Source organism: Variovorax guangxiensis (assembly GCF_003952165.1).
GTDB classification, from domain to species: domain Bacteria; phylum Pseudomonadota; class Gammaproteobacteria; order Burkholderiales; family Burkholderiaceae_C; genus Variovorax; species Variovorax guangxiensis.
Map to the genome: position 1 here is coordinate 280,967 of NZ_RXFT01000005.1, position 111,655 is coordinate 392,621.

Annotated in this window: 105 protein-coding genes (2 of these 105 cut by a window edge); 58 read left to right on the forward strand and 47 right to left on the reverse strand. The window is 68.5% G+C overall.

Going from position 1 to position 111,655, the window contains the following annotated elements; genetic code table 11:
• Both EJP67_RS14335 and EJP67_RS14340 read left to right on the forward strand, forming a co-directional pair.
• Positions 1 to 658: the 3' portion of an ABC-type transport auxiliary lipoprotein family protein gene (locus EJP67_RS14335; RefSeq protein ID WP_126022382.1), read on the forward strand. The gene continues 8 nt to the left of window position 1, outside the view; the window shows 658 of its 666 coding nt (coding positions 9-666); its start codon lies beyond the left edge, outside the window; its stop codon occupies positions 656 to 658.
• A gap of 37 nt (positions 659 to 695) precedes the next feature.
• On the forward strand, positions 696 to 917 hold the full coding sequence (locus EJP67_RS14340) for a hypothetical protein (protein WP_126022383.1): 222 nt from the start codon (positions 696 to 698) through the stop codon (positions 915 to 917).
• A gap of 6 nt (positions 918 to 923) precedes the next feature.
• Here EJP67_RS14340 and EJP67_RS14345 read toward each other — a convergent pair whose 3' ends face one another.
• Both EJP67_RS14345 and EJP67_RS14350 read right to left on the reverse strand, forming a co-directional pair.
• Positions 924 to 1,691: an SIR2 family NAD-dependent protein deacylase gene (locus EJP67_RS14345; RefSeq protein ID WP_126022384.1), complete on the reverse strand. Its 768-nt coding sequence runs from the start codon at positions 1,689 to 1,691 to the stop codon at positions 924 to 926.
• Positions 1,688 to 2,545, reverse strand: a complete 858-nt coding sequence (locus EJP67_RS14350; RefSeq protein ID WP_126022385.1) for an IclR family transcriptional regulator — start codon at positions 2,543 to 2,545, stop codon at positions 1,688 to 1,690. The genes EJP67_RS14345 and EJP67_RS14350 overlap by 4 nt, the downstream gene beginning before the upstream one ends.
• 146 nt (positions 2,546 to 2,691) lie before the next feature.
• Between EJP67_RS14350 and EJP67_RS14355 the strand changes: the two genes are divergently transcribed.
• From EJP67_RS14355 to fahA, 6 genes are all read left to right on the forward strand, one after another.
• The gene (locus tag EJP67_RS14355; RefSeq protein ID WP_126022386.1) at positions 2,692 to 3,651 is read left to right on the forward strand and encodes an MBL fold metallo-hydrolase; all 960 of its coding nucleotides are present in this window, start codon (positions 2,692 to 2,694) and stop codon (positions 3,649 to 3,651) included.
• A 143-nt stretch (positions 3,652 to 3,794) separates the two neighbouring features.
• A complete protein-coding gene (locus EJP67_RS14360) occupies positions 3,795 to 5,432 on the forward strand; it encodes an FAD-dependent oxidoreductase (protein WP_126022387.1) in 1,638 nt (545 codons plus the stop codon).
• Between the two features lie 12 nt (positions 5,433 to 5,444).
• On the forward strand, positions 5,445 to 5,642 hold the full coding sequence (locus tag EJP67_RS14365) for a DUF2783 domain-containing protein (RefSeq protein WP_126022388.1): 198 nt from the start codon (positions 5,445 to 5,447) through the stop codon (positions 5,640 to 5,642).
• A gap of 172 nt (positions 5,643 to 5,814) precedes the next feature.
• Positions 5,815 to 7,125, forward strand: coding sequence for a homogentisate 1,2-dioxygenase (hmgA, locus tag EJP67_RS14370; protein ID WP_126022389.1), 1,311 nt, complete (start codon positions 5,815 to 5,817; stop codon positions 7,123 to 7,125).
• Positions 7,122 to 8,096 carry a Bug family tripartite tricarboxylate transporter substrate binding protein gene (locus tag EJP67_RS14375; RefSeq protein ID WP_126022390.1) on the forward strand — a complete coding sequence of 325 codons (975 nt, stop codon included), beginning with the start codon at positions 7,122 to 7,124 and terminating at the stop codon, positions 8,094 to 8,096. Before hmgA ends, EJP67_RS14375 begins: the two co-directional genes overlap by 4 nt.
• Before the next feature lie 31 nt (positions 8,097 to 8,127).
• The gene (fahA, locus tag EJP67_RS14380; RefSeq protein ID WP_126022391.1) at positions 8,128 to 9,393 is read left to right on the forward strand and encodes a fumarylacetoacetase; all 1,266 of its coding nucleotides are present in this window, start codon (positions 8,128 to 8,130) and stop codon (positions 9,391 to 9,393) included.
• A 45-nt stretch (positions 9,394 to 9,438) separates the two neighbouring features.
• On the opposite strand, the gene mrdA is transcribed toward fahA, so the two are convergent.
• The 4 genes from mrdA to EJP67_RS14400 form a co-directional block, all read right to left on the reverse strand.
• Positions 9,439 to 11,409 (reverse strand): penicillin-binding protein 2, encoded by a 1,971-nt coding sequence (gene mrdA, locus EJP67_RS14385; RefSeq protein WP_126022392.1) that lies wholly within the window; start codon positions 11,407 to 11,409, stop codon positions 9,439 to 9,441.
• A 56-nt stretch (positions 11,410 to 11,465) separates the two neighbouring features.
• Positions 11,466 to 11,987: a rod shape-determining protein MreD gene (gene mreD, locus EJP67_RS14390; RefSeq protein WP_019655414.1), complete on the reverse strand. Its 522-nt coding sequence runs from the start codon at positions 11,985 to 11,987 to the stop codon at positions 11,466 to 11,468.
• Positions 11,984 to 12,943, reverse strand: a complete 960-nt coding sequence (gene mreC, locus EJP67_RS14395) for a rod shape-determining protein MreC (protein ID WP_126022393.1) — start codon at positions 12,941 to 12,943, stop codon at positions 11,984 to 11,986. Before mreC ends, mreD begins: the two co-directional genes overlap by 4 nt.
• 86 nt (positions 12,944 to 13,029) lie before the next feature.
• A complete protein-coding gene (locus EJP67_RS14400; RefSeq protein WP_007833435.1) occupies positions 13,030 to 14,073 on the reverse strand; it encodes a rod shape-determining protein in 1,044 nt (347 codons plus the stop codon).
• A gap of 215 nt (positions 14,074 to 14,288) precedes the next feature.
• Here EJP67_RS14400 and gatC point away from each other — a divergent pair, with 215 nt between their 5' ends.
• The 3 genes from gatC to gatB are packed head-to-tail and all read left to right on the forward strand — an operon-like array spanning position 14,289 to position 17,594.
• Positions 14,289 to 14,588, forward strand: coding sequence for an Asp-tRNA(Asn)/Glu-tRNA(Gln) amidotransferase subunit GatC (gatC, locus tag EJP67_RS14405; protein WP_126022394.1), 300 nt, complete (start codon positions 14,289 to 14,291; stop codon positions 14,586 to 14,588).
• Positions 14,588 to 16,102 carry an Asp-tRNA(Asn)/Glu-tRNA(Gln) amidotransferase subunit GatA gene (gene gatA / locus EJP67_RS14410; RefSeq protein ID WP_126022395.1) on the forward strand — a complete coding sequence of 505 codons (1,515 nt, stop codon included), beginning with the start codon at positions 14,588 to 14,590 and terminating at the stop codon, positions 16,100 to 16,102. The genes gatC and gatA overlap by 1 nt, the downstream gene beginning before the upstream one ends.
• A gap of 1 nt (position 16,103) precedes the next feature.
• Positions 16,104 to 17,594: an Asp-tRNA(Asn)/Glu-tRNA(Gln) amidotransferase subunit GatB gene (gene gatB, locus EJP67_RS14415; RefSeq protein WP_126022396.1), complete on the forward strand. Its 1,491-nt coding sequence runs from the start codon at positions 16,104 to 16,106 to the stop codon at positions 17,592 to 17,594.
• A gap of 100 nt (positions 17,595 to 17,694) precedes the next feature.
• On the opposite strand, the gene EJP67_RS14420 is transcribed toward gatB, so the two are convergent.
• Positions 17,695 to 18,324, reverse strand: a complete 630-nt coding sequence (locus tag EJP67_RS14420) for a DUF4124 domain-containing protein (protein WP_126022397.1) — start codon at positions 18,322 to 18,324, stop codon at positions 17,695 to 17,697.
• Positions 18,325 to 18,416: 92 nt separating this feature from the next.
• On the reverse strand, positions 18,417 to 19,106 hold the full coding sequence (pyrE, locus tag EJP67_RS14425) for an orotate phosphoribosyltransferase (RefSeq protein WP_126022398.1): 690 nt from the start codon (positions 19,104 to 19,106) through the stop codon (positions 18,417 to 18,419).
• Between the two features lie 12 nt (positions 19,107 to 19,118).
• Between pyrE and EJP67_RS14430 the strand changes: the two genes are divergently transcribed.
• Genes EJP67_RS14430 through EJP67_RS14445 form a run of 4 tightly spaced genes read left to right on the forward strand, consistent with a single transcriptional unit; the run spans position 19,119 to position 23,964 of the window.
• On the forward strand, positions 19,119 to 19,922 hold the full coding sequence (locus tag EJP67_RS14430; RefSeq protein ID WP_126022399.1) for an exodeoxyribonuclease III: 804 nt from the start codon (positions 19,119 to 19,121) through the stop codon (positions 19,920 to 19,922).
• Between the two features lie 17 nt (positions 19,923 to 19,939).
• Complete coding sequence (locus tag EJP67_RS14435; RefSeq protein ID WP_126022400.1) at positions 19,940 to 21,175, forward strand: hypothetical protein; 1,236 nt, start codon at positions 19,940 to 19,942, stop codon at positions 21,173 to 21,175.
• Entirely contained in the window at positions 21,169 to 21,945 is a 777-nt protein-coding gene (locus tag EJP67_RS14440) for a DUF1266 domain-containing protein (RefSeq protein WP_126022401.1), read from the forward strand. Before EJP67_RS14435 ends, EJP67_RS14440 begins: the two co-directional genes overlap by 7 nt.
• A gap of 39 nt (positions 21,946 to 21,984) precedes the next feature.
• The gene (locus tag EJP67_RS14445) at positions 21,985 to 23,964 is read left to right on the forward strand and encodes a DUF4034 domain-containing protein (protein WP_126022402.1); all 1,980 of its coding nucleotides are present in this window, start codon (positions 21,985 to 21,987) and stop codon (positions 23,962 to 23,964) included.
• A gap of 3 nt (positions 23,965 to 23,967) precedes the next feature.
• Here EJP67_RS14445 and EJP67_RS14450 read toward each other — a convergent pair whose 3' ends face one another.
• On the reverse strand, positions 23,968 to 24,861 hold the full coding sequence (locus EJP67_RS14450) for a LysR family transcriptional regulator (RefSeq protein ID WP_126022403.1): 894 nt from the start codon (positions 24,859 to 24,861) through the stop codon (positions 23,968 to 23,970).
• 104 nt (positions 24,862 to 24,965) lie between these two features.
• On the opposite strand from EJP67_RS14450, the gene EJP67_RS14455 reads away from it, so the two are divergent.
• Together EJP67_RS14455 and EJP67_RS14460 are read left to right on the forward strand one after the other, a co-directional pair.
• A complete protein-coding gene (locus EJP67_RS14455) occupies positions 24,966 to 26,204 on the forward strand; it encodes a flavin-dependent oxidoreductase (protein WP_126022404.1) in 1,239 nt (412 codons plus the stop codon).
• 42 nt (positions 26,205 to 26,246) lie between these two features.
• A complete protein-coding gene (locus EJP67_RS14460) occupies positions 26,247 to 27,215 on the forward strand; it encodes a Bug family tripartite tricarboxylate transporter substrate binding protein (RefSeq protein ID WP_126022405.1) in 969 nt (322 codons plus the stop codon).
• 45 nt (positions 27,216 to 27,260) lie between these two features.
• Here the strand turns inward: EJP67_RS14460 and EJP67_RS14465 are convergent, their stop codons facing one another.
• From EJP67_RS14465 to EJP67_RS14535, 15 genes are all read right to left on the reverse strand, one after another.
• Entirely contained in the window at positions 27,261 to 28,031 is a 771-nt protein-coding gene (locus EJP67_RS14465; protein ID WP_126022406.1) for a GntR family transcriptional regulator, read from the reverse strand.
• The gene (locus tag EJP67_RS14470) at positions 28,028 to 28,699 is read right to left on the reverse strand and encodes a cysteine hydrolase family protein (protein ID WP_126022407.1); all 672 of its coding nucleotides are present in this window, start codon (positions 28,697 to 28,699) and stop codon (positions 28,028 to 28,030) included. Before EJP67_RS14470 ends, EJP67_RS14465 begins: the two co-directional genes overlap by 4 nt.
• A gap of 36 nt (positions 28,700 to 28,735) precedes the next feature.
• Positions 28,736 to 30,331, reverse strand: coding sequence for an ABC transporter ATP-binding protein (locus EJP67_RS14475; protein ID WP_126022408.1), 1,596 nt, complete (start codon positions 30,329 to 30,331; stop codon positions 28,736 to 28,738).
• Between the two features lie 5 nt (positions 30,332 to 30,336).
• Positions 30,337 to 31,038 (reverse strand): biuret amidohydrolase, encoded by a 702-nt coding sequence (gene biuH, locus EJP67_RS14480; protein WP_126022409.1) that lies wholly within the window; start codon positions 31,036 to 31,038, stop codon positions 30,337 to 30,339.
• A 5-nt stretch (positions 31,039 to 31,043) separates the two neighbouring features.
• Complete coding sequence (locus EJP67_RS14485; RefSeq protein WP_126022410.1) at positions 31,044 to 31,967, reverse strand: ABC transporter permease; 924 nt, start codon at positions 31,965 to 31,967, stop codon at positions 31,044 to 31,046.
• A complete protein-coding gene (locus tag EJP67_RS14490) occupies positions 31,964 to 33,031 on the reverse strand; it encodes an ABC transporter permease (protein WP_420824269.1) in 1,068 nt (355 codons plus the stop codon). The genes EJP67_RS14485 and EJP67_RS14490 overlap by 4 nt, the downstream gene beginning before the upstream one ends.
• Positions 33,032 to 33,050: 19 nt before the next feature.
• Complete coding sequence (locus EJP67_RS14495) at positions 33,051 to 34,175, reverse strand: BMP family ABC transporter substrate-binding protein (RefSeq protein WP_126022411.1); 1,125 nt, start codon at positions 34,173 to 34,175, stop codon at positions 33,051 to 33,053.
• 61 nt (positions 34,176 to 34,236) lie between these two features.
• Positions 34,237 to 34,620 carry an oxalurate catabolism protein HpxZ gene (gene hpxZ / locus EJP67_RS14500; protein WP_126022412.1) on the reverse strand — a complete coding sequence of 128 codons (384 nt, stop codon included), beginning with the start codon at positions 34,618 to 34,620 and terminating at the stop codon, positions 34,237 to 34,239.
• Complete coding sequence (locus EJP67_RS14505; protein WP_126022413.1) at positions 34,617 to 36,092, reverse strand: AtzE family amidohydrolase; 1,476 nt, start codon at positions 36,090 to 36,092, stop codon at positions 34,617 to 34,619. The genes hpxZ and EJP67_RS14505 overlap by 4 nt, the downstream gene beginning before the upstream one ends.
• On the reverse strand, positions 36,089 to 36,295 hold the full coding sequence (locus EJP67_RS14510) for an AtzG-like protein (protein WP_126022414.1): 207 nt from the start codon (positions 36,293 to 36,295) through the stop codon (positions 36,089 to 36,091). The genes EJP67_RS14505 and EJP67_RS14510 overlap by 4 nt, the downstream gene beginning before the upstream one ends.
• A gap of 22 nt (positions 36,296 to 36,317) precedes the next feature.
• The gene (locus EJP67_RS14515) at positions 36,318 to 37,151 is read right to left on the reverse strand and encodes an ABC transporter ATP-binding protein (RefSeq protein WP_126022415.1); all 834 of its coding nucleotides are present in this window, start codon (positions 37,149 to 37,151) and stop codon (positions 36,318 to 36,320) included.
• Positions 37,148 to 37,975, reverse strand: a complete 828-nt coding sequence (locus EJP67_RS14520) for an ABC transporter permease (protein WP_126022416.1) — start codon at positions 37,973 to 37,975, stop codon at positions 37,148 to 37,150. The genes EJP67_RS14515 and EJP67_RS14520 overlap by 4 nt, the downstream gene beginning before the upstream one ends.
• A 5-nt stretch (positions 37,976 to 37,980) precedes the next feature.
• Positions 37,981 to 38,988 carry an ABC transporter substrate-binding protein gene (locus EJP67_RS14525; protein WP_126022417.1) on the reverse strand — a complete coding sequence of 336 codons (1,008 nt, stop codon included), beginning with the start codon at positions 38,986 to 38,988 and terminating at the stop codon, positions 37,981 to 37,983.
• 14 nt (positions 38,989 to 39,002) lie between these two features.
• Positions 39,003 to 40,733 (reverse strand): allophanate hydrolase, encoded by a 1,731-nt coding sequence (gene atzF / locus EJP67_RS14530; protein ID WP_126022418.1) that lies wholly within the window; start codon positions 40,731 to 40,733, stop codon positions 39,003 to 39,005.
• 259 nt (positions 40,734 to 40,992) lie between these two features.
• On the reverse strand, positions 40,993 to 41,856 hold the full coding sequence (locus EJP67_RS14535) for a M48 family metallopeptidase (RefSeq protein WP_126022419.1): 864 nt from the start codon (positions 41,854 to 41,856) through the stop codon (positions 40,993 to 40,995).
• A gap of 59 nt (positions 41,857 to 41,915) precedes the next feature.
• On the opposite strand from EJP67_RS14535, the gene EJP67_RS14540 reads away from it, so the two are divergent.
• From EJP67_RS14540 to EJP67_RS14570, 6 genes are all read left to right on the forward strand, one after another.
• A complete protein-coding gene (locus EJP67_RS14540; RefSeq protein WP_126022420.1) occupies positions 41,916 to 43,301 on the forward strand; it encodes an AmpG family muropeptide MFS transporter in 1,386 nt (461 codons plus the stop codon).
• Positions 43,302 to 43,463: 162 nt separating this feature from the next.
• Positions 43,464 to 44,666: a beta-ketoacyl-[acyl-carrier-protein] synthase family protein gene (locus tag EJP67_RS14545; protein ID WP_206169498.1), complete on the forward strand. Its 1,203-nt coding sequence runs from the start codon at positions 43,464 to 43,466 to the stop codon at positions 44,664 to 44,666.
• Positions 44,663 to 45,529, forward strand: a complete 867-nt coding sequence (locus EJP67_RS14550) for a beta-ketoacyl synthase chain length factor (protein ID WP_240650657.1) — start codon at positions 44,663 to 44,665, stop codon at positions 45,527 to 45,529. The genes EJP67_RS14545 and EJP67_RS14550 overlap by 4 nt, the downstream gene beginning before the upstream one ends.
• Positions 45,530 to 45,646: 117 nt before the next feature.
• Positions 45,647 to 46,369: a response regulator gene (locus EJP67_RS14560; protein ID WP_126022422.1), complete on the forward strand. Its 723-nt coding sequence runs from the start codon at positions 45,647 to 45,649 to the stop codon at positions 46,367 to 46,369.
• Between the two features lie 11 nt (positions 46,370 to 46,380).
• Entirely contained in the window at positions 46,381 to 47,580 is a 1,200-nt protein-coding gene (locus EJP67_RS14565) for an ATP-binding protein (RefSeq protein WP_126022423.1), read from the forward strand.
• 80 nt (positions 47,581 to 47,660) lie between these two features.
• Positions 47,661 to 48,932, forward strand: coding sequence for an O-antigen ligase family protein (locus EJP67_RS14570; protein WP_240650658.1), 1,272 nt, complete (start codon positions 47,661 to 47,663; stop codon positions 48,930 to 48,932).
• A gap of 41 nt (positions 48,933 to 48,973) precedes the next feature.
• On the opposite strand, the gene EJP67_RS14575 is transcribed toward EJP67_RS14570, so the two are convergent.
• Positions 48,974 to 49,183 carry a zinc-finger domain-containing protein gene (locus EJP67_RS14575; RefSeq protein ID WP_013538728.1) on the reverse strand — a complete coding sequence of 70 codons (210 nt, stop codon included), beginning with the start codon at positions 49,181 to 49,183 and terminating at the stop codon, positions 48,974 to 48,976.
• 29 nt (positions 49,184 to 49,212) lie between these two features.
• Positions 49,213 to 50,166, reverse strand: a complete 954-nt coding sequence (locus EJP67_RS14580; RefSeq protein ID WP_019658018.1) for a branched-chain amino acid transaminase — start codon at positions 50,164 to 50,166, stop codon at positions 49,213 to 49,215.
• A 134-nt stretch (positions 50,167 to 50,300) separates the two neighbouring features.
• Here EJP67_RS14580 and EJP67_RS14585 point away from each other — a divergent pair, with 134 nt between their 5' ends.
• On the forward strand, positions 50,301 to 51,290 hold the full coding sequence (locus EJP67_RS14585) for a recombination-associated protein RdgC (RefSeq protein ID WP_126022424.1): 990 nt from the start codon (positions 50,301 to 50,303) through the stop codon (positions 51,288 to 51,290).
• Between the two features lie 154 nt (positions 51,291 to 51,444).
• On the opposite strand, the gene EJP67_RS14590 is transcribed toward EJP67_RS14585, so the two are convergent.
• Both EJP67_RS14590 and EJP67_RS14595 read right to left on the reverse strand, forming a co-directional pair.
• A complete protein-coding gene (locus EJP67_RS14590; RefSeq protein ID WP_126022425.1) occupies positions 51,445 to 52,656 on the reverse strand; it encodes a M20 aminoacylase family protein in 1,212 nt (403 codons plus the stop codon).
• Positions 52,657 to 52,694: 38 nt separating this feature from the next.
• Entirely contained in the window at positions 52,695 to 54,014 is a 1,320-nt protein-coding gene (locus EJP67_RS14595; RefSeq protein WP_126022426.1) for an MFS transporter, read from the reverse strand.
• Positions 54,015 to 54,215: 201 nt separating this feature from the next.
• On the opposite strand from EJP67_RS14595, the gene EJP67_RS14600 reads away from it, so the two are divergent.
• Positions 54,216 to 55,160: a LysR family transcriptional regulator gene (locus EJP67_RS14600; protein ID WP_126022427.1), complete on the forward strand. Its 945-nt coding sequence runs from the start codon at positions 54,216 to 54,218 to the stop codon at positions 55,158 to 55,160.
• Here EJP67_RS14600 and EJP67_RS14605 read toward each other — a convergent pair.
• A complete protein-coding gene (locus EJP67_RS14605; RefSeq protein WP_126022428.1) occupies positions 55,157 to 55,591 on the reverse strand; it encodes a glycerate kinase in 435 nt (144 codons plus the stop codon). The two genes, EJP67_RS14600 and EJP67_RS14605, sit on opposite strands and share 4 nt — an antisense overlap.
• A 148-nt stretch (positions 55,592 to 55,739) precedes the next feature.
• Here EJP67_RS14605 and EJP67_RS14610 point away from each other — a divergent pair, with 148 nt between their 5' ends.
• Positions 55,740 to 56,195 carry a hypothetical protein gene (locus tag EJP67_RS14610; protein ID WP_126022429.1) on the forward strand — a complete coding sequence of 152 codons (456 nt, stop codon included), beginning with the start codon at positions 55,740 to 55,742 and terminating at the stop codon, positions 56,193 to 56,195.
• A 52-nt stretch (positions 56,196 to 56,247) separates the two neighbouring features.
• Here EJP67_RS14610 and radA read toward each other — a convergent pair whose 3' ends face one another.
• A complete protein-coding gene (gene radA, locus EJP67_RS14615; protein WP_126022430.1) occupies positions 56,248 to 57,639 on the reverse strand; it encodes a DNA repair protein RadA in 1,392 nt (463 codons plus the stop codon).
• A gap of 35 nt (positions 57,640 to 57,674) precedes the next feature.
• Positions 57,675 to 58,685, reverse strand: coding sequence for a Bug family tripartite tricarboxylate transporter substrate binding protein (locus EJP67_RS14620; protein WP_126022431.1), 1,011 nt, complete (start codon positions 58,683 to 58,685; stop codon positions 57,675 to 57,677).
• 105 nt (positions 58,686 to 58,790) lie between these two features.
• On the opposite strand from EJP67_RS14620, the gene EJP67_RS14625 reads away from it, so the two are divergent.
• The 28 genes from EJP67_RS14625 to EJP67_RS14760 all read left to right on the forward strand — a co-directional run bounded on the left by EJP67_RS14625 (position 58,791) and on the right by EJP67_RS14760 (position 86,367).
• Entirely contained in the window at positions 58,791 to 59,303 is a 513-nt protein-coding gene (locus EJP67_RS14625) for a MarR family winged helix-turn-helix transcriptional regulator (RefSeq protein WP_126022432.1), read from the forward strand.
• Between the two features lie 116 nt (positions 59,304 to 59,419).
• Positions 59,420 to 59,857, forward strand: a complete 438-nt coding sequence (gene hpaR / locus EJP67_RS14630; RefSeq protein ID WP_126022433.1) for a homoprotocatechuate degradation operon regulator HpaR — start codon at positions 59,420 to 59,422, stop codon at positions 59,855 to 59,857.
• Entirely contained in the window at positions 59,854 to 60,492 is a 639-nt protein-coding gene (locus EJP67_RS14635; RefSeq protein ID WP_126022434.1) for a fumarylacetoacetate hydrolase family protein, read from the forward strand. The genes hpaR and EJP67_RS14635 overlap by 4 nt, the downstream gene beginning before the upstream one ends.
• Positions 60,489 to 61,259 carry a fumarylacetoacetate hydrolase family protein gene (locus EJP67_RS14640; protein ID WP_126022435.1) on the forward strand — a complete coding sequence of 257 codons (771 nt, stop codon included), beginning with the start codon at positions 60,489 to 60,491 and terminating at the stop codon, positions 61,257 to 61,259. The genes EJP67_RS14635 and EJP67_RS14640 overlap by 4 nt, the downstream gene beginning before the upstream one ends.
• A gap of 69 nt (positions 61,260 to 61,328) precedes the next feature.
• Complete coding sequence (locus EJP67_RS14645) at positions 61,329 to 62,309, forward strand: Bug family tripartite tricarboxylate transporter substrate binding protein (protein ID WP_126022436.1); 981 nt, start codon at positions 61,329 to 61,331, stop codon at positions 62,307 to 62,309.
• A 30-nt stretch (positions 62,310 to 62,339) separates the two neighbouring features.
• Positions 62,340 to 63,806 (forward strand): 5-carboxymethyl-2-hydroxymuconate semialdehyde dehydrogenase, encoded by a 1,467-nt coding sequence (gene hpaE, locus EJP67_RS14650; RefSeq protein ID WP_126022437.1) that lies wholly within the window; start codon positions 62,340 to 62,342, stop codon positions 63,804 to 63,806.
• A 38-nt stretch (positions 63,807 to 63,844) separates the two neighbouring features.
• Complete coding sequence (locus EJP67_RS14655) at positions 63,845 to 64,813, forward strand: tripartite tricarboxylate transporter substrate binding protein (RefSeq protein ID WP_126022438.1); 969 nt, start codon at positions 63,845 to 63,847, stop codon at positions 64,811 to 64,813.
• A gap of 3 nt (positions 64,814 to 64,816) precedes the next feature.
• Positions 64,817 to 65,152 carry an aromatic ring-opening dioxygenase subunit LigA gene (locus EJP67_RS14660; protein WP_126022439.1) on the forward strand — a complete coding sequence of 112 codons (336 nt, stop codon included), beginning with the start codon at positions 64,817 to 64,819 and terminating at the stop codon, positions 65,150 to 65,152.
• On the forward strand, positions 65,149 to 65,976 hold the full coding sequence (locus EJP67_RS14665; protein WP_126022440.1) for a DODA-type extradiol aromatic ring-opening family dioxygenase: 828 nt from the start codon (positions 65,149 to 65,151) through the stop codon (positions 65,974 to 65,976). Before EJP67_RS14660 ends, EJP67_RS14665 begins: the two co-directional genes overlap by 4 nt.
• Positions 65,977 to 65,992: 16 nt before the next feature.
• Positions 65,993 to 66,400 carry a 5-carboxymethyl-2-hydroxymuconate Delta-isomerase gene (locus tag EJP67_RS14670; RefSeq protein WP_126022441.1) on the forward strand — a complete coding sequence of 136 codons (408 nt, stop codon included), beginning with the start codon at positions 65,993 to 65,995 and terminating at the stop codon, positions 66,398 to 66,400.
• A gap of 24 nt (positions 66,401 to 66,424) precedes the next feature.
• On the forward strand, positions 66,425 to 67,228 hold the full coding sequence (gene hpaH / locus EJP67_RS14675; RefSeq protein ID WP_126022442.1) for a 2-oxo-hept-4-ene-1,7-dioate hydratase: 804 nt from the start codon (positions 66,425 to 66,427) through the stop codon (positions 67,226 to 67,228).
• A 5-nt stretch (positions 67,229 to 67,233) separates the two neighbouring features.
• The gene (hpaI, locus tag EJP67_RS14680) at positions 67,234 to 68,055 is read left to right on the forward strand and encodes a 4-hydroxy-2-oxoheptanedioate aldolase (protein WP_126022443.1); all 822 of its coding nucleotides are present in this window, start codon (positions 67,234 to 67,236) and stop codon (positions 68,053 to 68,055) included.
• A gap of 25 nt (positions 68,056 to 68,080) precedes the next feature.
• Positions 68,081 to 68,551 carry a nuclear transport factor 2 family protein gene (locus tag EJP67_RS14685; protein WP_126022444.1) on the forward strand — a complete coding sequence of 157 codons (471 nt, stop codon included), beginning with the start codon at positions 68,081 to 68,083 and terminating at the stop codon, positions 68,549 to 68,551.
• A gap of 44 nt (positions 68,552 to 68,595) precedes the next feature.
• On the forward strand, positions 68,596 to 70,356 hold the full coding sequence (gene ilvD / locus EJP67_RS14690) for a dihydroxy-acid dehydratase (protein ID WP_126022445.1): 1,761 nt from the start codon (positions 68,596 to 68,598) through the stop codon (positions 70,354 to 70,356).
• A gap of 37 nt (positions 70,357 to 70,393) precedes the next feature.
• Entirely contained in the window at positions 70,394 to 71,389 is a 996-nt protein-coding gene (locus tag EJP67_RS14695) for a Bug family tripartite tricarboxylate transporter substrate binding protein (protein WP_126022446.1), read from the forward strand.
• A 141-nt stretch (positions 71,390 to 71,530) separates the two neighbouring features.
• A complete protein-coding gene (locus EJP67_RS14700; RefSeq protein ID WP_126022447.1) occupies positions 71,531 to 72,331 on the forward strand; it encodes a class II aldolase/adducin family protein in 801 nt (266 codons plus the stop codon).
• An 18-nt stretch (positions 72,332 to 72,349) separates the two neighbouring features.
• On the forward strand, positions 72,350 to 73,339 hold the full coding sequence (locus tag EJP67_RS14705) for a 2-dehydropantoate 2-reductase (protein WP_126022448.1): 990 nt from the start codon (positions 72,350 to 72,352) through the stop codon (positions 73,337 to 73,339).
• 206 nt (positions 73,340 to 73,545) lie between these two features.
• Positions 73,546 to 73,749, forward strand: coding sequence for a hypothetical protein (locus EJP67_RS14710; RefSeq protein WP_026346788.1), 204 nt, complete (start codon positions 73,546 to 73,548; stop codon positions 73,747 to 73,749).
• Between the two features lie 944 nt (positions 73,750 to 74,693).
• Complete coding sequence (locus EJP67_RS14715; protein WP_126022449.1) at positions 74,694 to 75,878, forward strand: polysaccharide biosynthesis/export family protein; 1,185 nt, start codon at positions 74,694 to 74,696, stop codon at positions 75,876 to 75,878.
• Positions 75,875 to 76,330, forward strand: a complete 456-nt coding sequence (locus tag EJP67_RS14720) for a low molecular weight protein-tyrosine-phosphatase (protein ID WP_126022450.1) — start codon at positions 75,875 to 75,877, stop codon at positions 76,328 to 76,330. Before EJP67_RS14715 ends, EJP67_RS14720 begins: the two co-directional genes overlap by 4 nt.
• Positions 76,327 to 78,588, forward strand: a complete 2,262-nt coding sequence (locus EJP67_RS14725; protein WP_126022451.1) for a polysaccharide biosynthesis tyrosine autokinase — start codon at positions 76,327 to 76,329, stop codon at positions 78,586 to 78,588. The genes EJP67_RS14720 and EJP67_RS14725 overlap by 4 nt, the downstream gene beginning before the upstream one ends.
• A 269-nt stretch (positions 78,589 to 78,857) precedes the next feature.
• Positions 78,858 to 79,637 (forward strand): sugar transferase, encoded by a 780-nt coding sequence (locus tag EJP67_RS14730; protein ID WP_276312254.1) that lies wholly within the window; start codon positions 78,858 to 78,860, stop codon positions 79,635 to 79,637.
• 131 nt (positions 79,638 to 79,768) lie between these two features.
• Positions 79,769 to 80,869 carry a hypothetical protein gene (locus EJP67_RS14735; protein ID WP_240650659.1) on the forward strand — a complete coding sequence of 367 codons (1,101 nt, stop codon included), beginning with the start codon at positions 79,769 to 79,771 and terminating at the stop codon, positions 80,867 to 80,869.
• Positions 80,866 to 82,014, forward strand: coding sequence for a polysaccharide pyruvyl transferase family protein (locus EJP67_RS14740; protein WP_126022452.1), 1,149 nt, complete (start codon positions 80,866 to 80,868; stop codon positions 82,012 to 82,014). Before EJP67_RS14735 ends, EJP67_RS14740 begins: the two co-directional genes overlap by 4 nt.
• Positions 82,015 to 82,036: 22 nt before the next feature.
• Complete coding sequence (locus EJP67_RS14745) at positions 82,037 to 83,122, forward strand: glycosyltransferase (protein WP_126022453.1); 1,086 nt, start codon at positions 82,037 to 82,039, stop codon at positions 83,120 to 83,122.
• The gene (locus EJP67_RS14750; protein ID WP_126022454.1) at positions 83,119 to 84,390 is read left to right on the forward strand and encodes a glycoside hydrolase 5 family protein; all 1,272 of its coding nucleotides are present in this window, start codon (positions 83,119 to 83,121) and stop codon (positions 84,388 to 84,390) included. The genes EJP67_RS14745 and EJP67_RS14750 overlap by 4 nt, the downstream gene beginning before the upstream one ends.
• A gap of 4 nt (positions 84,391 to 84,394) precedes the next feature.
• Positions 84,395 to 85,651, forward strand: a complete 1,257-nt coding sequence (locus EJP67_RS14755) for a lipopolysaccharide biosynthesis protein (protein ID WP_126022455.1) — start codon at positions 84,395 to 84,397, stop codon at positions 85,649 to 85,651.
• A 35-nt stretch (positions 85,652 to 85,686) separates the two neighbouring features.
• A complete protein-coding gene (locus EJP67_RS14760) occupies positions 85,687 to 86,367 on the forward strand; it encodes a phytanoyl-CoA dioxygenase family protein (protein ID WP_126022456.1) in 681 nt (226 codons plus the stop codon).
• A gap of 7 nt (positions 86,368 to 86,374) precedes the next feature.
• On the opposite strand, the gene EJP67_RS14765 is transcribed toward EJP67_RS14760, so the two are convergent.
• The 3 genes from EJP67_RS14765 to alr all read right to left on the reverse strand — a co-directional run bounded on the left by EJP67_RS14765 (position 86,375) and on the right by alr (position 89,364).
• Entirely contained in the window at positions 86,375 to 87,226 is an 852-nt protein-coding gene (locus tag EJP67_RS14765; protein WP_206169499.1) for a hypothetical protein, read from the reverse strand.
• A gap of 256 nt (positions 87,227 to 87,482) precedes the next feature.
• Entirely contained in the window at positions 87,483 to 88,247 is a 765-nt protein-coding gene (locus EJP67_RS14775; protein WP_126022457.1) for a hypothetical protein, read from the reverse strand.
• A 13-nt stretch (positions 88,248 to 88,260) separates the two neighbouring features.
• On the reverse strand, positions 88,261 to 89,364 hold the full coding sequence (alr, locus tag EJP67_RS14780) for an alanine racemase (protein WP_126022458.1): 1,104 nt from the start codon (positions 89,362 to 89,364) through the stop codon (positions 88,261 to 88,263).
• A 199-nt stretch (positions 89,365 to 89,563) separates the two neighbouring features.
• On the opposite strand from alr, the gene lplT reads away from it, so the two are divergent.
• The 3 genes from lplT to EJP67_RS14795 all read left to right on the forward strand — a co-directional run bounded on the left by lplT (position 89,564) and on the right by EJP67_RS14795 (position 92,376).
• Positions 89,564 to 90,868 carry a lysophospholipid transporter LplT gene (gene lplT, locus EJP67_RS14785; protein ID WP_126022459.1) on the forward strand — a complete coding sequence of 435 codons (1,305 nt, stop codon included), beginning with the start codon at positions 89,564 to 89,566 and terminating at the stop codon, positions 90,866 to 90,868.
• Between the two features lie 113 nt (positions 90,869 to 90,981).
• Positions 90,982 to 91,875 (forward strand): DMT family transporter, encoded by an 894-nt coding sequence (locus EJP67_RS14790; RefSeq protein ID WP_126022460.1) that lies wholly within the window; start codon positions 90,982 to 90,984, stop codon positions 91,873 to 91,875.
• Positions 91,876 to 91,887: 12 nt separating this feature from the next.
• Positions 91,888 to 92,376, forward strand: a complete 489-nt coding sequence (locus tag EJP67_RS14795; RefSeq protein WP_126022461.1) for a glutathione peroxidase — start codon at positions 91,888 to 91,890, stop codon at positions 92,374 to 92,376.
• Positions 92,377 to 92,398: 22 nt separating this feature from the next.
• Here the strand turns inward: EJP67_RS14795 and EJP67_RS14800 are convergent, their stop codons facing one another.
• The 9 genes from EJP67_RS14800 to EJP67_RS14840 form a co-directional block, all read right to left on the reverse strand.
• Positions 92,399 to 92,854, reverse strand: a complete 456-nt coding sequence (locus EJP67_RS14800; protein WP_126022462.1) for a carboxypeptidase-like regulatory domain-containing protein — start codon at positions 92,852 to 92,854, stop codon at positions 92,399 to 92,401.
• 101 nt (positions 92,855 to 92,955) lie between these two features.
• Positions 92,956 to 94,191 (reverse strand): glycolate oxidase subunit GlcF, encoded by a 1,236-nt coding sequence (glcF, locus tag EJP67_RS14805; protein ID WP_126022463.1) that lies wholly within the window; start codon positions 94,189 to 94,191, stop codon positions 92,956 to 92,958.
• 17 nt (positions 94,192 to 94,208) lie between these two features.
• Positions 94,209 to 95,321, reverse strand: a complete 1,113-nt coding sequence (glcE, locus tag EJP67_RS14810; RefSeq protein WP_206169504.1) for a glycolate oxidase subunit GlcE — start codon at positions 95,319 to 95,321, stop codon at positions 94,209 to 94,211.
• Between the two features lie 8 nt (positions 95,322 to 95,329).
• Positions 95,330 to 96,832: an FAD-linked oxidase C-terminal domain-containing protein gene (locus EJP67_RS14815; RefSeq protein WP_126022465.1), complete on the reverse strand. Its 1,503-nt coding sequence runs from the start codon at positions 96,830 to 96,832 to the stop codon at positions 95,330 to 95,332.
• Between the two features lie 126 nt (positions 96,833 to 96,958).
• Positions 96,959 to 97,843, reverse strand: coding sequence for a LysR substrate-binding domain-containing protein (locus EJP67_RS14820; RefSeq protein WP_126022466.1), 885 nt, complete (start codon positions 97,841 to 97,843; stop codon positions 96,959 to 96,961).
• Positions 97,844 to 97,871: 28 nt separating this feature from the next.
• On the reverse strand, positions 97,872 to 98,804 hold the full coding sequence (locus EJP67_RS14825; protein ID WP_126022467.1) for an SMP-30/gluconolactonase/LRE family protein: 933 nt from the start codon (positions 98,802 to 98,804) through the stop codon (positions 97,872 to 97,874).
• 190 nt (positions 98,805 to 98,994) lie between these two features.
• Positions 98,995 to 100,431, reverse strand: a complete 1,437-nt coding sequence (locus tag EJP67_RS14830; RefSeq protein WP_126022468.1) for an ammonium transporter — start codon at positions 100,429 to 100,431, stop codon at positions 98,995 to 98,997.
• Positions 100,432 to 100,460: 29 nt separating this feature from the next.
• Positions 100,461 to 100,799: a P-II family nitrogen regulator gene (glnK, locus tag EJP67_RS14835; protein ID WP_007833403.1), complete on the reverse strand. Its 339-nt coding sequence runs from the start codon at positions 100,797 to 100,799 to the stop codon at positions 100,461 to 100,463.
• A gap of 67 nt (positions 100,800 to 100,866) precedes the next feature.
• On the reverse strand, positions 100,867 to 101,745 hold the full coding sequence (locus EJP67_RS14840) for a TorF family putative porin (protein WP_126022469.1): 879 nt from the start codon (positions 101,743 to 101,745) through the stop codon (positions 100,867 to 100,869).
• Positions 101,746 to 101,959: 214 nt separating this feature from the next.
• On the opposite strand from EJP67_RS14840, the gene EJP67_RS14845 reads away from it, so the two are divergent.
• Complete coding sequence (locus EJP67_RS14845) at positions 101,960 to 103,504, forward strand: YifB family Mg chelatase-like AAA ATPase (RefSeq protein ID WP_126022470.1); 1,545 nt, start codon at positions 101,960 to 101,962, stop codon at positions 103,502 to 103,504.
• 88 nt (positions 103,505 to 103,592) lie between these two features.
• On the opposite strand, the gene EJP67_RS14850 is transcribed toward EJP67_RS14845, so the two are convergent.
• The 4 genes from EJP67_RS14850 to EJP67_RS14870 all read right to left on the reverse strand — a co-directional run.
• Positions 103,593 to 105,656: a serine/threonine protein kinase gene (locus tag EJP67_RS14850; protein WP_126022471.1), complete on the reverse strand. Its 2,064-nt coding sequence runs from the start codon at positions 105,654 to 105,656 to the stop codon at positions 103,593 to 103,595.
• A gap of 127 nt (positions 105,657 to 105,783) precedes the next feature.
• Positions 105,784 to 106,497, reverse strand: coding sequence for a type VI secretion system-associated protein TagF (gene tagF, locus EJP67_RS14855; RefSeq protein ID WP_126022472.1), 714 nt, complete (start codon positions 106,495 to 106,497; stop codon positions 105,784 to 105,786).
• Between the two features lie 130 nt (positions 106,498 to 106,627).
• The gene (tssM, locus tag EJP67_RS14865) at positions 106,628 to 110,290 is read right to left on the reverse strand and encodes a type VI secretion system membrane subunit TssM (protein WP_126022473.1); all 3,663 of its coding nucleotides are present in this window, start codon (positions 110,288 to 110,290) and stop codon (positions 106,628 to 106,630) included.
• On the reverse strand, positions 110,290 to 111,655 hold the 3' portion of the coding sequence (locus EJP67_RS14870; protein WP_126022474.1) for a DotU family type VI secretion system protein. 20 nt of this gene lie beyond the right edge of the window; only the last 1,366 of its 1,386 coding nucleotides appear in the window; the start codon falls outside the window, past its right edge; the stop codon is at positions 110,290 to 110,292. The genes tssM and EJP67_RS14870 overlap by 1 nt, the downstream gene beginning before the upstream one ends.

Genomic DNA, 111,655 nt, shown 5'->3' on the forward strand with positions numbered 1-111,655 from the left:
CATTCGCAAGACCCCCGCCGCCCTCGCGCTCGGCTGCGCCCTGCTGCTGGCCGCGGGCTGCGGCGCGCTGCCCGACAAGCCCGCGCGCGCCACGCTCTACGACTTCGGCCCCGGCCCGGCGATGCCGGCCCCGGCCGCCGCGCCGGCCAGCCTCCCGACGCTCTCGCTGGCCGAGTTCGAGAGCAACACCCGCCTCGAAGGCACGCAGATCCTCTACCGCCTGGGCTACGCCGACGCCAACGAGCTGCGGCCCTACGGCCAGTCGCGCTGGAGCCTGCCGCCCTCGCAGCTGCTGCGCCAGCGGCTGCGCGACACGCTCTCGGAGCGCCGCATGGTGCTCGGCCCCGAAGAGGCGGCCACCATCTCGCGCGGCCGTGGCGAGGCGCCGGACACGCTGCGCATCTCGCTGGACGAGTTCAGCCACTACTTCGAGTCGGCGAGCGCCAGCGTGGGCCTGGTGCGCCTGCGCGCCACGCTGGTCCGCACCTCGACCGGCGGCGACCGGGTGCTGGGCCAGCGCCTGTTCACCGTGCGCCGCCCCGCGCCCAGCGCGGATGCGCCCGGCGGCGTGAAGGCGCTGATCGCGGCCAGCGACGCGGCCGTGGCCGAGGTCGTGCAGTGGGTGGACCAGTTGCAGCAGCAACAGCCGCGGCAGTAATCTGCGGCACCACACGGAAAGGAAGGAGCCTCGCCTCATGAACGCAACACGCATCGTCGGCATCCTGCTGATCGTGGCCGGCATCGCCGTGCTGGCCATGGGCAGCTTCAGCTTCACCAAGGAAACCCACCAGGCCAAGCTGGGGCCGCTGGAGTTCTCGGTGAAGGAGAAGGAAACGGTCAACCTGCCGGTGTGGGCCGGCGTGGCGGTGATCGTGGTGGGCGGGGCGCTGGTGCTGCTGGGGGGCCGGAAGGGCTGAGCGCCCTCAGCTTCTGGAGCCCGGCACACCCGCCAGCAACTGCGGCAGCAGGTCTTCGGAAAGACCGCGCAGCACCACGGACGCCGCGTCGTCCAGGTGCGGCAGCGGCTCCAGGTTCAGCGTGATGAGCCGCGCGCCGTGCGCGAGGGCGGTCTGCGGCAGCTCGGCCGCCGGATAAACGATGGTGGTGCTGCCCACCACCATGAACAGGTCGCACTCCTGCGCCGCCACCTGCGCGTCGAGCAGCACGCCGGCATTCAGCATCTCGCCGAACATCACCACGTCGGGCCGCGCGTGCGAGCCGCAGCGCAGGCAGCGGTGGAAAGGCCAGGGACCGCTTCTGTTGCCGCAGCGGTCGCAGCGCCAGCGGCGCAGCGAGCCGTGCAGCTCCAGCACGTCCTGGCCGCCGGCCAGCGTGAGCAGGCCGTCGACGTTCTGCGTCACCAGCCGCGTGGCGGGGCGCAGCCGCTGCAGCAGCGCGAGCGCGGTGTGGCCCGGGTTGGGCTGGGCCGACTCGATCACCGACTGGCGCTGCCCCCAGAACTTCGTGAAGCCCGACGGGTCGCGCGCCAGGTCTTCGGCGTGGGAGAACTGCAGGGCGTTCTGGCTCTTCCAGAGGCCGTCGGCATCGCGGTAGGTGGGAATGCCGGAGGCGCGCGACAGGCCCGCGCCCGAGAAAACGACGATGCGGCGGGCGTTGGCCAGCAGTTCGGTGGCCGCGTGAACAGGGGAGGAAAAGGAAGAAGAAATATCCGGTGTGACTGGCGTCGTCATCTCTCTGTTCTGGGGGGAGCTGGCGCGGCGGCTGCGGCGCCCAGGCGCTGCGACACGGTATCGGCGCAGGCCTTGAGCGCACGGGAAATCTCGCCGTCCCACGCGGTGTCGAAGATGCCGGCCGGGCCGATGGCGGTGACGGCCAGCACGATAGCGCCGGTGTGATCGAAGACGGGCGCGGCCATGGCGCTGACGCCTTCGATGACCTCGCCGTCGGAGCGGCTGATGCCGTGCCCGCGCACCTCCTGCAGCTGGCGCTCGAAGTCGCCCCAGGAGGGCAGCGGCTGCACCGGCGGCATGCCGGCCGGGGGCGTGGGCTCGCCGCCCTTGCGCTGCTTCTGACGCTGGCGCTCTTCCTCGAGCATCCGGCGCACCACGCCCTCGTCGAGATAGGCCGCGAACACCCGCCCCGAGGCCGTGTTGGTGAGCGAGAACACCGTGCCGTGCCGCATGTTCACGTGCACCGGCGAGGGCGACTCGGCCGTGCGCACGATGGTCGCGCCGCGCGCGCCCCACACGGCCAGCGCCACGGTGTGGCCGATCTGCTGCGCGAGCTGGCCGATCAGCGGCGTGGCGATGTGCACCGGGTCGGCCTGCTGCAGGCTGATGAGGCCCAGTTGCAAGGCGAGCGGGCCGAGCAGATAGTGGCCGCTGGCGCGGTCCTGCTCGATGAGGCCCAGCCGCCCGAAGCTGACCATGTACGGGTGCGCCTTGGCCGCCGTCATGTCGGCCTCGCGCGCCAGGTCCTTCAGCGCCATGGGGCGGCCGTGATGCACCAGCGCGCGCAGCAGCTGGCCGCCGACTTCGATGCTCTGGATGCCGCGCTGGGCGCGGTCGCTGTCACTGGCTGCCATGGCCGGCCTCGCCTTCTGGTCGTTCGTTCATGAAGAAGGGATTAGACATTAACTGATCTGCGGCTTACACTGCGCCCATTCGTTAACTGCAAATTCGTTCGACTTAGACGAATTTCAAATTCCACCCCACCGACGGAGACACCCCGATGAGCCAAGCCAAGAAATTCGCCAGCCAGGCCGACATGGAAGAGAAGAAGGTCACCTTCAGCCAGATCTCGGAACATGCCTGGGCCTACACCGCCGAGGGCGATCCCAACACCGGCATCGTGATCGGCGACGACTGCGTGCTGGTGGCCGACACCCAGGCCACCCCCGCCATGGCGGCCGACGTGGTGCGCCGCATCCGCGAGGTGACCGACAAGCCCATCAAGTACGTGGTGCTCACCCACTACCACGCGGTGCGCGTGCTGGGCGCGGCCGGCTACGGGGCCGAGCACATTCTGGCCAGCCAGGACACGCGCGACCTGATCGTCGAGCGCGGCGAGCAGGACAAGGCCAGCGAGATCGGCCGCTTCCCGCGCCTGTTCCAGAACGTCGAGACCGTGCCGCCGGGCCTGACCTGGCCCACCATGACCTTCACCGGCAAGATGACCCTGTGGCTGGGCAAGCTCGAGGTGCAGCTGATCCAGCTCGGGCGCGGCCACACCAAGGGCGACACCGTCGTCTGGCTGCCGCAGGAGCGCACGCTGCTGTCGGGCGACCTGGTCGAGTTCGGCGCCACGCCGTACGCGGGCGACGCCTACTTCAAGGACTGGCCGCAGACGCTGGACAACATCGCCGCGCTCAAGCCCGTGGCGCTGGTGCCGGGCCGCGGCGCCGCGCTGACCACGCCGGCCGAAGTGACAGAGGGCCTGACGGGCACGCGCGACTTCATCTCCGACGTCTACGCCAGCGTGCAGGAAGGCGTGAAGGCCGGGCGCGACCTGAACGCGGTCTACAAGGAGACCTACGAAAAGCTCAAGCCCAAGTACAGCCAGTGGGTGATCTTCGACCACTGCATGCCCTTCGACGTGAGCCGCGCCTACGACGAGGCCTCGGGCCACGCCGACCCGCGCATCTGGACGGCCGAGCGCGACGTCGAGATGTGGAAGGCCCTCGAGGGCTGATTCCGCATTGCTCCCTCCCCCGCTGGGGGAGGGTTGGGGTGGGGGCAGGCAGAGCACCCGAAGTGAACGCCGTCGTGCCCCCATCCCGGCCTTCCCCCAGCGGGGGAAGGAGCAAGACAAGACCAAAGACACGGAGACAACACGTGATCGACTATCAGAGCCTGCGCTTCGACTACAAGCGCCACGCCGACCAGGACGCGGCGGCACCGGCGCGCCATCCCGTCGTGATCGTCGGCGCGGGCCCCGTGGGCCTCACGCTGGCCATCGACCTCGCGCTGCGGCAGGTGCCCGTGGTGCTGCTCGACAACGACAACACGCTCTCCAGCGGCTCGCGCGCGATCTGCTTCGCCAAGCGCACGCTGGAGGTGTTCGACCGCCTGGGCTGCGGCGACCGCATGGTCGACAAGGGCGTGTCGTGGAACGTGGGCAAGGTGTTCTTCCATGACGAGCAGGTCTACCGCTTCGACCTGCTGCCCGAGCCCGGCCACGAGCGCCCGGCCTTCATCAACCTGCAGCAGTACTACGTCGAGGGCTACCTCGTCGAGCGCGCGGCGGCGCTGCCGCTGGTCGACCTGCGCTGGAACAACAAGGTCACCGGCATCGAGCAAAGCGACGGCGGCGCGGTGCTGACGGTGGAAACGCCCGAGGGCAGCTACCGGCTGCAGGCCGACTACGTGGCCGCCTGCGACGGCTCGCGCTCCAGCACGCGCCAGATGCTCGGCCTGGAAGCCAAGGGCCGCGTGTTCCGCGACCGCTTCCTGATCGCCGACATCACGATGGACGCCGACCTGCCGACCGAGCGCCGCTTCTGGTTCGACCCCTCGTTCCACCCCGGCCAGAGCGTGCTGCTGCACAAGCAGGCCGACGGCATGTGGCGCGTGGACTTCCAGCTCGGCTGGGACGCCGACCCGGTGGAAGAGCGCAAGCCCGAGAACATCACGCCGCGCGTGCGCGCGCTGCTCGACAGCATCGGCTTCGAGGGCGTGCAGTTCCGCATCGGCTGGGCCAGCGTCTACACCTTCGCCTGCCAGCGCATGGAGCGCTTCCGCCACGGGCGCGTGCTGTTCGCGGGCGACTCGGCCCACGGCGTGTCGCCCTTCGGCGCGCGCGGCGCCAATTCGGGCGTGCAGGACGCCGACAACCTCGCCTGGAAGCTCGCCGCCGTGGTGCAGGGCAACGCGCCCGATGCGCTGCTCGACAGCTACGCCAGCGAGCGCGAGTACGCCGCCGACGAGAACATCCGCAATTCCACCCGCGCCACCGACTTCATCACGCCCAAGAGCGAGGTGAGCCGCCTCTTCCGCGACGCGGTGCTGGAGCTGACGAAGCGCCACGCCTTCGCGCGCACGCTGGTCAACAGCGGCCGGCTGTCGGTGCCTTCGGTGCTGCGCGATTCGCCGCTGAACACGCCCGACGCCGACGCCTTTACGGGCGCGATGGTGCCCGGCGCCGCCGCGGCCGACGCGCCCGTGGTGCATGCCGACGGCAGCACCGGCTGGCTGCTGCGCGAATGCCATGTCGCGCAGTTCACGGCGCTGGTGTTCGGCCAGGGCGAGGCGGCCGAGCGCAGCCTGGCCGCGCTGAGGGCCAGCGACCGGCCGCTGCACGTGGTGCGCATGGAAGACGGCGCCCGCGGCAGCGAGTTCGCCGCGCAGCGCTACGACGCCCGCCCCGGCACCGTGTACCTGCTGCGCCCCGACCAGCACGTGTGCGCGCGCTGGCGCGCCCCGTCGGCGGCGCAGGTGCGCAACGCCGTCGATCGTGCGCTCGGCAAACACTGAGGGAACGAACCCATGACCGCATCCACCCCCAAGCTGATCACCGAAGCGCACCTGGAGGCGCCCGACGATTTCTACGAGGCGCTGATCGACGCGCACCAGGGCCTGAGCACCGACGAGAGCAACGCCTACAACGCGCGCCTCGTGCTGGTGCTGGCCAACCACATCGGCTCGCTCGCCGTGCTGCGCGAAGCGCTCGCGGCTGCGAAGTAGGCACTCGGATGCGGACAGCCGAACGCAGAGGACGCGAAGGTTTCGCGAAGGACGCAGAAAGGAATTTCAAAATTTCTTTCCTTGTCTCTTTCGCGCTCTTCGCGAAACCTTCGCGTCCTCCGCGTCCCGACCCCGCCTTCCACCCCCATTCAAGTCAATCCATGAGGACCACATGACCGCCGCAACCTCCTCCACCGAGCGCCGCTACCAGAGCGGCTTCGGCAACGAATACGCCTCCGAGGCCGTGCCCGGCGCGCTGCCGCAGGGCCGCAACAATCCGCAGCGCGGACCTCTCGACCTCTACACCGAGCTGCTCTCCGGCACCGCCTTCACCGCGCCGCGCCACGAGAACCGCCGCACCTGGCTCTATCGCCGCCAGCCCTCGGTGGTGTCGGGCCGCTACCAGTCCTATGCGCAGCCGCTGTGGACCACCGGCGCCGACCGCGAGATCGCGCTGCCGCCCGAGCCGCTGCGCTGGCATCCGCAGCCGCTGGACGGCGCGGAGAACGCCGACTTCATCGACGGCATGCGCACCATCGCGGCCAACGGCGATGCCGAGTCGCAGGTCGGCATCGGCTCGCTGATGTACCTCGCCGGCCGCTCGATGGAGCGCCGCGCCTTCGTCAACGCCGACGGCGAGATGCTGGTGGTGCCGCAGCAGGGCCGCCTCGTCATCACCACCGAGCTGGGCGTGCTCGACGTGAAGCCCGGCGAGATCGCGGTGCTGCCGCGCGGCATGGCCTTCAAGGTCGCATTGCCCGACGGCCTTTCGCGCGGCTACGTCTGCGAGAACTACGGCGCGCACTTCCGCCTGCCGGAGCTGGGCCCGATCGGCTCGAACGGCCTGGCCAACGCGCGCGACTTCCAGGCACCGGTGGCGGCCTTCGAGACGGAGGAAGGCGGCTACGAGATCGTCAAGAAGTTCGGCGGCCGCTTCTGGCAGGCGCCGATGAAGCAGTCGCCCTTCAACGTGGTGGCCTGGCACGGCAACCTGTCGCCGGTGAAGTACGACACGGCGCACTTCATGGTGATCGGCTCGATCAGCTTCGACCATCCCGATCCGTCGATCTTCACCGTGCTGACCTCGCCCAGCGACACGCCCGGCACGGCCAACTGCGACTTCGTGATCTTCCCGCCGCGCTGGATGGTGATGGAGAACACCTTCCGTCCGCCGTGGTTCCACCGCAACCTGATGAGCGAGTTCATGGGCCTGGTGCTGGGCGAGTACGACGCCAAGCCCGGCGGCTTCAAGCCCGGCGGCGCGAGCCTGCACAACTGCATGGTGCCGCACGGCCCCGACGAGGAAGCCTTCGACAAGGCCACCCACGCCGACCTCAAGCCGCACAAGCTGGACAACACGCTGGCCTTCATGTTCGAGAGCCGCTATCGCTTCGTGCCGACGAACTTCGCGCTGAAGAGCCCCGCGCTGGACACCGACTACGCCGACTGCTGGGCGGGCCTCAAGGATCAATTCAAGGCATGAAGACCGTGTTCACCCTCACGCGCCGCGCTGCGGCCATGGCGCTGCTCGCCGCTCCCTTCCTCGCGCACGCGGCCGACTACCCCTCCAAGCCCATCCGCTTCATCGTGCCCTACACGCCCGGCGGCACCACCGACCTGGTGGCGCGTACCGTGGGCCAGAAGGTGTCGGAGAAGCTGGGCCAGCCGGTGCTGATCGACAACCGCGGCGGCGCTGGCGGCAACATCGGCATGGACGCGGTGGCCAAGGCCGCGCCCGACGGCTACACCATCGGCTTCGGCGCGATCTCCACCAATGCGTTGAACCCGCACATCTACAAGTCGATGGCCTTCGATCCGCGCAAGGACTTCACCGCCATCAGCCTGCTTGGCACCTCGACCATCGTGCTCGAAGTGCCGGCGGCCTCGGCCGTGAAGTCGGTGCCCGAGCTGATCGCCGCCGCGAAGAAGAACCCCGGCCTGCCCTACGCCACCGCGGGCGCCGGCACCTCGATGAACCTGGCGGGCGTGATGTTCGCGCAGATGACCGGCACCGAGCTCGTCCACGTCGCCTACAAGGGCAGCGGCCCGGCCATCACCGACATGCTGGGCAACAACATCGGCGTGATGTTCGACAACCTGCCGGCCTCGCTGCCGCACATCCAGGCCGGCAAGCTGCGCGCGCTGGCGGTGGCCGGCCCGGCGCGCTCGCCCTCGCTGCCCGACGTGCCGACCATGGCAGAGGCGGGCCTGAAGGGCTACGCGCTGGAGCCGTGGTTCGGCGTGTACGGCCCGGCGAAGCTGCCGGCGCCGGTGGTGAAGGCGCTGAACGAGGCTTTCGTCGAAGCGCTCGCGATGCCCGACGTGAAGGCCAAGCTGGCGCAGGCCGGCTTCTCGCCGCGCGGCTCCACGCCGCAGGAGCTCACCACGCTGACCGAGACCGAATACCAGCGCCTGGGCGATGTGGCGAAGAAGGCCGGCATGACCGCAGACTGAACACAGACAGATCAAGTACAGAAAGACATCCATGACCGCACTGAACGCCACCCATGACCCGAAGCTGCGCAGCTGGGTCGCATCGGCCAACGAGGCCGGCACCGACTTCCCGATCCAGAACCTGCCCTTCGGCCGCTTCCGCACCGCCGGCAGCAGCGAGGCCTTCCGCATCGGCGTCGCCATCGGCGACCAGGTGCTGGACCTGCGCGCCACCGGCCTGGTCGACACCGACGACATGAACGTGCTGATGAACGCCGGCACGAAGGAACGCCAGGCGCTGCGCGCCGCCATCTCGGCGGGCCTGGCCGAAGGCAGCGACAAGCAGGCCGCCTGGTCGAAGGCGCTGCTGCCGCAGGCCAGGGCCGAGATGACGGTGCCCTGCCGCATCGGCGACTACACCGACTTCTACACGGGCATTCACCACGCCACCACCATCGGCAAGCTGTTCCGCCCCGACCAGCCGCTGATGCCCAACTACAAGTGGGTGCCCATCGGCTACCACGGCCGCGCCTCGTCCATCGGTGTGAGCGGCCAGGTCTTCAAGCGCCCGCAGGGCCAGACCAAGGCGCCCGACGCGGCCGAGCCGAGCTTCGGCCCGTCGAAGCGGCTGGACTACGAGCTGGAGCTGGGCTTCTTCATCGGCCGCGGCAACGCGCAGGGCGAACCCATCGCCATCGCCGACGCCGAGGAGCACCTGTTCGGCGTGACGCTGCTCAACGACTGGTCGGCGCGCGACCTCCAGGCCTGGGAATACCAGCCGCTCGGCCCCTTCCTGTCGAAGAACTTCGCGAGCACGCTGTCGCCGTGGCTCGTGACGATGGAGGCGCTGGCGCCCTTCCGCTCGAAGTTCGAGCGCCCCGCCGGCGACCCGCAGCCGCTGCCGTACCTCGACTCGGCCTCCAACCGCGAGAGCGGCGCGCTCGACATCACGCTCGAAGTGCTGCTGCAGACCGCGAAGATGCGCGCCGAGGGCGTGGCGCCCGTGCGCCTGACGCGCGGCAACACCACCGAGGCGGCCTACTGGACGGCAGCGCAGCTCGTCGCGCACCACACGGTCAACGGCTGCAACCTGCAGCCGGGCGACATGCTGGGCTCGGGCACCCTCTCGGGCCCGAAGCCTGACGAAGCCGGCTCGCTGATCGAGCTGACGCTGGGCGGCAAGCAGCCGATCACGCTGCCCAACGGCGAGAAGCGGACGTTCCTGGAGGACGGGGACACGCTGACCATTCGCGGTTACTGCGAGCGACCGGGCGCGGTGCGGATCGGGCTGGGCGAGGTCAGCGGAACGGTGGTCTGAGAGTCTTCTTCCCTCTCCCCTCGGGGAGAGGGAGCAATGCCGGAATCAGGGCGCGGTGGCGGGCGTGGCCGAAGCGGCCGGCCAGGCCACTTCGCTCGCCACGCGCGGCTTGCCGATCGGCGCGGTCGCCTTGCCGATCTTGATGGCGGCCATGTCGGCTTCGCTCGGGTACTGGTCCGCGAGCCAGTAGTCGAAGACCCGGCGAGCGATGGGGGCGGCAGCGCCTGCGCCCCAACCGGCGTTCTCGACGATCACCGCCACGGCGATCTTCGGGTCGTTCACCGGCGCGTAGGCCATGAAGAGGGCGTGGTCGCGCTGGTGCTCCTCGAGCGCGCGCGCGTTGTACTTGGTGTTCTGGCCCATCGACACCGCCTGCGCCGTACCCGTCTTGCCGGCCGCCTGGTAGCTGGCGCCCGCGAACACGCCGCGCGCGGTGCCGCTGGTGACCACGCTGGTCAGGCCCTCGCGGATCACCGCGATGTTGGCGGCTGCGAAGCCAAGGTTCTCCGCCGCGGGCTGCGGCAGTGGCACCACGTTGCCGCTGACGGTGTCGCGCGTGGCCAGCGCGAGGTGAGGCTTGTGCTTGAGGCCGCCGTTGGCGATGGTGGCGGTGGCCTGCGCCAGCTGCAGCATGGTGAAGTTGTTGTAGCCCTGGCCGATGCCCAGCGAGATGGTCTCGCCCGCATACCACTTCTTCTGCTCGGGGCGCTTGTAGGTGTTGCGCTTCCACTCGGTGCTGGGCAGCACGCCGCGCACCTCGCCGCCGAGGTCGATGCCGGTGATCTGGCCGAAGCCCAGCGGCTTCATGAAGTCGTGGATCATGTCCACGCCCATCTCGTTGGCCAGCGAGTAGTAGTAGATATTGCTCGACAGCTGGATCGATCGGCGCATGTCGACGCCGCCCAGGTTGCCCTCGGGGCTGCCGAAGCGGTGGCCGCCGAAGTTGAAGTAGCCGGGGTCGTTCACCACCACGCTGGGGCCGCGCTTGCCGGTCTGCAGCGCCGCCAGCGCCATGAAGGGCTTGTAGGTGGAGCCCGGCGGGTAGGTGCCGCGCAGGGCGCGGTTCAAGAGCGGCTTGTCGATGGATTCGGTGAGCGCCGCCCAGCTCTCGTTGTCGATGCCCTCGACGAACAGGTTGGGGTCGAAGGTGGGCTTGCTCACGAAGGCGAGGATCTCGCCGGTCTTCGGGTCGATGGCCACCAGCGCGCCGCGGCGCTCGCCGTACATGTCTTCCACCAGCTTCTGCAGCTTGATGTCGAGCGACAGCATCACCGTGTTGCCCGGCGTGGCCGGATGGCTGGCCAGCCGGCGCACGGCGCGGCCGCCGGCGGAGGTCTCCATCTGCTCGACGCCGGTCTGGCCGTGCAGCGTCTTCTCGTAGCTCTGCTCGATGCCGAGCTTGCCGATGTAGTCGGTGCCCTTGTAGTTGGCCTGGTCTTCCTCGTCCCAGTCCTCCATCGCGGTCTTCTCGCGCTGGTTGATGCGGCCGATGTAGCCGAGCACGTGCGAGGCCAACTCGCCCTGCGGATAGTTGCGGAAGAGGCGCGCCTTGATCTCCACGCCCGGGAAGCGGTAGCGCTGCGCCGCGAAGCGCGCCACTTCCTCGTCGCTCAGGCGGGTGCGGATGGGAATGGAGTCGAAGCTGCGCGAGTCTTCGCGCAGGCGCTTGAAGCGGCGGCGGTCGCGCGGCGAGACTTCCAGCACCTGCGTGAGGCTGTCGATGGTCTCCTCGACGTCGCCCACCTTCGAGGGCGTGATCTCCAGCGTGTAGGCCGAGTAGTTGGAGGCCAGCACGATGCCGTTGCGGTCGAGGATGAGCCCCCGGTTCGGCACCACCGGCACCACCGCCGTGCGGTTGCTCTCGGCCTGCTCGGCCAGGTCTTCATGGCGCGTGACCTGCAGGTAGACCAGCCGCGCGCACAGCAGCCCGAACGCGAAGAGCACCGCCAGGCCGATGACGATCACGCGGCGCTTGAAGCGCGCAAGATCGGCGGCGACGTTGCGGATTTCGGTCATGGCGATGGGAGCTTAGGCGCGCGCAGGTGCGAAGGCAAATGCGGGAGGGGCTGGGCTTAGAGGGGCCGGTTCTCGTCCGGTTCCGGCGTTCTGCGCTGGGGGGCCAGCAGCAGTGCGGTCGCCAGCGGCCACAGCGCCGCCTCGATGGCCGGCGAGGCGAGCACCGTCCAGCCCGGGAACACGCCGCCGCCGATCATCCGCGTGACCACCTCGATCAGCTGCGAGAGCGCGAAGAGCGGCAGCACCTGCAGCGCCTGCGAGGCCACCGGATACCACAACAGCCGCCGGTGGATGGTGATCGCGAAGAAGCCCAGCGTGGTGTAGGAGAGCGCGTGCTGCCCCAGCATCGACGACTGGTGCACGTCCATGCACAGGCCGAACACGAAGGCCGCGCCGATACCCACGCGCGCGGGCTGGTGCACGCCCCAGAAAACGATGACGAGCGCCAGCAGGTCGGGCATCCAGACGGCGCGGCCGATCGGGATCATGTTGATGAGCAGCGCCACCACGAGGCTGCTCCACATGAAGACCGGGCTGACGGGCAGCAGCAGCTGCTGCTGGCCTGGACGCTTGATCATGGGCGCGCTCCCGGTTTCTTCTCGTTCTTGCCGGCGCCGGGCTTGCCCTCGGGGCGCTTGCGCTGGGTGACGGCGGGTGCCGGGGGCGGCGGCGCCGCGGGCGTGCCGGTGGGTTCGAGCACCAGCACGTAGCGCGCGGCCGTCACGTGGGCCAGCGGCAGGCAGTAGATGCGGGCGAAGGCGGAGTCGGCACGCCGCTCGATGCGCTCGATCTTCGCCACCGGCAGGCCGGCGGGGTAGATGCCGTCGACGCCGCTGGTGGAAAGCAGGTCGCCCTCCTGCAGGTCGGCGTTGGCGGCCATGAAGCGCAGTTCCAGCCCGCCGCCGTGCGCCGAAGCGTCGCCGAAGGCCACGCTGCGCACGCCGGTGCGGGTGTTCTGCACGGGAATGGAAAGGTCGCGGTCGATCACCAGCGTGACCTCGCTCGTGAAGGGCAGCACCTGCGTGACCTGCCCGAGCACGCCGCGCGCGTCGATCACCGGCGAGCCGGGCTGCACGCCCTGGGCCATGCCCTGGTCAATGACGATCTTGCGCGTGTAGGGGTCTGCAGCGTCGTAGAGCACCTCGGCGGCGCGGCCCGGCGTGGTGGTGGTCTGGCGCAGTTCGAGCAGTTCGCGCAGGCGGGCGTTGTCCTGCGCCAGCGTGTCGGCCTGGGCCGCGCGCTCGGCCTGCGCCATCAGCGCCTTGCGGGCGTCTTCCTCGTTGCGCTGCGCGGTCTGCAGGTCTTCGAAATAGCGTCCGCCGCCCAGCACCGCCTGCACCGGCTTCAGCGCCACCCACTGCACCGGATAGAGCACGGCCCCGACAGCGGCCCGGATCGGCTGCACGATGTGGAAGCGCGCGTCGGCCACCATGAGGAACAGGGAGAGCGCGCCGAAGAAGATCAGCTTGCTGAGTGCCGACTGGCCCTGGTTGAACAGGGGTGGCGCTGTGCGATCGAGCGTGCCCAGGGGCATGAATTCAGACTCGGCGGTGGTGCGGAATCAAATAACAAAAAGCCGGCCTGCGCAAGCAGAGGCCGGCCGATGATGGCTTTCGCCCCTTACTCGCTCGTGAAGATGCTGCCCAGGCGGTCCATGCGTTCAAGGGCGATGCCGCAGCCGCGCACCACGCAGGTCAGCGGATCTTCGGCCACCAGCACCGGCAGGCCGGTTTCCTCGGCCAGCAGGCGGTCGAGGTCGCGCAGCAGCGCGCCGCCGCCGGTCAGCATCATGCCGCGCTCGGCGATGTCGGCGCCCAGTTCGGGCGGCGTCTGCTCCAGCGCGTTCTTCACGGCCGAGACGATGTTGTTGAGCGGATCGGTCAGGGCTTCCAGCACTTCGTTGCTGCTGATGGTGAAGCTGCGCGGCACGCCTTCGGAGAGGTTGCGGCCCTTGACTTCCATTTCCTTGACTTCGGAGCCCGGGAAAGCCGAGCCGATGTTCTTCTTGATGACTTCGGCCGTCGGCTCGCCGATCAGCATGCCGTAGTTGCGGCGGATGTAGTTGATGATGGCTTCGTCGAAGCGGTCGCCGCCCACGCGCACGGAGCCCTTGTAGACCATGCCGCCCAGGCTGATGACGCCCACCTCGGTGGTGCCGCCGCCGATGTCCACCACCATCGAGCCCGAGGCCTCGCTGACGGGAAGGCCGGCGCCGATGGCCGCGGCCATGGGCTCCTCGATGAGGTAGACGGAGGTGGCGCCTGCCGCCTCGGCCGCGTCCTTGATGGCGCGGCGCTCGACCTGGGTGGAGCCGCAGGGCACGCAGATGATGATGCGCGGGCTCGGCGTGAGCAGCGTGCGCGGGTGCACCATCTTGATGAACTGCTTGATCATCTGCTCGGTGATCACGAAGTCGGCGATCACGCCGTCCTTCATCGGGCGGATCGCCTCGATGTTGCCGGGCACCTTGCCCAGCATCGCCTTGGCTTCGCGGCCGACGGCCTGGATCACCTTCTTGCCATGCGGACCGCCTTCGTGGCGGATTGCGACGACCGAGGGCTCATCGAGCACGATACCCTTGTTGCGGGCGAATATCAGGGTGTTGGCGGTGCCGAGGTCGATCGCAAGGTCGGTGGAGAAGTACCGACGGAAAGCTCCAAACATGTGCGGAATCCTCTGAGCACGGCCTGCGCATCGGCAGGTCGTCGCTCTATTTTTTGGGTCGTTTGACGGGGTGAATTGATCGTTTTTGGCGCAAAAGCCGGCGCGTTCGCGGGGGTTGCGGCAAAGGCGGGATAATACCCGAATCCCCTCTGATTCCCGTATTAGCACCGGCTCCCGCGTGCGAATACCTCCGCTTTTTTGGGCCGTTCCGACCTATGTCTCTCTCCGCTTCCGATATTGCGCGCATCGCCTCGCTGGCGAGGCTGCAGCTGGCTCCCGATGAAAGCGAGCGCATGCTCAGCCAGATCAACGGCTTTTTCGACTTAGTCGAACGTATGCGTTCCGTCGACACCACCGGCGTCGAACCGCTGGCCCATCCGGTGGCCGCCCTCGAAGACATCACGCTGCGCCTGCGCGACGACGTGGTGAGCGAACCCAATAACCGCGAAGCCAACCAGAAGAGCGCCCCGGCCGTCGAAGCCGGCCTTTTCCTCGTGCCCAAGGTAATCGAATGATGAGCAGCAGCGGTGAATTGCACCAATTGAGCGTTGTCGAGCTGGCGAAGGCGCTGGCCGAACGCAAGGTTTCGGCCGTCGAGGCCTCGCAGGCCTTCCTGGGCCGCATGAAGGCGCACCAGTCGCTGGGCACTTTCGTCGACGTGAACGAGGAAGTCACGCTGGCCCAGGCGCGCGCCGCCGACGCGCTCATCGCCAAGGGCGACGCCCCGGCGCTGGCCGGCGTGCCCATTGCGCACAAGGACATCTTCGTCACCACCGACTTCGCCACCACCGCCGGCTCGAAGATGCTCGCGGGCTACCGCTCGCCCTTCGACGCCACCGTGGTGCGCCGCCTGGCCGAGGCCGGCGCGGTCACGCTGGGCAAGCTGAGCTGCGACGAGTTCGCCATGGGCTCGGCCAACGAGAACGTCGCCGTGCCCGCCGTGGGCCACGACAAGGCCGTGCCGGTGCGCAACCCCTGGAACACCGAGCGCATTCCGGGCGGCTCCTCCGGCGCCAGCGCGGCTGCGGTGGCTGCACGGCTGGCCCCCGCGGCCACCGGCACCGACACCGGCGGCTCGATCCGCCAGCCCGCCTCCTTCTGCGGCATCACCGGCATCAAGCCCACCTACGGCCGCGCCTCGCGCTACGGCATGGTGGCCTTCGCATCGAGCCTCGACCAGGCCGGCCCGATGGCCCGCTCGGCCGAAGACTGCGCGCTGCTGCTGTCGGCCTTCTGCGGCCCCGACCTCGACCGCGACTCCACCTCGCTCGACAAACCCGCCGAGAACTTCAGCCGCTCGCTGAACGACTCGCTCGAAGGCCTGCGCATCGGCGTGCCGAAGGAGTTCTTCGGCGAAGGCGTGGCGCCCGGCGTGCGCGCGGCCATCGACGCGGCGCTCGCGCAGTACGAGAAGCTCGGCGCAAAGCGCGTCGAGGTCACGCTGCCGCGCACCGAGCTGTCGATTCCCGTGTACTACATCCTCGCCGCGGCCGAGGCCTCGAGCAACCTGAGCCGCTTCGACGGCGTGAAGTTCGGCCACCGCGCCAAGGACTTCATCGACCCCGCGAGCAGGAAGAGCGCGCTCACGCAGATGTACGAACGCACCCGCGCCGAAGGCTTCGGCGACGAAGTGAAGCGCCGCATCATGATCGGCACCTACGTGCTGTCGCACGGCTACTACGACGCCTACTACCTGCAGGCGCAAAAAGTACGCCGCATGATCGCCGACGACTTCCAGCAGGCCTTCAGGCAGTGCGACATGATCGCCGGCCCCGCCGCGCCCACCACCGCCTGGAAGATCGGCGAGCACGGCGACGACCCCGTGGCCGACTACCTCGCCGACATCTTCACGCTGCCCGCATCGCTGGCCGGCCTGCCCGGCATGAGCGTGCCCGCGGGCTTCGACGGCGGCATGCCCGTGGGCCTGCAGCTGATCGGCAACTACTTCGGCGAAGCGAAGCTGCTGAACGCGGCGCACCGCTTCCAGCAGGCCACCGACTGGCACGCCCGCACGCCGGAGGGCTTCTGAAATGAGCGAGACAGTGAACACCTTCGAAGCACAACAACAGGGCCGCCCGACCGGCCCGCTGGTGCGCGGCTATGAAGTCATCATCGGCTTCGAGACGCACGCACAGCTCTCCACCGCGAGCAAGATCTTCAGCCGCGCCTCCACAGCCTTCGGCGCCGAGCCCAACACGCAGGCCTGCGCGGTCGACCTGGCGCTGCCCGGCACGCTGCCCGTGATGAACAAGGGCGCGGTCGAACGCGCCATCAAGCTCGGCCTGGCGCTGGGCTCGCACATCGCGCCGCGCAGCGTGTTCGCGCGCAAGAACTACTTCTATCCCGACCTGCCCAAGGGCTACCAGATCAGCCAGTTCGAGATTCCCGTGGTGCAAGGCGGCGCGGTGACGTTCTTCGTGGGCGAGGAGCAGAAGACGGTGCGCCTGGTGCGCGCCCACCTCGAGGAAGACGCAGGCAAGTCGCTGCACGAGGACTTCGTCGGCCAGAGCGGCATCGACCTGAACCGCGCCGGCACGCCGCTGCTGGAGATCGTGACCGAGCCCGACATGCGCTCGACCGCCGAGGCCGTGGCCTATGCGAAGGAGCTGCACAAGATCGTCACCTGGATCGGCATCTGCGACGGCAACATGCAGGAAGGCAGCTTCCGCTGCGACGCCAACGTGTCGGTGCGCCGCCCCGGCGAGAAGCTCGGCACGCGCCGCGAGATCAAGAACCTGAACAGCTTCAAGTTCATGCAGCAGGCGATCGACTACGAGATCCGCTGGCAGATCGACGAGATCGAGGACGGCCGCGCCATCGAGCAGGCCACGGTGCTCTTCGACCCCGACACCGGAGAGACGCGCGCCATGCGCGCCAAGGAAGACTCGGCCGACTACCGCTACTTCCCCGACCCCGACCTGCCCCCGCTGGTCATCGCCGCCGACTGGATCGAGCGCGTGAAGGCCGAAATGCCCGAGCTGCCGCGCGCAATGGCCGAGCGCTATGTGCGCGACCATGGCCTTTCGGAATACGACGCGGCGCAGCTCACGCAGAGCGCCGCGCTCGCCGGCTATTTCGACGAAGCCGTGAAGGCAGGCGCCACGCCCAAGCTCGCGAGCAACTGGATCACCGGCGAGATGGCGCGCCGCCTGAACGCCGCCGAGATCGGCATCGAGGCCGCGCCGGTGAAGGCGCAGCAACTCGCGCAGCTGGTCAAGCGCATCGCCGACGGCACCTTGCCCAACAACGCCGCGCGCCAGGTGTTCGAGGCCCTGTGGACCGGCGAAGGCAGCGACGTCGACGCGATCATCGAAGCCAAGGACCTGAAGCCGATGAACGACACCGGCGCGCTCGACAAGATCCTCGACGAGGTGATCGCGAAGAACGCAAAGAACGTCGAGGAATACCGCGGTGGCAAGGAGAAGGCCCTCAACGCCCTCGTCGGCCAGGTCATGAAGGCCAGCGGCGGCAAGGCGAACCCGGCGCAGGTCACCGAGTTGCTGAAGGCCAAGCTCAGCTAAGTCTTTTCGGGGAACACCGCGGATCCGGCTTTGTCGGGCCGCAGGTGTTGCCCCCCGCAGGGGGTTGGCGAAGCGACACGAAGTGCGCGCAGCCTGGGGGTTACCTGGGATTTCCGCCGTTCTGCGGGGTCCAGAGCGCCTTCAGGCGCGTGCGCTCCTCGTCGAAGCGCGCATTCACCCGCTTCTTCTCGTCTTCCTGCTCCGCGATGAAGCGGTTCTGCACCGCCACGCTCTTCGTGTTCTCGTCGATCCTGCGGCGCAGCGCGGCCGGGGCCTTGGTGGGGTCCTGCTTGTAGAACTCCATCTCCTCGTCGATCTTCTTGCGGTCTTCACTGAGCTCGGAGATGCGTTTCTTCGCCGCCTCCGACACGGCATCGATCTGCGACAACGCCTCGGCGCGTTCACGGTCGTGCGTGGCGCTGTTGGGGTAGCGCACCAGCAGCGCACGCTCGCGGCGCCGCTCGTCGGTCTGGCGCGCCGCCACGATGGCGGCCTCGCGGGCGCGGTCTTCGCGCTCCTGCAGTTCGCGCGCGGTGTAGGTGGGTTCCAGCTTGCGGCGGGTCGAGCCGCTCGGATTGAGCTCGCGCTGCTCGCGGTCGCTGCACTCGGCGATGGGCCGGTCGGCCGTCAGGGTGCGGCCACGGGCGTCGGTGCAGGTGTAGATGCCGGGAGAGGCGCCTTCCACTTTCTGCGGTTGCGCCTGCAGCGCGCCGCAAAACGAGGAAGCCATTAGAAGAAATGATGCCGCCGCCAGCAGGCGGGCCGGTGAACCGTGAGCGTCGCGTGCGGGATGAGGATGGTGCATTCGGCGGCCCTGCGTCTTCAGCTGGCGCCGTAGCGCGCGCGGTAGGCCAGCACGCGCTCGCGGTGAGCACCCAGGTCGGCCGCGGCGTCGCCGGAGAGATAACTCAGCAGGTCGTCCAGCGTGGCGATGGCGATCACCGACAGGCCGAGCTGGTTGCGCACGTACTGCACGGCGCTGTGGTCCACGTCGACGCCGTTCTCGGTGGCCTTCTCCTGCCGGTCGAGCGCGATGGCCACGGCATGCGGCATGGCGCCCGCAGCCTCGATGGCGGCGATGGATTCGCGCACTGCGGTGCCGGCGGACATCACGTCGTCGACGATCAGCACGCGTCCTTTGAGCGGCGCGCCCACGAGGTTGCCGCCTTCGCCATGCGCCTTGGCTTCCTTGCGGTTGTAGGCAAAGGGATAGTTGCGGCCCCGGCGGGCCAGCTCGGCCGCCACCGTGGCGCCCAGCGGAATGCCCTTGTAGGCGGGGCCGAAGATCATGTCGAACTCGAGGCCGCTCTCGATCAGGCGGTCTGCATAGAATCCGGCGAGCCGGGCGATCTTGCCGCCGTCGTCGAAGAGTCCCGAGTTGAAGAAGTAGGGGCTCATCCGACCGGCCTTGGTCTTGAACTCCCCGAAACGCAGTACGCCGGCATCCAGGGCGAACTGGACGAAATCCTGGGCGATCGCGCTGCTTTTGCTTTTCTCACCATCTACAGCCATCGGAAATTCCTTGTGTTCAAACTGACCAGTCTCAATCTCAATGGCCTGCGTTCGGCCGCAACCAAAGGCGTGGCCGACTGGGTGGCCGAACTTGCGCCGGATTGTATTTGCATGCAGGAGATCCGCGTCCAGGCCAGCGACATCGAGGGCCGGTTCGAGGAAATGGCCGGCCTCAAGGGCCATTTCCACTTCGCCGAGAAGAAGGGCTACGCCGGCACCGCGGTCTACACCAAGCACGCTCCGAGCCAGGTCGTGGTGGGCTGGGGCGACGCCGAATTCGACGCCGAGGGCCGCTACCTCGAACTGCGCTTCGACACGCCCAAACGCAAGTTCTCCGTGATCAGCTGCTACTTCCCGAGCGGCAGCTCGGGCGAGGAACGGCAGGAGGCCAAGTTCCGTTTCCTCAAGGGCTTCTTCCCGCACCTGGTGGCCCTGAAGAAGGAGCGCGAGTTCGTGCTGTGCGGCGACATCAACATCGCCCATAAGGAGATCGACCTGAAGAACTGGCGCGGCAACCAGAAGAACAGCGGCTTCCTGCCCGAGGAGCGCGCCTGGATGACGAAGCTGCTCGATGCCGGCGCCGAGGGCGCGGGCCTGGTGGACGTCTACCGCATGCTCAAGCCCGACACCACGGCCGAGGCCTACACATGGTGGAGCAACCGCGGGCAGGCCTATGCGAACAACGTGGGATGGCGGCTGGACTACCACCTGGCCACGCCGAAGATCGCGGCGCTGGCGCGCACCGAGCAAATCTACAAAACCGTGAAGTTTTCGGACCATGCGCCGATCACGGTGGACTACGACTTCAAGCTGTAGGTCATCATCCGGGTCCGATGCCGCTGCCAGCACCCGCACCCAATCCTTCGCCAGCCAACGCCTATCTGCCACGCGACGTGGTCAACGCGCCCGAGGTCAAGGCAGCGATCACCCGGCGCAGCACCGAACGGGGCGACGAGCCCGACATGCAGGCGTGGCTGCGCAACCATTTCTTCCGCTGGGCGATCGGCAGCTTCGAGCATGTCGTGCCGCTGCGATCGATTGCCGACTATCAGGCCGTGACCGGCACCGGCGATCCGGTGCCGGAGTGGCTGGCCAGGCTCCTGCGGCCGTCCGCTGCCGGGGCCGGCAAGGACTGCTGGTATCTCGACCCCGAGCATCTCCTGCTGATCGAACGCGAGCGCGTGCTGGCCGAGTTCCTGCGTTCGCGGCGTGGCACGCGGCTCGAACAGAAGCTGCAACGCATCAACTGCTTCATGGCGCTGACGATGTGGGAGCAGGAGCACCAGCGCATGCAGTCGCGCCGCAGCAAGGGCTGGGTCCCCAGCAGCGGCCTGGCCCTGCGCGAAGTACTGCGCACGCCCAACGGCGTGATCTTCGAATTCGACGGCCGGCACGCCGCGCTGCGCGAGGAAATGGCGTACGAGTCCTACCACATGCAGCACTGCCTGGGCCAGTTCGCGAGCCTCAAGAAGCTCAGCGGCGGCTACGGAGAGCAGTACGCGCAGGCGGCGCAGGACGGCCGGCTGCGCCTGTTCACGCTGCGCAGCGCGGGCAACATGCCGCACGTGACCATCAGCCTCGCCGTGCATCCGGACGGCCTGCGCGTGGACCAGGTCAAGGGCAAGCAGAACCGCCACCCGATCCGCAAGTACGCGGACGACGTGCTGCAGTTCCTGCGCACCGTCGCGCCACGGGGCGAACGGCATCCCGACTGCGAAGGCATGGGCCTGGTGTTCGAGCCCCAGGCGACCGCGCAAGACCCATCCGCCGGCCGATGGAAGTTCGTTACCGAGGTGGGCGACGCCAACTATCTGCTCAGCGTGATGAGCGCCAACTTCCACCTGGCCGAGCACTTCGAGCAACCGCCGGCCGTGCTGCAATGGCTGTTGCTGCGCATTGCGCCAGGCGAACTGGCGCGGCTTCGGCAGATCGACCCGGGCGTGGCTGCAGCCGCGCGCCTCACGCTGCCGCAAGACGCGCTGCCGGCCGCACTGCGGGAGATGCCCGCGGGGGCCTGCGAGATCGAGGGCATTCCGCTCGATCTCGTCCGCAAAGGTGCCGCATGCTGACGGCGCTCGCGTGGCTCGCCGGCCTGGTGGTGCTCTTCATCGTGCTGCGCACGGCTGCCGTCTTGTGGGGCGTGGTGCGCGAAGGCGGCGGTCAGGACGGCAGCAACACGGCCTTGCCCGCCAGGGACGATCCCGCGCTGCGAGCCCTCCGCGCCAGGGCCGAAGCCGCGCCGCCCAATCGCCGCCGCTGGGCTCTTGCGCTCGGTGACATTCTGTCGATTCGCAACGGCCTTCCATGCAACGGCGACACGCTGGCGCTCGACCTTCCCGCGGACAGGCGCGAGCAGCTCGCGCGCCAGGTGCTGCGCGAAATGAACATCGCCGCCGACCTCCCCGCTTCGGCCATCGGCGCACGCATGCAGGAAGCGCTCGACGGCTGGGTCGGGGGCCTGGGGCGCTCGCACGACGGCTTCTACGAACAGCTCGCGGCACAAGGCCGCGTACGCGACGCGCTGGCGTTCGACTGCGCGCGCACGGCCTTCCTGGTGCGTTGCATCGCCCACCTCGGCTGGGTGCCGGAGGCACGCGCCTGGCTGGTGCTCTTTCTCAACGCGCAGCGCGCGCAGGACAGCTTCGAGAGCTGGGAAGACTTCGGCCTGGCCTACGCCCGGGCACGCGAGCACTGGCTGCGCATGAGCAACCAGGACGGCCCCGCCTCGACACGCGCCATGATGGAGGTGCACGAACACCTTCGCAACGCCGAAGGCAGCTGGCTCGCACTGCCCTGGAAGCGCTATCGCATCTTCGACCCCCAGCCTCGGCCCGCCTGACGAGTGCTGGCGTCTCATTTCCTTTTTGCAACTCACGCCATGACCACGATCGCTCCGATTCCTTCGCCGTGGAAAGTCTGCGACGCCAGTGCGCTGCTGCGCGCAGGCGACTACGACACGCTCGACCAGCTCTTCGATGAGGCGCTCGCCGCGAGCTTTCACGATCGCACCAGCGAGGAGCGGTACCACGCCGCACTGCCCGCCGACCTGAAGGACTGCATCGATTCGGGCTCCGAAGGACTGGCGCTTCTGCGCGCCTGGCAGGCGGCCCGACCGGAGTCGGCGCACGCATGGCTGTGCGAGGCGCACTACTGGTTCCACTGGGCCTACGAGTACCGGGGCTCCGGCTGGTCGAACACGGTGACCGAGCTGGGATGGACCTGCGCCCACGCCTGCTGCACGCACGCGGCGGTCTGCGCCATTCGGGCGCTGGAGCGAAGCCCCACGCTGTGGAGCGCGCCCGCCCTGCTGATGCAGAGCGTGGCCGCCTTCGAGGAGCCCGCATGGCTGTCGGAACTGGTGCGCAGCGGCCGCGGCCCGGCCGGCGAGCTGGCGCACGACCTTGCGCTCGAAGGCATGCCTGCCGACGCGCGCGACGAATTGCTGGGCATGCTCGCGCGCTCCGGCATCCGAGCCGACGAACGCATTGCCTGTCCTCGGACCGTACCCGAGTCCCTGCCGCCACCGATGCAAGGCAAGAAGCTGCTGAGCGGCAGGCAGTACTGGATGCACGCCACGATCCATCTGCATCCGCGGCTGTTCTTCTTCCTGCGCCAATGCATCTGGTTCATGCAGCCGCGCTGGGGCGGCAGCCACGACCGGGTGCGGGCCTTCATTGCTTCGCCCACTTGCGCGCACCTGGACGAGGTAGAGAAAGACCGGCTGCGCCACGAAATCTGGCGCGACGACCATCTTGGGAACGAAGTGGACGAGGACGACGATCCCGAAGACGTTCGCCAGTGGATCGAAGCCGCCCGCAAGCGCGCCGAAGAGGCCCTGTACCCTTATCACCGCTGGGAGACCCTGTACTGGATTTCCAGCGCCCACTACGAACGCGGTGATCAGCCGCAGGCTTTCGCCTTCCTCAAGGAAGCGGAGGCACACTGGCCCATCGAAGACGACGACGCGATGGTCCGGGCTGTGTTCTTGTCGTTCCAGCTCGAGCCGCAGGATCCGACGTGGCTGGGCCAGGCCATCGTGCGCAGCGCCAATGCCGGGGAATGCACTGCCGCGATGATCCTCCACGGGTACTGCAGCCTGAAGGGCCTGCTGGGCTTTGTTCCGAACGCGGAGGCCGCAGAAGCCTGGCTCGAGGCCGCGCGCCGGCACGCCCCCGGCTCGCTCGCATGGAACAAGGTGTCCTACGCGTTCCGCAGGGGCAATCGCGAAGCGGATGCATTCGAACTGGCGACCATGGGCCTGGCCGCGGGCGGCGATTCCTGCGACTACCTGCTTGGCCTGTTCCACGAGGAAGGCGTGCACGTCGCGCCCGACCTGGGCAAGGCCATTCGCTATTACGGCCAGACGGCCGAAGGCGGCGGCAACATGGGTGCATACAAGCTGGGTTACGCCAGCTACAACCTCGGCCAGGCCACCCAGGAACCGGCCGAGCGTTCACGTCTCCTGCGGCAGGCCGTGGAAGCCGCTCGCCAGGCACACGAACTGGGGCACTCCGAGGGCCTCGAAAGCATGCTGATGTTCATCGGCGCGCTGGAGGACGTTCCCGCGCGCCATGAATACCTCGAGCTGGTACGCGAACACGCACAGCAGGGCGATGCCACCGCCATGGCCACGATGTCGGTGCTGCTGGCTGACAGCGACGACAAGAAGCTCTACGACTACCGCGAAAGCGTGCGATGGATCATGGGCGCGCAGGCCGTCGCCCCCGAAAGCGAATACGTCCGGAACGTGACGAAGACCTGTCACCAGGACGGCTTCCTGTCGTCCACGCTCTACAAGCTCACGCGGCGCCAGATCAAGGCACACGAGATTCCCGGCGCCGACAACGCGATGGTCTGAGCTTCAGCGCGACAGCTCGGGCAGCGCCTTCTCCAGCGTGGCGACGAAGGCCTGCATCGCTTCCGTCTCGTACGCCCCGCGCTTGGTGACGCGGTAGAAGTCGAGCCCCACCTTCGGCTTGGTCAGCACGTCGGTGCGCACGCGGTGGCGGCGGCAGGCGGCGAGCGCGAAGGTCGGCATCACGGCGGTGCCGAAGCCGGCCTCCACCATCGAGATCAGCGTGCCGAAGAAGTTGAATGCGGTGCGCTGCGCATCGGCGCGGCCGATGGCGGCGAGATGCTGGTCGATCACCTTCTGGATCGGGTTGCCGGGCGGCAGCCCGACGAGCTCGGCGCCGCGCAATGCCGACCAGGGCGCGGTGCCTGTGGCCTGCGGCTCTCCGGCCTCCACGCGCATCAGGTGAAAGCGCCCCACCGGCTCGCGCGACAGCCCCGGCGCGGCCTTGAAGAAGAAGCCCAGGCCCACGTCGGCCTCGCCGGCGGCCACCATCGCCTCCACGTCGCGCAGGTCGGCGTCGAAGAGGCGCAGGGTCACCTGCGGATGCGCGGCGCGGAAGCTGGCGAACACCTGCGGCAGAAGGTTCGACGACACCAGCGGGGTGGCCGCGATGCGCAGCGTCTGGCGTGCCGCGTCGCCCTCGGCGCCCAGCTCGGCGGCCACGTCGTCGAGGTCGGTCACCATGCGCTCCACCACCGGCAGCAGGCGCCGGCCCGCGGGCGTGAGGCTCACCACGCGCGTGGTGCGGTCGAAGAGCCGGCAGCCCAGCTGCTTTTCCATTTCGCGGATCAGGATGCTGAGCCCCGCCTGCGTGATGTGCGCCTGCTCTGCTGCGCGGGTGAAGTTGCCCACGCGCGCCACCTGGAGGAAAGCGCGCAGCTGGCGGGTCGATAGATTCATATGAATTCATGATAAATCCATATCACATCTAAATTTCCCAAATAATCGATCCGCGTTCCTAATGCGGGCCGAGACAAAGCAACGCGTCGCAACGACCGATCATCATGAGCAACGAAGTCATCATCCTGGGCGCCGGCATCGGCGGCCTCACCCTCGCGCTGAGCCTGCACCAGGCTGGCATTCCCTGCCGCGTGTACGAAGCCGTGCCCGAACTCAAGCCGCTGGGCGTGGGCATCAACCTGCTGCCGCACGCGGTGCGCGAACTCACCGAACTCGGGCTGCTGGAGGCCCTCGACAAGGTGGGCGTGCGCACGAAGGAAGCCGTGTTCTTCACCGAGCACGGCCAGCTGGTGTTCCGCGAGGCGGCGGGCCAGCATGCGGGCTACGACTGGCCCCAGTTCTCCATCCACCGCGGCGACCTGCAGACGGTGCTGTACGAAGAGACGCTCAAGCGCCTCGGCCCCGACAGCGTGGTGTGCGGCCGCCGCTGCACGCACGTGGAGCAGGACGCGGACGGCGTCACCGTGCATTTCGCCGATGCGCCACCTGTGCGCGGCGCAGTCGCCGTGGGCTGCGACGGCATCCACTCGGCGCTGCGCAAGCAGCTCTATCCGGACGAAGGCGCGCCGCGCTACTCGGGCATCAACATGTGGCGCGGCACCGCGCGCTGGAAGCCTTTCCTCTCCGGCGGAAGCATGGTGCGCGCGGGCTGGCTCTCGGTCGGCAAGATGGTGATCTACCCGATCCGCGAGAACATCGACGCCGAGGGCCACCAGCTGGTGAACTGGGTCGCCGAAATCCACGCGCCGCAGCCCGCCATGCGCGACTGGAGCCGCGCGGGCCGGCTCGAAGACTTCCTGCCGGCCTTCGCCGACTGGCATTTCGACTGGCTCGACGTGCCCGCGCTGATCCTCGCCTCGGACACCATCCTCGAATATCCGATGGTCGACCAAGACCCGCTGCCCCGCTGGACGCACGGCCGCCTCACGCTGCTGGGCGACGCCGCGCACCCGATGGTTCCGCGCGGCTCCAACGGCGCGGGGCAGGCCATCATCGATGCGCGCTACCTCGCGGGTGCGCTGAAGAAGATGGGCGTCGGAACGGCCGCGCTCGAAGACTACGACCGCGTGCGCGTCAAGGCCACCACCGACGTGGTGCTGACCAACCGCAGCAATCCGCCCGACGCCATCCTGCGCGAAGTGTTCGAGCGCTCGGGCGGCAAGCGCTTCGGGAGCATCGAGCAGGTCGTGCCCGTTGCCGAGCTGCAGGCCATCTCGGACAACTACAAGCGCGTGGCGGGCTACGACCCTGCCGCCCTGAAGGCGCGCGCCTCCTACCTTTGAACCGACAGGCAACCCCGGAAGAACACGGAGACTGAAAAGACCATGCGATCGCTGATCAAGAAGACCCTCGCCGCCCTGCTCGTCATGGCAGGCACCGCTACCACCGCATTCGCCTGGCCCGACCAGGCCATCACGCTGGTGGTGCCCTACACCCCCGGCACCGGCATCGACCTGATCGCCCGCCAGCTCTCGGCACGCCTGCCCGCGAAGCTGGGCCAGCCGGTGATCGTGGAGAACGTGGCCGGCGCCAGCGGCAACATCGGCAGCGAGCGCGTGGCGCGCGCCAAGCCCGACGGCTACACGCTGCTGGTGCAGGTCAACACGCTGGTGATGAACCGCAGCCTGTATCGCTCGCTGAGCTACGACCCGGTGGCCGACTTCGCGCCCGTGTCGCTCACCTCGTGGGGCACGCTGCTGCTGGTGACCAACCCGAACGTGCAGAAGGTGTCGTCGGTGCAGCAGATGGTGAGCGCGGCCAAGGCCGAGCCCGGCAAGCTGACCTACGCCACCCCGGGCGTGGGCACGCCGCACCACCTGTCGATGGCGCTGCTCATGCAAGGCACCGGCACCGATCTGCTGCACGTGCCGTACAAGGGCACGGCTGGCGCGGTGACCGACCTGCTGGGCGGGCGCATCGACTACATGTTCCTGCCGGTGCACGTGGCGCTGCAGCACATCCAGGCCGGCAAGCTCAAGGCCATCGCCACCGGCAGCGGCAAGCGCCTGCCGCAGCTGCCCGACGTGCCCACGCTCGCCGAGGCCGGCGTGACCGCCGACAACGTCGACATGTGGTACGGCGTGCTCGCGCCCAAGGGCACGCCCGCGGACGTGGTGGCGCGGCTGAACAAGGAGATCGCGGCGGTGCTGAAGCAGCCCGACGTGGCAAAGTCGTTCGAGTCGCAGGGCATGGTGCCGGCGAGCTCGACACCGGCGGAGTTCGGGGCGCTGCTCAAGAAGGATGCGGATCGGTGGGCAGCCGTGGTGAAGCGCGGCAACATCACTGCCGACTGAGGGCTTTCTTTCTCCCTCCCCCTCTGGGGGAAGGAGTTAATACCCCTAGCGTGGCGCGCGTCCCGCATGCCGCGCCAGATGCACCTGGTGCAGCGTGATCTTGCGCACCTCCGCCTGGCTGGTCTCGATGTGCGCGCGCAGCAGCATCGCGGCCTGGTCGCCGCGGTTCGCGCGCACCGCCTTCAATATCTTGGCGTGCTCGTCGTAGGTGGCGTCGATGCGCGGCTGCTTGGTGAAGTCGAGGCGACGGATGATGCGGATGCGATCGGTCACGTCGCCGTGCACGCGCGCCATCTCGGCATTGCCGGCGGCGGCCACCAGCGAGCAGTGGAAGGCTTCATCCCACTGCGCGACCTGCGCCATGTCGGTGCTGCGCTGCGCCGCGGGCACCAGCCAGATATCGGCCAGCGTCTCCAGCAGGCGGCGGTCGATATGGCGGTCGGTCTCGCACAGGCGGTGCACGGCGGTGGTCTCCAGCACCATGCGCAAGTCGTAGAGCTGCTCGAACTGGTCGAAGTCGAAGGGCAGCACGCGCCAGCCGCTGCGGAACAGCACCTCGACGAAGCCCTCCTGCTGCAGCCTGAAGAGCGCCTGCCGCACCGGCGTGCGCGAAACGCCGAGCCGGTCGCTGATCTCGCTCTCGGTGAAGCGGTCGCCCGGCACGAGGATGAAATCGGCCACGTCGCGCTTGAGCTGCGCGTAGACCTCGTCGGCCCGTGTGCGGAAGACCGCCGCGTCGGGAGCGGCAACGGGAGTTTCTGGGCTGGATCGGGCTGTGGACACGGCTGGAATGTTAGTCGCAGGCGCCGGCTTCATCGAAGGCTCTTCAGCGCGGAAAGCAACGCCGTGCCCGGCGCCGTCCAGCCGACGATGCCGCCCTGCGCGCGCACCATGTCGAGCGTGGCCGCCTTGAACGCGGGAAAGTAGCTCTCGGTGCAGTCCTCCAGGAGCAGGCAGTCGTAGCCCCGGTCGTTGGCTTCGCGCATGCTGGTCTGCACGCAGACCTCGGTGGTGACGCCGCCGAACAGCAGATGCGTGATGCCGCGCGCCTGCAGCAGCTCGTGCAGGCCGGTGGCGTAGAACGCGCCCTTGCCCGGCTTGTCGATCACGATCTCGCCGTCGACGGGTGCGAGCGCCTCGACGATCTGGTTGCCCGGCTCCCCCGCCACGAGGATGCGGCCCATCGGCCCTTCGTCGCCGATGCGCAGCGTGGGGTTGCCGCGATTGCGCTTGGCCGGCGGGCAATCGGAAAGATCGGCCTTGTGCGCCTCGCGCGTGTGCACGACAAGCCCGCCGGCCTGCCGCCATGCGTGCAGCACAGCCTTCGTCGCGGGAACGATGGCTTCGAGCAGGGACACGTCGTTGCCAAGCGTTTCACCGAAGCCACCGGGCTCGATGAAGTCGCGCTGCATGTCGATCAGCACGAGCGCCGTGCGTGAAACGTCGAACGCATAGGGAAAGGGGTTGGCTTCGTCGATGTGCATGCTGGTTCTCAAGAATGTTCCGGATCGGGCCAGCGGCTAGGCCGCACCTTCGTGATGCCCACCGCCCATGTGCGCCCCGATCACATGCCGCTGCGCTCCAGCAGCCGATGTCTCGAACACGATCCGCCCCTCGCTCATCACGACGATGCGGTCCGCCAGCTCGAGCAGCTCGTCGAGGTCCTCGCTGATGAGAAGAACGGCCCCGCCCTTCTCCCGCACCTGCACGATGCGCGAATGGATCTCCGCGACCGCGGCAAAGTCCAGCCCGAACACCGGATTCGCCGCGATCAGCACATTGATGTCGCCCGCCAGCTCGCGCGCCAGCACCGCACGCTGCACATTGCCACCCGAGAGGCTGCGGATCGGCGCGCCCTCGCCCCGGGTCTTCACGCCGTATTCGGCGATCCACTCGCGCGCCCTGCTGCGCCAGTACGGAAAGCTCAGCACGCCGGCTCGCGACAGCGGCGGCAGGTCGAAGTCGCGCAGCGCCATGTTCTCCGCGACGCTCAGGTCGCCGACGCATGCGTTGCGCAGCGGCTCCTCCGGCAGGCTGCGCACCTTCAGCTCGCGGTTCTCGGCGCGGCGTGCCGCGTAAGGTTGACCCATCACCGTGACCTTGCCTGCAAGGCGCGGGCGCTGCCCCACCAGCGCTTCGACCAGCTCGCGCTGCCCGTTGCCCGAGACGCCGGCCACGCCGAGGATCTCCCCCGCACGCACCGACAGGCTCAGCTCGTGCAGCGCCAGCGTGCCGCGATCGCCCTGCGCCTTCAGTCCTTGGACCTCCAGCGCGACCGGCGCGCCGGCGGGCACGGGCGTTCTTGCAACGCAAGCCTGCGTCGCAGGCGAGGCAGCCACCTGTTCGCCCCCCATCATGGCCTGCGCCAGCTGCGCCGGGCTGGTCTCGGCCACGCGGCAATGGTGCACCGCCTTGCCGCGCCTGAGCACCGTCACGCTGTCGGCGTACGACATCACCTCGCGGAACTTGTGCGTGATGATCAGCACCGTGCACAGCCCGCTGCGCGCGAACTCGCGCACGTGGCCCAGCACCTCGTCGGCCTCCTGCGGCGTGAGCACCGAGGTCGGCTCGTCGAGGATCAGCAGGCGCGGCTTCAGGTAGAGCTGCTTGAGCAGTTCGAGCTTCTGCTTCTCGCCCGCCGCAAGTTCGGCAGGCCGCGCGTCGAGGTCGAGGCTGAACGGCGTGGTCGCCAGGAAGGCCTCCAGCTCCGCGCGCTTGCTCTTCCAGTCGATGACGGCGGGCGTCTTTCCACCGGCCAGCAGCAGGTTCTCGGCCACCGTCATGCCCGGCGCCAGCGTGAAGTGCTGGTAGACCATGCCGATGCCCAGGGCGCGCGCCACGATGGGGTTGGCGATGTCCTGCTCGCGCCCGTCGATGAGGATGCTGCCCTCCTCCGCGCGCTGGAAACCCGCCACGCACTTCACCAGCGTGCTCTTGCCCGCGCCGTTCTCGCCGAGCAGCGCATGCACCGTGCCGGGCTCGACGCGCATCGTCACGCGGTCCATCGCGGTGAAGTCGCCGAAGCGCTTGGTGAGCTCGTAGGTGTCGAGCCCCAGCGCGCCGCTGCCCGCCGGCAGGCCGCCGATGGCGTGAGAGGAAGAAGACGCGGCGCCCATGGCGGTCAGCCGAGCGCCGCCAGCAGCGCCTGCGAGGTGGCATGCGCGCCGAACACGCCGCCCTGCATGGTGATCATCTTCAGCGCGGCGAGGTGGTTGCCGTAGTCGGTGGCCGCCGTGCAGTCCGACAGCAGCAGGCATTCGAAGCCGCGGTCGTTGGCGTCGCGCATGGTGGTGTGCACGCACACGTCGGTGGTGATGCCCGCGAGGATGATGTTCTCGATGCCGCGCGTGCGCAGGATCAGCTCGAGGTCGGTCGCATAGAACGAGCCCTTGCCGGGCTTGTCGATGATCACTTCGCCCGGCAGCGGCGCCAGCTCGGGAATGATTTCCCAGCCGGGCTCGCCGCGCACCAGGATGCGCCCGCACGGCCCGTCGTCGCCGATGCCCACGCCGTTGGCGCCGATCTGCCGCGAGCGCCAGCGCTTGTTGGCCGGCAGGTCGCCGAGGTCGGGCCGGTGGCCTTCGCGCGTGTGGATGATGTGATAGCCCAGCGGCCGCAGCGCCGCCAGCGTGCGCGCGATCGGCTGGATGGGCGCCTGCACCAGGGAGAGGTCGTAGCCCATCACGTCCACGTAGCCGCCCTTGCCGCAGAAGTCGGTCTGCATGTCGATGACGATGAGCGCCGTGTTGTCGGGGCGCATGTTCGCGTTGTAGGGCCAGGCGTAGGGCTCGGCGGCGACGGTCTTTGTTGTCGTTGTCGTCATGGCGTTCAGTTCCTTGTCGATGAGAGTTCGCCGGGGCTGCCTGCGGCGGCGCTTCCCGGCCTGCAGGTGAACACCAGGATCACCAGCGTGAGCACATAAGGCACCGTGTTGAAGAGGTGGTAGCCCCAGCCGATGCCGATGGACTGCAGCGCCGGGCCGATGGCGCCAGCGCCGCCGAAGAGCAGCGCCGCGCCCACGCAGCGCAGCGGGCTCCAGCGCGCGAAGATCACCAGCGCCACCGCGATCAGGCCCTGGCCGCTGGAGATGCCTTCGTTCCAGCTGCCCGGATAGAAGAGCGTGAGCGACGCGCCGCCCAGCCCGGCGATGAAGCCGCCCGCCGTGGTGGCCGCGATGCGCAGGCCCGAGACCGAATAGCCGAGCGCGCGCGTGGCCTGCGCTGAGTCGCCCGCCATGCGCACCAGCAGCCCGACACGCGTGCGCGCAAAGCCCCACCACAACAGCACCGCGAGCGCCACGCCGACGGGCACCAGCGCATTGAGCTGCAGGGCCGAGCGCACGACGGGGTTGTCGCTCCAGAAGCCCAGCGGGATCGCCGGGATCTGCGGCGCCTGCGGCTGGATCAGCGGCTTGCCCAGGTAGAACGCGAGCCCCGTGCCCAGCAGCATCAGCGCGATGCCGGTCGCCACGTCGTTCACGCGGTCGAGCGAGCACAGCAACCCGTGCAGCAGCGCGAGCGCGGCGCCGGCCGCCGCCCCGATCAGCACGCCCAGCCAGGCCGAGTCGGTGAGGTAGGCACCGCCGAAGGCCGCCATGGCCGACAGCACCAGCACGCCTTCGAGGCCGAGGTTGATGCGGCCCGACTTCTCGGTGAGGCACTCGCCCAGGCTCACGAAGAGAAAAGGCGCGCCGACGCGCAATGCGCCGCCGACGATGCCGGCGACCAGCGCGATCCACTGGTCGGCCGTCATGTGTAGCTCCTTGCTTCCGGAAGCATGCGGTCGCCGAACTTCTTCCAGTCGACCGTGCGCAGGCCTTCGCTCGCGAGGATCAGCACGAAGGCGATGCCCTGCAGCACCAGCACCGACGCATCGGGCAGGCCCAGCCGGCGTTGCAGCAGGCTGCCCGCCGCGCCGAAGCCGCCGAACAGGATGGCCACCGGCACGATGGCCACCGGGTTGTGCCGCGCGATGAACGACACCAGGATGCCCGCGTAGCCGTAGCCCGCGATCAGCGATGCGTTCGCGTTGGTGTGCACCGCCGCCACCTCGATGGCGCCTGCGAGCCCCGCGCATGCGCCACCGAGCCCGCAGGCCGACAGAATGAGCCGCGTGGCTGGCAAGCCGACGAGCTGCGCGGTGCGCGGATTGCCGCCCACCACCCGCACCGAGAAACCCGAGGCCGTGGCGCGCAGCCACCAGCCGAGCCCGAGGCAGGCCACCACGCCCACCACCAGGCCCCAGTGCACGTCGGAACCGCCGATGCCGCCGATCAGCAACCCGTCACCCAGCGCGTAGGTCGAGGGCTTGTTGAGACTGGCCGGGTCGCGCAGCGGCCCTTCGACCAGGTGCTTGAAGATGCCGATGGCGATGTAGGCCAGCAGCAGGCTGCTGATGGTCTCGTTGATGCCTCGATACTGGCGCAGCCAGCCCGCGAGCACGATCCACAACGCGCCCGCGAGCGCACCGGCAATGCACACGGCCACGGTGCCGACGACGTTGCCCGGCAGCGGCACCGCATGCGCCAGCGCCGCGCAGGCCAGCCCGCCCAGCACCAGCGCCCCCTCGCCGCCGATCACGATGAGACCCGCGCGCGCGGGCAGCGCCACGCACAGCGCGGTGAGCATCAGCGGCGCCGCACGCTGCAGCGTGTTCTGCCACGAGAACCAGTCGCCGAACGCGCCCTTGAACAGCGTGGCCCACACCTCCACCGCGTCGATACCGGCGAAGGCCACCACCAGCCCGAACAGCAGCAGCGCCGCCGCGATGGCGAACACCGGCAGGGCCAGTTCCTTGAAGAGCGCGGGGCGCAGCATGACGGTACCGGGGTGTCGGTCAGACGCTTCCGACGACGCCTTCGACGAGGTAGTTCATCTTCTCGAGCTCCAGGTCGGTCTGCTTCAGGACCTTGCCCGCCGGCACCACCACGGCGCCCTTGTTGTCCTTGATGCCGTCCTTGAAGATGTCGAAGCTGCCCGCGATCATCTTCGCCTTGATCTCGTCGGCGTGCTTCTTCGCGGCGTCCGGCACCATGGGGCCGTAGGCCGACATCTTCACGTAGCCCTCCTTCAGGCCGCCGCGCAGGAAGTTGGGATGCGGCTTGCCAGCCTGCGCGGCCTCGATGGCGGTCTTGTAGGCGGTGAGCCAGTTCCATTCGGCGCCGGTGAGGTACGCATTGGGCGCGAGCTTGGCCTGGCTGGCGTGGTAGCCGCAGACCATCTTGCCGCGCTTGGCGGCCGTCTCGACCACCACCTTGGGGCCGTCCACGTGCATCGTGAACACGTCGCAGCCCTGGTCGGCGAGGCTGTTGGTGGCTTCGGCTTCCTTCACCGCCATCGACCAGTCGCCCGTGAAGATCACGCTGCAGGTGATGTTCGGCTTGACCGAGCGCGCGCCGAGCGTGAAGGCGTTGATGTTGCGCAGCACCTGCGGAATGGGCTTGGCGGCGACGAAGGCGATCTTGTTGCTCTTCGTCATGTGCGCGGCGATCACGCCGTTGAGGTACTGGCACTCGTCGATGTAGCCGAAGAAGCTGCCGACGTTCTTGGGGTGCTTGCCCTCGGTCCAGAGGCCGCCGCAGTGCGAGAAGCGCACGTCGGGGTTCTTGGGCGCGACCGCGAGGATGTGCGGATCGAAGTAGCCGAACGAGGTGGGAAAGAGCAGGCCCGCACCGTCCTGCGAGATCATGCCGGTCATGGTCTTCTGCACGGCCGCCGTCTCGGGCACGTTCTCTTCCTCCACCACCTTCACGCCGGGCAGCTTCTTGATCTCGGCGGCGGCCATGGCGTGCGCCCGGTTGTAGCCGTAGTCGTCGCGCGCGCCGACGTAGATCACGCCGACGGTGAGCGGCTTGGGCTTGGCCTGGGCGGCGGCAAGCGCGCTCCAGCTTCCGAGGCCGCCCGCCGCGCCGAGCGCGGCCAGGGTCTTGAGGGAATCGCGGCGATTGAATTGGCTGGTCATGACGTACTCCGTTGCTGGAAAACAGGTTGAAGGACTGAAGGAAAAAGAAGTGCCTGGGCGCTCAGCCGAGCAGGCTGACGTGCGCCGAGACCACGCGCCAGCCCTCGGGCGTGCGCATCCAGGTCTGGCTCTGGCGGCCGCTTCGCTCTGCGCCTTCGCGGCGGAACTCGCAGTTCGCGGTGGCGAAGTCGCGCCCGTAGGTGGTGATGACGGTCACGAGCAGTTCGCGCGCAAGGCCCTGTGAAGGGCGCGATGCGCGAAAGGCCCGGATCTCGTCGTAGCCGTAGAGGTTTTCGGTGGCGCCATAGCGCAGCGTGGTCGGGCTGTTCCAGAACAGCTCGTCGAGCACCTCGACCTTGTTGTTCACCAGCGCGTCCTCGTAGCGGGCGAAGGCGGCCTGCACTTCGGACAGCACGTCGGGCAGGTCGATGTCGCTTGCGTTCATGCGGGTGTTTCCTCCGAACTGAGTGCGGCGACCGGCGCATGCGCCACGCCCGCGGCTTCGAGTGCCGCGGCCACGCGCAGCACGAGGTCTTCGCGCCACGGCGCGGCGATCACCTGCACGCCGACCGGCAGGTCGGGCTGGTTCGGCTGGTTGGCGTGCGTGCCCCAAACCGGCACGGCGCACACCGGCAGGCCGATGCACGAGAAGGGCTGGGTCAGCAGGCCCATGTTGGGCCGTACCGGCAGCACCTGGCCGTTGACCTCGAAGCTTTCCGCGCCGATGGGCGTGGCCGCGCTGGGCGTGGCCGGGGCCAGCAGGATGTCGTAGCGCGCTAACAGGCGCGCCACCGCCTCGGCATACACACGGCGCACGCGCTGCGCGCGCGCCACCCAGGCGGCCGGCAGCAGCGCTCCGGCCAGGAAGCGGTCGCGCGACAGCGGCTCGAAGTCTTGCGCGCGGCGGCGCAGGTCATCCAGGTGCAGCGCGGCGCCTTCGGCGTTGGTGATGAGGAAGGCGGCGGCCCGCCCGGCCTCGACCAGCGGCAGTTCCACGCTGGCCCGCGAGACGCCCGAGCCCAGCGCATCGGCGACCAGATCGACGGCGGCCAGCGCCTGGGCGCCGGCACGCTGGTGGAAATAACCGCCGAGCACGCCGATGCGCAGGCCGCGCGCGCCCTGCGCCAGCACGCCTGATACAGGTTCGACGGCCCGCTGCGCGCAGCCGGGGTCATGCGGGTGGCCAGCGTCTTCTGGGCCCTGCAGCGCGTCGTAGACCAGCGCCAGGTCGCGCGCCGAACGGGCGAAGGGGCCGAGGTGGTCCAGGCTGGACACGAACGGGAAGCTCCCGGTGCGCGGCAGCCGCCCGAACGTGGGCTTGAGGCCGAACACGCCGCACAGCGACGCGGGCACGCGGATCGATCCGTTGGTGTCGGAGCCCAGCGCGAGCGGCACCTGCCCGGCCGCCACCGCGGCACCCGATCCACCCGACGAGCCGCCCGCGATGCGCCGGAGGTCGTGCGGGTTGCGCGTGGGGCCTTCATGGCTGTTCTCGGTGGTGAAGCCGTAGGCGTACTCGTCCATGTTGAGCGCGCCCACCAGCACGGCGCCCGCACGCTCCAGCCTTCGCACCAGCGCGGCGTCGGCGCGCGCGGGCGCGGTCTGGCGCTCGATCTTCGAGCCCGCGAGCGTGGGCAGGCCGGCGATGTCGAACAGGTTCTTCACCGCGAACGGCACGCCGAGCAGCGGCAGTTCGCGGGTGCGCGCGCCGTTCGCCGAAGCCAGCGAGGCATCGACCTGCGCCGCGCGGCGCAACGCACGCTCCCCCAGCACGGCAGTGAATGCGTTGACCCGGCCGTCGGTGGCTTCCACGCGCTCGAGGCTGGCCCGCACCAGCGCCGCGGCGCTCGTGGCGCCCGCGCGCACCGCTTCGGCCATGGCGGTCGCGTCGCGCAGGAGCAGGTCCGCGGCGCTCATGCGTCCTTCTCCTCGGGCGCCACCGGCGCGAAATGCACCGCCGGCTCGGCCGACATGGCCAGCGGTACCGACTCCACCAGCGCGGCGAACTCGGCCGCGAGCGCGAAGTAACGCAGCACGCCGGGGCGGTGCGCGGGCGACAGGGGCAACGCGAGCGCCGCCGCGGCGGCGTCGACGTAGCTCTCGATCTGCGTGGGTGTCATGGACGGTTCCTCGGGTCGATGCCTAGCGGCGGACTTCGCGCTGGAAGATGTCGAGACTGAGCTTCTTCATGGCGACGAAACTCCCGGTGCTCAGCGTTTCCACCGTGCGGGGGCGCGCATCGCCGTAGTGCAGGATCTCCGCGACCTTGGTGGGCCGCTTGGTCAGGAGCAGCACCTCGTCGGCGAGGTACACCGCCTCCTCGAGGTCGTGCGACACCAGCAGCATCGTGGTACCGGTCTGCATGAACACCTCCTGCAGCTTCTCGCGGATGAAGAGCGTCATCTCGAAGTCGAGCGCGGAGAAGGGCTCGTCGAGAAACAGCACCTCCGGGTTGGGCGCGAGCGCGCGCATGATCGACGCCGTCTGCTGCTGGCCGCCCGAGAGTTCGTACGGGTAGCGCGCGAGGTCGAACTTCACGTCGAAGGAGGCCACCAGCTCTTCCATGCGCCGGTCGACCTCGGCCTTGCTGCGCCCTTCGAGCTTCAGCGGATAGGCGATGTTGTCGATGGTCCGCATCCACGGGAACATCGCCTCGCGATAGTTCTGGAACACGTAGCCGATCTTGGTGTCCGAGCGCCGCTTGCCGTCGAACAGGATCTCGCCCGAGTCGATGGGAATGAGCCCCGCGATCATGTTGATCAGCGTGGACTTGCCGCAGCCGTTGGGACCGAACACCGAGACGATCGCGTGCTTCGGGATGTCGAGGTCGAAGTTCTCGTACAGCGGCCAGCCCGCGAAGTACTTGGTGAGCCCTCGGATGGTGATGTGCGTGCCTGCCGGGCCGGGTTTGAACACGGGCCTGGGCACGTCGGCGTACACCGGGCCGTTGACGACGATGTCCTGCGTGACTTTCATCTTCCGCTCCAGTGCACGATGCGGCGTTCGGCGACCAGGAAGAGGATGTTCAGCGCGTAGCCCAGCGCACCCGCCGAAAGAATCGCCGCGTACATGCTCTTCACGTTGAGCACCTGCTGCGCGTCGATGATCCGGTGGCCGAGCCCCGTGTCGGAGCCGATGAACATCTCGGCCACGATGACGATCACCAGCGCCATCGACACCGCCGAGCGCAGGCCCACGAAGCTGGGCTGCAGGCTTTCCCACACCAGCACGTCCTTGAAGATCTGCCAGCGCGATGCGCCCATGACGCGCGCCGCCATCACGCGCTGCTTGCGCGCGTTCATCACGCCGTAGGCGCTGTTGAACACCACGATGAGCAGCGCGCCGAAGGCCGCGATGGCCACCTTGTTGACGTCGCTCACGCCGAAGATCAGCAGGAACAGCGGGATCAGCGCCGACGAAGGCGTGGAGCGGAAGAAGTCGATCAGGAACTCCACGCTGCGGTAGGCGCGCTCGTTGCTGCCCAGCAGCACCCCCAGTGGCATGCCGACCACCGCCGCGATGGCGAAGGCCTGCACGGTGCGCCACACGGTCATGGCGAAGTCGGTGAGCAGCGGGCCGCCGGCCAGGCCTGTGATGAGCGCCGCGACGGTGTCGGCCGGCGTGGGCAGCAGGATCGGCTTGATGAAGCCGAGCCGCACCACCAGGTCCCACACGATGAACAGCACCACCGGTCCGATGAAGGGCAGCAGGCGGTCGCGCAGCGGCGGCTTCGGCGCGGCGGTGGCCGCGCTGGCCGGCGGGGTCCACGGCGCGGCCGTGGTCGAGCTTGCTTCGGCCATGGTCTTCAGGCCTTGTAGAGCAGCGTGTCCACCGCGACCTTCTTCTCGAAGATGCCTTTCTCGGTGAACAGGTCGTAGAACTTCTGGAAGTACGCGACGTCGCTGGGCTTGAACTCGTTGTAGAGCATGTACGACGCGAGCGGCACCTCGGCGGTGAGCTTGCCTTCGATGGCGGTGTAGCCCTTCATGAACTGGCGTGCCTCGTCGGGCTTGCTGCGCACCAGCTCCACGCCGCGTGCGTAGGCGGCTATGTACTTCTTCGCGACCTCGGGGTTCTTCCTGATGAAGTCGCTGGTGAGGCTGGCCGCGCCGCCGTGCCACGGCGCCATCGGGTCGCCGAGGATGTACTTCGCGACCACGCCGGCCTCGACGACGCGCGTGGTGCCGTTCATGCGGCCCACGGTGCCGGTGGGCTCCAGCGTGTAGCAGGCGTCGACCTGGCCCGCGACCAGCGCAGCCACGTGCTGGCCGATGGGCAGCTCGCTCACGGTCGCGCCCTTGGCGCCCGCGCGCTCCAGCATGGTCTTGCACAGCGTGACGTTCTGGATGCCGGGGCCCGATGCGACCTTCTTGCCGGCCAACTCGGCCACGGACTTGACGGGGCTGTCCTTGGCGACGATGAATTCGTCGAGCACGTACTTCGCGTTGCTCGGGTTGGTACAGAAGATCTTGAACAGCCCTGGCTGCGCGATCTCGCCGATCGCGAGATTGGCGGAGCCCGTGCCGTTGGCGCTGCCGTCGCAGCGGCCCGCGAGCATGCCTTCCATCACCTGCTGCGCGCCGGCGAACTTCAGCGGCTCCACGTCCAGGCCGGCCTCCTTGAAGTAGCCCTTGTCGACCGCCGCGAAGAACGGCAGGCCGGCAGCCACCGGCCAGAAGCCGATGCGCAGCTTCGCAGCCGCGCCCTGCGCGCGCACGATGGCGGGCGCGGCCAGCACTGCCATGCCCGCGGCGCCGGCTTGCAGCAGCTGGCGTCGCCGGCGTGCGGCGGGAGAGTGTTGTTGGATGCTCATCGGAACTCCTCTGATCAGTTGGAACTCGGGGTGGCGCGGCTCGCGACGTAGGCGCGCCAGCCGCCGTGATGGCTCACGTCCTGCGCGCCGTCCAGCGCGTGGCCTTCGCAGATGAAGCCCTTCACCCAGCTGCCGTCGGCCAGCTCCACGCTGCCGAGGCCCAGCGGCGGCGGGATCAGCGCGAGGAAGCTGCCGACCTGCGCGAGCGGCACGGCCCACACTTCCAGCGCGATGGTTGCGCCCTCCTCGCCTTCGGCCACGCGACGCAGTCCGGGCTTGGGCGGCACGGTGCCCGGCAGCGCGTGCAGCCTGTAGGCGGGCGAGGTGGTGGTGGCGCGCACCAGGGTGGCGCCGCGCTCGGTCAGTTGGCTGTTGAGCGGCATGCCCGAGAGATGCGCACCGACGACGGCGATCGGCAAGGTGCCGGCACCCGCCGCCGCGAGCCCCGGAATCGCACGCGGCGGCGGCAGAGGCTCGCCGGTCGCGCCCTGCGCAAGGCCGGTGGCGTGATGGAAGCGCTGGCCCAGCTCGGCGAGTGCGAGATCGCTGCCGCAGGGGCCGATCAGCGTGATGCCGAAAGGCAGGCCATCCGCGCGCAGGCTGCTGGGCACCGAGAGCGCGGCGTAGTCGAGCAGGTTGACGAAGTTGGTGTAGGCGCCGAGGTTGCGGTTGAGCGCGACCGGATCGGCGCGCATCTGCTCGCGCGTGTAGTGCGTGGGCGCGGTGGGCACGAGCAGCAGGTCGATGTCGCGCCACATCGGCTCGACTTTCTGCGCGATGGCGCGCAGCCTGGTCTGGGCGTCGAACACGTCGGCTGCGCTGTAGCCCTGTCCGCTCGCGAGGATGCCGCGCACGGGCTCGACGACGTCGTCGGCATGCGCGTCGAAGAACTCGCGCACCGCGGCGTAGCGCTCGGCGACGAGCGCGCTTTCGTAGAGCATGGCGGCCGCTTCCGCGAGCGGCGCGTAGGCGATGGTGACGGGCGTGCCGCCCATGGCGAGCAGCCGCGCGACCGCGTCGCCGAAGGCCTGCTCGGCGGCGGCATCGCCGAAGAAGCTCAGCCGGTCGGGCACGCCGAAGCGGAAGCGCGCGGGCAGCGGCTCGCGGCGCAAGTCGATCTCGCGGGAGTACGGATCGCGCGCGTCGTGGCCGGCGGCTGCGAGCAGCACGTCGACCGCGGTGGCGACGGTGCGCGCGAAGATGGAGACGCAGTCGGCGCTCTGCGCGGCGGGCACCACGCCGAAGGCGCTCAGCAGGCCGCGCGAAGGCTTCAGGCCGACGATGTTGTTGAGCCCGGCCGGCACGCGGCCGGAGCCGGCGGTGTCGGTGCCCAGGGCGAAGTCGGCCTCGCCCGTGGCCACCACACAGGCCGAGCCCGAACTGGAGCCGCCCGATACATAGCGCGCGTCGAAAGCGTTGGGCACCTCGCCATAAGGAGAGCGGGTGCCGTTCAGGCCGCAGGCGAACTGGTCGAGATTGGTCTTGCCGGCCAGCAATGCACCGGCTTCGAGCAGGCGCTGCACCACGGTCGCGTGCACCTCGGGCAGGCGCTCGAAGGCCGGGCAGGCGGCGGTGGTGGGCACGCCGGCCACGTCGATGTTGTCCTTGACAGCGAAGCGCAGGCCCGCGAGCGGCAGGGCGAAATCCAGCGCCACGGCGGCGTGCGTGTGTGCCACAGGCGAGGCGAACCTGGCGATCCAGGCCGCTTCTGGCGTTCCGCTTTTCGGGTTTTCTTCGTGCACCATCTTCAGGCATCCAAACATGTGTACAAGTTGAGATGCAAGCGGCATGCCAGCGCAAGCGCACCGTGGCGCAGATCGGAATCGTGCGGGGATTGGCCCGCTCCCCTCGGGTTTTTGGCTCCCTCCCCCGGGCTTGGCTCCCTCTCCCCTCGGGGAGAGGGTTGGGGTGAGGGCAGGTGCGGAAGATGAAGCGCGACTCTTATCTAGAGGCCGTAGCCCTCACCCCCGCCCTCTCCCCACGGGGCAGAGGGAGTCATGCAAGTCAGCTCTTCCTTGCGTCGCGGTAAAGCTTCTCGACCTTCGGCAGGTTCGCTTCGAGCTTCGAGATGCGGTCTGGACCGCTCGGGTGCGTCGAGAGGAAGCTCAGGCCGCCCTGATTCCTGGACGCCGTGGCCATCTTCTGCCACAGCGAGACCGACGCCTTCGGGTCATAGCCCGCCCGCGCCGCCAGTTCGAGCCCCACGAGATCGGCCTCTGTCTCGTCGCTGCGGCTGAACTTGAGGGTGATGAGCTGCGTGCCGGCGCGCGCGGCCAGGTCGCCTACCTGCCCCCAGCCGAGCAGCTGCGCACCGATGGAGAGCGCGGCGCCCGTGCCCGCGCTCTTGGCCAGGCGGGCGCGTGCATGCTCGCGCAGGGCGTGGGCCATCTCGTGGCCCATCACCATCGCGACCTCGTCGTCGGTGAGCTTCAGCTGGTCGAGGATGCCGGTGAAGAAGGCGATCTTGCCGCCGGGCATGCAGAAGGCGTTGATCTGCTTGCTGCCGATCAGGTTGACCTCCCACTTCCAGTCTCGGGCGCGCGAATTCCACGGCATCGCGAACGGAATGAGCCGCCTGGCGATGGCCCGCAGGCGCTGCAGCTGCGGATTGCTCTCGCCCGCGAGCGCCCCCTTGGCGCGTGCCTGCTCGAGCAGCTGGCCGTACTGCTGCACGCCGGCCGTCTCGATCTGCTCGACCGGCACGATGTTCCGGGCCACCGAGGCCTTGCCCACGTCGACCTGCGCCAGGGCCGGCTTCGCGAGAACCGCGCCGGCCGCCGCCAGCAGGAAGGCTCGCCGCGGATGCCACGCGGAAGCTGCGGAGGGGGCGGGAACGTCGGTGAAGGGGCGATCGCATCGTGTGCACATAGGAGCGGGATGATAGGAACAAATGAAGACAAGAAGCCCGGGAACCCGGGCCGTCGCTCATGGACAATCCAGGGCACATGTCCGCCTCGCCCGCAGAAACCCCCACGCCCACCTCACCGCCCTGGCGCGACGCGCTGAAGGTCTACCTGGAGCCCGCCACCCTGCGCATGCTGGCGCTGGGCTTCTCGGCCGGGCTGCCGCTGCTGCTGGTGCTGGGCACGCTGAGCTTCCGGCTGCGCGAAGCGGGCATCGACCGCACCACCATCGGCTACCTGAGCTGGGTCGGGCTGGCCTACGGCTTCAAGTGGGTCTGGGCGCCGCTGGTCGACCGGCTGCCGCTGCCGCCGCTCACCACCTTGCTGGGACGCCGCCGCGGCTGGCTGCTGCTGGCGCAGTGCATGGTCATCGCCGGGCTGGCGGGCATGGCGGTCAACGATCCGCGCCACGGGCTCACACCGCTGGTGTGGTGCGCGCTGCTGGTGGCCTTCGGCTCGGCCACGCAGGACATCGCGCTCGACGCCTTCCGCATCGAATCGGCCGAGGCACGCAAGCAGGCCGCGCTGGCCGCCGCCTACCAGACAGGCTACCGGCTCGCGATGATCTGGGCCGGCGCCGGCGTGCTGTGGGTCGCGGCCTGGGCCGAGGTGGCGCCCGCTGCAGCGGCCACGGGCGCGGCGGCCTATCAGAACGGCGCCTGGAAGACGGCCTACCTGGTCATGGCGGCATCGATGGCCATCGGCGTGGTCACGGTGCTGCTTTCGCCCGAGCCGGTGCCGGGCGCCATGCCCAAGGCCCGGACCGCCGCCGAATGGCTGCGCAACGTGCTGATCGAGCCCTTCGCCGATTTCATACGCCGCTACAAATGGCAGGCGGTGCTGATCCTCTCGCTGATCGCCATCTACCGCATCAGCGACGTGGTGATGGGCATCATGGCCAACCCGTTCTACGTGGACATGGGCTTCACCAAGGACCAGGTGGCCTCGGTCAGCAAGATCTACGGCGTGATCATGACGCTGGCGGGCGCCTTCGTCGGCGGCGTGCTGTCGATGCGCCTGGGCGTGATGCGCGTGCTGATGCTCGGCGCCGTGCTCAGCGCCGCCAGCAACCTGCTCTTCGCCTGGCTGGCCACGCGCGGGCACGACCTGACTGCGCTGATCGCGGTGGTCTCGGCCGACAACCTGGCCGGCGGCATCGCCTCGGCGGCGTTCATCGCCTACCTGTCGAGCCTCACCAACATCAGCTACTCGGCCACGCAGTACGCCCTTTTCAGCTCGCTGATGCTGCTGCTGCCGAAGTTCCTGGCCGGCTACTCGGGTGCCTTCGTCGACGCCTACGGCTACAGCAGCTTCTTCGTCGGCACCGCCCTGCTGGGCGCGCCGGTGCTGTTGCTGGTGGCGCTGGCCTCGCGGCTGACGGCGACCACAAGCCCACAGGGCCGTCAATAGGGCCTGGGCCTTATAGGAAACGGCCGACGGTGCGCGGGCCGCGCAACTGGTAGGCTGTGCCGGTATACATTCGTTTCTTTCAATTTTCTTTCCCCGCCGCGCGCCTCGCTTCCTGCCGGCGTCCATCGTCCGCCTGACCGACAGCCCAACACCTACAAGATCGTGCCGTCCCGAATTTCTCCTCTTCAGATAAGTGCCTACACGGCCACCAGCGCCGTCGGTGTCGGCAAGGAAGCGCTGGCCGACGCGCTCGCGCAGTCGCGCAGCGGGCTGCGCGCCAACGATTTCGGCGACGCGCCGCTGCCCACCTGGATCGGCCGCGTCGAAGGCGTCGAGGAGGTCCGGCTCCCCGAATCGCTCGCGCAGTGGGACTGCCGCAACAACCGGCTGGCCTGGATGGGCCTGCAGGCCGACGGCTTCATCGATGCCGTGGCCGCGGCGCGCGAGAAATACGGCGCATCGCGCATCGCGCTGGTGCTGGGCACCTCCACCGCGAGCATCGGCGAGACCGAGCTGGCGTACACGCAGCTCGACGCGCAGGGCATGTTCCCGCCCGGACAGCGCCGCCCCGAGGTGCACACACCGCATTCGCTTGCCATGTTCGCGCAGCAGCTGCTGGGCATCAGCGGACCCAGCGAAACGATTTCCACCGCCTGCTCGTCCAGCGCCAAGGTGTTCGCCTCGGCCGAGCGGCTCATTCGCCTGGGCCTGGCCGACGCGGCCGTGGTCGGCGGGGCCGACACGCTGTGCGGCAGCGTGCTGTTCGGCTTCAACTCGCTCGAACTTGTATCGAGCGAGCCGTGCCGGCCCTTCGACGCCGCGCGCAAGGGCATCAGCCTGGGCGAGGCCGCGGGTTTCGCGCTGGTCGAGCGCGTGCAGACCGGCGCCGATGCCGCGCCGCTGCATTTGCTGGGCTACGGCGAAGCGAGCGACGCGCATCACATGTCGACGCCCCACCCCGAGGGCCTGGGCGCCGAGCGCGCGCTCGACGAGGCGCTGGCGCGCGCCGGCCTCGAACCCGAGGCGATCGACTACATCAACATGCACGGCACCGCGAGCCAGAAGAACGACGAGGTCGAGGGTGCGCTGGTGGCGCGCCGCTTCCCGGCACGCACGCACGCCAGCTCGACCAAGGGCTTCATGGGCCACACGCTGGGTGCGGCGGGCATCGTCGAGGCGGTCATCAGCCTGCTGGCGATCGAGCGCGGCCTGATGCCGGGCACGGTCAACACGCACACGCTGGACGAGGGCTTCGGCCCGCAGATCCGGCTGGAGCCCGCGCACGGCGAAGTGCGCTATGCGCTGAGCAACTCCTTCGGCTTCGGCGGCAACAACTGCTCCCTCGTTTTCGGCAAGGCGGCATGAACGACATGAACCAGGCCGCTTCCAAGCCCCCCACCCTCTACATCGAAGGCCCCGCCTTCTGGACTCCCACGCTGCCTGGCTGGGACGCCGCCCGTGCCGCCTTCCGCGGCGAAGGCGCGCTGGCCGATCCGCCCGCGAAGCGCCCGTCGCCGCAGGTGCTGGCCCCGGCCGAGCGCCGCCGCGCGCCCGACACCGTGGCGCTGGCGCTCGAAGTGGCGGCCGCCGCCCTTGCCGGCTCGGGCCGCAACGCGGCCGACGTGCCCTGCGTGTTCACGTCGGCGCACGGCGACCTGTCGATCAACGACTACATGTGCAGCACGCTCGCGAGCGATCCGAAAGGGCTGTCGCCCACCAAGTTCCACAACTCGGTGCACAACGCGGCCGTGGGCTACTGGACCATCGGCACCGGCTGCATGGCGGCAAGCAACGCGGTCTCGGCCTACGAGCACAGCTTCGCCTCGGGCCTGCTGGAGGCGGCCGTGCAGTCCGCCTGCGACCAGGAGCCCGTGCTGCTGGTGGGCTACGACACCCCCACCCTGGGCGCGCTGACTTCCGTCACCGACAGCCGCGGCCTGCTTGCGGTGGCGCTGGTGATCGCAAGCGAACCCGGCGAGCGCACCGTGGCGGCGCTCGACTGGTCGCTCGTCAGCGAAGACGGCAAGGCTGTGGCAGCCACGCCGCCGCGCTCCGAAGCCGCGAAGTCGCTGGCCGAGATCAACCCCATGGCCCAGTCGCTGGGCCTCTTCGAAGCGCTGGCACATCTGGATGACGGCAATGTCGGCGGCGTGGGCTCGCCGGTCGACCTGCCGCTTTCCGCCACCCTGTCGCTGCGGCTGCAGTTGCGGCCGTTCGCACGGGGCTGAGCCCACGGCCACTGCAACCGGCGCTATGCTTTTCGCAGCATGGCCGGTTGACAGGGGTTGCCGAGGTTTACCCAACTTTACGGAGCGTTCAAGCCCTCTTGCTCCCGGTGGACGACCATGAAGCGCATGAGCACCCCCCAACTCCTGATGATCGAAGACGACGCCCGCCTGGCGCAGATGGTGGGCGAGTACCTGACGCAGTCGGGCTTCGCGTTCAACCATGCCGGCGACGGCGCCGCCGGGCTCGAGCAGCTGCAGCAGCACGCGCCCGACCTGGTGATCCTCGACCTGATGCTGCCCGACACCGATGGCCTCGAAGTCTGCCGCCGCATCCGCGCGCTGCCCGGTCCGCTGTCGAAGGTGTCGGTGCTGATGCTCACCGCAAAGGGCGACCCGATGGACCGCATCATCGGCCTGGAGATCGGCGCCGACGACTACCTGCCCAAGCCCTTCGAGCCGCGCGAGCTGCTCGCGCGCATCCGCGCCGTGCTGCGCCGCCGCGCCGAGAGCGCCACCGAGGCCGAGGCCTCGTCGGTGATGCGCTTCGGCACGCTGGAGATCGACCGCAACGCGCGCACCGTGTCGGTGGGCGGCGCGGTGGCCGACCTCACCTCCTACCAGTTCGACCTGCTGACGGCGATGGCCGAGCGCGCGGGCCGCGTGCTCACGCGCGACCAGATCATGGAAGCCGTGCGCGGCCGCGAGCTGGAGGCATTCGACCGCTCCATCGACGTGCACATGGGCCGCATTCGCGCCGCCATCGAGGTCGACGCGAAGAACCCGAAGCGAATCCTCACGGTGCGCGGCGTCGGGTACGTCTTCGCCAAGCAGCAAGACTAGGCTGACCGCCGATGCTGCGCAGTCTCTATTCGCGCCACCTGTACGTCCGCATCTGGCTCGCGGTGGTGGGCGGGGTCGTCATCCTCACGCTGATGGCCAACTGGATCGTGCGCGAGGCCGCCGAGGCCGAGCGCGAACGGCTGGCGCCGGTGCCGCGCAACGTGGTGGTGCTGGACGCACAGGACAAGCCGATAGGCGCGGGCACCGCGCTGCGCGTGCCGGGCCAGGGCCTGGAGTTCGACGTGACGCTCAGCGACGGCAAGGCCATCACGCTGCGCGTGGCGCCGCGCGAGCGGCCCACCGGCACCGGCGGTTTCGCGCCGTGGCGCACGCCCTTCGGGCTGGGCTGGATGATCGCGCTGGTGGGCGTGGCGGTGGCGCTGGGTGTGTACCCGATCGTGCGGCGCATCACGCAGCGGCTGGAATCGCTGCAGCGCGGCGTGCAGCGGTGGGGCGAGGGCGATCTCTCGGTGCGCGTGACAGAAGAAGGGCAGGACGAAGTGGCTGATCTATCCAAACGATTCAACGCGTCGGCCGAACGCATCGAACAGCTGGTGCGTTCGCACAAGTCGCTGCTGGCCAACGCCTCGCACGAGCTGCGTTCGCCGCTCACCCGCATCCGCATGGGCCTGGAGCTGATGGGCGAGCACCCGAGCCAGTCGGCGCGCGAGGAAATCTCGCGCAACATCGGCGAGCTCGACCAGCTCATTGACGAGATCCTGCTGGCAAGCCGGCTCGACGCCAGCGAGGCCGACATGGGCACCATCGAGCCGGTCGACCTGACCGGCCTGGCGGCCGAGGAATGCTCGCAGGTGAACGCCGAGCTCGACCTGGCCGACGGCACCGACAACGCCACTCTCACCGTGCCGGGCGTGTCGCGCCTGCTGCGCCGCGCCATCCGCAACCTGCTGGAGAACGCGCGCCGCTACGGCGCCGGCGAGATCGCGGTGGAGCTGGGCAGCGCCAACGGCTACGCCACCGTGCGTGTGAACGACCGGGGCCCGGGCGTGCCGCCCGCCCTGCGCGAGCGCATCTTCGAGCCCTTCTACCGCCTGCCCGGCGCCAGCGAGCGCAACGGCGGCGTGGGCCTGGGGCTGGCGCTGGTGAAGTCGATCGCCGAGCGGCACGGCGGCACCGTGCGCTGCGAGGACCGCCCCGGCGGCGGCGCGAGCTTCGTGATCCGCCTGCCGGCCGCCGCACGCAGCCACTGAACGCGCACTGTCCACCACCCCCGCCCGCGCGGGGTCGTGGTCAGGTTGGCCTGGGAGCGCCAACCTAAAATCCCGCCCCTATGCAGAGATCGCACATCGTTCGGCCCGCGGCCATGTTCTGGGGGCTGGTGGTGTTCATGCCGGTCGGCGTCACCTATCTTTCGGCCATCGTGCTGCTGCTCGCCATGCTGGTGGCCGGCGGCCTGGGCGAGCGCTATGCGCGGCTGCGCGCCAACCCGCTGTGGTGGCCGGTGATGGCCTACTTCGCCTGGACCTTCATCGTGCTGGCCATCGGGCAGCACTACCCCGAGACCGGCTCCAACCTCTTCCACGGCATCCGCATCGGCCTCACGATGCTCATGGCGATGGCGCTCACGCGCGAGGAGGCCATCTGGGCGCTGCGCGGCTTCCTTCTGGTGGCGGCGCTCAACATCGTGCTGGTCATCGTCTTCTACGCGGTCGGCGGCTTCAACATCTGGTCTCCGCTGCGTGCGGTGGTGATGGAAGTGGGCAACAAGTCGATCAGCAACGCGCTGCTGTTCAGCGTGGTGGCTTCCACCGCCGCCGTGTGGGGCATCGCGCAGATCGCCGCCCACAAGCCGCTGCGCGCCGTTCCCGCCTTCGTGCTGATGCTCGGGCTGGGCCTGGTGGTGGCGCTGCCGCTGACCTCGCGCACCTCGGTGCTCGCGCTGCTGCTGGTTGTCCCGGTGGTGTGCATCCACCAGTGGCGCAGCCACCTGAAGATGCTGGTGGGCGCACTGGTGCTGGGTGCCGTGGTGATGGGCGCCGGGCTCTACCAGCTGCCGCAGCTGCAGCACAAGGTGGAAGTGGGCGTGCAGGAACTCGAGGAGGCGCAGGCCGGCGCGGTCTTCAAGGGCAGCTGGGCCATCCGCTACTACATGTACCGCGACACCGGCCTCATGATCGCCGACCGCCCGTTCACCGGCTGGGGCATCGGCGGCTGGACCGACCAGTGGCACAAGCGCGGCCCGGCGCTGCTGGCCGACTCGAACATGCCCCACAACGACTTCCTCTGGGTCGGCGCCCAGGGCGGCCTGCCCGCGCTGCTGAGCCTGCTCTTCATCATGGTCGCCGCCGTCTGGCAGGCATGGAAGCGGCCCGACATCGCCGGCCGCTACGCACTGGCCGCGACGCTGATCGCGCTGATCGCCTCGAGCGTGAACTCGGCCATGCGCGACGCGCAGATCGGCCTGGCGCTGCTGTTCATCGCGATGGTCTACCTGCGTCTCGCGCAGGAGAAGAACGACCCGAATCCGTGGCGCGGACTGCTGTCCTCGCGCCTGAAAGGCCTGGAGAGCCTGGAAAAAGACCCCGCCCGCCCGGCTGCCTGAAGAGGCACCTGGCGGCCGGGGCCGGGTGGTTCAGCCGTGGCTCAGTGCCGCGCCGACACCGCCTCGCCGGCCTTCAGCCGGTACACCGTGCCGCAATACGGGCACTTGGCCTCGCCGGTGCGCGCCACGTCGAGGTACACCTTCGGGTGGCTGTTCCAGAGCTTCATGTCGGCCTTGGGGCTGGGGCAGAACACGCCGCCCTGATGATTGAGCTCCTTGGCCAGGAGTTCGACTACTGCATTGGTGGACATGGGGTCGTTCTCTCGTTCTCTTCTTCTGCTCAGACTTTCGTGAGCCAGTGGGCGTACTTGGGATTCTTGCCGTTCACGATGTCGAAGAAGGCCGCCTGGATCTTCTCGGTGATCGGGCCGCGCGCGCCGCCATCGCCGCGGTTGCCGATCTCGATGCGGTCGAGCTCGCGGATCGGCGTGACTTCGGCGGCCGTGCCGGTGAAGAAGGCTTCGTCGGCGACGTAGACCTCGTCGCGCGTGATGCGCTTTTGCACCAGTTCCAGGCCCAGGTCCTTGCACACGTGCAGGATGGTGTTGCGGGTGATGCCGTTGAGCGCGCCGGCCGAGAGGTCGGGCGTGTAGACCACGCCGCCCTTGACCACGAAGATGTTCTCGCCCGCGCCTTCGGACACGAAGCCGCTCGCGTCGAGCAGCAGTGCCTCGTCGTAGCCGTCGTCCAGCGCTTCCATGTTGGCCAGGATCGAGTTGGTGTAGTTGCTCACCGTCTTGGCCTGCGTCATCGTGATGTTGACGTGGTGGCGGGTGTAGCTCGAAGTCTTCACGCGGATGCCGCGCTTCATGCCCTCTTCGCCCAGGTAGGCGCCCCAGGACCAGGCCGCGACCATGGCGTGCACCTTGTTGCCCTTGGGGCTCACGCCCAGCTTCTCGGAGCCGATCCAGATGAGGGGGCGCAGGTAGCAGCTCTCGAGCTTGTTCTCGCGCACCACCTGCTTCTGGGCCTCGTTGAGCTGCTCCTGGGTGAAGGGGATCTTCATGCGCAGGATCTTGGCGCTGTTGAACAGGCGCTCGGTGTGCTCCGCCAGGCGGAAGATCGCGGTGCTGCCGTCGGCCGTCTTGTAGGCGCGCACGCCCTCGAAGGCGCCGCAGCCGTAGTGCAGCGTGTGGCTCAGCACGTGGATCTTGGCGTCGCGCCAGTCCACGAGTTCGCCGTCCATCCAGATCTTGCCGTCACGGTCGTCCAGCGAGGGGGGGATCGAGCTCATTTCCTGATTCCTTTGGGATCGGTGTGGGGGTGCGACAGGAAGGGAAGTCGCAAAAGCTTGCGATTTTACGGCGCCGGGCCGAACGGCCTGCCCGACAATGGCCGGCTGTCCAAACCGTTGGAAAAAGGGTTTCCGTGTCCGTATTCAAGAACGTCATCGTCTATCGCATCGAACCCGCCTGGTCCCAGACACTGGCCGAGGCGGAGGAAGGGCTGGGCAGGCAGCGCTTCGAGCCCTGCGGCCCCTCGCAGGAAAAGTCCGCCGGCTGGATCGAGCCGCGCGGCGAGGCCAACGGCCCGCTGGTGGAGTCCATCGACGGCCAGTGGCTGGTCGAATACATGATCGAAAGCAAGCAGGTGCCCGGCTCGGTGGTTCGCCGCAAGGTCGACGAGCGCTGCGCCCACATCGAGGCCACCACCGGCCGCAAGCCCGGCAAGAAGGAAAAGAAGGAGCTCAAGGAAGACATCACCCTCGAGCTGCTGCCGATGGCCTTCACCCGCAGCGCGCGCGTGACGGTGTGGATCGACAAGGCCGAGAACCGCCTGGTGATCAACACCGGCAACGCCTCGCGCGCCGACGAAGTGGTCACCAGCCTCGTGAAGTCGCTCGACGGCTTCGCGGTGGCGCTCATCAACACCCAGGTCGAGCCCGCCGCCGCCATGGCCAACTGGCTGCTCACGCAGGAGCCGCCGGCCGGCTTCACCATCGACCGCGAGTGCGAGCTCAAGGCCAGCGACGACTCCAAGGCCGTGGTGCGCTACGCCAAGCATCCGCTGGACATCGACGAGGTCAAGCAGCACATCACTGACGGCAAGCGCCCCACCCGCCTCGCGCTGACCTGGGACGACCGCGTGTCCTTCGAGCTCACGCACGGCCTGCTGATCCGCAAGATCGCCTTCCTCGAAGGCACGGGCGATGGCGCGGCGGGCGGCAAGAAGGAAGACAACTTCGACGCCGACGTGGCCATCGCCACCGGCGAGCTGGGCCAGCTGGTGCCCGCGCTGCTCGACGCGCTGGGCGGCGAGGCAGCCTTCACCGCCGCGCCGCAGGACGAAGCGGCCAAGCCTGCCGCCGCCCAATCCGAGGCTACGGCAGGGGCCGAAACGGAAGACGCGCCGTTCTGAGGCCGTCAGGAACACGGACAACCGAACGCAGAGGAAATACAAAAACTACGCAAAGGTCGCAAAAGAAACCAAGGAAAAAATTTCTGGTTTTCCTTTCGCGACCTTTGCGTCCTCTGCGTCCGGCTGCCCACTCCCGCATTCCAGCAGCTTGCGATCAGGCCACCAGATAGGTCTGCGCCAGCCGCACCCAGCAGGCGGCCCCAAGCGGCAGCACTTCGTCGTTGAAGTCGTAGCCGGGGTTGTGGACCATGCAGCCGCCGAATTCGCCCTCGCCGTTGCCCAGCAGCAGGTAGCAGCCCGGCAGTTCGGAGAGCATCCAGGCGAAGTCCTCGCTGCCCGAGAAACCCTTGGGCGCCTGCCTGACGACGTTCTCCTCGCCCACCAGCTCGGCGCACACTTTCGCCGCAAGCTCGGTCTCGGCGGCGGTGTTGACCACCGGGGGCACGAGCTGGCGGTAGTCGATCTCGGCTTCCACGCCGTGCGCCTGCGCGGTGAGGCTCACGATCTCGCGGATGCGCTGCTCGACCAGCGCACGCGTCTCGGGTCGCGCCGCGCGCACGTTCAGGCCCAGCGACACCGACTGCGGGATCACGTTGTGCGTGGCGCCGCCGCGGATGAAGCCCACCGACACCACCGCCGTGTCGTCGGGCGCCACGTTGCGCGCCACCACCGTCTGCAGGGCCGTCACCACCGCCGCGGCTGCCGCGACCGGATCGCGCGCGCGGTGCGGCATGGCGCCGTGCCCGCCCACGCCCTTGATGGTGACGTCGGCCACGTCGGACGACAGCGTGACCGGGCCTTCGATCGCCATCATCGTGCCCACCGGCACGCCCGGCGCGTTGTGCAGCGCGTACACCGCATCGCAGGGGAAGCGCTCGAACAGGCCGTCCTCGATCATGGCGCGCGCGCCGCAGAGGTTTTCTTCGTCGGGCTGGAAGATCAGGTTCAGCGTGCCGTCGAAGTCGCGCGCCTTCGCCAGCGCCTTGGCGGCCGCCAGCAGGATGGCCGTGTGACCGTCGTGCCCGCAGGCGTGCATGCGCCCGGCGTTGCGGCTCGCGTACGGCAGGCCGGTGGCCTCGGTGATGGGTAGCGCGTCCATGTCGGCGCGGATGCCCAGGCGGCGCGTGCCGCTGCCGAGCCTGAGCTGCGCCACGATGCCGGTGCGGCCGATGCCGGTGTGCACCTCGTAGCCCCAGCTGCGCAGCAGGTTCGCTACCAGCTCGCTGGTAGCGTTCACCTCGAAGCCGAGCTCGGGGTTGGCGTGGATCTGCCTGCGGATGTCGACGAAGGCCTGGGTGTCGACGTCGGCCTGCGGCAGCAGGCGCGACAGGAGCTTGGTGGTCTGGGGGCTGAGTTGGCGGGTCATCTGAGAAATCTTTTCCTTTCGTCGTCTGCGGATGGCGTTCAGGCCGCCTTGCGTTCGCGCAGGCTCAGCAGCGCGCCGAGGCTCAGCACGCCGCAGACCATCATGTAGAAAGCAGGCGACATCGGGTTGCCGGTCTTCGCGAGCAGCCAGGTCACGATGAACTGCGAGGAGCCGCCGAACACCGTCACGCCCACGCTGTAGATCACCGAGATGCCGCTGGCGCGCACGCCGGCTGGCAGCATCTCCAGCAGCATCAGGAACATGGGCGTGGTGCCGATGTTCACACTCGCGGTGAGCAACGCAGACAGCGCCAGCACCAGCGGCACGCTCGGGTACTGGCCGATGAGCCAGAACACCGGGTACACCGCGATCACGCTGAAGAGCAGCGAGCCGATCACCAGCGGCTTGCGGTTCGGCAAGCGGTCCGCGAGCCGCCCCGCGACGAGCGACACCACGAACAGCGTGATGCCCGTGACGCAGCCCGACAGCAGCGACAGCGACGGCGGCATGTGCAGCACGCGGATCATGTAGGTGGGCATGAAGAACACCACGAGGTACATCGTGGCCGTGCCGGCGGTGGTGGCCAGGATGCCCTTGAGCACCAGTCCGCCGTGCTCGCGCAGCAGCCGGCCGATGGGGCTGGACTCATGGCTCTCGGCGACGTGCGTCTCTTCCAGGTGCGCGCGGATGTAGAGCCCCACCGGCGCGATCAGCAGCCCGAGCAGGAACGGCAGGCGCCAGCCCCAGCTCTCCAGCGAGGCTTGCGGCAACGCGGCATACAGCGCGGCGCCGGTGAGCGCGCCCAGCAGTGCCGAAACGCCCTGGCTCGCAAGCTGCCAGCTCACGCGAAAGCCCCGGCCCTTCACGCCGCCCGCCTCCATCAGCATCGACGTGGCGGCCCCCACCTCGCCGCCGAGCGAGAAACCCTGCAGCAGCCGGCCCAGCACGATCATCAGCGAGCCGAAGACGCCAGCCGACGCATAGGTGGGCGCGAAGGCGATGCACAGCGTGCCCAGCACCATGAGCCCGATGGTCAGCGTCATCGCCGCCTTGCGGCCCTTGCGGTCGGCGTAGTTGCCGATGATCACACCGCCCAGCGGACGCATCACGAAGCCGATGCCGAAGGTGGCTACCGCCAGCAGCAGCGAGCCGTAGGGGCTGTCGGAGGGAAAGAACAGCTTGCCGATCAGCAGCGCGAAGAAGCTGTAGACGGTGAAGTCGTACATCTCCAGCGCATTGCCCAGCGAACAGGCTGCGATCAGGCGGAACTGGCTCTGCTTCTTTCCCTTGCCGTGCTGCACCACGGCAGTTGGTGAAGAGGCCCCGATCGGGCTTGCGGGCAATGCGGCTTCGCTCATCTAATGTCACTCCACGTACAGGTTGCGAGAGGGCGTGCATCGACTGCGGGCCCGTTCGCGGCGGAGTATTCAGGCAAAGCGCTGCGGCGAAGAATCACAAATTTTCATGCTGATAACCAAACGGCATCCCCGTCATAAACAGGCGCCGGAAGCCATCGGGACAACCCCCAAGAGGCCTCTTTCCGGGAGCGGCGCACCACGATGAAGCTGCAACAGTTGCGCGTACTGCTGGCCGTGGCGCAGCACGGCAGCATCCACGAGGCCTCGCGCAGCCTGCACACCACCCAGCCCGCGCTGTCGAAGACCATCTCGGAGCTGGAGCGCGAACTCGGCGTGACGCTGATGTCGCGCTCCACGCGCGGCGTGAGCCTCACGGCCTACGGCACGGCGCTGGTCAAGCGCGCGAGCGTGGTCGAGCAGGAGCTGCGGCACGCGCTGGAAGACATCGAGGCGATACGCGGGCACGACGAGGCGCAGCTCAACATCGGCTTCACCGCCGTGGCCTCCAGCGGCCCGCTGCCCGATGCGATGGCCTCGTTCCGCAGGCGCTTTCCCAACGTGGCGCTGCGCGGCTTCGAGCTGCGGCCGCAGCAGATCTTCGAGGGCCTGCGCGAAGGCCGGCTCGACCTGGGGATGGTCTCCACCTGCAACGGGCCGGGAACCAACGCATTCCAGTGGGAGCCTCTCTTCTCGGTGGCCATGCACCTGTCGGTGCGCACCGGCCATCCGCTTAGGCGTGTGCGCAGGCTGCAGCCGCTGGTGGACGCCGACTGGCTCGTGCTCGACCCCATCGACGACGCGGGCAGCCCGCTGGTGAGCATGATGAACATGCACGGGCTGGAGATGCCCAGGCGCATGGTGCAGAGCGCCTCGAACCTGCTGGGCCTGCAGCTGGCCACGCAGACCGACCTGATCAGCATGTGGTCGGATTTCGTGTTCCACGGGGCGGGGCCGCTGCGGCTGCAGCCCCATCTGCTGGAGAAATTGCCGATCACCGACGAGCTGCCGGACTTCGACGTGTTCCTGGTCTACCGCTCGGCCGACCTGATGACGCACGCATGCGCCGAATTCGCGAAGGAGGCGCGCCACCAGGCGAAGGCCAATCCGCCGTGGCGACAGCCCCGGCGCAAGGGGAGCACGACCTAGGCTGCCGTGTTGTTGGCCTCGTCGTCAGCCGGCGTTTCGGGGCGGGTGAGGGTCCAGCTCTGCAGCTTGCCGCCGTTGAACACGGCATCGACGTACGAGCCGCCGCCATCGGTCCAGCGGTAGTGCTCGGGCTGCTCGTCCTTGGGCGAGCGCAGTTCGCCGAGGGCGCGCGTCATCGCGATCACATGCATCAGCGTCACGCCCGGCTTGAGCTTGGCGTTGAGCATCACCGCGCTGGCCACATAGCCCACCGGCCGCTCGGCCGCGCGCTTGAGCACCTGCATGGCGCGGTTGAAGTGCAGCAGCAGGAACATCACGATCGCGCCACCGGCCAGGGCGACACCGCCCCACCCGCCAGCGCGCCAGGCCAGCGCCATGACGACGATGGCGCCCACGGGCAGCAGAAAGTTCTTGAAATTCATGGCGTGCATTGTCGCCGCCCGTGCGCGCCCTCCGAAGTAGCCACCCCGACTACCGCAAGGGGCGAAAAACGGTACTCGGCGCCAAAAGCGATCCGTACCGGCGCATCGGCAGGCACATTTCGCCGCACGGGCATCCGCCCGGGCCACCGAAAAGCGTATGACCATTCCGCGCTCCGTCACATTCGTTCGTCTCACCCTCGCCGCCACGCTCACGGCCGCCGCGCTCAGCGGCTGCTACGTCGTGCCGCTCGGGCAACCCGCTCCCTCGGCGCCGCCTTCGCAGGCTTACGCCGTCGCGCCGGGCCCGGTCGCACAGACCTTCAACGCGCGGCTGTACCCGTCGAATGCCGAGGCCTCGCGCTACGGCGTCGTCTCCGGCACGGTGACCAACGACATGAACGGCCGCGGCCACTTCAACGCGCAGATCGGCGGCGAACAGTTTCAGGGAGAGGCAACCCGGGTCGCCGGCTCGCGTGCCAACGGCGTGGCGAACGCCACGGGCAGCCGCGGCGGCAACCTGAGTTGCCAGTATTCGATGAACTCGGCCACGCTGGGCAGCGGCCAATGCGTGCTCGACAGCGGACCGGCGTTCACGATGCACATCGGGGGATAGGGAGGGTAGGCCCGGCGCGACAGCGTGCGCGCCGGGTCATTTTTTCCCGGTTTCAGTCGAGGCGGCGGACGACGTCCATCGCCTCCTCGATACGGTCCACCGCGTGGATCGTCAGCCCTTCGATTTCCTTCGCGCCCTTCTTGGGCGCGTTCGCCTTCGGCACCACCGCCACGCTGAAGCCCAGCTTGGCGGCCTCGCGCAGGCGCTCCTGCCCGCGCGGCGCGGGGCGCACCTCCCCGGCCAGGCCCACTTCGCCGAAGGCGATGAAGCCCTTGGGCATGGGCTTGCCGCGCAGGCTGGAGGTGATGGCCAGCATCACGGCCAGGTCGGCCGCGGGCTCGCTGATGCGCACGCCGCCCACCGCGTTCACGAACACGTCCTGGTCCATGCAGGCCACGCCGGCGTGGCGGTGCAGCACCGCCAGCAGCATCGCGAGGCGGTCTCGGTCCAGGCCCACCGAGAGGCGGCGCGGGCTCGGCCCGCCGTTGTCGACCAGCGCCTGGATTTCCACCAGCATCGGCCGCGTGCCTTCGAGCGTGACGAGCACCACGCTGCCGGGCACGGGCTCGGCATGCTGGCTCAGGAAGATCGCGCTCGGATTGGTCACGCCCTTCAGGCCGCGCTCGGTCATGGCGAACACGCCGATCTCGTTGACCGCGCCGAAGCGGTTCTTGATGGCGCGCACGAGGCGGAAGCTCGAATGCGTGTCGCCCTCGAAGTACAGCACCGTGTCGACCATGTGCTCCAGCACGCGCGGACCGGCGAGCGCGCCCTCCTTCGTGACGTGGCCCACCAGCACTACGGCCGTGCCGCTGGTCTTGGCGAAGCGCGTGAGGTGCGCCGCGCATTCGCGCACCTGCGCCACCGAGCCCGGGGCCGAGGTGAGCTGGTCGGAGTAGACGGTCTGGATCGAGTCGATCACCGCGATGGCCGGGCGCGTGGCGTCGAGCGTGGCGATGATCTTCTCGAGCTGGATCTCCGCCAGCACCTGCACCTGCGAGTGGTCCAGGCCCAGCCGCCTGGAGCGCAGCGCCACCTGCGAGCCGCTTTCCTCGCCGGTGACGTAGAGCGCGTTCTGCCCGGCGTGCTGCAGCGCGTCGACCGCCTGCAGCAGCAGCGTCGACTTGCCGATGCCCGGGTCGCCGCCGATCAACGTGACGCCGCCGGAGACGATGCCGCCGCCCAGCACGCGGTCGAGCTCGTCGATGCCGGTGGGCGTGCGCGCGACGTCGGTCGCCTCGATCTCGGAGAGCGTCGCGAGCTCCGATGCGCCCGCGAGCGACGCGAACTGGGTGCCGAAGCGGTTGTTGGCGGGCCCGCTGCCGGCGCCCGCGACCTGCTCGACGAGCGTGTTCCATGCGCCGCAGCTGGGGCATTTGCCCAGCCACTTCGGGCTGGTGCCGCCGCATTCGCTGCAGACGAAAAGTGATTTGTCCTTGGCCATCCTTCGAGTTTAGGTGGCCGGGCGATGCTGCTTCTTCAGTCGTTGGCCTGGAAGTTCACCGCCTTCATGATCGCCGCCCATCTCGCGGTGTCCTCGCGCATGGTCTTCAGCAGCGCCTCGGGGCCGTCGCCGACCGGGTACATGCCGTTCTGCAGCAGCTGCTGGCGCACCTCGCGGGAATTCACCGCGCGCGTGAACTCGGCGCGCAGCTGGTCGAGCACCGGCTTCGGCGTCTTCTGCGGCGCGTAGTACGCGAACCAGGCGGTCGCCACCACGTCCTTCAGGCCGCTCTCCACGAAAGTGGGCAGGCTGGGCATCAGCGGCGAGCGCTTCTCGCCGCTGGTGGCGATGACCTTCACGCGGCCGGTGGGCAGCAGCTGCAGCGCGCCGCCGACGGTGTCGAAGTAGGCGGGAACGATGCCGCCCATCACGTCCTGGCGCGCCGGCGTGGAGCCGCGATAGGGCACGTGCACCATCGACAGCCCCGCCGATCGGTTGAGCATCTCGCCGAGAAAGTGCGAGGGCGTGCCCGCGCCGTACGACGCGAAGCTCACGCCGCCGGGCTGCTTTTTGGCCCAGGCGATGAATTCGGCGACCGTGTTGGCCGGCACGTCCTTGTGCACCACCAGCGCGAGCTCGAAGCGGGCCGCGTTGATGATCGGCTGGAAATCCTTGACCGGGTCGTAGGTCAGGTTCCTGTAGGCGCTCGGGAACATGGTCATCATGCTCGCGGTGCCCAGCAGCAGCGTGTGGCCGTCGGGTGCGGCGGTCTTCACCACGTCGACCGCGATGCGCCCGGCGGCGCCGGAACGGTTGTCCACGATGAGCGGGCCGAGCGACTCGCGCACTTCCTGCGCGATGGCGCGGGTGAGCACGTCCTGCGTGCCGCCGGCGGGCACGCCGATGAGCACGCGGATGGGGGTTCCCGGCGCGATTGCCGGCTGCGCCCGCACGGCCGTCGCCAGCGGCGCGAGGGCCATGCCGCCGAGCGTAGCCAGCACGCGGCGGCGCCTGTGAAGATGCAGGAACTGCGGGTCTGTCGTCATCTGTCTTGTCTCCGTTGCTTGCTGTCTGCGCAGCGCGATGGGTCGCGGCCACTGTAGAGCGCCGACAATTGGTTCATCTAATCAATCATTGCCCGGGCAAACCCTATGCCGATGCAAGCGCAGCCCCGCACGCTCGACGACCTGCTGCTCTACCGCACCAGCCGGCTGCTGTCGGTCGCGGGCAGCATGGTCATCCGGCTGTGCGAGGGGCGCTTCGGCATCACGCGGCGCGAATGGCGGCTCATCGCCACGCTCGCGGGGCACGGCGCGCTGGGCTCGTCGCAACTGGCGGAGCACGCGCAGCTCGACCGGGCACGTACGTCGCGCGCCGTGAGCTCGCTGGTCGAGAAGGAACTGGTCTCGCGCGAGCAGCCCGCGGGCGACCGCCGCCATGTGCTCCTGCGCCTGACCGCGCGAGGCACGAAGCTGCATGCGGAGCTTTATCCGCTGGTCTGCGCGATCAACACCGAGCTGCTGGGTGCGCTGAAGACCGACGAAGTGGCGCTGCTCGACGACATGCTGCAGCGCCTGCATGCGCGCGGCGAGGCGATGGTGGCTGCCGCAGCCGACCTGCCCAAGGCCGACCGGCGCCGCCGTGAAGCACCCGCCGCGCGCTGAAGCGCACCGCACGGCGTATCCGTGCATACCCTAGGTTTGCGAATCGACCCGGCAATCGGCTAGGAAAGCCGCGACGATTCATTTAACATGTTAAGTAATTTCGGAAGAGACAAGCCTTGAGCACCACATTCACTCATCGCAACCTGCCGCGCCTGCTGCTGCAGGCACGCGAGGCCGTGATGGCCCACACGCGGCCCAGCCTGCGGGAGCATGCGCTGTCCGACCAGCAATGGCGCGTGCTGCGCGTGCTGGGCGAGCACGGCGCGGTCGACACCGGCCGCGTGGCGCGCGAGGCCTTCATCCTCGGGCCCAGCCTCACCGGCGTGCTCGCGCGCATGGAGCGCGACAACCTCATCACCCGTTCGCGCGATCCGGCCGACCAGCGCCGCACCGTGGTCGAGGCCACGCCGCACGGCATGAAGCTGGTGAAGCGGCTGGGCAGCAGCATCGAGGCCCACTACGACTGGATGGAACAGTCCCTCGGCAAGGCCAAGCTCGCGCAGCTCTACGGGCTGCTCGACGAACTCATCGCACTGGAGCAACCCTCGCCATGAGCAGCACTCCCCATTTCCTGCCCACAGGCACGGTGTACGGCACCCTGCTCAACTTCCGCGCGGAGGTGGAGGCGCTCGCGCCGCAGATGACGCAGCCGCCCTACAAGGCACCGCCGAAGGCGCCCGTGCTCTACGTGAAGACGGCCAACACCTGGAGCCCGCACGGCAGCGCCATCACGGTGCCGGCCGGCGTACCCGAGGTCGAAGTCGGCGCGAGCATCGGCATGGTGATCGGCGCCGAGGGCGACGTCGAAGGCTTCGTGCTGATGAACGACCTGTCGATTCCCCACGCGAGCTTCTTCCGCCCGCCGGTCAAGTTCAAGTGCGTCGACGGCTTCCTCGGCATCGGTCCCGTGCTGCGCGACGCGCAGGAAGTGGCCGACCCCGCGAATTTCCGCGCCGAGGTGCGCATCAACGGCGAACTGAAGCAGTCGCTCGACTTCTCGCAGCTGGTGCGACCGGCGCAGCAGCTGCTCGCCGACGTCGGCGAGTTCATGACGCTCGCGCACGGCGACGTGCTGATGCTCGGCTGCGGCGCCGGCCGTCCGCTGGCCCGCGCGGGCGACCGCATCGACATCTCCGCGCCGGGTTTCGAGACCCTGAGCAATACGCTGGTGAAGGAGGCCACGGCATGAAGCACGCACGCGTCATCTTCGAAGGCCGCGAGTACACCGGCACCAGCCACGAATTCGACGGCCGGCCCGACGCGGCCGTGCAGCTGGACGACGGCCGCGTCGTGCCGCAGGAGCAGCTCGTGTGGCTGCCGCCGCTTGCACCGACTGCGCGCCCGCGCACCATCCTCGCGCTGGGCCTCAACTACGCCGACCACGCCAAGGAACTCGAATTCAAGGCGCCCGAGGAGCCGCTGGTGTTCGTCAAGGGCCAGAGCGCGCTCATCGGCCATCGCCAGCACACGCGGCGCCCGGCCGGCGTGCAGTTCATGCACTACGAATGCGAGCTCGCCATCGTGGTCGGCAAGACCGCGAGGAACGTGAAGCGCGACGACGCCTACGACTTCATCGGCGGCTACACCGTGGCCAACGACTACGCCATCCGCGACTACCTGGAGAACTGGTACCGCCCCAACCTGCGCGTGAAGAACCGCGACACCTGCACGCCGCTGGGCCCGTGGTTCGTGGACGCCGCCGACATCGCCGACCCGATGGCGCTCGCGCTGCGCACCACGGTGAACGGCACCGTCACGCAGGAAGGCAACACGCGCGACATGATCTTCGACGCGCCCTTCCTCATCGAGTACTTCAGCCGCTTCATGACGCTCTCGCCGGGCGACCTGATCCTCACCGGCACGCCCGACGGCGTGGTCGACTGCAAGCCGGGCGACGTGGTCGTCACCGAGATCGAAGGCATCGGCGCGCTGGTCAACACCATCGCGGCGGCCTGAGCCGGTGCGCCGTCGCAGCGCATCTTTTCCTTGCCATATCCAAAACCAGATCAGCGGAGACAACACGACATGATCACCGGCAGAAAGCTCCTCCAGTCCACCGCGGCCGCCCTGGCGCTGGCCGTCTCGGCCGCAGCCCTCGCGCAGAACGCCTACCCCGCCAAGCCCGTGCGCTGGGTGGTCGGCTACCCGGCCGGCGGCGGTACCGACTTCCTCGCGCGCACCGTGGGCGCGCAGGTCTCGCAGCAGATGGGCCAGCCGGTGCTGGTGGACAACCGCCCCGGCGCGGGCGCGATCATCGCGTCGGAGAACGTGGCGCGTTCGCCGGGCGACGGCTACACCGTGTTCTCCGCCGACAACGGCGTGCTGGTCTACAACCCCGCGCTCTACAGGAAGCTGCCCTACGACGCCGAGAAAGACTTCGCCCTCGTCGGCATGATGGGGCGCTCGCCGCTCATCATCACCGCGGCGCCCAATGCCGGCATCGCCGACGCGAAGGCGCTGCTGGCCGCGCTGAAGGCATCGCCCGGCAAGTACAGCATCGCGACGCCGGGCACCGGCAGCCCGCACCACCTCGCCTACGAACTGTTCCAGCGCGAGGCCGGCGTGTCGATGCTGCACGTGCCCTACAAGGGCGGCGCCCCCGCGCTGCAGGACCTGATGGGCGGCCAGGTCGCGCTGATGATGCTCGACCTGCCCAGTGGCGTGAGCGCCGTCAAGGCCGGCAAGGTGATTCCGCTGCTGGCCATGTCGGGCGAGCGCGTGCCGCAGCTGCCCAACGTTCCCACGGCCAAGGAGCTCGGCTTCGCCAACGTCGAGGCCTACACATGGCAGGGCCTCGTGACGCCCGCGGCCACGCCGAAGGAAGTACAGGCGAAGCTGGGCAGCGAGCTGCAGAAGGCCATGGCCGATGCCGGCGTGAAGCAGAAGCTCTACGACGCCGGCTGGGAAGCACGCCCCGCCGACGCTACCGAAATGACGCGCTACGCCGATTCGGAGCGCAAGAAGTGGCATGCCCTCATCAAGTCGCGCGACATCAAGCTGGACTGACAGATCCGGACCCTTTTTGGACCCTTTCCCATGCAACAGATCGACCATCTCATCGACGGCAAGTCCGTCAAGGGCTCGGACTACTTCGAGACCGTCAACCCCGCCACGCAGGAAGTGCTGGCCGAAGTCGCCTCGGGCGGCGAGGCCGAAGTCAACGCCGCCGTGGCTGCCGCCAAGGAAGCATTTCCCAAGTGGGCCGGCATGCCCGCGCCCGAGCGCGCCAAGCTCATCCGCAAGCTCGGCGACCTGATCGCGAAGAACGTGCCCGAGATCGCGCAGACCGAGACCAACGACTGCGGCCAGGTCATCGCCCAGACCGGCAAGCAATTGGTGCCGCGCGCGGCCGACAACTTCTACTACTTCGCCGAGATGTGCACGCGCGTCGACGGCCACACCTACCCCACGCCCACCCACCTGAACTACACGCTGTTCCACCCGGTGGGCGTCTGCGCGCTCATCAGCCCGTGGAACGTGCCCTTCATGACGGCCACCTGGAAGGTCGCGCCCTGCCTGGCCTTCGGCAACACCGCCGTGCTGAAGATGAGCGAGCTCTCGCCGCTGACAGCCGCGCGCCTGGGCGAACTGGCGCTGGAAGCCGGCATTCCGCCGGGCGTGCTGAACCTGGTGCACGGCTACGGCAAGGAAGCCGGCGAGCCGCTGGTGGCGCACCCCGACGTGCGCGCCATTTCGTTCACCGGCTCCACCGCCACCGGCAACCGCATCGTGAAGAGCGCGGGCCTGAAGAAGTTCAGCATGGAGCTCGGCGGCAAGAGCCCCTTCGTCATCTTCGGCGACGCCGACCTCGACCGCGCGCTCGACGCGGCCGTGTTCATGATCTTCAGCAACAACGGCGAGCGCTGCACCGCAGGATCGCGCATCCTGGTGCAGCAGTCGATCTACGCCGACTTCGCAGCCAAGTTCGCCGAGCGCGCCAGGCGCATCACCGTGGGCGACCCGCTGGACGAGAAGACCATCGTCGGCCCGATGATCTCGCAGGCCCACCAGGCCAAGGTGCGCAGCTACATCGAGCTGGGCCCGAAGGAAGGCGCGACGCTGCTGTGCGGCGGGCTGGAAGCGCCCTCGAACCTGCCCGAGCGCGTGAAGAAGGGCAACTACGTGGCGCCCACCGTGTTCGCCGACGTGGACAACCGCATGAAGATCGCGCAGGACGAGATCTTCGGCCCCGTCGCCTGCCTCATTCCGTTCAGGGACGAGGCCCACGCCATCGAGCTGGCCAACGACATCCAGTACGGCCTCAGCAGCTACGTGTGGACCGAGAACATCGGCAAGGCGCACCGCGTGGCCGCCGCCGTGGAGGCCGGCATGTGCTTCGTCAACAGCCAGAACGTGCGCGACCTGCGCCAGCCCTTCGGCGGCACCAAGGCCTCGGGCACCGGCCGCGAAGGCGGCACCTGGAGCTACGAAGTGTTCTGCGAGCCGAAGAACGTGGCGGTGTCGCTGGGCTCGCACCACATTCCGCACTGGGGCGTGGCGTGAGCCACGATCCGACAGTCGTGCAAGGGCGTGGCGTGAGCATGCAACGTCGCACGCTGCTGCAAGGCGCGGCCGCCCTCGCGGCCCTGCCCTCGCTCGCACGCGCGCAGGGCACATGGCCCGCCAGGCCGATCCGCGTGATCGTGCCCTTCACGCCAGGCGGCACCACCGACTTCGTCGCGCGCCTCGTCGGCACGGAGCTGTCGAAGACGCTGGGCCAGCCGGTGATCGTCGACAACAAGCCCGGCGCGGGCACGGTGATCGGCGTCGATGCCGCTGCCAAGGCCGCGCCCGACGGCTACACCTTCGTCTGCGTGGCCAACAGCTTCACGGCCAACCAGACGCTGATCCGCAAGCTGCCCTACGACACGCAGAAGGACCTGCGCCCGGTCGCACTCATGGGCATGTCGGAGCACGTTCTGGCCACGCACCCCAACAGCGGCCTGAAGACGCTGGCCGACCTGCGCAATGCCGCCAAGGCGAAGCCCGGCACGCTGAGCTTCGCATCCTTCGGCAACGGCACCTCGGCCCATCTCTCGGGCGAGATGCTCAGGCTGCAGATGGGCCTGGACATCGTGCACGTACCGTACAAGGGCCAGGGTCCGGCGCTCACCGACCTGCTCGGCGGACAGGTGACGATGATGTTCGGCAACTGGCCAGAGTTCCGCGGCCACATCCAGAGCGGCAAGCTGGTGGCGCTGGGCATGGCGACCGCCCAGCGCTCTCAGTACGCGCCGTCCATACCCACACTGGCCGAACAGGGCGTGGCCATCGAGTCCAATTCGTGGAACGGCCTGCTGGCGCCCGCCGGCACGCCCGAAGCCATCGTTGCGCGCATGAACGCCGAGGTGAACCGCGCGCTCGCGGGCCCTGCCGTGACCGACGCCTTCCAGAAGGGCGGCATCGCGTCGCTGTCGGGCACGCCCGAGCGCTTCGCGGCCTTCATCCAGAGCGAGATCGCGAAGTACGCCGAGGTGATCCGCAAGGCCAACATCCAGATCGAGGGCTGAACCATGAGCCTCTATGCGATGCAGAAATTCCTCTTTGCGCTCAACCGCGAGCCCGAGGTGCAGCGCCGCTATGCCGAAGGCGGCGAGGCGCGCGCGGCGCTGCTGGGCGCCTACGATTTCACCGAGGAGGAACGCGAGGCCATCGACACCGGCGACATCGGCAAGCTCTACGTGCTCGGCTGCAACGGCCAGCTGCTGATGCACTTCGCGCCGCTGCTGGGCATTCCATGGGCCGACTACCTCGAGGCCATGCGCGAGGGCGTGCGAAAGTACGGGCCGGTGCGCGCGGGGATCTATGCCATGACAACGGGAACCGACGAGAAAGTGGCGGGCGTATGAGTCTGGTTTTTGCAGGCGTGTGCAGCCACGCCCCCGGCATCACCGGCCGCGCGCACCTGGCCGACCCGGCCGTGAAGGACGAGTTCCACGCGCAGTTCCATCGCTTCGGCGAGGCGATGCGCGCGACGAAGCCCGACGCGGTGATCGTGATCGCCGCCGAGCACTTCGCGAACTTCTTCATGAACAACATGCCGGCCTACGCGATCGGCATGGCCGATAGCTACGAGGGCCCGATCGAGGACCCGAAGTGGCTGGGCATCGAGAAGCGCCGCATCCCCGGCGACGCGGCGCTCTCGCAGCGGCTGATCCGCGAGGTGATGCAGACGGTGGACGTGGCCTACGCGGAGGAGTGGAAGTTCGACCACGGCATCATGGTGCCGCTGAACTTCCTCACGCCGAAGTTCGACACCAAGGTCATTCCCGTGAACATCAACTGCCAGGGTCCGCCGCTCACGCCGCTGCACCGCGCCTGGGCCTTCGGTGAAGCGCTGCGCCGCGCCTGCGACAAGGTGCCCGAGCGCATCGCGCTGGTGGGCACGGGCGGCATCTCGCACTGGCCGGCCACGCCCGACTCGGGCAAGGTCAACGCCGAATGGGACGCCGAGTTCATGCGCCGCTGGTGCGCCAACGACCGCGAGGCGCTGCTCTCGCAGGACGACTACGCCGACGAGGCCACCTACCGCGAAGCGGGCCAGGGCGGTTTCGAGATCCGCACCTTCATCAGCGTGGCGGCCGCCGCGCGCGGCAAGGGCGAGATCTTCCACATGAAGGCGATCCCGATCTTCGCGGTGACCTGCACGGCCGCGACGATGTCGGTCGAATGAACGCAAGGAAGCGACGATGCCCCACCTGGTGATCCTCTACACGCCGAACATCGAAGCCGAGACCGACATGCCGGCCCTGTGCCGCACGCTGGCCGACACCATGCTGAAGCAGCGCGACGAGGCCGGCAAGCCGGTCTACCCCACCGGCGGCACGCGCGTGCTGGCCTACCCCGCGGCGCACTACGCGGTGGCCGACGGCAAGGCCGACTACGCCTTCGTGTACCTCAACCTGCGCATGGCCGCGGGCCGCTCCGAAGCGGTGAAGAAGAAGGCCGGCGACGACCTGCTGGCGGCCGTGCGCGCGCACTTCGCGCCGATCTTCGACAGGCGCCACATCGGCATCACGCTGCAGATCGACGAGAGCCCGGGGCAGGTGTACGACGGCAAGCACAGCAACCTGCATCCGCTGTTCAACAAGAACTGAACGACAGGAAAAGAACGGACCCACATGCTCTCCCAAGCCACCATCGCCCAACTGGCCGCCGAGCTGCACGAAAGCGAGAAGTCGCGCGTGCAGGTCGAGCACTTCTCCAAGCGCTTTCCCGAGATGACGATCGAGGACGGCTACGCCATCTCGCGCGAGTGGGTGAGGACCAAGATCGCCGAGGGCCGCACGGTGAAGGGCCACAAGATCGGCCTGACCTCGCGCGCGATGCAGCAGTCCAGCCAGATCGACGAACCCGACTACGGCACGCTGCTGGACGACATGTTCTTCGAGCAGGGCGGCGACATCCCGTTCAAGCGCTTCATCGCGCCGCGCATCGAAGTGGAGCTGGCCTTCGTGCTGGGCAGGAAGCTGCAGGGCCCGAACGTGACGATGTTCGACGTGCTGGCCGCCACCGACTACGTGGTGCCCGCAATCGAGATCATCGACGCGCGCATCGAGCAGTTCGACCGCCGCACCAAGGCGCCGCGCAAGGTGTTCGACACCATCTCCGACAACGCGGCCAACGCCGGCATCGTCATGGGCGGGCGCCCCGTGAAGCCCGACGCGGTGGACCTGCGCTGGGTGAGCGCGCTGCTCTTCAAGAACGGCGTGATCGAGGAATCGGGCGTGGCCGCCGCCGTGCTCAACCACCCGGCCAACGGCGTGGCCTGGCTCGCGAACAAGCTCGCGCCGTGGGACGAGTGCCTGGAGGCCGGCGAGGTGGTGCTGGGCGGCTCGTTCACGCGACCCACGACGGCTGTGCCCGGCGACACTTTCCACGCCGACTACGGCCCCCTCGGCTCCATCTCCTTCCGACTCGCTTGAGAACCATGCACACACCCATCAACACATTCAAGCAGGCCCTCGCGGCCAGCAAGCCCCAGATCGGCCTGTGGGTCGGGCTGGCCGACGGCTACGCGGCCGAGATCCTGGCCGGCACCGGCTACGACTGGCTGCTGGTCGACGGCGAGCACGCGCCCAATGACGTGCGCTCGGTGCTCGCGCAGCTGCAGGGCATCTCCAGCGCATGGTCGGCGCAGGCCGAGGCCGAACGCTCGCACCCCATCGTGCGCATCCCGGTGGGCGACACCACGCTGATCAAGCAGTACCTGGACATCGGCGCGCAGACGCTGCTGGTGCCCATGGTCGACACCGCCGAGCAGGCCGCGCGCCTGGTGCAGGGCATGCGCTACCCGCCCGAGGGCATCCGCGGCATGGGCAGCGCGCTGGCGCGTGCCTCGCGCTGGCAGGCCTATCCCAACTACCTGCACGAGGCCAACGCCCAGACCTGCCTGCTGGTGCAGGCCGAGACGGTGGAGGCGATGAAGAACCTCGACGCCATCGCGGCCACGCCGGGCGTGGACGGCGTGTTCATCGGCCCGGCCGACCTGTCGGCCTCGATGGGCTTCGTGGGCCAGCCCAACCACCCGGAGGTGCAGGCGGTGATCGCCGATGCGATCGCGCGCATCCTCAAGGCGGGCAAGGCGCCGGGCATCCTCTCGACCACCGAGGAGCAGGCGCGCAAGTGGCTCGCGGCCGGCGCGCTGTTCGTGGCGGTGGGCGTGGACACCGTCGTGCTGGCGGCGGCGGCGAAGCAACTGCTGGCGAAGTACAAGGCCGCGCCCGGTGCGGCCTCCCCCAACGGTTATTGATCTTCTTCATTCGGGAGCACACGCGATGCAACGCACCACCCTCGCCGCGATGGCCGCGGCGGCCGCCCTCTTCCTCACCGCCTGCGCGCCCATGGGCGGCGGCAAGCCCGCAGCCACCGCCCAGCAGGAAGCCAACCGCCAGGCGGTGCTGGCCTTCTACGAGAAGGGCCTGAACCAGAAGGACGCCGACGCGGCCCTGCAGTACGTGGGCAACCGCTACGTGCAGCACAACCCCACGGCGGCCGACGGCCCCGAGGGCTTCCGCAAGTTCATCGCCTTCCTGCGCGAGAAGTTCCCGAATTCGCGCAGCGAGATCAAGCGCAGCTTCGTCGACGGCGACTACGTGATCCTGCACGTCAACGCGATCCGCGAGCCGGGCACGCGCGGCAGCGCCATCGTCGACATCTTCAAGCTGGAGAACGGGAAGATCGTCGAGCACTGGGACGTGGTGCAGCCCGTGCCCGAGACCGCCGCGAACAGGAACGGCATGTTCTGACCGCCTCCCTTGCGCAATACAACCCGCCAGCCGACGCCAGCCCGATGACCAAGCCAGACGACACGAACGACAGCAGCAGTAGCAGCAACGACGGCAAGCGCTTCCGCTCCGCCACCATCCGCGAGGGCACGATCCGCGCGACCACGCGCAGCTTCCTGCATGCGCTGGGCCAGGACGACGAGGACATCGCGCGCCCGCACGTCGGCGTGTTCCACACCGGCGGCGAGATGAGCCCGTGCAACCTCAACCTGCGCGAACAGGCGCAGCACGCCAAGACCGGCATCTACGCCGGCGGCGGCACGCCGCACGAGTGCCCGGTGGTGTCGATCAGCGACGGGCTGACGATGGCGCACTCGGGCATGCGCTTCTCGCTGATCTCGCGCGAACTCATCGCCGACAGCGTGGAAGCCTCCACGCGCGGCCACCAGTGGGACGGCATCTTCGCCATCGGCGCCTGCGACAAGAACCTGCCGGGGCTGATGATGGGCATGGTCCGCTGCAACGTGCCCAGCGTGTTCGTGCACGGCGGCTCGGCGCTGCCAGGCCAGATGCCGGGGCCCGACGGGCAGGACCTGAACGTGGTCGACACCTACGAGACCATCGGCAAGGTGCTGGCCGGCACCGCCACGCACGACGAGCTCGACGCGATGAGCCGCGCCTGCCTGCCGACGGCAGGCGCGTGCGCGGGGCAGTTCACGGCCAACACCATGGGCATGGTGTCCGAGGCGCTGGGCCTGGCGCCCATCGGCTCCAGCATGGTGCCGGCCGTGTTCAGCGAGCGTGCGCCGCTGATGCGCCGTGCCGCGAAGACGCTGATGAAGGCGGTCATGGGCGACGGCCCGCTGCCGCGCGACATCGTCACGCGCAAGGCGCTGGAGAACGCCTGCGCCATCGTCTCGGCCACGGGCGGCTCGACCAACGCGGCGCTGCACCTGCCGGCCATCGCGCACGAGGCGGGCATCAGCTTCCACCTCGACGACGTGGCGGAGATCTTCGCCCGCACCCCGCTCGTCGCCGACCTGCGCCCGGGCGGCAGGTACCTGGCGCGCGACGTGTTCTATATCGGCGGCGCGGGCGTCATCCTGCGCACGCTGCTGGAGCAGGGCTTCCTGCACGGCGACGCGCTCACCTTCACCGGACGCACCATGGCCGAGGAGCTGGCCGGCGCACTGGCGCCCGACGGCCGCGTGGTGCGCGAAGCCGGCCACCCGATCACTCGCGACGGCGGGCTGGCGGTTCTCAAGGGCAACCTCTGCCCGGACGGCGCGCTGCTCAAGACGGCGGGGCTCAAGGGCCTGGTGTTTCGCGGCCCGGCGCGGGTCTTCAATTCCGAGGAAGAGGCGCAGGCCGCCGTGCAGAACCGCCGCTACGAGGCGGGCGACGTGATCGTGATCCGCAACGAAGGCCCGAAGGGCAGCCCCGGCATGCGCGAGATGCTGGGCATCACCGCCCTGCTCTACGGCCAGGGCATGGGCGACAAGGTGGCGCTCTTGACCGACGGGCGCTTCTCGGGCGCTACGCGCGGCCTTTGCATCGGCTACGCCGGGCCTGAAGCGGCGGACGGCGGACCGATCGCGGCGCTGCGCGACGGCGACATGGTGTCCATCGACGCGCGGGCGGAAGCGCGCGCCATCACGGTCGACCTGACGGCCGAGGAAATCGCGTCGCGGCTCGCCAAACGTGAGGTAAACGCGGGGGTCGCGCGCGGCGGTGTACTGGAAAAATACGCGCTCACCGTGCGCCCTGCCCACCAGGGCGCCGTGACCCACTCGGGCGCGGTCACCTGGCTGCGCGACGAGTCTTGATCGACCCCTCCACAACCACCGTCCGGAGAGAGACACCATGAGCTTCACGCGCCGCCAGATCCTGCAGACCACCAGCGCATCCGCCCTGATCGCCAGCATCGGCCAGAACGTCTTCGCGCAGGCGACGACCAACCTCGAGACCGCCACCATCGTCACCGGCTTCGCGGCCGGCGGCACCTCCGACACCACCTGCCGGCGCCTGGCGACCAAGCTCGGCGGCGACTACGCGAAGACGGTGGTGGTGGAGAACCGCACCGGCGCCGGCGGCCAGATCGCCGTGGGCTACGTGAAGGGCAAGCCGGCCGACGGCAGCACCATCCTGCAGACGCCGACCTCGATCCTCACGATCTACCCCCACATCTACAAGAAGCTGCCGTACGACCCGATGGTCGACATCACGCCGGTGAGCCTGGCCTGCATCTTCGACTTCGGCTTCGCGGTGGGCCCGGCGGTGCCGGCCAGCGTGAAGAGCGTGCCCGAGTTCCTGGCCTGGGCGAAGGCCAACCCGGCGGGCGCCAACTACGGCTCGCCGGCCGCCGGCTCCACGCCCCACTTCATCGGCGCGCTGCTGGGCAAGAAAGGCGGCGTCGAGCTCAAGCACGCGGCCTACCGCGGCACGCAGCCGGCCATGCTCGACCTGCTGGGCGGCAACATCTCGGCCGTCTCGGGCCCGATCGGCGACATCACGCAGCACCTGCCCACGGGCAAGGTGCGCATCCTGGGCGTGTCGGGCGCCAAGCGCAGCCGCTTCGCGCCCGAAGTGCCCACCTTCGGCGAACAGGGCCTGAAGGACATGGCGCACAGCGAGTGGTTCGCCTTCTTCCTGCCGGCCAAGGCCTCGCCCGAGCTGGTGGCGAAGCTGAACACCGCGATGAAGAACGCGCTCGCGCAGAAGGACGTGATCGACGGCCTCGGCACCTTCGGCCTGGAAGCGATGTCTTCCACGCCGGCCGAGCTGACGGAACTGCTGAAGAAGGACACCGCCAAGTGGGCGCCGATCGTCAAGGAAGTCGGCTTCACGGCGGAAGGTTAGACCACCCCGTTTCTTGCTCACTTCGTGTAGCCGAATCCCCCTCAAGGGGCAACACCAGCGGCCCGGCAAAGCCGGTTCCGCGGTGTTCCCAGCGAAGACCGCCGGCCGGCGCGATGGGCAAGCCATTTAGAAGGAACTGCCATGAACACACTCGCCACCACAGTGCCATCGTCGACCTCGGCGCTGGTTCATCCCTCGATCCACCCCGACGAGCGCGCCGCGCGCGAGGAGCTCGCGGCCTGCTATCGCGTGTTCGCGATGCTGGGCTGGACGGAGATGATCTACAACCACATCACGGTGCGGCTGCCCGACAGCGTGACTGGCGGCGAGAAGCAGTTCCTCATCAACCCCTTCGGCCTCCACTACAGCGAGGTCACGGCCAGCAACCTGGTGAAGATCGACCTGCAGGGCAAGGTGCTCGACGGTTCGTCGTACCCGGTGAACCCGGCCGGCTTCACGGTGCATGCCGCGATCCACGACGGGCTGGAGGGCGCGCACTGCGTGATGCACACGCACACCACGGCCGGCGTGGCCGTGGCCTGCCTGCAGGGCGGCCTGCAGCAGACCAATTTCTATACGGCGCAGTTGCACGACAGAGTGGCGTACCACGACTTCGAGGGCATCACCATCCATGCCGACGAGGGCCCGCGCCTGCTCAAGAGCATCGGCGAGCGCAACGCGGTGATCCTGCGCAACCACGGCCTGCTGGCCTGGGGGCAGACGCTGCCGCAGACCTTCGCGATTTTGTGGACGCTGCAGCGCGCCTGCGAGATCCAGATGGCGACCTTCTCCATGGGCCAGGCCATTCCGGTGAGCGAGGAGATCGCCCGGCGCTGCACGCGCGACGCGCTGCAGTTCAGCCCCGAGCATGGCGCGGGGCAGGACGTGTTCAACGCGCTGGTGCGGCAGGTGGACCGCATCGATCCCTCCTACCGCAACTGAACCGGAACGGCTTAGCTCATGAAGATCTGCATCTACGGCGCCGGCGCGATCGGCGGATGGATCGGCGTCGGCCTCGCGCAGGCGGGCGAACGGCTGAACGTGGTGGCGCGCGGCGCCACCCTGGAAGCACTGCAGCGCGACGGCCTGTCGCTGATGCGCGGCAGCGCGGGTGGAGAGGTGCGCACGCGCGTGCCGGTCAACGCGGTGGCCGACCCCGAGGCGCTCGGCGTGCAGGACCTGGTGGTCATCGCCGTGAAGGCGCCCGCGCTGGCCGGCGTGGCCGAGCGCATCGGGCCGCTGATCGGCGCCGACACCGTCGTGCTGGTGGCGATGAACGGCGTGCCGTGGTGGTTCCTGGAAGGCGGCTTCGGCGGCGAGATCACCGGCCACCGGCTCGCCGCCGTGGACCCCGACGGGGCCATCGCGCGCGCGATCCCGTCGCGCAACGTGATCGGCTGCGTGGTGCATGCGAGCTGCTCGCTCGACGGGCCGGGCGTGGTGCGGCACCACTTCGGCAACGGGCTGATCATCGGCGAGCCTTCGGGCGAGGCCACGCCGCGCGTGCAGAAACTGCTGGCGCTGCTGAAGAGCACCGGCATCGAGACCACGCTGTCGCCGCAGATCCAGAAGGACGTGTGGTTCAAGCTGTGGGGCAACATGACGGTGAACCCGATCAGCGCGCTCACCGGCTGCACCACCGACCTGATCATGGGCGACGACTACGTGCGCGGCTTCATCTCGGCGGTGATGCTGGAAGCCAAGGAAATCGGCCGGCGCATCGGGATCGAGATCACGCAGAGCCCCGAAGACCGGCACGAGATCACGAAGAAGCTGGGCGCGTTCAAGACTTCCATGCTGCAGGACGTGGAGGCCGGGCGCTCGGTGGAACTGGACGCGCTGGTCACGGTGGTGCGCGAACTGGGCGAGTTGACGGCGGTGGCCACGCCCTTCACCGATGCGCTGCTGGGCCTGGCGCGGCTGCGCACGCGCAAGCTCGGGCTGTACTGAGTACTGAGCCGGTCCGTCGGCCAGAGTCAGGCCGCGCACAGGTTCGGCCCGCAGACTGAAGAAGAGACGGGGGTGGGGTTGCGGGGGCCGCAAACCCTGTACCCCCGCTTTTCTTCTTGGGCTATCCTCTCGCCACTCAAAATGCACGTAGCGATTTATTACACACCACCAAGGCTGCCTGCATGTCCGAGAACAAGGGGAGACGGATGCGTTTGATCTTCATCGAGCTGCTGGTGGCGCTGGTGCTGCTGCCCATCAGCGGCCTGTTCTGGTGGTGGGCCTTCGGCATGGGCGGCCTCGCGGTGGCTGGCTTCGTGGTGGTTGCGGGCGGTGCTCTCTATCTGGTGGTGCGGGGCGTGCGCTCCGCCAAGAAGCAGCTCGGCCATCCGGGCGACGACCGCGAAGAATGAGCGCGGGCCTGCAACGGGCCTGCCCGCCGCACCGGCGGCACAGAAACATTCGCATTCAATTCGCCGACGCTCGGCACAATATTTCTCCCTGATTCGCACCTTTGTGCGGCCCTGCCCGGCCGGGCATGAACTCTTTTTTCTGATTTATTCCGATCTTTGCGGCAATCCGGGCCGGTTTCAATGATCGAAATATGAGACATTCTCCGTCACCCGGAATTCCTGAAATTGCAGGGCAATACGAAAGTCTTGCCTGTCCCTGAGCAAATCGGAACCTGCACGGAATACGCGCCCAATTAGCCTGAAATCATTCCGGGCCCGATGGAACGGCATTGCACGCACTTGGTGCCTGCAGCCCCGGCGCAGGGCGCCCGATTTCAGGATTAATCAGAAAAACGTACTTCCGCGCCTGCCTCCGAGTTATGTACGGCCGCGACGCCGTTTCGAAGTAGTTTGTTGCCTCCGGCAGGCACATTGATGCTACCGCCCCACGGCTTGTCAGCCATCTCCTACCGGGACACATTTCTTTACAAAATTGAACGCAATATCAAAAACCCTATGGAACCTGACTTTGTGGAGCGAAAACCACAATCTCCCGGCTGTCCAGGGTAATAAATAGGTCGCAAGTTTCGGCTTTCCAGAGTGCCTGAAAAACAGGCATTCCGCACCCCCTTTCCCCAGTGAAAACAGGGCTGCGGGCAACTCGCCTGCGCATAACCCTGTGCATGGCGTGGTCGACGCACGAATAGACACGTCATTTGCGTCTACTCCACCAAAAAGTCGCCTTGCGAAGGCAGCGACAATTCGCGCTCTCGCTGGCTCGCCGATAAATCGCCGATGCCCGGATTAACTCTTCCTCAATAAAAAGAATTAACCGGCGCAATCGACGCAAATCAGGCTCGGGCTTTGCATGGGCAATCGCAGTTATTGAAATAACCAAGTTCGCAATGGAGTTCCATTTGTCACGCTACCTGTACCTGACGGGTTGGAGTGCCGCCCTCGCCGGGGCGTTGGCGCTTCAGGGCTGCGCGCCGGGCTTCGGCTCGGTGGTGGCCTACGAGCCCGACCAGAGTCCGGCGCCGGCCCTGTCGGCCGACGGCATGCCGGCCGAAGGGGGGCTGGTGCCGATCTCGCCTGGCCTCATCCGGGCGATGGCCGACGCGCGGCCGACGGCGGTGCCGCCGGACGTGAAGGCGCTGTTCGGCGAGGCGCCGGTCTACACGATCGGGCCCGGCGACGTGGTGGGCGTCGTCGTCTACGACCATCCGGAGCTGCTGCCCCACGCCGGTGCGGTGATCTCCCAGCAGGTGGATCCCACCGGCATCAGCGTGGCGCCCGGCTTCATCGTCGACGCCTCGGGGCAGATCAGCTTCCCGTACATCGGGCGCGTGAAGATGCAGGGCCTGACCGAGATCGAGGCCTCCGACCTCATCGCCAGGCAGATCGCCAGGTACATCAAGGACCCGCAGGTGACGGTGCGCATCCAGTCCTTCAGGAGCCGCCGCGCCTTCGTCGAAGGCGAGGTGAACTCGCCGGGGCTGCAGATCTTCACCGACGTGCCGATGACGCTGGCCGAGGCACTCAACCGCGCGGGCGGCATCACGGCCGCCGGCGACCGCTCGTTCATCACGCTCACGCGCGGCGACAAGACCACGCTCATCGACCTGCCGAAGCTGCAGGACATCGGCGTCGGCGCCAGCCGCATCCCCTTGCACAGCGGCGACGTGGTGCAGGTGCGCAACCGCGACGAGAGCAAGGTGTTCGTGACGGGCGAAGTGCTCAAGCCTTCCGCGCTGACCATGCACAACGGCAGGCTCAGCCTCAGCGAGGCGCTGGGCGAAGCCGGCGGCGCGAACCTGGGCACCGCCAACACGGGGCAGATCTACGTCGTGCGCAACACCGGCGGCGGCAGCAATGACGCCGGCAGTGCCAGGAGCACGCCGGCCATCTTCCATCTCAACGCGAAGAACCCAGCCGCGCTCGCGCTGGCCGACCGCTTTCCGCTGCAGCCGCGCGACGTGGTCTACATCGACTCCGTGCCGCTGGTCACCTGGAACCGCGTGGCCAGCCTGATCCTGCCGGCGACGCAGGCGCTCTACAACACCGACCAGGTCTACATGAACCACCGATGAGATCCGTGCTGACCGTCTGCATCGGCAACATCTGCCGAAGCCCCATGGCCGAAGGCCTGCTCGCAGCAGGACTGCCGGGGCTGCGCGTGTTCTCCGCGGGCACCGGCGCGCTCGTCGGCCGGCCGGCGGACGCCACCGCGCGCAAGCTCATGCATGAGCGCGGCGTCGACATCTCGGGCCACGTCGCGCAGCAGGTGAGCCAGCTGCTGTGCCGGCAGGCCGACCTGATCCTGGTGATGGACCGCGACCAGCGCCGCTACCTCGAGTCGACCTACCCCTTCGTGCGCGGCAAGGTGTTCCGCATCGCCGAGTTCGAGGGGCACGACGTGCCCGACCCGTACGGGAAGGACGAGGCCGCGTTCGAGCACGCCCTGGCGCTGATCGATGCCGGCGCGCGCGCGTGGATCGACCGCATTCTGAAAATCACGAAACCCGAGCAGCAACCGACATGAACGCACCCCAGCAAGCCGCGCTGCCGCTGCAAGCCATGGAAGAGGATGGCGATGGCATCAACCTGGCCGAGTACCTGGACATCCTGATCGACAACCGCTGGCTGGTCGCGGCCATCGCGCTCGTCGCCGTGCTGCTGGGCACGGCGTACGCCTTTCTCGGCAAGCCGGTCTACGAAGGCAACGTCGCCGTGCAGGTGGAAGACACCGGCAACTCGGCCGGAAGCTTCCTGGGCGACGCAGCCTCCTCCCTGCTGAGCGTGAAGACGCCGGCCGCGGGCGAAATCGAAATCCTGCGCTCGCGCGCCATCCTCGGCAAGGCGGTGGAGAACACCAAGCTCTACATCAGCGCGCGGCCGCGCTACGCGCCCTTCGTGGGGAGCTGGCTCGCACGCCGCGCCACCGAGCTGTCCGACCCCGGCTTCATGGGCCTGTCCGGCTACGTGACGGGCACCGAGAAGATCCTCGTGCCCAGGTTCGACGTGCCCGCCGACTTCGAGGACAAGCCGTTCACGCTGACCCTGGGCACCGACGGCCAGTACGAGCTGAGCAACCCCGACATCGATACGCCGATGAAGGGCCGCATCGGCACGCTGCTCGAGGCCAAGGTGCCGGGCGTTCCCAACGGCAGCCTGAGCCTGATGGTCACCAGCATCGAGGCCAGGCCCGGCGCGCAGTTCGTGCTCGTGCGCTCGTCCAGCCAGCTCACGCTGCTGGCGCTGCAGGACGCGCTCAAGGTGGTCGAGAAGGGCAAGCAGTCGGGCGTGCTCGACGTGAGCTGGAAGAACCCCGACCCCGAGAAGCTCACGCAGCTGCTCAACGAGATCGGCCGGCTCTACGTGCGCCAGAACATGGAGCGCAAGGCCGCCGAGGCCGAGAAGACGCTGGGCTTCCTCGACGGTGCGCTGCCGCAGTTCAAGAAGCAGCTGGAGCAGTCGGAAGACATCTACAACCGCTACCGCAACCAGAACGGCACCGTCAGCCTCGACGACGAGGCGAAGAACGCGCTGACGCAGACGGTCGACCTGCAGTCCAAGCTGCTGGAGGCCGAGCAGAAGCGGCGCGAGCTCACGTCGCGCTTCACGAACGAGCACCCCAACGTGCAGACGCTCGACGCGCAGGTCGCCGCATGGAAGAGCGCGCTCGCCACCGTCGACGCGCGCATCCGCAAGATGCCCGAGCTGCAGCAGAACACGGTGCGCATGCAGCGCGACATCAAGGTCAACACCGACCTCTACGTGTCGCTGCTCAACAGCTCGCTGCAGATGCGGCTGGCCAAGGAAGGCAAGGTCGGCAACGTGCGCCTGCTCGACGAGGCCATCGTTCCGGAAGAGCCGGTGTGGCCGAAGCGGCCGCTGGTGATCGCGCTGGCGGCGATCCTCGGGCTGGCCGCCGGCTTCGGCGCGGCGGTCGCGCGGAGTTCCTTCTTCGGCGGCATCCGCAATCCGGCCGAGATCGAGAGCCATACCGGCCTCAACGTCTACAGCAGCGTTCCGCTGAGCGCCGCGCAGCGCACCATCGACAGGAACATCGAGAACAAGGTGGCCGGCAGGCACGTGCTGGCGCACCTGCAGCCGGAAGACCCGGCGGTGGAAAGCCTGCGCAGCCTGCGCACCGCGCTGCAGTTCGCGATGCTGGAGGCGACCAACAACCGGCTGCTCATCTCGGGCGCGACACCCGGCGTTGGCAAGACCTTCGTCTCGGTCAACTTCGCGGCGATCACCGCGGCCACCGGCAAGCGGGTGCTGCTGATCGACGCCGACCTGCGCAAGGGCCGGGTCAGCCAGTTCTTCTCGATCCCGCGCTCATCCGGCCTGTCGGAGCTGATCGCCGGCACGCTGGACTTCAAGCAGGCCATCCGCCCTGGCGTGCTGCCCAACCTGGACATCATGACGACGGGGGTGCTGCCGCCGAATCCGGCGGAGCTGCTCACCAGCGAGTCCTTCGTTCAGGTGCTGGAACAGCTCTCGCCGCTGTACGACCTGGTCGTCATCGACACCGCCCCGGTGCTGGTGGCCGCCGACACCGCCTCGGTGGCGCCGCTGGCGAGCACCCTGCTGCTGGTGGCGCGCGCCGAGAAAACCCAGCTCGGCGAATTGAATGAAACCGTCAGAAGGCTCGCCCATGCGGGCAGAACGGTAAATGGCGTAATTCTGAATGCTATTGATTTAAGTCGCCGCCACGCTGGAAGCGGGGGTTACAAATATGGCGCTTACAAGCAGTTGCAATACACATACAATACCAACAGGGATTCCACTTAGACCGCCTGAATTGGAGTTAAATTCAAAATCATGCGGTGGGCCTCCAACCTCCCGCATCGATTAAATACTCAAATAGTATTCAGCATAAAAAGGCACTACAAATGATCTTTAATTCATTGGCACTGCCTTCATCGAGTCATTTGGCCGCGCAATAGTTTCTGCATCGCAGACGCTAAAGAGGCATTTGTGCGGGTAGTGTCGGCCAAAAACACAGGGCCATAACCGAGGATCTGCGGGCAATTGCCCGCATGAGGAAAGGTGCGTCAAAAATGAAAGCATTTCGACGGGAAATCTTGTCGCGCTTCAAACCCGGATGGAAAAATCCCATGGGAAATCTCCATCCCGAAGAATCGCTCGTACCGCAGGGCTGGGACCTTGCCGACGCAGGTGCCGAAATGTCCCGCGGCGGATCGCAATCCGGAATCAACCATTCCCCATTGCTGAAGGTCGCGAAAAGATCGGTGGACATCGGCGCCGCTCTTTTTTTCTTCATCGCATTCGGCTGGCTTTTCGTATTGCTCGGACTGTGCGTCTTCGCGAGTTCGGGAGCACCAGTGCTCTATTACCAGCCGCGGTACGGAAAGAACGGACGCGTATTCCGCTTCTACAAATTCCGCTCGATGATCGCCAATTCGGCGCAGGTGCTGGAAGAGCACCTGAAGAACAATCCCGAGGCGCGCCGCCAATGGGACGAATACCAGAAACTGGACGACGATCCGCGCATCACCCGTTTCGGCAAATTCATCCGCAAGACCAGCCTCGACGAATTGCCGCAATTCTGGAACGTGCTGGTGGGCGACATGAGCCTGATCGGCCCTCGCCCCTGCATGCTGGAGCAAAAGGAGCTCTACGGCCACAGCTGGTCGCACTATTGCGCCGTGCGGCCCGGCATCACCGGCCTCTGGCAGGTCAGCGGGCGCAACCAGCTGACCTACAACGCGCGCGTCGCGCTCGACGTGAGGTATGTCGAAACCCTTTCCGTCGGGAAGGACGTGGACATCTTCTTCAGAACCATCTGGGTGGTTGCCGCCGGTCACGGGTCGCGGTGAATTCCACCGCCGGTCCCGGGTGACCGGCTCCGGCCGCGCCGGCCGGAGTACGCCTTTCATGAAGTCCACGCCACAGGGCCGGACAGAACTTCTTTCGCTTTGGAATTGATCGGATCGGAATCCACATGCCGATGAGCCACGCCATTCCCGCTCCGGCGGCGCCGGCACGGGCACCCGCGACGACAACGACAGGAAGAAGGGGCACGCGCCGCTTCAACCAGTACTCCGTTGCCGGGGTGCTGATCGTGTTCGTCTACGTGATCATCTATGCGTATTTCCGGGAAATGCTCCCCGAGAAATGGAGCGTGGACTCGGCGAAGATCCTCGAGATCCTGAATTACGGCGGAACGGACGAAATGGACAATTCGTTCGCCGTCACGGCCGCGCTTTTCAGCATCATCGGGTCGGACAATCTCGACGTTTTCACCTGCATCAGCAGCGCGATATTTCTTTTCTTCGCGACACGCAATATCCGCCGGGCCGGCGATTTCTTCTCCAGGCTGCTGCTGATCGCGCCTTGCATCATGCTGAACATGTTCGCACCGTCGAAGGAGACGGTGGTGCTCATCATGACCATGTGCATCACGGTGACGACAATCTATTCCCGCACGTCCAAATTTCTCACCGTCGGCGCATTTATCGGTCTTTACGCAATTTATGGAGTTTTTGTCCGGAATTATTATTTGCTGATCGTCGGCGCATTCTTCGCCGTGCATTACCTCTGGCGGCGGCCGCTCAAATACCATTTGCTGGCGGCAATCCTGGCTGCCGGCGCGATCATGGCGGCCCCCTCCAATATCCTGCAGACGCTGCAGTCGCCGCGCGACACCTCCAATGCCTATGCGGAGCAGATCGGCAGCGACAACCGCACGGCCTTCACCAATATCGCCTCGCCCGCCACCGGCCCGGGCTTTCTGGTGAATTACGTGTACGCCGCGACGGTGCTGATCACGCCCGTTCTCTATTTCCAGACACCCAGCGACGCATTCATGCAATTGATGATCGCGGCGATGCTGGTCATCCTCTACAAGGCGCGGCGATGGTCGAAGCGCGATCCGACGCAATTCGAGCCACGCTTCTTCGGAAGTCTTTTCGTCGCGCACATCCTCGTTCAATTGATTTTCGAACCGGACCTCGGCAGTTTCACCCGGCATCTGACCTCCGTGATGCTCTATCTGATCGCCATCAAGGTCGCGGGAAATAAAAGGCTTATTCCGGGTATTCAAAGATGAAAAAGATCCTGATCTGCGCGGTGCCGTTCAGCGACAACCTCGGCGACGGGGTCATCGCGGCCTCGCTGGCCCATATCGCGGCCATGAAGTATCCCGACGCGAAGGTCGAGTTCCTCGACATCGCCGGGCGCGTGGCCTTCGACGAATCCAACCTGCGCGGCGGCGGCGCCTTCGGCGTTTTCCAGAAGCTGCCTTCGCTGCTGCGTTCGGCAATCGTTTTCGCCTACTGCCTGAAGAACTACCTGCTGAGCTGGCGCAGGCAATGGCAGGCGGCGGTGGCCGATGCCGACCTGGTGCTGATCGGCGGCGGGCAGCTCTTCTGCGACGTGGCGCTGAATTTCCCGTCGAAACTCTTCTTCCTGGGCCGGCTGCTGCGCGGAAAGAGGGTGGCCGTGGTGTCGGTCGGCGTCACCGGCAAATGGTCTTACTGGGGACAGTGGCTCGTCGGCAAGTTCCTCCAGAACGCCGCGCCGGTCTTCTACGCGACGCGCGACGTGGATTCGGCAAACAACCTGCACGCCTTCTTCCGCATTCCGCGCAGCCGCATCAACGTGGTGCCCGATCCGGCGCTGGTCTGCGCGAGCGCCTTCTCGGAAGAACTCTCCCCCGAGAAGAAGTGGGACGTGGGCATCTGCGTCAGCAGCCTCGACGCGCTGGTGATGAATTCCGAATACGGGGGCAAGCGAGCCGGCGGTTCGGCCGAATTCTTCTCGGGCCTCGCGCAGGCATTGCGGGCCGAGGGCGCGCGGGTGCTGTACTTCACGAACGGCGCGGCGGAAGACAACCGGGTGCTCGCCGAGATCTCCGAGCGCACCGCCGCCGCGGACGACTTCTCCTTCGCCGTGCCGAAGCGCCCCGACGACCTGGTCACGCTGATCAGTGCCTGCTCCTGCATCGCGGCGCACCGGCTGCACGCGAACATCGTCGCCTACAGCCTGAGCATCCCGTCCATCGGCATGAACTGGGACAAGAAGGTCGAATCCTTCTTCCGGCTCACGAACCGCACCGAGTTCCTGTTCGGCCTCTCGCCGCGCCACGACGAGCTGAAGGCATCCGTCCTGAACCTGCTTCGGGAACGCAACGATCCGCGCCGGCTGGACGAGCTCCAGGCCGAAGTCATCGCCGGCACCCACGCAATGATCTGAGCCAGCCAGGAGCGAAGAAGCCATGAAAGTCCTGCACGTCGCGGAAACGCTCAAGGGCGGGCTGGAGACCTATCTCCGGATCGTCTCGAACTTCCAGCGCAACTCGCCGGAGATCAGCCAGGTGAAGTTCATCCTGCCCGGGCAGGTCGACTGGCTGAGCCCCGAGAGCGCGCACGTGGTGCCCACCGCGCGCAGCCCGCTCTCGCTGGTGGGCTATGCGAAGCGGGTGAAGAAGATCATCGAGTCGGAGCGGCCCTCGGTGCTGCACCTGCACAGCTCGATCGCCGGCGGCATCGTGCGATCGATGGCGCTGCTGGGCCAGATTCCGCGCGAGGTGAAGATCGTCTACTGCTCGCACGGCTGGGCCTTCGACCAGGCGGCGTCGAGCTACAAGAAGTCGGCCTACCGCTGGATCGAGCGGCTGCTGTCCTCGCGCAGCGACGCCATCATCTGCATCAGCCGCCACGAGGTGCGGATCGCGGCCGAATCGGGCATCCGGCGCTGCACCTGCATTCCCAACGGCATCGATTCCGTGAACCCGGCGCCAGCCCCCGCTCTCGAGCCGCCGCCGCCCGCGGACGCCGGCAAGCCCGCGCCGCGGACCATCCTGTTCGTCGGCCGGCTCGACCGCCAGAAGGGCATCGACCTGCTGCTCGACGCCTACGCCCGCGTGCGGCCCGACTTCAGGCTGATCGTGGTCGGCGACGCGGTGCGCAAGGACCTGCAGCTCGCGCAGCCCGAGCGGGTCGAGTTCAAGGGCTGGCTCGAGAAGGACGCGCTGGACGCGGTCTACCAGTCCTGCGACGCCATCGTCGTGCCCTCGCGCTGGGAGGGCTTCGGCCTCGTCGCGGTCGAGGCCATGGCCAGGAGCAAGGCCGTCTTCGCGTCCGCCGTCGGCGGCCTCGTGGACATCGTCGAGAACGATCGCAGCGGCCGGCTCTTCGAGCTGGAGCACATCGACCAGATGCTGCGCGAGATCGACCGCATGCCCGTCGAGACCCTGCGCCAGATGGGCCGGACCGGGCGAAGGATCTTCGAGGAGAAGTTCACTTCGCAGCGCATGAACACCGCCATCGTCGATCTGTACAAGGAGTCGGTACTGCCATGAAGAAGACCATCACCAGCCTGCTGGGCGCCCTGCTCTTCGCCGCAGCGTCGATCGGCCCGGCCCACGCGCGAGGCATCGGCACCCTGAGCTCCGAATACCCGGTTTCGCTGAGCGTGCAGATCGACCCCGCGACCATCACCGACGAGGACCTGCACGAGATCCGCGCCGCCGGCTTCGAGTTCGTGCGCTTCGGCGTGCGTCCGCCGATCAAGAGCGTGAACCCCGCGATGACCGACTATCCGAAGCTGATCCAGCGTGTGCGCAAGGCGAAGCTCAACGCCATCGTGACGCTCTTCGGCGGCAAGGAGATCTGGGGCCACGAGCCCGGCGACATGCGCAGCGGCGGGGGCAGCGACACCGCCAGCAAGGAGAGCCGCTTCGCCGACTTCGCGGCCGGGTTCATCAAGGTGCACTCGGCCGACGTCGCGGTCTGGGAAGTGTGGAACGAGCCCGACAACAAGACCTTCCTTCAGCCCGCCCTGGTGCCGGACTTCGGCGCCGCCTCGTCGGCGCTGTGCGAGAAGCTCGCGCAGCAGCAGATCCGCCCGGACATCATCGTCGGCTTCGGCTTCGCGAAGCTGCCCTTCGTCGGCGGCAGTGCGGGGAAGGTGCCTTCGGAGCTGGAAGATGCCTTCGTCTCGGCCGCGCGCAGCGACTGCCTGACGGACATCTCCATCCACCCCTACCGCTCCGTGCCCGAGACCGCGCTGGCCGACTACCAGAAGCTGCGCGCCCAGCTCGACCGCCGCCAGCTGAACAAGACCGGCATCGTCGCCTCCGAATGGGGCTACGCCTCGTACATGCCCGTGCGCAACCAGGGCGCGCAGGCGTCGCTGATCTTCAGGGAGTACCTGATCAACGCCGCGGCCGGCATCAAGCTGCTGAACCTCTATTCGTGGCGCGACCGCGGCCAGTCGTACTTCTCGAAGGAAGACAACTTCGGCATCAAGTCGAAGGCCGGCGAGAAGAAGGAGGCCTACTCGGCGCTCACCGAGTTCCTGAAGATCGCGCGGCACTCGCAGAAGGTGTCCTACGACGACGCGCGCAGCGCGAGCCGGCTGGTGCTGCGCCGTGGCGAATCGATGCTGCACGTGGTCTGGACGCAGGGTGCGGAGCAGAGCGTGTCGGTGCCCGCGGGCGTCGGCGCGAAGTGCACCCGCGTCGACTTCTTCCCGCAGATGCGCGAAGGCAGCTGCGGCAGCCGTTCGGGCGAGGGCTTCACCGTGAAGGCGACCTCCAGCCCGGTCCTGCTTTCCATCTCGGGCTAGGTGGATGAAGCAGCGACTGTCAGGACTCAGGAAACGCCTCGGCGGTCCCATCTATGCCGTTGCCGACCAGTGCATCTACAGCGCCAGCCAGCTGCTGCTCAGCTTCGCGCTGGCGCGCGTGCTCTCGCCCGCCGACTTCGGCGTGGCCTCCGCGTTCCTCGCGGTGATCAGCTTCCAGTACATCCTGCACATGGCCATGGTGCACGAGCCCCTGCTCATCCGGCGCTACTACGCCGACCGCTCCACGGCGTGGCTGACGTGGGCGCTGGTTGTGCTGTTCTCGCTGCTGGGCTTCCTCGCGTGGCAGATCGCCGCGTTCCCGGGGCAGCTGCAGTGGGTGGGCGTGGCGCTGATCGTGGGCTACGAGATCTTCTGGATCTCGCGCAGCCTGCTGCTCGCGGGGCGGCGCTATGGCGTGCTCTGCGTTTCGGGCGCGCTGATCGCGATCGGCTATGTCGTCGTACTGAACGCCGAACGGCCCGCGAGCTGGAAGGAAGCCCTGCTGCTGGTTTCCGTGCTGCAGCTCCCCTTTCTCTATCTGGTGCTCGCGAACACGCGCCACACGGTTCTTCCGCTGCCGGCCGCGAAGGACGACCGGGGCCTGACGGCGCGCGAATCGATGGCCTACGGCTGGAAGGCCAGCCTCTCGCAGTTCATGAGCTGGATCATGACCGGCGGCGCCATCCTGCTGCTGGGCTCCTCGGCCGATGCCGAGCAGGGCGGCCTGCTCAAGATCTACATCACCTTCCTGCTGCCGATGCAGTACGTGCTGTCGGCGCTGGGCTACTACCTGCTGCCGCAGCTGGCGGCCAGCTGGAAGTCGGCGGACGCAGCGCAGAGGAAGAAGTCCTTTCGCGACTTCACCGGCTTCGTGCTGCTCGGTTTCCTGGTCGCCGAGGCCGTGGGCGTGGCGCTGGGCCTGCTGGGGCCGCGCCTCGTGGTGCTGGCCTTCGGCGCGAACTACAGGGACATGGACTTCTCGCCCTTTTTCTACGCGCCCGCGATCTTCGGCCTGACCATGTGCCTGCGCACCGGCTTCAGGGCCGCTTCGAAACCCGGCGCCCTGCTGCTGTGCTCGGTGGTCGGCGCCGTGGTGTTCGCCGCCGCGATGCTCGCTGCCGGACGGCCCGTCTCCTACATCCAGACCATCCACGCCATGACCTGGGGCTTCGCCTGCATGGCCGCGCTGATGGTCGGCTGGCTGCTCTTCCTGGTGCGGGCGAGCGGGGTGGATGGGAACAAAGGGGAGCAACGCGCCTGATGCCCGAAGGGCCGGCGCCGGACGAGGAGATCCTGATGAGCAACCCACTGCTTCGCGGCGTGAGCTTCGACGAGCGCCTCCGGTTCCTGCGGGACGGCGTCGTGTGCCTGCGCGGGATCGTCTCGCCCGGGTGGATAGAGCTGGCGCGTGACGGCATCGAGCAGCGCCGCGACGGCCTGCTGCAGCGCGTGGTGTCCGAATCGGGTGCCAGCGAGATCGCCGGCCAGCTCACCGTGACCCGCCGGCTGCGCTGGATCTGCGACCAGCTGCTCTTCGACAAGGACGTGAGCGCCGCGACCGCAACACCCTGGCACCAGGACATGTCCTGCGGCCTGGCCGACAGCCACCGCATCGTCCACCTGTGGATGCCCGTGGACCACATGCCGCGCGAGACCGCGCCGGAGGTGGTGCGCGGCTCGCACCTGTGGAAGACGGGTTACCGCCGCAGCGGCTGGATCGGCCCCACGGACGACGAAGCGCTCGCGCCCGAGCTGCCCGACATCGAATCCAACCGCGGCGCCTTCGACATCGTGGGCTACGAGGTCGACCCGGGCGACGTGGTGGCCTTCAACCACCGATCGCTGCACCACTCGGGGCCCGTCATGAGCTTCGGCGAGAAGCACCGGGCCTTCGCGATCCTGTGCGCCGACGACGAGCTGCTGGCGCTGGGGCTGAACCGGCGGCCCGCGGCCATGCCGGCGTTCCGCGCGGCCTAGGACGCGTTTACCAGAACTTCTCGGGCGTGGCCGAAAGCGTCTCGGTGCAGCGGGTCACGGCCTTGGCGCGCTCCTCACGCAGCCGCTGCCAGTTGTCGGCCTGCCATTCACTCCACGCGACCGGCTCCGACTGATAGAAGCACGAGGCCGGCGGACGCATGAAGCCCGCGCGGCCGAGCTCGGCACCGAACTTCAGGCGGAACAGCTCGTCCGAGCCCGTCAGGTTCTCGTAGACCAGGTGCCAGGCGCCCGGAAGCAGCGGCGTGTCCGCCACCGCCTGCACCTTGCGCGCCTCCTCGATCTCCTCGGGCGCGGAGCCGTCGGTCAGGGCCGTGGCGTAGGCGGCCTCGGCACGCTTGCGGTAGATGCCGGTGGCGACCTTGCTGAGCGCATCGCTCAGCTCGCCGATGGCGGGGTTGACGCCCAGCGGGTCGTCCTTGAGCGCCTCCAGCGTGGCGCCGCCGAGGTCGTCCTTCGAGAACCCCTGCGCACCGACGCTCACGCCGCCCGTGATGACCGACAGCGCGATGTTCAGCGCCACCTGCCCCGCGACGTTGTTCATCGTGTTCTCGCGACGGACCACCCGAAGCTGTTCGATGCCGGGCTTGTAGTTGCCGCGGGCGAAGCGCACGCGGGTCTGGGGTGCCGGCGACGCGGCGGCGGCGGCCGGTGTGGGTGCGGCCGGTTCCATCGGTGCGGCCGGCACGATGGGCGCATCTGCGACGGCCTCCGTGGCTTGCGATCGCTGCGGGTCCGCCGCCGCTGCATCGGATTCGGCATGCGCCGATATGGCGGCGACCGCCAGCGCGATGCCGCATGCGCGCCATGCGGCGCGCGCTCCCTGTTTCTTCGAGATCATGTGAATGAAATTCCTCCCGGCGCGGATTGTCTCCGAACCCCCGGGGGCCAGCGTCCACAGCACGGCATCGAGCACACGCTCATGGTCCCGCGGACGGAGCTGGAGCCGGTCGTGCAGCTTGTGCTCAGCGCCTTCGAGCCGCACGACCTCGTACTGCGCCAACGACCGGGCGCACGCACACACGTCCTCGACCCGCCCAACAACCGCTCCATGGCGCCCAGGTGCAGGGCGCTGGTCGATCACCTGATGGGCGCGCTCAGCGCTTCTTCAGCAGGACGCGCACCGCCTCGGGCAGGGAGTTGACCTGCGGCATGAAGTGGTCGAGCAGCGCGCCCAGCGCCACCGCGCAGATCACCGCGCCAAGCAGCGGCTTCCAGGTGAGCCGCACGGCGGCCATGAGCCAGCCCTCGCGCGCCATGCGCACCGCGGCGCGGGCCGAGACGTAGGAGAAGGCAATTTCGATGGCCACTGCCAGCAGCGCGTCCCAGCTGAAATACAGCAACACCAGCGAGCCCGCGCCGAACAGGATGGCGGCGCAGATCAGGAAGATGGCGATCACCGGGATGACGACGACCGCGCCCTCGTCGGCGCCGCCGGCCACGTCGAGCGCGCCGCTGGCGATGTCCGAGAGGCCGCTGCCGCTGCCGCCGCCACCGTCGCCCGGGGCTTCGCCGATGCCCGTGTGGCCGTGCGAGCCGCTGCCGCCTCGTCCGCCGCCGAACTCGAAGTCGGGCGCATCGACGTTCAGATCGAGCCCGCGTTCCTCGACCAGCCGCTTCGCCCACCAGCGCAGCACCAGCAGGTAGCCCAGGTACCCCACGCCCAGCGTGAGGAAGTAGCGCACCGCGAGCGAATCGACGTGCAGCAGGTGCATCTGCAGCGCCGACACGCCCCACATGAGCAGCAGCGTGAAGCTGCCGATGAGGATGCCGTGCGTGCGCAGGCTGTACTTGCGGTGGAGCTCGCGCTCGACCTGCGTTTCCCAAAGACGCACGGAGCGCCAGTTGGAAAGGATCTTCACGGCTTCAGGGTGTTCAGGCAGCGTCCGCCATGTCGGCGAACGGCACGCGCTGCGCCACCGCGCACATCAGCTCGTAGCCGATGGTGCCGCCGGCCCTGGCGACCTCGTCGATGGGCAGCACGGCGCCGGTCTTCGCCGACCTGCCCCACAGCGTGACCTCGCTGCCGAACTTCGCGTCGGGCACGCCGGTGAGGTCGACGGTGATCATGTCCATGCTCACGCGCCCGACCATGCGGGTGCGCACGCCGTTCACCAGCACCGGCGTGCCGGTGCCGCAGTGGCGCGGGTAGCCGTCGGCATAGCCGACCGCCGCCACGCCGATGGTCATGGGGCCCTCGGCGGTGAAGTTGGAGCCATAGCCGACGGTGTCTCCTGCCTGCAGCGTCTGCACCGACAGGAGCTGGGTCGACAGCGTCATGGTGGACTGCAGCTGCCAGTGCGCCGCGTCGTGCTGGGGAAAGTCGGGCGCGCCGCCGTACAGCATGACGCCGGGGCGCACCCAGTCGCCCCGCGTGAGGTCGGCGTGGCGCAGCGTGGCCGCGCTGTTGGCGATGGAGCGCTCGCCCGGCAGGTCGCGGGTGGCGCGCTCGAAGACCTCCAACTGGTGGGCGATGCCGCGTTCGCCGTCGGCGTCGCTGAAATGGGTCATGAGCGAGATCTCGTCGACCTGGGTGAGCGCGTTGAGGCGGGTCCAGGCGGAGCCGAAGCGCTCGGGGGTGAAGCCCAGGCGGTTCATGCCCGAGTTCATCTTCAGGAACACGCGTTGCGGCTTGAGGGTCTTGTGGGCGGCGAGCATGTCGATCTGCTCGTCGCAGTGCACGGTGTGCCAAAGATCGAGGCGCGAGCACAGCTCCAGGTCGCGGGCCTCGAAAACGCCCTCCAGCAGCAGCACCGGGCCGCGCCAGCCGAGGGCGCGCACGCGCTCGGCCTCTGCCAGGTCGAGCATCGCGAAGCCATCGGCGCCTCGCAAACCCTCATAGACCCGCTCGATGCCATGGCCGTAGGCGTTGGCCTTGACGACGGCCCAGACGCGGGCTTCGAGGGCCGAGCGGCGCGCCCGCTCGAGGTTGTGGCGCAGGGCTTCGGTGTGGACGGTGGCGAGGATCGGGCGCGGCATGAAGGGTTTCCGGAGAAGGCTCGGTGGGAGCTCGGGGACAATGCAGACCACGTTTTAGCATCTTCGGGAATGGGGTCGAACACGGTGGTGATGCGGGATTGCGCGTCGCACCCCCGTGCTATAACCGCCCATTCGCCCTCTACGCGACACTTTTTCACTACCGCCAGCAGACCTATTCCTCTGGCCAGCCAGCCCATCGATGAAGCGCGGTTTCTACACGATCATGTCGGCCCAGTTCTTTTCGTCGCTGGCCGACCAAGCGCTTTTCGTTGTTGCGGTCGACCTCATGCGCAGTTCGGGCGCGCCCGAATGGCAACGCGCGGCGCTGGTGCCCATCTTCGCCGTCTTCTATGTGGTGCTCGCCCCGCTGGTGGGCGCCTTCGCCGACGCCCTGCCCAAGGGCAAGGTGATGTTCATCAGCAATGCCATCAAGGTGCTGGGCTGCGTGATGATGCTCTTCGGCTCGCACCCGCTGCTTTCTTATTCGATCGTCGGCCTGGGCGCTGCGGCCTATTCGCCGGCCAAGTACGGCATCCTCACCGAGCTGCTGCCGGCGTCGCAGCTGGTCAAGGCCAACGGCTGGATCGAAGGCCTGACCATCGCGTCGATCCTGCTGGGCATCGTGCTCGGCGGCGCGCTGGTGGGGCATGCGGTCTCCAGCAAGCTGCTGGCCTTCGACCTCCCGCTCATCGACACCGGCATCGACACGCCGGCCGAAGCAGCCCTCGCGGTGCTGATCTTCGTCTACATGCTGGCGGCCTGGTTCAACACGCGCATCCCGCATACCGGCGTCGAGATGCGCCCGCTGCGCGCCAACCCCGAACAAGGCCTGCTGCGCAATGTCGCGGCGCTGCTGCCCGACTTCTGGCACTGCAACGCGCGACTGTGGCGCGATCGCCTCGGCCAGATCTCGCTGGCCACCACCACCCTCTTCTGGGGCGCGGGCGGCAACCTCAAGTACATCGTGCTGGCATGGGCCTCGCTCGCGCTGGGCTACAACACCACGCAGGCCTCGGCGCTGACGGGCGTGGTGACCATCGGCACCGCCGTGGGCGCCATCGTCGCCTCGATGCGCATGCGCCTGGACATGGCCACTCGCGTGATCCCCATGGGCATCGCGATGGGCCTGATGGTGATCTGCATGAACTTCATCGGCAACGTGTGGCTGGCGGTGCCCTTCCTCATCCTGCTCGGCGGCCTGGGCGGCTTCCTGGTGGTGCCGATGAACGCGCTGCTGCAGCACCGCGGCCACAACCTGATGGGCGCAGGCCGCTCCATCGCGGTGCAGAACTTCAACGAGCAGGCCTGCATCCTTCTGCTGGGCGGCTTCTACAGCGTGTGCACGGGCCTCGGCCTCTCGGCCTACGGTGCCATCAGCGCCTTCGGCCTCGTGGTGGCCGGCTGCATGTGGATCATCAAGCGCTGGCACGAGAACAACCTCAAGAAATATCCCGAGGAAGTGGAGCACCTGCTGGCTATTGCCCGTAGCGACAAACACCACTGACTCCCCCAGGCTTCGCGCACTTCGTGTCGCTACGCCACCCCCCTCGCCCGGGGGCGACACCGGAGGCCCGGCAAAGCCGGTTCCTCGGTGTCCCTTGAAGAATTCGCGCCCCAATGCCCGCACTCGCCTTGCTGCTGAACGCCTTCGTCTGGGGCGTCTCCTGGTTCCCCTTCCGCCAGATCGCGGGCCACGGGCTGCATCCGCTGTGGACCACCTGCCTGATCTACCTAGCCATCGCCGTGCTGATGGGCATGCTGCGCCGGCATGCGTGGAAGGGCTTCGCGGCCTTTCCGATGCTGGTGGTGCTGGGCCTGGCGGCCGGCTTCACCAACGTGGGCTTCAACTGGGCTGTGACGCAGGGCGATGTGGTGCGCGTTGTGCTGCTGTTCTACCTGATGCCGCTGTGGAGCGTGCTGCTGGCCTGGCTGCTGCTCGGCGAGCGGCCCACCGGCGGCGCGCTGGCGCGCGTGGCGCTCGCGCTCACCGGCGTGGCGGTGGTGCTGAAGGCGCCCGGCACCGACTGGCCCGTGCCTTCGAGCCTGCCCGACTGGCTGGGCGTGGCAGCGGGCTTCGGCTTCGCCGTCACCAACATCGCGCTGCGCCACCTGCGCGAGGCGCCGGGCGAATCGCGCGCGCTGGCGATGTTCTGCGGCTGCACCTTCGTGGCCGGCGTCGCGGCGCTGATCGGTACCGCGCTGGGCGTGTTCGATTCGCCGCTGCACGCCTCGCCGGGCTGGCTCGGCTGGGCCGCGCTGCTGGGCACGGCCTTCGTCTTCGCCAACGTGTGCCTGCAGTACGGCGCGGCACGGCTCACGGCCTCCGCGACCTCGGTGATCATGCTGTCGGAGGTGCTGTTCGCAAGCGTGTCTTCGGTGGCGCTGGGCGCGGCCCAGATGGACCCGCGCATCCTCGTGGGCGGCGCACTGATCGTGCTGGGCGCCGTCTGGGCGGCGTTTGCGCGAACGCCCGCACGGCGCGATGATCGCGCCTCTTCTTCTCCTTCCTGACGAGGACACAGCATGACCAGCGTCTACGACTTCGAAGCCAACCTGATCGACGGCAAGCCGGTCAAGCTCTCCACCTTCAAGGGCAAGGTGCTGCTGATCGTCAACACCGCCAGCAAGTGCGGCTTCACGCCGCAGTTCGCGGGGCTGGAGGCGCTGCACGAGAAGTACGCCGGCAAGGGCCTCACCGTGCTGGGCTTTCCCTCGAACCAGTTCGGCGGGCAGGACCCGGGCACCAACGAGGAGATCGGCGCCTTCTGCACCACGAACTACGGCGTGAGCTTTCCGATGATGGAGAAGATCGACGTGAACGGCAGCAACGCCGCGCCGCTCTACCAGTGGCTCACGAAGGAAAAGCCGGGCCTGCTGGGCAGCACGGCCATCAAGTGGAACTTCACGAAGTTCCTCATCGGCCGCGACGGTACGGTGCTCAAGCGCTACGCGCCGCTGGATACGCCGGCTTCGCTCGAGCGCGACGTCGAGGCGGCGCTGGCCGCCGCCTGAGCGCCTTCGATCTCCGGCCTGTTCAGAACCTGAAATCGGCCGTCTTCGGCCCGCCGCCCACCGTCACGGCCTGGCTCTTGGTGGCGCCGCCGGGCGCCGCGACGTCGATCACGTAGCGTCCGTTCGGCACGTCGACCAGGCAGACCGGGCCGCTCGCGCGGAACGCCAGCGCGGCGGCATTGCCGGCGTCGCCGCCCTTGATCGTCACGTCGACGTTCGCCAGGTAAGCGCCATCGGCGCGCGCGAACAGCAGCGCGAGCGGATGTTCCTTCATCGCGGCGCGCATGGCCGTCGATTCGTCGGAGCCGATGCCGCCGCACACGTAGCGCGCCGGGCCCGCGCCCTGCCAGGGCGGCATGGCGCCCTGGGCCTGCGCGGCCGTGGCGCCGGCCGCGCAGGCGCAGGCCAGCAGCACGACCCGCAGCGAGGCGGGAATGGAAGGAATGTAAGGAATGGAAGGTGCGAGAACACGAGGCATGGCACTGGCTCCTTGCAGGTTCGATGCGGCCATGATGCGCCCCGAACCGGCGCCGCGCGAGTCGGACCAACCCCCTCCTGCTTGTCCGATGGCGCCTGCGTTCAGGCCTTTTGCCGCAGTGCAGCGTCCAGCAGTTCGACCCAATGCCGTACCGGCGTGTCGTCGCTGCCGCTTTGCAGGTGCGTGATGCAGCCGATGTTGGCCGAGGCGATCACCACCGGGCGCAGCTGCTTCAGGTGGCCCAGCTTGCGGTCGCGCAGCGGATAGGCCAGCTCGGGCTGCAGCACCGAGTACGTGCCGGCCGAGCCGCAGCACAGGTGCGATTCGTTCATCGCCACGCGCATGTCGAAGCCCAGCGCGCGCAGGTGCGTCTCGACGCCGCCGCGCAGCTTCTGGCCATGCTGCAGCGTGCACGGCGGGTGATATGCCACCACGCCCTCTGGCGCCTTCACGCGGGCCTTGAGCGCGGGCACGAGGTCGGGCAGCAGCTCGCTGAGGTCACGCGTGAGCTCGCTGATGCGCGCGGCCTTCAGCGCATAGGCCGTGTCGTGCTGCAGGATGTGGCCGTACTCGCGCACGGTGACGCCGCAGCCGGATGCATTCATGACGATGGCCTCGACCTCGTTGCGCCCCACGTAGGGCCACCACGCGTCGATGTTGGCGCGCATCTGCGCCTTGCCGCCCTCCTGGTCGTTCAGGTGGAACTTCACCGCGCCGCAGCAGCCGGCCTCGGGCGCGATCACGGCCTGGATACCGGCCGCGTCGAGCACGCGCGCGGTGGCGCTGTTGATGTTGGGCATCATCGACGGCTGCACGCAGCCCGCGAGCATCAGCACCTTGCGCGCATGCGTGGCGGTGGGCCAAGCGCCGGCATCCTGCTTCTCAGGCACCTTGGCCTTCAGCGCATCGGGCAGCAGGCCGCGCACCGACTGGCCCAGCTTCATCGCGGGGCCGAAGAGCGGCGACGGCAGGCCTTCCTTCAGCACCCAGCGCTGGGCCGATTCCATCGCGGGGCGCGGCACCTTCTCGTCGACGATTTTTCGGCCGATGTCGACCAGGTGGCCGTACTGCACGCCGCTCGGGCAGGTGCTCTCGCAGTTGCGGCAGGTCAGGCAGCGGTCCAGGTGCAGCTGCGTGCTGCGCGTGGGCGCCTTGCCTTCGAGCACCTGCTTGATGAGGTAGATGCGCCCGCGCGGGCCGTCGAGCTCGTCGCCGAGCAGCTGGTAGGTCGGGCAGGTGGCGGTGCAGAAGCCGCAGTGCACGCATTTGCGCAAAATGGCCTCGGCCTCGCGGCCTTCGTCGGTGCCTTTGAATTCGGGAGCGAGTTCGGTTTGCATGTCTTGCGTTCTTGTTCTCAGTTGGCGCTCAGCAGGCGGCCGCGATTGAAGATGCCATGCGGATCGAACTCGCGCATCAGCGCGCGCTGGATGCGCTCGACCGGCGCGCTCAGCGCATCGAAGCGCGGCACCCCTTCGTGCATGCCCGAACCCGGCAGCCGGAACAGCGTGGCGTGGCCGCCCGCCGCGCGCGCGATCTCGCGGATGCGCGCAGCCTGCGAGGGCGGCGCCTTGTACCAGCGCTGGCCGCCGTGCCATTCGATCAGCGGCGCGGCACCGTCGATGGAGAGCGCGGGCGCGGTCTGCGGCACCGATACGCGCCAGAGCGCGTCGGAGCCCTCGCCGGTGGCGAACCAGGGCAGCTGCTGGTCGCGCAGCGATTGCCAGTCGGCGGCGGCGCGCGCGTTGTCCTTGCGCTCGCCGCCGAGGTGCTCGCACGCGGCTTCGACGGCGGCGACCGCACCGCGCAGCCGCAGGTAGAGCGCGCCCGCGCCGGCGTACTCGAACCAGCAGCTCGCGTTCAGCGGCAGCGGCCGGCCGCCCCATTCGTTGAGCAGCCTCAGGGCATCGGCCTGGCTGCAGGCGAATTCGAGCGTGGCCTCGGCCGGCGGCACGGGTAGCACCTTGAGGCTGACCTCGGCGATCACGCCCAGCGTGCCGAGCGAGCCGGCGAGCACGCGCGAGACGTCGTAACCTGCGACGTTCTTCATCACCTGGCCGCCGAAGCTCAGCAGCTCGCCGCGGCCGTTGACCAGCGTGGCGCCGAGCACGTAGTCGCGCACCGAGCCGACGCTGGCGCGCGCCGGACCGCTGAGGCCGGCGGCGACCATGCCGCCGACAGTGCCGCCGCTTGCGAAGCACGGCGGCTCGAAAGGCAGGCACTGGCCCTTCTCGGCGAGCGCCGCTTCGAGCTCGGCCAGCGGCGTGCCCGCGCGCACGGTGACGACCAGCTCGCTCGGCTCGTAGCTCGTGATGCCGGCGAGCGCCCGCATGTCGAGCAGCTCGCCCTGCGGCGCCTCGCCGTAGAAATCCTTGGTGCCGCCTCCCCGGATGCACAGCGGGGTAGCGTCGGCTGCAGCGGTGCGGATGCGCTCGACGGTCTGGCGGAGGGCGTTGTCGTTGTTGTCCATCGCCATCCTCAGAACCTCGGCAGATCGGAATGCGGCAGCCTGCCGCCGCGCACCACCTGCTTGCCGTACTCGGCGCAGCGCTGCAGCGTGGGAATCACCTTGCCCGGGTTGAGCATGCCCTCGGGATCGAAGGCGCGCTTCACGCCGAACATCTGCTCGTTCTCGGCCGCCGTGAACTGCACGCACATGCTGTTGAGCTTTTCGACGCCCACGCCGTGCTCGCCCGAGACGGTGCCGCCCATCGCGACGCTGGTCTCCAGGATGTCGGCGCCGAAGAGTTCGCAGCGGTGCAGCTCGTCGGGGTCGTTGGCGTCGAACAGCACCAGCGGATGCAGGTTGCCGTCGCCCGCGTGGAAGACGTTGCAGCAGCGCAGGTCGTATTTCTTCTCCATCTCCTGGATGGCCAGCAGGATGTCGGCCAGGCGCTTGCGCGGGATGGTGGAGTCCAGGCACATGTAGTCGGGGCTGATGCGGCCCGAGGCGGGAAAGGCGTTCTTGCGCCCGCTCCAGAACCGCATGCGCTCCTCCTCGCTGTTGCTGCAGGCGATGGCGGTAGCGCCCGAGGCGCGCAGCACGGCGGTCATGCGGCCGATCTCTTCCTCCACCTCCTCGGGCGTGCCGTCGGACTCGCACAGCAGGATGGCGGCGGCGTCGAGGTCGTAGCCCGCGCGCACGAAGTCTTCGACCGCGGCGGTCATGGGCTTGTCCATCATCTCAAGCCCGGCCGGGATGATGCCGGCCGCGATCACCGCGGCCACCGCGTCGCCGGCCTTCCGCACGTCGTCGAAGCTGGCCATGATGCAGCGCGCGAGCTGCGGCTTGGGCACCAGCTTGACGGTGACCTCGGTGGTCACGGCCAGCATGCCCTCGCTGCCGATGACCAGCGCGAGCAGGTCGAGCCCCGGCGCGTCGAGCGCCTCGCCGCCGAACTCGATGGGCTCTCCCTCTGCCGTGAAGCCGCGCACGCGCATCACGTTGTGCAGCGTGAGCCCGTACTTGAGGCAGTGCACGCCGCCCGAGTTCTCGGCCACGTTGCCGCCGATGGTGCAGGCGATCTGGCTCGACGGATCGGGCGCGTAGTAGAGGTTGAAGGGCGCGGCCGCCTCGCTGATAGCGAGGTTGCGCACGCCGCACTGCACCACGGCCGTGCGGCTCACCGGATCGATCTTCAGGATGCGGTTGAACCTGGCGAGCGACAGCGTCACGCCCATGGTGTGCGGCATGGCGCCGCCCGAGAGCCCGGTGCCCGCGCCGCGCGCGACCACCGGCACGCCGAGCTGATGGCAGGCCTTGAGCACGGCGGCGACCTGCGCCTCGGTCTCGGGCAGGGCCACAACCAGCGGGCGGGCGCGGTAGGCGGTGAGGCCGTCGCACTCGTAGGGAGTCGTGTCCTCGTCGTGCCAGATCAGCGCGTGGGCCGGCAGGTGCGGCTGCAGCGCGCGCACGATCTGCGCCTGGCGCTGCGTTTTCTGTAGCGAATCGTGTTGCGTGGGGGTCAGCGGCGCGTTCATGCGGCGGCCTCTTTTCTTCTGTTCGCGGATGTCTCGGGTGTACCGCACTCTACGGGCATTGCGGCAGCCCCGGGTTGATGGATTTTTGCCGGCTGCTTGAAAGAACTTCGCGCTGGGCCGTCCGGTTCAGCGCAGGCTCTGTTCCAGCCAGTCTGCAAAAGCCGCGCATTCCCAGCGCTCGAGCGTGCCGGTCTGCCAGCAGATGTAGTGCCGGTGCGGCGAAGTCACCGCCTGATCGGACAGCGCCACCAGCCGCCCCGATTCGAACCACTCCGCGCCCAGCTTCTGCCGCACCAGCGCCACACCGAAGCCGCTGGCGGCCGCGTCGTACATCAGCCCCAGGTCGTTGAACTGCGAGCCGATGGCGGGCTCGGGCTGGTCGATGCCGCAGCTCGCGAACCAGGTGCCCCAGGGCTCGAGCGGGCTTCGGATGAGCCGCGCGGCGGCGATCTCGGCCGCGCTGCGAAAATCCGCGAAGGGGCCGAACTCGTTGAGGTAGCTCGGGCTGCAGGCGGGCACCACCTGCTCGCCGATCAGCAGCCGGTGTTCGCAGTCGGCATAGCCGCCGGGGCCGTAACGCACCTCGAGGTCGGCCTGCTCTGCCGTCACGTCGAGCAGCGGAATCGACACCTGCAGCACGAGCTCGATGTCGGGGTAGATGTTGCGGAACAGCTCCAGCCTCGGCATGAGGAACTGCCGGCTGAAGGTGGGCGTGACCGCGATACGCAGCCGCGTGGCGCGCTGCGCGGCACTGCCGCCCAGAGGCGTCGCCTGCAGCGCGGCGAGCCCCGTGCGCACGTTCGCGAGGTAGGCCGCGCCGTCGGCCGTGAGGCTGAAGTCGCCGCGCCCGAAGAGCTTGAAGCCGACGTGCGATTCGAGCTGCCGGATGCGGTGGCTCACGGCGCTGGGCGTCACGCACAGCTCGTCGGCCGCGCGGCCCGCATGCCGCAGCCGCGCCACGGCCTCGAAGGTCAGCAGGCACTGGATCGGCGGGATGTGCTGCAGGGCCATGCGTCTCGCCCGGTGCTCCGTTCCCGGTTCAGTCTTCGAAGAAGCTGACCGGCAGGCCGGGCGTGTCGACGCGCGTCGAGATCACCGTGCCCGATGCCGGTCGCTGCGCGATCTCGGCTGCGGGCCGGCCCTTGCGACCGCTGGTGACGAACAGCGTCTGCAGGTCGTCGCCGCCGAAGCAGGGCATGGTCGGGCACTGCACGGGCACGGGCACCGAGGCCACGATCTCGCCCGAAGGCGCGAAGCGCAGCAGCTGCGCGCCCTCGAACATGGCCACCCAGTAGTGGCCCTGCGCGTCGACGGTGGCGCCGTCGGGGCGGCCCTGGTAGCCCAGCGGTGCATCGGCGCTCCAACCCTCGGGCTTGGCCTCGAACTGGTGGAACACGCGCGCGCGCGAGAGCGAGTTGGCCTCGGCGTCCCAGTCCCATGCGCAGACCACGTGCGCGGCGGTGTCGGCCCAGTAGAGGGTGCGCGCATCGGGCGAGAAGGCCAGGCCGTTGGCGGTGGTGGACTCGTTGGCCATCTGCGTGAGCGTGGGCGAGACGCCGGTGCCGGGGCGCGCGTCGAAGCAGTAGAGCGCGGCGTTGGCGCGGTCCTTCGCCTCGTTGAGCGAGCCGCCCCAGAAGCGGCCCAGCGGGTCGCACTTGCCGTCGTTGAAGCGCATGGTGCGCACGTCGTGCTCCACGCGCGCCATCACGGCCAGCTCGCCACCCCACTCGCGCGCGCGATAGATGCCGTCGCGCAGCGCGATCACGAGGCCGCCGCTGCGCGCCGGGGCCATGCAGCCGGGCTCGGTGGGCAGGGGCCAGCGCTCGACCTTCGCATCGGGCGATCCGATCTCGCCGCGCGTGCGCAGTACGGCACGGCCGGGAATGTCGAGCCAGTAGAGCGATCGTTCTTCGGGGTGCCAGAACGGCGATTCGCCGAGCTCGCAGAGGCTGTCTTCGATGGAGGTCCACATGGTGGCGAGATTCTGCTCCCGCCCGTCAGGGCTCCGGACAAAAAAATGCCCGCTGGCGCCGGAGCGCTCGCGGGCTGAACATCCAAAGGAGACCTCGCTTGAAAAACTCGTTACGCGGAATTCTTCTTGTTGTAGATGGTGGTCATTCATGCAATGGCGGGCTGCCCGCAGGCGAGCCCGCCAGAGCGGATCAGCGGTTGTATGCGGTTTCGCCGTGCGAGGAGATGTCGAGGCCTTCGCGCTCTTCTTCTTCCGACACACGCAGGCCGAGGGTCAGGTCGGCGATCTTGTAGGCGATGAAGGCCACGATGCCGGACCACACGACGGTGAGCAGCACGCTCTTGATCTGGATCCAGACCTGTGCGCCCATCGCGAAGGTGTCGGGCGTCGCGCCGCCGGTGCCGCCCAGGCCCTTGGCAGCGAACACGCCGGTCAGGATGGCACCCAGGATACCGCCCACGCCGTGCACGCCGAACACGTCGAACGCGTCGTCGGCACCGAGCATGCGCTTCAGGCCACCCACGCCCCACAGGCAGACCAGGCCGGCCAGCAGGCCCAGCACGATCGAACCCATCGGGCCGACGAAACCGGCGGCGGGCGTGACGGCCACCAGGCCGGCGACGGCACCGGATGCTGCACCCAGCATCGAGGCCTTGCCCTTGTGCAGGCTCTCGCCCAGGATCCACGACAGGGCCGCGGCGGCGGTGGCGAGCACCGTGTTCACGAAGGCCAGGCCGGCGACGGCGTTGGCAGCACCGGCCGAGCCGGCGTTGAAGCCGAACCAGCCGACCCACAGCAGCGAAGCGCCGACCATGGTGAGCGTGAGCGAGTGAGGCGTGAAGGCTTCCTTGCCGTAGCCCACGCGCTTGCCGACCATGTAGGCACCGACCAGGCCGGCCACACCGGCGTTGATGTGCACCACGGTGCCGCCGGCGAAGTCGAGCGCGCCGTCCTTGCCCAGCAGGCCGCCGCCCCACACGATGTGGGCGATCGGCACATAGCTGAAGGTGAACCACAGCACCGAGAACAGCAGCACGGCCGAGAACTTGGCGCGTTCGGCGAAGGCGCCGACGATCAGCGCCACGGTGATGGCCGCGAAGGTGCCCTGGAAGGCGACGAACACGTATTCGGGAATCGTGGTCAGCGCGCCGAAGGTCTCCTGCGTGATGCCCTTCATGAAGATCTTGTCGAATCCTCCGAAGAAGTTGCCGTCACCCGAGAAGGCCAGGCTGTAGCCGTAGACGGCCCACAGGATGCTGATCAGCGAGAAGATCACGAAGACCTGCATCAGCACCGACAGCATGTTCTTCGAGCGGCCCAGGCCGCCATAGAACAGCGCGAGGCCGGGGATGGTCATCAGGATCACGAGAAGGGTCGAAGTGAGCATCCAGGCGGTGTCGCCGGAGTCGATCTTCGGAGCGGGAGCCGCGGCGGGCGCAGCGGGAGCTGCATCGGCGGCGGCGGGGGCTGCAGCTGCGGGCGCCGCAGCCGGGGCGGGCGCGGCGGCAGCGGGTGCCGACGCGGCCGGGGCCTCGGCCGTGGCCGCGGCGGGAGTCTGCGCGAAGCCGGTGGTACCGGCGGCCAGCACGCTCAAGCCGAGCGCAAGAGAGACAAGCAGTTTTTTCATAGTCGTTGTTCTTTCGGGCCAGGACTCGATCAGAGGGCTTCGCGGCCCGTTTCGCCGGTGCGGATGCGAACGACCTGTTCGAGGTTGTAGACGAAAATCTTGCCGTCGCCGATCTTGCCGGTGCGCGCAGCGCCTTCCACCGCCTCGATCACGCGATCGACGAGGTCGTCGGAGACGGCCGCTTCGATCTTGACCTTGGGCAGGAAGTCGACCACGTATTCGGCGCCGCGGTAGAGCTCCGTGTGGCCCTTCTGGCGGCCGAAGCCCTTCACCTCGGTGACGGTGATCCCCTGCACGCCGATGGCCGACAGCGCCTCGCGCACTTCGTCGAGCTTGAACGGTTTGATGATGGCTGTGACCAGCTTCATGAGTTTTCTCCTTCGGATGGAAATGAAATGGCGCGGCAGCTTGGGCCGCACCTCGTTGTTGTATGGATTACAGCGTCTTCGTCAGCGTGAGGATGAAGCGCGCCTTGTTCGGCGAGTAGTAGGTCGTGCCGAAGGTGCCGAAGCCGTAGTCGACGCCCGGGTTGCTCACCGCGAGGTACGAGTTCTTCTTGTTGGCGCCCTGCACAGAGCCCGTCAGCGACAGGCCGTTGCCGAAGTCGTAGCTCGCGCCGATGTTGTAGTCGACGTAGCTCTTGTAGCCCAGGCTGCGGATGTCGCTGGACATGTTGGTGAAGCCCACCGCGGCCTTCAGCGTGACCTTGGGCACGATCTCCTTGCTGTACGACAGGTTCAGGTAGCCCGTGTTCGTGCCCTTCAGGCCCGAGCCGGCCTTGTTGCCGGCGTAGCCGAAGTAGTCCTTCGACACGGTGTGCGAGTACTTGGCGGTGAAGGAGCCGAAGCTGTCGTTCGCGTAGGTGGCGCCGACGTACAGCTCGGTGGTGTTGCCCGAGGAGTTGCCCGGGTAGATGTAGGTGAGCGCACCGACGTCCATGTCCAGCGGGCCGGCCTTGAACTTGTAGCCGCCGTACACGTCCATCTCGATGCTGTTGCCCTTGAGCCAGTTGACGCTCGAGTTCCAGTTGCCCACGTAGAAGCCGCTGTCGCCGAAGGCGTAGTCGAGGCCGCCCTGGATCGCGGGCTTGAAGCCCTTGGTCTTGGCGTAGTCGTTCTTGCCGATCATGTCCTGGTCCTGGCCACGGAACTTGTAGTTCGTGGTGATGGACACGTTGCCGGTCAGATTCGGGGCGGGAGCTGCCGCAGGCGCTGCTGCGGCGTCGGTCGTTGCAGTCTGCGCCAGGGCCGCGCCGGACGCGGTCAATGCGGTGGCCAGAACGATCAGCGCCTGGGCGGCGGTACGGTGCGTCATCAGGGAACTCCTCGCAAGTGTGTGGTTGGACCGGAAGGCTCAAAGCAGGGAGCGTGCCAAAGTGCACGAATGCCGCCCCTTGCAGCCGTGTCCGCGGCGCGGTTGAGAGCCAAATCGTTACAACAGCTGTTGCGAGTGGTTGCAGATGCACGGTGCGCCGCACCACCGCGGGAATGCTCAAAAAACGCGCACCATCTTGGGGAGAGGGAGAGAAATGGGACTGTCTTTGGTGCAAAGCCGCGCCTTGCTGGGTCTTGAAGCGGCCAGTGTCACGGTTGAGGTGCATCTGGCGAACGGCCTGCCCAGCTTCACGCTGGTCGGCCTGGTCGAGACCGAGGTCAAGGAGGCGCGAGAGCGCGTGCGCTCGGCGCTGCAGAACGCGGGGCTGGAGTTCCCCAACAACAAGCGCATCACGGTCAACCTCGCGCCGGCCGACCTGCCGAAGGACTCCGGACGCTTCGATCTGCCCATCGCGCTGGGCATCCTCGCGGCCAGCGGCCAGATAGACAACGCGAAGCTCGCCGGCCACGAGTTCGCCGGCGAGCTCTCGCTTTCGGGCGAGCTGCGGCCCGTGCGCGGCGCGCTGGCCATGGCGCTCGCGCTGCACACGCGCGGCGTCGCGACGCGGCTGGTGCTGCCCCTGGAAAGTGCGCAGGAGGCGGCGCTGGTACCAGGCGGCGAGGTGTATGGCGCCAGGCATCTGCTGGACGTGGTGCGCCAGTTCGTGGCCACCGACGACGAGGCTTCACAGTTGCCCGACACCACGGACGACGGCTGGGCGCGCATCCGGGCCGCGCCCGACACGAACCCGCCCCGCTACGCCGATCTTGCGGAAGTGAAGGGACACACGGGCGTCAAGCGCGTGCTCGAAATCGCCGCGGCGGGCGGCCACAGCCTGCTGATGGTGGGCGAGCCTGGCTCGGGCAAGTCGATGCTCGCCCAGCGCTTCGCGGGGCTGCTGCCGTCGATGCACATCGACGAGGCACTGGAGAGCGCGGCCGTGGCCAGCCTGGGTGGGCGCTTCGCGACCGAGCGGTGGCGGGTGCGGCCGACATGCTCGCCGCACCATACGGCGAGCGCGGTGGCACTGGTCGGCGGGGGCTCCCCGCCACGGCCCGGTGAAATCTCCCGCGCGCACCATGGAGTCCTTTTTCTCGACGAATTTCCCGAGTTCGCCAGATCCGCCCTCGAAGCGCTGCGCGAGCCTCTGGAGACCGGCACCATCACCATCGCCCGCGCCGCGCGGCGCGCCGAATTCCCGGCGCGCTTCCAGCTCGTCGCCGCGATGAACCCATGTCCCTGCGGCTATCTCGGCTCGTCATCCAGGCCCTGCCGCTGCACGCACGAGCAAGTCTCGCGCTACCAGGGCAAGCTCAGCGGCCCGCTGCTCGACCGGATCGACCTGCACATCGAAGTGCCTCCGGTGTCCGCGCAGCTGCTGCTCGAGGCGCCCGCGGGCGAATCGACCGACAGCATCCGCGAACGCGTGGTCGCCGCGCGCGAGCGCGCGATGCAGCGCCAGGGCCATGCCAACCAGTCGCTGCAAGGCGCGGCCATCGACCGTCATGCGGCACTCGACGACGCGGCGCGCGCGTTCATGTTCAACGCCGCCGCCAAGCTCGGCTGGTCGGCGCGCAGCACGCACCGGGCGCTGAAGGTGGCGCGCACGATCGCGGACCTGGCCGGGTCGCAGGCCGTGCAGGTCGGGCACCTCGCGGAGGCGGTGCAGTATCGAAGGGCGTTGCGCGGGGCCGCCTAAAGCGAGATATGCAAGAGCGCGCTCCCGCATCGCGCACGTAACCCCGAGGCGGGTCGCGGCCCGGAGCCGGCAGGGCCGCAGGATCCGGCTACTTGAACTCGTGGCTCACAACGGGCGCCGACTTGCTGTCCTGCACCGTCACGCGCTGCCGGTACACCTCGAGGTCGCCGTTGCGCACTTCGATGTTGTAGATGCCGGGGCGCAGCGACAGCGACTTCAGCGGCGGACTGACGCCACGGTCGGCGCCGTCGACGAACACCTGGCCCCAAGGCCGCACGTTGAACAGCACGCGCCCCATGCCGGGCGCTGCCGCGGGCGGAGTGGCGGTGGCGCCAGGCGTGCCGGGCGTGGCGCCGGCCACGGTGGTTCCGGGCGGCTGTGTGCCGGGGGCAACGGGAACCGAAGGCGGCGAGACGCGGTTGATCTCGGCGATGGCGTTGCGCGCCTCGCGGGCGTGCAGGCCGCGGCGGTAGCGGCGCAGGTAGGCCTCGTAGCCTTCGCGCGTGTTCTCGCTCTGCGCGAGGTTCCAGTCCTCGGCTTCGGCGGTGGCCAATGCGGATTCGGGCGGCGTGGCCGGTGTTGCGGGCGTCGCCGGCGCAGTCCCGGGCGTGGTGACCGGAACGTTCTCGAGCGGCGCCAGGGGCCCGGTGGATGCTGCGGGCGCGCTGGCCGCCGCGGCCGGGGGCAGCGCCGCGGCACCGCCGGCCACGGCCGGCGGCACGCCGTCGGTGGCCGGCGGCGTGGCGGTACCGGTCGTGGCCGCTGGCGGCATCGCTGCCGGCGGCGCTGTGCTGGTCGACATCGGATCGCTGGGCGGCGGCACCGGCACCATCGCGGTCTTGGGCTCCTGCGGCTGCATGCCCGAAGTGAGGCGCAGGCCGATCCACGCACCCACGGCGACGAGCGCGATCAGCAGCACGCCGACCATGCCCCAGGGCGGGCGCTTGAGCTTCTGTTTCTGCGCGGGCGCGGCAGCCACGGCCTTGCGGGCCTTGGCGCGGCTGTCGCGCTCGTCCTGCGCCGCGCGCGGTACAGGCGCCGGCGCGGGAGCGCGCACCGGTTCGGGCGCGGCCACCGGCATGGGCATCGACATCGGTTCCAGCGGCGCCGGCGCCGACACCGGCGAGAACTGCTGCGGCGTGAGCTGCGGAGGCGGCGGCGTGGCCGAAACGGGCGCGGCGGGAATGATCACCGCCGGCACGCCCATGCCGCTCACATAGATGTCGCCCAGCTTCACCAGCCCGAGCTCGGCGGCGAAGGCGGCCACGGTCTGCGTGCGGTCCTTGCTGTGCACGGCCAGCGTGTGGTCAACGGCGGCGCAGAAGGCCGGGCTCAGGTCGTCGCGGCCCATGGACGACAGCGGCACGTAGGCATCCTGCACGCTGCGCACCACGGCCGAAGGCGGCGGATGGCCGGTGACCGCGCGGTACAGCACAGCGCCCAGCGCGTACAGGTCGGTCCATGCGCCCTGCAGCAGGGTGTTGTCGTCGGCGTACTGCTCGATGGGCGAGTAGCCCGACTTCACCATCACCGCCACCTCGTCGACGAGGTCGGCGATGGACTTGCGCGCCGCGCCGAAGTCGAGCAGCACCGGCATGTCGTCCTGCTGGATGAAGATGTTGTCGGGCGCGATGTCGCGATGGAAGCACTGGCTGCGGTGCAGCGTCTCCAGCGCGCCCAGCAGCGGCCCCAGCATGCCCAGCAGCCAGGGCTCGGTGATCTTGCCGGGCTCTTCCTCGGCCAGGCGGCGCAGCGTGCGGCCCTTGTAGAGCTGGATCGCCATGTAGGCGGTGGAATTCGCCTCCCAGAAGCGATGCACCCGCACCAGCGCCGGGTGGCTGAACTGCGCGAGGGTGCGCGCCTCGTTGATGAAGCTGCGCAGGCCCGCCTGGAAGGTGGCCGTGAGCCGCTCGGAGCGCACGTGCACGCTGTTGTCGCCCACGCGGCGCGCGAGCATCGCGGGCATGTATTCCTTGATGGCGACCTCGCGCTGCAGGGAGTGGTCGTAGGCGCGGTAGACGATGCCGAAGCCGCCCTCGCCGATCACCTCGAGCAGCTCGAACTCGTCGAGGCGGTGGTTGGCGCCCAGTGGATGCGGGCGCTCGTCCTGCGTGTCGGCCGCCGGGCTTCCGATGCCGTGCGTGGTCGTCATGCTTCTTTTCCTCCTGCGGGACGGCCGCCCACATGGTCCTCACGGTCCTCACGGTCCTCATGGCCCTCACGGCCCCCATGCCCCTCTTGGCCCCCCCGGGCCTGCCGGCCGATATGGCTCTTCTTGTTCATGCCCATGGCACATGTCCCTGCGAAAACAACTTGGAAAACAGCGGCGTGTTGAGCCCGCCGCCATGGGCCGCGGTGCGCAACGGAGACCCGTCGGCCTGGTTGGTCCACCAGTAGCTGGTGCTGCCGAAAGGGTCGAAGCACAGTGGAAGCTCTGGCCAGCCCAGGCGCTGCTGGGCGCTGGCGCCACCGGCCGTAGGCCCGAGGATCGAAAGGATGTCGTCCGAACCGCCGCTGGCCGTCTGGAAGCCCGCGCGGCCGGCCGCCAGCACCTGGCTGTCGAACTGGTCGGGCGCCACGCCGTGGCGGATGGCCTGCAGCATCGCGCTGCCGCACTGCCAGTACCACTCGGCCGAGCCTTCGAGCACCGAGGGGCGGTAATTGCGCGCGGCCACCTGCAGGGTGATGCACACGGGGTAATAGCGGCCCACCCGGTCGCAGCTGGGTGCGATGCAGCCGAACTGCACCGCGTCGACGCCCTGCGTGGCGGGAATCGCGAAGTTCCACACCGGCGCCACCGCGTAGTGGCGCGTCATCGCGTCGGGCCAGCGCTTGAAGCTGCCCAGGCCGTTCTGCATCCAGCGATCCCACCAGGCCTGCAGCTCGCGCGGCATGCGGCGATAGAGGAAGTCGCCGGCGGAGGGCAGCTTGCCGTACCAGCCGATCTGCTCGTCGACCGGCACCCATGCCTGTGGAGGAATGCTGCTGTTCATTGCATGTGCCTCGAAACAACATCGCGGCATATACCAGGAACACCGCGGAACCGGCTTCGCCGGGCCGCTGGTGTTGCCCCCTGCAAGGGGGTTGGAGAAGCGACACGAAGTGCGCGAAGCCTGGGGGTGTTCATGATTTCCCGGGGCACGAGAAGCTGTTCATCTGCGGCAGGCGCAGCGGGTTGTAGACGCTGTTGGCGGTGACCGCGAGCACCACCTTCTTGCCTTGCAGGTCGAAGCTGGCGTTGAAGGATTCGGGCGAGCTGCCCGCCGAGATGGAAGCCTTGTCGAAGAGCCGGTGCAGCGCCCACGGCCCTTCGGTCACGATGCCGCCGGCCGGCGTGCCGTTGGCGGTGGTCACCTGCAGGCGCACCTGGTTGCTGTTGCGCGGGCCCGGCCACTTGATGGTGCTGGGCGCCTGCGGGCCGTGGGCGTAGCGAACCGTCTGGCCGTCGACGTCGAGCGTGAACTGCGTGAGCGCCGCGTCCATGTCCTCGGGCCGGATGTCGATGGTGAACGAGGGCGTGCGACCGCCCGCCATGCCCGAGAAGAACACGTCGCGGATCGCCTGCGCCTTCTGGAACGAATCGAGGTACGCCGAGCGCCCGGTGGCACTGCCGTCCACGCCGCGCTTGAAAGTCCAGGGGTTGACCGAGGTGTCGACCTGCGTGATGAGGTTCTTCTGGAAGAAGTCGTCCATCATCCCGCCCGGCGCGAACAGCTGCGCGAAGTCGCCCGAAGCCACGTCGCGGCTGGAGCCGCGCGTGAACGGATAGCGCCCCGCGATCGCCTGGTTGCAGAACGAGCCGATGCTGGCCGCCGCGCTCTGCCCGATGTTCTGCCGTGTGACCGCAGCCGCCTTCGAAGAGGCGGTGGCCGAGAGGTCGTTCAGCATGCCCTGGAAGGGCACCGGCAGGCGCCCCGCCTCTGCCTGCACCTTGGTGACCGCGTCGCTGGTCGGCGGGATGTTGCCGCTGCGCAGCGCCGTGTCGGTGGCGGTGAGGAAGTTGTAGAGCTCGTTGATGAGTGCGGCCGTCGCGTCGATGGGCGCCTGCCCGCCCTGCTTGGGCGCAGTGACCATGCGGCGCAGCGGCTCGAAGTGGTTGTCCACCAGCGACTCGGGGCGGTCCACGCGCGTGTTGCGGCGCTGGCTGCCGTCGGGCTGGCCGATGAGCTGCTCGATGCGCTCGCGCGTGCTCTGCACGCGGTTCTGCGCCTGGTCGAGCAGGCTGCGCGCGGCCTCGTCGTGGTTGCGCAGCAGGTCGGTCTCGCGCGCGGCGCCGCGGATGATGCGCGACATCGGCGACTCGGCGGTCGACAGCACGCGCGTCATCTGGATGCTCTGCAGCAGCGAGCGGCTGTCGGCCAGGCGGATGTCGACGAGATAGTCGTCCCACACCTTGATGTAGTCGGTGAGGTAGAGCCGGCGCACTTCGCGCAGCAGCAGCTCGCGCGAGGTGATGTCGGCGATGCCGGGCGCGCGGATCTGCAGCACCCAGCGGTCTTCCTGCTCGAGCGACAGCGCGGTCTCGGCCATGCGCTTGTCGAAGATGTCCCAGTAGCCCCGGTAGGTGAAGAGCGTCGGGATGCCGTCGGTCAGCGGCTTGCCGCTCGCGCGGCGGATGACCAGCGCCGACTCGGCGCCGCCTGCCTCGGCGATGGTGAAGGCATTGGGCTGGCTGGTCTGCAGCAGGATGCGGCGCAGCCGCGCATACGAGCGCTGCGCCAGCGGCACGCCGGCCAGGCGCTCGCGCGTCTGCGTGATGAGCCTGTCGTCCTTCGCGAAGGGCGAGGTCACCACGCGGCCCGAGAACAGCGCCTTCAGGTGCGACTCCAGGTTGGCGCGCTGCTCGCGCGTGAGCGAGGCGCCGATCTTGCGGTCGACGTCGGTGAGCAGCCACGCCTGCAGGAAGTCGGCGTCATAGCGCTCGGCGTCGTACAGCATGAGGTAGGCCTTGAGCGCCTCGTAGCTGTATTCGGCGTCGTTCTTCGCGGCCTCGCGCAGCGACTGCTCCACGCGCTGCGCGGCCTGCGGCAGCAGCACGGTCTCGAGCGCGCGCTGGTAGACGCCGTCGGTCGCCGCCTGCAGCTTCTCGCCCTGGTACAGGCCGAAGCGGTAGGAGGTCGGCGGATCGCCGATGTCGAAGTGGCTGGACTTCGGCAGGTCGCGCAGCCTGTCGAGGATGAGCAGAGAGCTCGCGATGTCGCCGCTGGTGTCGACCACCGTGGGCAGCTCGCCGCGCGCCGCGGCCTTGTTGAAGGCCTTGGCGTTGGTGTCGACCTCGGCCACGTACTCCTTGTTATTGCGCCAGCTGTTCACACAGGCGCCCAGCAGCAGCACCAGCAGCACGCCGATCACGCTGTAGCCCGCGATGTCGATGGCCCGCTTGCGCCGGTACCAGCGCAGGTTGGTGCCGGCCACGCCCGCGTCGCGGAAGATCACCTGCTGCAGCAGCTCCTTCAGGAAGTAGCTCTTGCCCGGGCCCGGCGGCGGCGCCGGCGGCGCGTTGACCTGCAGGTAGCGCTTGATGGCGCCCATCACGCGGTCGAAGGCCGTGCCCTCCTGCGTGCCGCTGGTGAAGTACACGCCGCGCAGCATCGACGCGGCCTCGAACTTCGACGGGTTGAACACGTCGGCCAGGAAGGTGCCGAGGATGTCCTCGAAGCTCGCGAACTGCTGCGGCAGCAGGTAGGCCTGCGCACGGCGCATCGGGTCGGACTCGGCCGCCAGCAGCTCGGGCAGTCGCTCGTCCAGGCGCTGGTGCAGCAGCTTGTATTCCTGGTGGAAGCGCTCGCGCAGGTCGCCGCCCACGGGCGCCGCGCCCTTGTTGCCCTTGCCGGCCTTCGCCGGGTTGCCCTGGATCGGGAAGGTGAAGCCCCACACCTGCTGGCGCTCCGCGCGGCCCAGCGAGCCGAAGTACTCGTTGAAGCCGGCCAGCAGGTCGGTCTTGGTGACCAGCACGTACACCGGGAAATCGATGCCAAGGTCGTTGCGCAGCTCCAGCAGCCGCTTGCGCAGCGCCATCGCGTGGCGCGCGCGCTGCGCGTCGTCGGCCAGCGGCAGGTCGGCGATGCTGATGGTGAGGATCGCACCGTTGATCGGCTGGCGCGGGCGGAACTTCTTCAGCAGATCGATGAAGCCCTTCCACTCGCCCTCGTCGGTCTCGCGGTTGCTCTCGTGCGTGGTGTAGCGCCCGGCCGTGTCGATCAGCACCGCCTCGTTGGTGAACCACCAGTCGCAGTTGCGCGTGCCGCCGATGCCTCGCACCGCCGCCTTGCCGAGCTGGTCGGCCAGGGGGAAGTCGAGGTCGGAATTGACCAGCGCGGTGGTCTTGCCCGAGCCCGGCGCGCCGATGAAGATGTACCAGGGCAACTGGTACAGGTACTGCCGGTCGAACAGCGAGAAGCGGCTCGCGGGCTTGCCGTCGGCATCCGCGCCGAAGCGCATGTTCTTCAGGATGTTGGTGGCGTCGGTGAAGCCGCTTTGCAGCTCCTTGATCTCGGGCGCGTCCTCGGGCTTGGCCTCCTTCTCGCTCTTGGAGGGCGTGCGCAGCTGGTTGAGCAGCTGCGCGTTGAGCCGGCGCTCGCGCCACTTGCGGTAGATGACGCGCACGAGCCAGATCGCGAACATCAGCACGATGACCACGATGCGCACGATCTCGTCCTCGAGCGGGCGGTAGCGGCCCACCGCGATGGCCGGGCCGATGACCCAGATCAGGAAGGCGAGCGCGACCAGGCCCAGGAAGACCCACAGGTCGCGGCTGATGAGAAAACGGAAGATGGCGCGCAGCATCAGCGGGTGCCTCCGGAGCGCGGTGCGGGGGCAGGTACGGGCGCGGGGGCAACGAGCGGCGCAGGAGCCACCGGCGCCACCAGCAGCGTCACCTCGACGCGGCGGTTGCGGGCGCGGTTGGCGGGCGAGTCGTTGGGCACCAGCGGGTCGGCGTCACCGCGGCCTTCGGCGCGCAGGCGCTCGGGCCGCGCAATGCGCGCTGCGATCATCTTCTTCACCGCGTCGGCGCGGGCCTGCGAGAGTTGCCAGTTGGAGGGGAAGCGCACGCTGCGGATCGGCTGGTCGTCGCTGAAGCCGCTGACCAGCACATTGCCTTCCACGGAATTGAGCGCGTCGGCCACCCGCGCGAGCACCGGCGCGTAGCGGTCGAGCACGCGGTCGGAGCCCGAGGCGAAGAGGCCGTCGCCGCGCAGCACCACGACACTGCGATCCGCCTCGTCGCGCACGGTGAGCAGTCCTTCGCGAATTTCAGGCTCGAGGAAGCGCTGCAGGCGCGGCACCGGCGCCGGCATGACGACGGCACGCTCGGCCTGCGGCAGGCGCACCGCATTGACGGCCGCGAACGCACCGTCGGAGTGGCCCGCGAGGTTGAAGGTGAGAAACGCGAACACACCCACCAGCAGCACCGCCGCTACCGCGCCCACGGCCCACACCGGTAGCCAGTTGCGCGAGCGGCGCACGGGCGCGCTGCCGTCCTGCCAGTGCGGCGACAGCGGCACCGGGATCTCGCCGCGCGTCTGCCGGATGATCTGCAGCAGCCGCTGCTTGAGCGTCTCGAGCTGCGAGCGGCCGTTGTCGATGACGCGGAAGCGCCCCTCGAAGCCCATGGCCAGGCAGAAGTAGATGAGCTCGATCAGGTGCAGGTGCTGCTGCGGGTTCTGCACCAGGCGCGACAGGAGCTGGAAGAACTTCTCGCCGCCCCAGGTCTCGTTGTGGAACATCACCAGCAGGCTCTGCGACGACCAGATGCTGCCGCCCCACGGCGTGAGCGCCGCGGCCTCGTCGACCGCGGTGCACAGGCAATAACGCGCACCGATGATCACCTCGGGCGCGATGCCCGCCTGCTGCGCGCGCGTCTCGAAGCGGCGCACCTCGTCGACGAGGTGCTCGCGCAGCTGCGAGGGCGCGGGATGGTGGCCGGTGGCGCGGATCTGCGGGATCAGGTCGAGCAGCGGGTTGGCCGCGGCCACCAGCGGGTTGTTGCCCGCGAGCGCCGTGTCGCCCGCATGCGGACGCCGCGCGTCATGCCATGCGGTGAAGGAGTCGGGTTGCGCACCGAGTCCGCGCTGCGCGGCGGGCATGCCGCCCGCATCGGCGTTGCCGCCACCCGGGTTCGGCGGCACGAAGCCCCCCGGGCCGACGGCC

Bases quoted from the DNA above. Each gene is read 5' to 3' on its own strand.
- EJP67_RS14645 (WP_126022436.1), top strand. From the start codon at position 61,329: ATGATCACCGGCAGAAAGCTCCTCCAGTCCACCGCGGCCGCCCTGGCG.
- EJP67_RS14685 (WP_126022444.1), top strand. From the start codon at position 68,081: ATGCAACGCACCACCCTCGCCGCGATGGCCGCGGCGGCCGCCCTCTTC.
- EJP67_RS14850 (WP_126022471.1), bottom strand. From the start codon at position 105,656: ATGACGACCACGCACGGCATCGGAAGCCCGGCGGCCGACACGCAGGAC.
- EJP67_RS14830 (WP_126022468.1), bottom strand. From the start codon at position 100,431: ATGAAAAAACTGCTTGTCTCTCTTGCGCTCGGCTTGAGCGTGCTGGCC.
- EJP67_RS14515 (WP_126022415.1), bottom strand. From the start codon at position 37,151: ATGAAAGTCACGCAGGACATCGTCGTCAACGGCCCGGTGTACGCCGAC.
- EJP67_RS14745 (WP_126022453.1), top strand. From the start codon at position 82,037: ATGAAAGTCCTGCACGTCGCGGAAACGCTCAAGGGCGGGCTGGAGACC.
- EJP67_RS14750 (WP_126022454.1), top strand. From the start codon at position 83,119: ATGAAGAAGACCATCACCAGCCTGCTGGGCGCCCTGCTCTTCGCCGCA.
- EJP67_RS14640 (WP_126022435.1), top strand. From the start codon at position 60,489: ATGAAGCACGCACGCGTCATCTTCGAAGGCCGCGAGTACACCGGCACC.
- hpaI (WP_126022443.1), top strand. From the start codon at position 67,234: ATGCACACACCCATCAACACATTCAAGCAGGCCCTCGCGGCCAGCAAG.
- EJP67_RS14700 (WP_126022447.1), top strand. From the start codon at position 71,531: ATGAACACACTCGCCACCACAGTGCCATCGTCGACCTCGGCGCTGGTT.
- EJP67_RS14730 (WP_276312254.1), top strand. From the start codon at position 78,858: ATGAAAGCATTTCGACGGGAAATCTTGTCGCGCTTCAAACCCGGATGG.
- EJP67_RS14635 (WP_126022434.1), top strand. From the start codon at position 59,854: ATGAGCAGCACTCCCCATTTCCTGCCCACAGGCACGGTGTACGGCACC.
- EJP67_RS14610 (WP_126022429.1), top strand. From the start codon at position 55,740: ATGACCATTCCGCGCTCCGTCACATTCGTTCGTCTCACCCTCGCCGCC.
- EJP67_RS14565 (WP_126022423.1), top strand. From the start codon at position 46,381: ATGCTGCGCAGTCTCTATTCGCGCCACCTGTACGTCCGCATCTGGCTC.
- EJP67_RS14575 (WP_013538728.1), bottom strand. From the start codon at position 49,183: ATGTCCACCAATGCAGTAGTCGAACTCCTGGCCAAGGAGCTCAATCAT.
- EJP67_RS14590 (WP_126022425.1), bottom strand. From the start codon at position 52,656: ATGACCCGCCAACTCAGCCCCCAGACCACCAAGCTCCTGTCGCGCCTG.
- EJP67_RS14400 (WP_007833435.1), bottom strand. From the start codon at position 14,073: ATGTTTGGAGCTTTCCGTCGGTACTTCTCCACCGACCTTGCGATCGAC.
- glnK (WP_007833403.1), bottom strand. From the start codon at position 100,799: ATGAAGCTGGTCACAGCCATCATCAAACCGTTCAAGCTCGACGAAGTG.
- lplT (WP_126022459.1), top strand. From the start codon at position 89,564: ATGAAGCGCGGTTTCTACACGATCATGTCGGCCCAGTTCTTTTCGTCG.
- EJP67_RS14760 (WP_126022456.1), top strand. From the start codon at position 85,687: ATGAGCAACCCACTGCTTCGCGGCGTGAGCTTCGACGAGCGCCTCCGG.
- EJP67_RS14825 (WP_126022467.1), bottom strand. From the start codon at position 98,804: ATGTGGACCTCCATCGAAGACAGCCTCTGCGAGCTCGGCGAATCGCCG.
- EJP67_RS14600 (WP_126022427.1), top strand. From the start codon at position 54,216: ATGAAGCTGCAACAGTTGCGCGTACTGCTGGCCGTGGCGCAGCACGGC.
- hpaH (WP_126022442.1), top strand. From the start codon at position 66,425: ATGCTCTCCCAAGCCACCATCGCCCAACTGGCCGCCGAGCTGCACGAA.
- EJP67_RS14345 (WP_126022384.1), bottom strand. From the start codon at position 1,691: ATGACGACGCCAGTCACACCGGATATTTCTTCTTCCTTTTCCTCCCCT.
- EJP67_RS14365 (WP_126022388.1), top strand. From the start codon at position 5,445: ATGACCGCATCCACCCCCAAGCTGATCACCGAAGCGCACCTGGAGGCG.
- EJP67_RS14595 (WP_126022426.1), bottom strand. From the start codon at position 54,014: ATGAGCGAAGCCGCATTGCCCGCAAGCCCGATCGGGGCCTCTTCACCA.
- radA (WP_126022430.1), bottom strand. From the start codon at position 57,639: ATGGCCAAGGACAAATCACTTTTCGTCTGCAGCGAATGCGGCGGCACC.
- mreD (WP_019655414.1), bottom strand. From the start codon at position 11,987: ATGATCAAGCGTCCAGGCCAGCAGCAGCTGCTGCTGCCCGTCAGCCCG.
- gatB (WP_126022396.1), top strand. From the start codon at position 16,104: ATGAGCGAGACAGTGAACACCTTCGAAGCACAACAACAGGGCCGCCCG.
- atzF (WP_126022418.1), bottom strand. From the start codon at position 40,733: ATGGTGCACGAAGAAAACCCGAAAAGCGGAACGCCAGAAGCGGCCTGG.
- EJP67_RS14350 (WP_126022385.1), bottom strand. From the start codon at position 2,545: ATGGCAGCCAGTGACAGCGACCGCGCCCAGCGCGGCATCCAGAGCATC.
- tagF (WP_126022472.1), bottom strand. From the start codon at position 106,497: ATGAACAGCAGCATTCCTCCACAGGCATGGGTGCCGGTCGACGAGCAG.
- EJP67_RS14705 (WP_126022448.1), top strand. From the start codon at position 72,350: ATGAAGATCTGCATCTACGGCGCCGGCGCGATCGGCGGATGGATCGGC.
- EJP67_RS14505 (WP_126022413.1), bottom strand. From the start codon at position 36,092: ATGAGCGCCGCGGACCTGCTCCTGCGCGACGCGACCGCCATGGCCGAA.
- EJP67_RS14735 (WP_240650659.1), top strand. From the start codon at position 79,769: ATGAGCCACGCCATTCCCGCTCCGGCGGCGCCGGCACGGGCACCCGCG.
- EJP67_RS14540 (WP_126022420.1), top strand. From the start codon at position 41,916: ATGGACAATCCAGGGCACATGTCCGCCTCGCCCGCAGAAACCCCCACG.
- EJP67_RS14710 (WP_026346788.1), top strand. From the start codon at position 73,546: ATGCGTTTGATCTTCATCGAGCTGCTGGTGGCGCTGGTGCTGCTGCCC.
- EJP67_RS14665 (WP_126022440.1), top strand. From the start codon at position 65,149: ATGAGTCTGGTTTTTGCAGGCGTGTGCAGCCACGCCCCCGGCATCACC.
- EJP67_RS14800 (WP_126022462.1), bottom strand. From the start codon at position 92,854: ATGCCTCGTGTTCTCGCACCTTCCATTCCTTACATTCCTTCCATTCCC.
- EJP67_RS14820 (WP_126022466.1), bottom strand. From the start codon at position 97,843: ATGGCCCTGCAGCACATCCCGCCGATCCAGTGCCTGCTGACCTTCGAG.
- EJP67_RS14720 (WP_126022450.1), top strand. From the start codon at position 75,875: ATGAGATCCGTGCTGACCGTCTGCATCGGCAACATCTGCCGAAGCCCC.
- EJP67_RS14670 (WP_126022441.1), top strand. From the start codon at position 65,993: ATGCCCCACCTGGTGATCCTCTACACGCCGAACATCGAAGCCGAGACC.
- EJP67_RS14340 (WP_126022383.1), top strand. From the start codon at position 696: ATGAACGCAACACGCATCGTCGGCATCCTGCTGATCGTGGCCGGCATC.
- EJP67_RS14695 (WP_126022446.1), top strand. From the start codon at position 70,394: ATGAGCTTCACGCGCCGCCAGATCCTGCAGACCACCAGCGCATCCGCC.
- pyrE (WP_126022398.1), bottom strand. From the start codon at position 19,106: ATGGCTGTAGATGGTGAGAAAAGCAAAAGCAGCGCGATCGCCCAGGAT.
- EJP67_RS14715 (WP_126022449.1), top strand. From the start codon at position 74,694: ATGGAGTTCCATTTGTCACGCTACCTGTACCTGACGGGTTGGAGTGCC.
- EJP67_RS14355 (WP_126022386.1), top strand. From the start codon at position 2,692: ATGAGCCAAGCCAAGAAATTCGCCAGCCAGGCCGACATGGAAGAGAAG.
- EJP67_RS14570 (WP_240650658.1), top strand. From the start codon at position 47,661: ATGCAGAGATCGCACATCGTTCGGCCCGCGGCCATGTTCTGGGGGCTG.
- alr (WP_126022458.1), bottom strand. From the start codon at position 89,364: ATGCCGCGCCCGATCCTCGCCACCGTCCACACCGAAGCCCTGCGCCAC.
- EJP67_RS14535 (WP_126022419.1), bottom strand. From the start codon at position 41,856: ATGTGCACACGATGCGATCGCCCCTTCACCGACGTTCCCGCCCCCTCC.
- gatC (WP_126022394.1), top strand. From the start codon at position 14,289: ATGTCTCTCTCCGCTTCCGATATTGCGCGCATCGCCTCGCTGGCGAGG.
- EJP67_RS14845 (WP_126022470.1), top strand. From the start codon at position 101,960: ATGGGACTGTCTTTGGTGCAAAGCCGCGCCTTGCTGGGTCTTGAAGCG.
- EJP67_RS14375 (WP_126022390.1), top strand. From the start codon at position 7,122: ATGAAGACCGTGTTCACCCTCACGCGCCGCGCTGCGGCCATGGCGCTG.
- mreC (WP_126022393.1), bottom strand. From the start codon at position 12,943: ATGCCCCTGGGCACGCTCGATCGCACAGCGCCACCCCTGTTCAACCAG.
- EJP67_RS14655 (WP_126022438.1), top strand. From the start codon at position 63,845: ATGCAACGTCGCACGCTGCTGCAAGGCGCGGCCGCCCTCGCGGCCCTG.
- EJP67_RS14465 (WP_126022406.1), bottom strand. From the start codon at position 28,031: ATGAAGCCGGCGCCTGCGACTAACATTCCAGCCGTGTCCACAGCCCGA.
- EJP67_RS14815 (WP_126022465.1), bottom strand. From the start codon at position 96,832: ATGAACGCGCCGCTGACCCCCACGCAACACGATTCGCTACAGAAAACG.
- EJP67_RS14525 (WP_126022417.1), bottom strand. From the start codon at position 38,988: ATGAGCATCCAACAACACTCTCCCGCCGCACGCCGGCGACGCCAGCTG.
- EJP67_RS14605 (WP_126022428.1), bottom strand. From the start codon at position 55,591: ATGCACGCCATGAATTTCAAGAACTTTCTGCTGCCCGTGGGCGCCATC.
- EJP67_RS14625 (WP_126022432.1), top strand. From the start codon at position 58,791: ATGCCGATGCAAGCGCAGCCCCGCACGCTCGACGACCTGCTGCTCTAC.
- EJP67_RS14740 (WP_126022452.1), top strand. From the start codon at position 80,866: ATGAAAAAGATCCTGATCTGCGCGGTGCCGTTCAGCGACAACCTCGGC.
- EJP67_RS14725 (WP_126022451.1), top strand. From the start codon at position 76,327: ATGAACGCACCCCAGCAAGCCGCGCTGCCGCTGCAAGCCATGGAAGAG.
- EJP67_RS14510 (WP_126022414.1), bottom strand. From the start codon at position 36,295: ATGACACCCACGCAGATCGAGAGCTACGTCGACGCCGCCGCGGCGGCG.
- EJP67_RS14460 (WP_126022405.1), top strand. From the start codon at position 26,247: ATGCGATCGCTGATCAAGAAGACCCTCGCCGCCCTGCTCGTCATGGCA.
- EJP67_RS14420 (WP_126022397.1), bottom strand. From the start codon at position 18,324: ATGGCTTCCTCGTTTTGCGGCGCGCTGCAGGCGCAACCGCAGAAAGTG.
- EJP67_RS14485 (WP_126022410.1), bottom strand. From the start codon at position 31,967: ATGACGGCCGACCAGTGGATCGCGCTGGTCGCCGGCATCGTCGGCGGC.
- hpxZ (WP_126022412.1), bottom strand. From the start codon at position 34,620: ATGAACGCAAGCGACATCGACCTGCCCGACGTGCTGTCCGAAGTGCAG.
- tssM (WP_126022473.1), bottom strand. From the start codon at position 110,290: ATGCTGCGCGCCATCTTCCGTTTTCTCATCAGCCGCGACCTGTGGGTC.
- EJP67_RS14490 (WP_420824269.1), bottom strand. From the start codon at position 33,031: ATGCTGCGCCCCGCGCTCTTCAAGGAACTGGCCCTGCCGGTGTTCGCC.
- hpaE (WP_126022437.1), top strand. From the start codon at position 62,340: ATGCAACAGATCGACCATCTCATCGACGGCAAGTCCGTCAAGGGCTCG.
- EJP67_RS14495 (WP_126022411.1), bottom strand. From the start codon at position 34,175: ATGACCAGCCAATTCAATCGCCGCGATTCCCTCAAGACCCTGGCCGCG.
- EJP67_RS14455 (WP_126022404.1), top strand. From the start codon at position 24,966: ATGAGCAACGAAGTCATCATCCTGGGCGCCGGCATCGGCGGCCTCACC.
- EJP67_RS14435 (WP_126022400.1), top strand. From the start codon at position 19,940: ATGCCGCTGCCAGCACCCGCACCCAATCCTTCGCCAGCCAACGCCTAT.
- EJP67_RS14660 (WP_126022439.1), top strand. From the start codon at position 64,817: ATGAGCCTCTATGCGATGCAGAAATTCCTCTTTGCGCTCAACCGCGAG.
- EJP67_RS14450 (WP_126022403.1), bottom strand. From the start codon at position 24,861: ATGAATCTATCGACCCGCCAGCTGCGCGCTTTCCTCCAGGTGGCGCGC.
- EJP67_RS14520 (WP_126022416.1), bottom strand. From the start codon at position 37,975: ATGGCCGAAGCAAGCTCGACCACGGCCGCGCCGTGGACCCCGCCGGCC.
- glcF (WP_126022463.1), bottom strand. From the start codon at position 94,191: ATGCAAACCGAACTCGCTCCCGAATTCAAAGGCACCGACGAAGGCCGC.
- ilvD (WP_126022445.1), top strand. From the start codon at position 68,596: ATGACCAAGCCAGACGACACGAACGACAGCAGCAGTAGCAGCAACGAC.
- EJP67_RS14580 (WP_019658018.1), bottom strand. From the start codon at position 50,166: ATGAGCTCGATCCCCCCCTCGCTGGACGACCGTGACGGCAAGATCTGG.
- EJP67_RS14560 (WP_126022422.1), top strand. From the start codon at position 45,647: ATGAAGCGCATGAGCACCCCCCAACTCCTGATGATCGAAGACGACGCC.
- EJP67_RS14440 (WP_126022401.1), top strand. From the start codon at position 21,169: ATGCTGACGGCGCTCGCGTGGCTCGCCGGCCTGGTGGTGCTCTTCATC.
- EJP67_RS14765 (WP_206169499.1), bottom strand. From the start codon at position 87,226: ATGATCTCGAAGAAACAGGGAGCGCGCGCCGCATGGCGCGCATGCGGC.
- fahA (WP_126022391.1), top strand. From the start codon at position 8,128: ATGACCGCACTGAACGCCACCCATGACCCGAAGCTGCGCAGCTGGGTC.
- EJP67_RS14620 (WP_126022431.1), bottom strand. From the start codon at position 58,685: ATGACGACAGACCCGCAGTTCCTGCATCTTCACAGGCGCCGCCGCGTG.
- EJP67_RS14445 (WP_126022402.1), top strand. From the start codon at position 21,985: ATGACCACGATCGCTCCGATTCCTTCGCCGTGGAAAGTCTGCGACGCC.
- gatA (WP_126022395.1), top strand. From the start codon at position 14,588: ATGAGCAGCAGCGGTGAATTGCACCAATTGAGCGTTGTCGAGCTGGCG.
- EJP67_RS14550 (WP_240650657.1), top strand. From the start codon at position 44,663: ATGAACGACATGAACCAGGCCGCTTCCAAGCCCCCCACCCTCTACATC.
- EJP67_RS14790 (WP_126022460.1), top strand. From the start codon at position 90,982: ATGCCCGCACTCGCCTTGCTGCTGAACGCCTTCGTCTGGGGCGTCTCC.
- EJP67_RS14795 (WP_126022461.1), top strand. From the start codon at position 91,888: ATGACCAGCGTCTACGACTTCGAAGCCAACCTGATCGACGGCAAGCCG.
- EJP67_RS14840 (WP_126022469.1), bottom strand. From the start codon at position 101,745: ATGACGCACCGTACCGCCGCCCAGGCGCTGATCGTTCTGGCCACCGCA.
- mrdA (WP_126022392.1), bottom strand. From the start codon at position 11,409: ATGACCGAAATCCGCAACGTCGCCGCCGATCTTGCGCGCTTCAAGCGC.
- glcE (WP_206169504.1), bottom strand. From the start codon at position 95,321: ATGGACAACAACGACAACGCCCTCCGCCAGACCGTCGAGCGCATCCGC.
- hmgA (WP_126022389.1), top strand. From the start codon at position 5,815: ATGACCGCCGCAACCTCCTCCACCGAGCGCCGCTACCAGAGCGGCTTC.
- biuH (WP_126022409.1), bottom strand. From the start codon at position 31,038: ATGACGACAACGACAACAAAGACCGTCGCCGCCGAGCCCTACGCCTGG.
- EJP67_RS14470 (WP_126022407.1), bottom strand. From the start codon at position 28,699: ATGCACATCGACGAAGCCAACCCCTTTCCCTATGCGTTCGACGTTTCA.
- EJP67_RS14755 (WP_126022455.1), top strand. From the start codon at position 84,395: ATGAAGCAGCGACTGTCAGGACTCAGGAAACGCCTCGGCGGTCCCATC.
- EJP67_RS14475 (WP_126022408.1), bottom strand. From the start codon at position 30,331: ATGGGCGCCGCGTCTTCTTCCTCTCACGCCATCGGCGGCCTGCCGGCG.